Consider the following 98,767-nt stretch of genomic DNA (forward strand, 5'->3'; position numbering starts at 1 on the left):
CGTAGCTGGCGCGGTCGGCGGCGGGCCCCTCGACCCGGCCGTCGGTGCCCGCGTGGTGGAAGACGCCGGTCTTGTCGTGGAAGATCTCGCTGACCTCGACACCGCGGCTGATCAGGTCGTCACGGGCGGCGACGATGTCGTCGACGATCAGGTGCAGCCCCTCGGCGCTGCCCGGCTCGGCGTTCGAGACGCCGCTGCCGAAGATGATCGAGGCAGGTGAGCCGGGCGGGGTGAGCTGGGTGAGGCGGTAGCCCTCGTCGTTCGCGAACTCGGCGTCGAAGCGCCAGCCCAGCGTCTTGTAGAAGTGGATGGCCCGGTCCACGTCGCTCACCGGGATGACCGCGACCTCGAACTTGTAGTCCATTTTCAGCTCCTTCGTGTTTTCCGATGACACGAGATTGCTCCCCCTGGGGCACCCTTCGAACCCGTGTAACCCCCTGGTGATGCCCTGGTGCGTAGGCTCGGTCCCGTGTCGGACGATCTCCTGGGCAGACGCACCGAGGGCGAGCAGCTGGACCGCCTGTTGACGCAGGCCAAGGCCGGTGCGGGCCAGGTGCTCGTGCTGCGCGGAGAGGCCGGGATCGGCAAGACCGCGCTGCTCGACCACGTGTCGGCGCGGGCCGCCGGGTTCCGGGTCACGAGGGCCGCGGGGGTGGAGGCGGAGAGCGCGTTCCCGTACGCGGGCCTGCACCAGCTGTGCGTGCCGTTCCTCGACCGGCTCGACCGGCTGCCCGCGCCTCAGCGGGAGGCGCTCGGCACCGCGTTCGGCATGGCGTCCGGGCCCCGGCCCACGCGGTTCATGGTCGGTCTGGCGGTGCTGACGCTGCTCGCCGAGGTCGCCGACGAACAGCCGCTCGCGTGCCTGGTCGACGACGCGCAGTGGCTCGACTCGATGTCGTCCGCTGTGCTCGGGTTCGTCGCGCGCAGGCTGCTGGCCGAACGGATCGCGCTGGTGTTCGTGCTGCGCGAGACCAACGACTACCTCGACGGGCTGCCGGAGCTGTTCGTGCGCGGCCTGGACGACGCGGACGCCCGCGCGTTGCTCGACTCGGTGATCAAGGGGCCGGTGGACGGGCGGGTGCGCGACAGGATCGTCGCCGAGGCCCGCGGCAACCCGCTCGCGTTGCTGGAGCTGCCGCGCGAGGTCGCCGACGGGCTCGATCCCGGGCCGCTGACCAGCAGAATCGAGCAGAGCTTCATCAGGCAGATCGAACCGCTGCCCGCCGACACGCGGTTGCTGCTGCTGACCGCGGCCGCCGAACCGCTCGGCGACGCGACCCTGCTGTGGCGGGCGGCCGGGCTGCTCGAGCTCGGCGCGGACCCCGCAGCCGCCGCGGTCGGCACCGGGCTGATCGAGTTCGGGGCACGCGTGCGGTTCCGGCACCCGCTGGTGCGGTCCGCCGTGTACCGGTCGGCGTCCACCGCGGACCGGCAGAGCGTGCACAGGGCGCTGGCCGACGTCACCGATCCCGCGATCGACCCGGACCGCCGCGCGTGGCATCGGGCCCAGGCCACCACCTCACCGGACGAGGACGTCGCCGCCGACCTGTCGAACACGGCGTCGCGCGCCCAGGCCCGTGGTGGGTTGCTGGCCGCCGCCGCGTTCCTGGAGCAAGCCGCGGTGCTCACGCCGGAGCCGGGCCGTCGCGCTGATCGAGAGCTGGCGGCGGCACGGGCCAAGCGCGACGCGGGAGCGTTGGACGCGTCGTTGCGGCTGCTCTCCGCGGTCGAGGCCGGGCCGCCGGACGAACGCCGCAGTGCCGAGATCGAGCACCTGCGCGGGCACATCGCGTTCGACCAGCGCCGCGTCGCCGAGGCCGCTCCCCTGCTGTTCAGCGCCGCCCGCCGGTTGACGCCGTTCGACCCCGACCTGGCCCGCGAGACGCGCCTCGAGGGCTTGTCGGCCGCGATCTGGGCCGACAACACACTGGACTACGCCGCTCAGATCGTTCCCGCGCCCCGCACTCCCCCGTGTGCCATCGACCTGGTGCTGCAGGCTCTGTCGTCACGCATCTGCGAGGGCTACGCGGCCTCCGTTCCACACATGACGCGCGCGCTGGACGAGGTGCGCGCGCTGAAGGTCAGCACTGACGACATCAGCCGTGTGCCGTGGCTGTTCGGCAACCGCGCGGGCGGGATCATCGCGTCGGAGCTGTGGGACTTCGAGACGCGGCGCGCGTTCGCCCAGCAGCAGGTGCGCCTGGCCCGTGACGCCGGGGCGCTCGTGCAGCTGCAGTTCGCGTTGAACTTCTTGGCGGACAACGAACTTCTGGCCGGCGAACCGGCGGCCGCGCAGGCGTTGATCGAGGAGGACCAGCGGATCTCCGAGGTCACCGGCACACCGCCGGTCGCCTACGCCGTTCTGCTGCAGGCCGCGTTCCGGGGTGAGGACCTCGCGACTTCCGTTGGCGCGCAAGCACGTACCGACGGGCAGGGACGTCTCGCCCTCATCTCGGACTGGGTGCTCGCGATCCTCCACAACGGACTCGGCCGCCACGACCTCGCGCGCGACGCCGCGTTGCGGGTGTTCGAGACCGACTCCCTGGTCTACAGCTGTTTGGTGGCCACGGAACTGGCCGAGGCCGCCTCCCGCACCGGTGACACCGAGCTGGTGGCCCAAGCCCTGGAACGGTCGGCGGACTGGGTCGACACGAGCTGGTCGTTGGGCATCAAGGCCCGGCTGCGGGCGTTGAACGGTTCGCCGGACGCCTTCCGCGAGTCGATCGATCACTTCGGGCGCACCGAATTGCGGACCGAACTGGCCCGCGCGCACCTCTTGTACGGCGAGTGGTTGCGGCGCGAGGGACAACGTGTCGAGTCACGCGACCACCTGCGCACGGCCCACGAGATGCTGACTGCGTGCGGCATGCCGACGTTCGCCGATCGGGCGTGGCGGGAACTGCAGGCCACCGGTGAGACGGCCCGCAAGCGCACCGCCGAGCCCACGGACGAGCTGACGGCGCAGGAGTACCAGATCGCGAGGCTGGCGCGCGAGGGCTACTCGAACCCGGAGATCGGAACTCGCCTTTTCATCAGCCCGCGCACGGTGGAATGGCACCTGCGCAAGGTGTTCGGCAAGCTCGCGGTGACCTCGCGACGCCAGCTTCGAGACGCGACGTTCTAGTCCCACTTCACGGCGGTCAGCGGCGAGAAGTTGTCGCCGGTGTAGCCGACGATCACGCCGTTGTTGTTGATGCTGACCGCTTCGGCCTTGCGGGCGCCGTTCGGGGTGCCGAGCTGGGTCTGGGTGCCGTCGGGCATCCAGCGCATCGGGACGTTGTCCGATGTCGTGACCGTCGTGAAGCCGACCGCCACGCCGTGGTCGTTGAGGCCGCGCGGGTGGGTGTTGCCGTGGCCGTACATCGTGACGATCTTGCCGGTGATGTCCCAGCGCACTCCGGACACGCCGCGGTTGTCCGCGGTGTAGGCCTCGCCGACGACCTCGCCGTGCCGGTTCACGGCCCTGGCGTAGCTCGTGTTGCCGCCCTCCAACGCGGGGAGCTGGGTCACCGTGCCGTCGGGGTTCCAGCGGACCGCGCTGGTGACGAAGCCGCCCAGGACGTAGCCGACCGCGTAGCCGTTCGAGGCACCGGTCACCGTGCCCCAGGTCATGCCGTTCGGCAGCGGCAGCCTGGTGAGCGCGCCGTTCGCGTCCCACTTCACCGGGAGCTGCGGGTTGTTGTCGTCGGACACGGTGCCGTAGACGGTGCCGCTGTCGTCGATCGCCAGGCCGCCCGCGTAGGCGTAGCCGGGGTACGAGTCCAGCACCTGGTGCGTACCGTCCGGGTGGAAGCGGATGGCCCTGGTGCTGACCGACGGGTCGATCGAGCTGCCCGCCATCACGCCGCTGTTGTTGATCGAGTTCAGCCTGGTGCTCCTGCCCGCGGGTCCGGCCACCTCCGTCGGCAGGCCGTCGTACTTCACCCCGCGTTCCGGCTTGCCGCTGGTGCGGGACCTGCCCACCACCACGCCCGCGTCGTTGATCGACTGCGCGGAGTGCCAGGTGCCGCCGTCCAGACCACCGAGATCAGTGGTCGCGGCGTGTGCCGGTGCCGTGACGACGACGGATGCGAGAAGTGCTGCGGACAGCGCGAAGCCGAGCGTTCGGCTCATCGAAAACCCCCCAGAGTTCACAAATCGAGCGGCGTCACCGTATCAGCACTCGACGACGTTGACAGCCAGCCCGCCGCGCGCGGTCTCCTTGTACTTGTCGCTCATGTCCGCACCGGTCGCGCGCAACGTCGCGATGGCGTCGTCCAGATGGACCAGGTGCGTTCCGTCGCCGCGCAACGCCAGCCGGGCGGCGGTGATCGCGGTGACGGCGGCGACGGCGTTGCGTTCGATGCACGGGATCTGGACCAGGCCGCCGATCGGGTCGCAGGTGAGGCCGAGGTGGTGTTCGAGGCCGATCTCGGCGGCGTTCTCGATCTGCCGGACCGTGCCGCCGAGCACCGCGCACAGCCCGGCCGCGGCCATCGCGCACGCCGAGCCGACCTCGCCCTGGCAGCCGACCTCGGCGCCCGAGATCGAGCCGGTTTCCTTCAGCACCACGCCGATCGCACCTGCGGTCAACAGAAAGTCCTCGACGCCATCAACGTTCACAAACCGTGTGTAGTAATGCAAAACCGCGGGCACGATTCCGGCGGCACCGTTCGTCGGAGCGGTCACAACACGACCGCCGGACGCGTTCTCCTCGTTCACCGCCAACGCGTACAGGCTCACCCAGTCCTGAGGTTCAGCGCTGTCCGTCAACGTCTCCAGCAACGCTTTGGCTCTGCGCGGCACGTTCAGGCCGCCGGGCAGCACGCCGTCGCGAGCACATCCCCACCGCACGCATTCCTGCATCACCCGCCAGATCTCGGCAAGGCCCGCGTCCACTTCGGACTCCAGGCGCCACGCGCATTCGTTGCGCCGCATCAGCTCAGCGATCGACAGACCGGCGGACTCGCAGGCGCCGATCAGGTCAGCACCTGACCTGAACGGGTGCGGCACCGGCAGAGGATCCACCACTTCGTCCAAAGAGGACTTCACGAACCCGCCGCCGACCGAGAAGTACTTCTGCGAGAAGCCGTCAGCTTCGAACACCATCCCGTTCGGGTGCTCGGGCAATGGCCGCGAGTCGAGCACCACGCAGGCGTCCACATACCGATCTCCCAACAACCTCACCTGCCCGGTGGCGTGGATGCGGGCGATCCGCGCGGGAATCGACGCGATGTCCACGTCTTCCGGCCGGCTGCCTTCCAGACCGAGCAGCACGGCGGTGTCCGAGCCGTGGCCCAGCCCGGTCGCACCCAACGAGCCGTGCAGCCGGACCGTCACCGAAGCCACGTCCGGGGGCAAGGTGAGCGCGAACATCCGGGCCGCGCGCATCGGGCCCACGGTGTGCGAGCTCGACGGGCCGATGCCGACGCTGAACAGGTCGAACACGCTGGTCTTCACAGTTCCCCCACGTCAATGGTGTGCCAGGTCAACGAGGTGTTGTCGCCGGTCGACCACCACACGGCGTTCCCGCGCGCGACGACGGTGCCGAACTCCGGCGCGAGATCGGCGAGCTGACCGCGGTCGACGTCGTACAGGCACAGCACGCCCCGCGCGTCGTCGATCAGCACGGCGAACCGGTCGAGCAGAAGGACGTCCGGCACCGCCGGACGCAGGACACCGAGCCGCCGCCGGTCCGTGCCGTCCGGCCGCATGAGGTCGAGGCGCGCGCTGCCGCCCTGGCGCAACACCTGGACGCGACACCACGACGGGGTGCAGTCGATCAGCTCGTAGCTCTGCCCGTGCACGACCGTCCGTGCCATCGTGCGCAGGTCGACCACAGTGGACGGACCACCCTGGTCGATCTCGGCGCTGGTGGCGTACGGCCACTCGGTCAGCGCGAACTTCCCGGACAGCACGAGCTTGCCGACTTCTCCGCCGGCCAGCGGCACCGTCCGGATCTCGGTGGTCCTCTCCGGACCGGTCGCGGCCCAGCTGACGGACTCGTCGTGCACGACCACGTCGTACTGCGAGTCGAGCACCACGGCGGCGCCGATGTCGGACGTGACCAGCTCGGCCACGGAGTCGGCCATCTTGAACAAACCGGTCCCGCGTTCCAGCCACACCAACGAGGTGGCGGCCAGCGCGTACTGCGCCGGGCCCTCGCGCACCACGTCGTCGCCGACCATCAGCCGCCCGCCGGACTCTCCCACGCGCAGATCCGGCGACAGCGGTGCGAAAACGCTGCCGTCGGCGAGGTTTCCGGGGTGGGTGGAGATCCGCGCACCCGGCCAGGCGTCGGTCACAGACGCCACGAGCCGGCCAGGTTCGCGGACCGGCCCCGGCGCGACGACCAGCACAGCCGCTGCCAGGGCAGCCACGACCAGCGCCACCCGGTGGATCATCGGGCCACCGCTGGTGAAGCCGCGTCCGCGTGGACGAGTTCGGGGCTCCCGCCACCGGACGCGGGCACCTTCCAGATCGCCTTGTCCCGCCCGTAGGCCACCCACGCGTCGTCGAGCCACTGCGGCTGGTCGTCGACGTGCTGCGGCTCGGCCAGCGCGACATCCGCTCCGGAGGCCAGGTCCAGCACGTGCAGCCGCCATCGGTCGCCGGTGCGGAACTTGTAAGCGACACGACGACCATCGGGCGACAGCGACGGGCATTCGACGTTCTCCCGCAGCGAAGTCAGCACCCGTGCGTCGGCGGATCCCTTCACCAGCCACGTCTTCCCGCCCGACGCGGCGGTGGCGTAGAAGGTCCGGTCGTCGCGGGTGAACGTGATCCCCCAGTAGTTCACGTCGTCCGCGGTGTGCTCGGCTCCGTCGATCACCAGGGTGAAGTCCTCGAGCGAACCGACGTGCTCGCCGCGTTTGAGGTCGTAGAACCCGGCTGTCGTGGAGAACGTGCCCACACCACCCAGATACGAGTCGCCGGCGCGGAAAACGGTCCACATCACGACGTTGCCCGACGGCGATACCCGCGCTCTGCTCGGGGTGCCCCATTCCGAGAGACGAAGGCGTTCTCCCGTCCGGTCCAGCACCACGATCTCCGACTGCGCGGGTACCGCCGTGGCCCGCAGGCACACCAGGGTGCCCGCGGCCACGTCGACCCGTTGGCAGGCAGGCCCCGTGCGTCCCGCCTGACGCACCCTGCCCGCCGGGTCGACGTACACCAGTTCGCCGCCGGAGAGATCCAGCGACTCTTCGGAGGACCGCGCTCCGACGGCCCTCATGCCGACGAACACCGCACCCGCCACCAGCACGGCCGCCACCAGCACCACACCCAGCACCGTTCGCTTCACCAGCGCGCTCCCACCATCACCGCGACCGCGAGCACCGCGGCGAACACGCCGAACGCGGGCGCCAGCGACAGCCCCGTCGCCGCCACCCCGAACAGCACAGCACCCGCGGCGCGGGCCAACGCCTGTCCTGTTTGGACGAACGCCAGCCCGGTCGCCCTCACCTGTTCGGGCACCAACGGCCCGACGTACGCCATCAGCACGCCGTCCGTGCACGCGTAGAACACGCCGTGCGCCAGCAACACCAGAGCAGCCGGGAACCAGCCGCCCCAGGACGAGGCCACGAGCACGTAAGCGAGGAACAGCACGACGTGCCCGGCGAGGAACACCCTCCACCGCCCGAGCCGGTCGGCGAGCTTCCCGACCGGCGCCGCCACCACCATGAACGTCAACGCGGTCGCCAAGGGCAGCAACGGCAACACGCCGACCGGCAACCCGGAAGTCTTCTGCACGCCGACGAACAGGAACATGTCGCCGACCGTGCAGGCGCCGAGCAACGCCACGATCAGCACGACCCGGCGAACCTGCCGGTCGCGCAACACGTTCCACGACAACCCCGGCCGCCGGACCGAGACCCCGGCGGGCTGACGCACGAACACGGCCAGCACGACCACCGCGATCACGCCGAAGCAGAAGCTCACCGCGAACACCGACGTGTAGTCCATGAACAGCAGGCTCAACAACCCGAACGCGACCAGCGGCCCGAGCAGCGCACCGGCCGTGTCCAGCGCGCGATGCACCCCGAACGCCCGTCCCAGTCCGTCCGACGGCGTCGCCAGCGTGATCATCGCGTCGCGCGGGCCGGTGCGAATCCCCTTGCCCGCCCGGTCGACCCCGATCACCAGTCCCATCCCGGCGACCGACGAGCCGACCAGCGGAAACCCGAGCTTGGTCAGGGCCGAGAGGCCGTAACCGAAGAGCGCCACGGCTTTCGGGCGTTGCAACCGGTCGGCCAGGTGGCCACCGGCGAGCCGCAGCAACGCCGTGGCACCGGTGTAGAGACCGTCGATCGCGCCGAGCTGCAGGTAGCCGACGCCGAGGCCGTACACGAGGTAGAGCGGCAGGACCGCGGTCACCATCTCGGCCGACAGGTCGGTGATCAGGCTGACCACGCCGAGGCCGATGACCGTCGCGGGGATCGGTGAAGAAGAACGCGAGCCGGTCGGAGTGTCAGCGCGCACAGAGGAGACGTACATCAGGGAAGCCTTTCCGGTAGAGAACGCGCGCACGGCCCCCCATGCAGGGCGCGGAACCGTGCGCGCGTCTTCCCTCATCCAGTGACGCGAACGTCATCCACGGCGGACTCCCAAAGGGATCCGGTACTCGCGTCCGCCGCCTCGATGACGAGCTTCACGTTGCGCCCGGCGAACTGCGCGAGGTCGACGCTGGCGGTCTGCCAGGCGCCCGCGACCTTCACGCTCGACGTGCCGAGCTTCTCGAACACCTTCGTCTTCGTCGTCCCGTCCAGCACGTGGACCCTCAGGAAGTCCGCTGTGGACGAGTTGTCGCCGTGCGCGAAGGTGTAGGAGAACGTGAGCTTGCCGTTCGACGGCACGGAGATCTGCGGCGAGGTCGTCGACGTCAGGCCTCCGTCCACGTCGTTGGCGCCGTCACTGGCGCCGGCGAGCCGTCCTGTGACCAAGCAGTTCGTGCCGCTCGTGGTGGTACCGAGCTGCTTGACCGACCCGTCGGCCTCCCTGGTCTCCTCCGGGTCACCGCGTTCCCACCTGCCCGTGGTCGCGGTGTCGGAGCCCGAGGCATTGACGACCCAGCCCTGGTCGGACTCGAAGTCGTCGCTGAACCCCACCGGTGTGCTACCAGTGGACACGCTGAGCGAGGCCGTTTTGCTGACCCCGCCCGACGTCGCGGTGATCGTCGCCGTCGCCGAGCCCGTCGCGGACGCCGACGCGGTGAGCGTCAACGTCGAACTGCCGGGCGCGCTGACGGAAGACGGCGAGAACGAGCCACTGACACCGTTCGGCAGACCGGACACCGACAGCGCCACGTCGCCCGTGAACCCACCGGAGACGCCGACGTCGACGGTCACGGTCTTGGACGACCCCGCCGGCACCGCCACCGAGGACGGCGAGGCGCCGACGGTGAACGCGGGCGATCCGCTGCCTGCCTTCTTGCAGTTGCCGGACGAGGTGTCGGTGTAGGTGCGCCCGGACACCGGCACGAAGTCGGCCTTGTAGCTCGTGGCGGTGAGCGTCAGCTTGCCGACGCCGAACGTGCTGGCGTTGCCCGCTTCCTGCACCGCGGCGGAACCCTGGTTGAAGTTGTAGAACCCGCGCCCGCCGGTGCCGATCAACAGCTCCCGGATGCCGTTCACGTCGTCGCGCGTGCCGTTGGGCCGCGATGGCGCGAACCGCTGGTAGTTGTGATCGTGCCCGGCGATGATCAGGTCCGCCTTGGCCGCGTAGAGCGCGTCCCAGAACGGCGTCACCGAGGTGTCGTCGCCGTGGTCGCCCCTGCTGAACCGCGGGTGGTGCCAGAAGGCAGCGGTGCAGGGCTTGGTGTTGGCGCTCAGGTCGTTCTTGAGCCATGTCACCTGCTCGGAGGTCGAGCCCGTGCCGACGTTGGAGTTCAGCGAGATGAAGTGCCAGTCGCCGACGTCGAAGCTGTAGAAGCCCTTGCCCCTGGTGCCGGCGCGGGCGCCGAAGTAGTCGAAGTAGCCCGACGCGCCGGAGGTGTTGTACTCGTGGTTTCCCGGCGAGGGGTAGGTGATCGACTTGAACTGGCCGTACTGCGGGTCGTACTTGTTCCGGTAGTCCGACGCGGACCCGCTGTCGTAGGCGTTGTCCCCGGCCAGGACCAGCGCCTGCGGGTTCATGTTCTTGACCACCGGCGCGGTCTGGTTGCACGACGAGCCGCACACATCGCCCACCGCCGCCACGATCGCCGTCGCCGCCGCCAGCGACTGCGTGCCGTACTGGTAGGAGTCCACGGCGTACCGGCTGCCGCTGTCGGCCAGGTTCGGCTGGACGCTGACGCAGTCGCCCTCGAACGCCCTGGTGTGGAACGCCTTGCCCGGCCAGTTCCGCGCGGTCAGCGTGTAGGAGCCCGACTTCGACCCGGTGAAGGTGACGGAGTCGTTGCCCCGCAAGGACAACTCGGTGACGCGCAACCGCAGCCACTGCGCGCCTTCCTGGCACACCTGGCCGTTCTCGGCCGCCGCGGTCCCGATCACCGCGGACTGCGTGCCGGGCTCGGCGAGCTGTGGCACGGACGGGATGTCCGGCACCGCCGCCGCGAGAGGCCGTACGCCTCCGCCGGGCGGCATTGCGAAGACCGCCGTCGCGGCCACCGCGACGGCCGCCGCCGCGTAAATCGTCGTTACGCGCCATCGTCGGCGCAGGAAGGATTTCATGATGGTTCCTCTGAATGCAGGGGGAATTCTCAGAACTCCGAATCGCACCGCCGGCCTGCCGAGGAGCCGGACCGGCGTGCGACCTATTCGATTTGAACCGACCTTAACGACGGTTCAACGCCCGTCAACGAACTGACTTTCAGGGAGCTGGATAACTCTGAACGCCGCCTGAAACGCCGACTGAAACGTCGTCCACGGCCGCTTCCCAGAGCGACGCGCCGCTCGCGTCGGCGGTCTCGACGAGCAGCTTGATCCGCTTGCCGGCGAACGCCGTCAGGTCGACCGTCGCGGTCTGCCAGGAGGCCGCGCGCTCGGACGCCGCGCCGAGCCGTTCGAACACCGTCGTGGCCGTGGTGCCGTCGAGCACCCTGATCCGCAGGTAGTCGGCGTTCGAGGAGTTGTTGCCGTGCGCATAGGAGTACATGAAGGACAACTTCGCTCCACTGGGGATGTCGATGGACGGGGAGGAAGCCGACGTGACGCCGCCGTCGACGTCGTTCGCGCCGTCACCGCTGCCCGCCAGCCGCCCGGTGACGAGGCAGTTCGTGCCGCTGGTGGTGGTGCCGAGCTGCTTGACCTGACCGTTGGCCGCGGTCGTCTGCTCGGGGTCACCGCGTTCGAACCGGCCGGTGGTCGCGGTGTCCGTGCCCGCCGGGTTCGTCGTCCAGCCCCGGTCGGACTCGAAGTCGTCGGCCCACACCGGCGGGGTGGTCGTCCCGCCGCAGGGCGCGTAGAGCAGGCGGTTCGGTGAACCGCTGCCCGCGCTGCCGACGACACCGGTGGTGGCGCAGGCGATCAGCGCGTCCTGCACCTGCTTCGGGGTCGCGCTCGGGTTGCGCTGCAGGAACAACGCGACCGCCGAGGCCACCAGCGGGGAAGCCATCGAGGTACCGGACTTCGTGGTCGTCGCGGTGTCGCTCGAGTTCGTCGCCGACACCACGCTGGTGCCGGGCGCGAAGACGTCCACACAGGACCCGTAGTTGGAGCTGCTGTTGCGGGTGTCGGAACTGGTCGTGTTGCCGACGGTGATGACCTCGGGAACCCTTGCGGGGCTGTAGTTGCACGCGTTGGCGCCATCGTTGCCCGCCGCCGCGACGTAGGTGAGGCCGGCGGCGATCGAGTTGCGCACGGCGGTGTCCTGCACCTGGTTCGCGTTGCCGCGCAGGCTCATGTTGACGACCGCGGGCCTGATCGCGTTGCGCGTCACCCAGTCCACGCCCGCCGTGACGACCGAGTCGGGGGCCTTGCCGTCGCAGCCGAGCGCGCGGACGGCGTGCAGCGTCACGTTCTTCGCGCCGCCGTAAGTAGTTCCGCCGATCGTGCCCGCGACGTGGGTGCCGTGGCTGTTGCAGTCGCTCGCGTCGCTGTCGTTGTCGAACACGTCCCAGCCGTGCGACGCCCTGCCGCCGAACTCCCCGTGGGAGATCCGGATGCCCGTGTCGATGACGTAGGCGTGGACGCCCTGACCGGTCGCGTCGTAGTTGTACGTGCCGTTCAACGGCAGGTTGCGCTGGTCGACGCGGTCGAGGTTCCACGGCACCGCGGTGGTTTCGACGATCGTGTCCTGGACGACGCGCTCGACGTCCGGGTCGGCGGCGAGTCTGCGGGCCTGGGCCGGGGTCAGGCGGGCCGCGAAGCCCTTCACCGCGGACGTGTAGACGTGCGTCGCGTTGTGCCGGACCGCGAGATCGGGCTTCTTGGTGACGACGATGTAGCTGCCGGGCACCTGGACGCCGTCGGGCATCACGACCTCGCCCGCCGACGCGGGTGCGGGGACCAGAACCGCGGCGAAGAGCACCGCGGCAAGAGGGAGTGTTCGCACTGAATGCTCCTGGAACTGAGGAGGACAAAAGGATCTCCTCGGTACCGGTCATCCCGGCTGATCGACGAAGATAGGAGCACCCGACTGAGCGGTCAATTGAGCGGAGAGTCAATCTGGAAATACTCTGAACGCGATCACAGCGGTATTCTCTGCGCGTACGATTTGGCGCGCCGCCCGAGAAGGGAGCCGCTTGTGACTGCCGACGCGACCGTCCGAGCGGGCGCCGAGTTCGGCGCCGCGCTGCGCTGCGCGATCGAACGCAGCGGCCTCAGCCTCAACGAGATCAGCCAGCGACTGCGCGAGCAGGACACGCCGGTCAGCGTGAGCGCGCTCAGCTACTGGCAGAACGGCGAGAACCGGCCGGAGCGAGCGAGCTCACTGGCCGCGGTGGCGGCACTCGAGGCCATCCTGGGCCAGGCACCGTCGACGTTGACCGCGCTGCTCGGCCCGCGCAGACCTCGTGGCCGCTGGACTCATCGGGCAGGCCTCGCACTGACGTACGACCAGATCTGGCAGCGGCCCGACAGCGTCGCCAAGGCGCTCGCGAAGATCGACGCGACGCCGGACGACCTGGACACGCCGCACCGGCTCTCGCAGCACATCTCGTACCGGGTGAACGCGCAGGGCTTCGAGGAGTCCATGCGGGTGCGCCGGATCGTCCGCGCCGACCACGACGACACCACGCGGTTCGTGTTCGTGACGCGGTGCATCACGCTGCCGCAACCGCCGGTCGTCACCTACACGGAAGGCTGCCGGGTCAGCCGGTTCCGCGCGGACGTGCCGAGCTCGACGTGCGTGTTCGAGTTCGTGCTCGACCGGCCGTTGCAGGCGGGCGAGCTGGGTGCCGTCGAGTTCGCGTTGCGCTTCCCGCCCGGCCAGGCCTCCCGCTACGCGCAGATCGCGATCTACCGGCCGGCCAGGGAGATGGTGCTGCACATCGCGTTCGACCCGGCGATGCTGCCGTCGAGCTGCTTCGGCTTCTTCCAGCCGCGCAGCGCGCTGCCCCGCGAACACCAGCCGCCGGTCACGTTCGACGAGGAGACGACGACCTACCAGTTCATCACCCTGGACCCGATGCCCGGGCAGTACGGCATCAAGTGGAGCTACTCGTAGGGCCGTTCCGGCTGCCGCGTCTCGGCCATGCTCTCTACGTCGATGTACGGGATCTTCTCGCCGTTCACGCCGTCTGTCACGGATTCCTCCACATAGGACCCCGTCACCTCGACCCACGTGTCGTCCGGGAGGTCTTCCGCGTTCCTCATCGCGATCTTCACGGGACGGCCGTCCGCGGCGCAGCAGGTGAGGATCATCCGCACCAGCAGCCGCCGGCCGTTCTCGGTGCTGGTGAAGCCGAGCAGCTTCACCCGGCGGTTCCGGAGGGTGCGGCCGTCGTCGAACACCGCCCTGCTCGCGTAGTCGAAGACCTTGACCTCCACCGGATCGCCGTCCGGCAGTGGCGGGTACTCGTCGGACTGCCTGGTCGCCGTGCCCGCGTTGTTCGCGGCGTAGCTGCCGAGCGACGGAGGCGAGATCATCAGCAGCGCGAGCGAGGGCACGACGAGCAGCCAGGCGACCCGCGGCTGGTGCCCCTTCGCCGTGGCGAACAGCACGACGAGCACGACGCTGAGCGCCAGCAACGGCCACAGCCCTGCCTTGACGTAGCTGACGTACTGGCCCGTCAGCCAGACCCGTGCGGTGGCCCCGGCCAGCAACAGCAGAACCACGACCGCGGCCGCCCGGTTCACAGCACCGCGCCGATCGCGACGGCCGACGCGGTCGCGACGACGAACGTGGCCGGGGCGAACCGAATCGCGAACCGCCGCCCGAACATCCCGGTCTGCATCGCGAACAGCTTCATGTCGACCATCGGCCCCACGACCAGGAAAGCGAGCTTCGCCGTCGTCGAGAACTGCGTGAAACTGGCCGCCACGAACGCATCCGCCTCGGAACAGATCGACAACAACACGGCCAGCCCTGCCATCGCGAGCACCGCGAGCCACGGCTCGTCCGCGACGACCTGCAGCCATCTCCCCGGCACCAGCACGTTCAGCGTCGCCGCCACCATCGCCCCCACGACGAGAAACCCGCCCGCGTGCAGGAAGTCGTGCCGAGCCCGGCTCAGGAACCCGTGCTCGTGCCCGTGCTCGGGCATCCTGATCCAGTCGCTTCTCCCCCGGCGCAACCACAACCAGCCCATGACGGTGGCCGCGAGCAGACTCGCCGCGGCGCGGCCAAGGACCATCCCGGGTTGCCCGGGAAACGCCACCGCCGTCGCCACCAGCACGACCGGGTTCACCGCGGGAGCCGCCAGCAGGAACGTCAACGCCACCGAAGGCGCGATCCCCTTGCGCAGCAACGCTCCCGCCACCGGCACCGACCCGCACTCACAGCCGGGCAGCACCACACCGGCGACAGCCGCGGCGGGCACAGCGAGCACGGGCCGGCGCGGCAGCACCCTCACCAGGAGGTCGCGTGACACGAACACCGCGATGGCGGCGGACAGCACGACACCCAGGGTGAGGAAGGGCAAGGCCTGCAGCACGATCGAGACGAACACCGCCGCCCACGTCTGGACGATCGGTGCCCGGAAGATCTCCGCGCCGCGCAGCAGCACACCCAGGACGAGGACCGCGGCCAGCACCTCCACCGACCCGATCCGCTTTCCCATGCCGGGGACGGTAGAGGGTTTCGGGGGTGCGGGCCGCAATCCTCGTCGCGGCACTGGACAATGTCTGGACGGTCAGGGTGTGTGGTACCGGCCCACAGGCCGTGCCAGCCCGTAGTGATCGCGCAACGTGCGCCCGGTGTACTCGGTCCGGAACAGCCCGCGTGCCCGCAGCAACGGCACCACCTGGTCGACGAACTCCTCCAGCCCGGACGGCAGCAGCGGCGCCATCACGTTGAACCCGTCCGCCGCCCCGGTGCGGAACCACAGCTCGACGTGGTCGGCGATCTGTTCCGGCGTACCGGCGATCACCTGGTGCCCGCGTCCGCCGCCCAGCCTGCCGAGCAGCTGGCGCAGCGTCAGCCTTTCCCGCACCGCGAGGTCGCGCACGAGCTCGAACCGGCTCTTGGCGCCGTTGATCTTCGTCACCGGCGGCAGCTCCGGCAGCGGCTCGTCCAGCGGGTGGTTCGTCAGGTCCACCCCGATCAGCTCGGTCAGCTGCCGCACCGCCCGCTCCGGGATGATCAGCGACGTCAGCTCGTCGGCGAGCCGCGATGCCTCTTCTTCGGTGCCGCCGAGCACGGGGACGATGCCGGGCAACACCTTCAGGCCGTCGGCGGGGCGCCCGAACTCGACCACCCGTCGCTTGAGGTCGGTGTAGAACGCGACGGCTTCCTCGTGCGTCTGCTGCGCGGTGAAGACGGCCTCGGCCCAGCGTGCCGCGAACGCCTTGCCGTCCTCGCTCGACCCGGCCTGCACGAGCAGCGGATGTCCCTGCGGGCTGCGCACGGCGTTCAACGGCCCGCGCACGGAGAAAAACCGTCCTTTGTGGCCGATCTCGTGCACCTTGGTCTCGTCGGCGAACACCCCGGACTCCTGGTCGACGACCAGCGCGTCGTCCTCCCACGAGTCCCACAGCGCGGTCGCGACGTCGAGGAACTCGTCCGCGCGCTCGTACCGTGCGGAGTGTTCGAGGTTGGCGTCGCGGTTGAAGTTCTGCGCGGACCGGTCCTGCGCGGTGGTCACGATGTTCCACCCGGCCCGCCCGCCGCTGATGTGGTCGAGCGAGGAGAACAGCCGCGCCAGGTTGTAAGGCTCCGAGAAACCGGTCGACGCGGTCGCGATCAGTCCGATGTGGTCGGTCACCTGGGACAGCGCGGTGAGCAGGGTGAGAGGTTCGAACCGGCCGGCCGCGGTGTGCCGGACGTCGCCCCAGATCTGCACGCCGTCGGCCAGGAAGACCGAGTCGAACGTGCCGCGTTCGGCGATCTGGGCCAGGTTCTGGAAGTGCGCGACGTCGTCGAGCGCCTTCGGGTCGGTGCGCGGATGCCGCCAGGCCGCCTCGTGGTGGCCGACACCCATCAGGAACGCGTTGAGGTGCAGCTGACGTTCGGTCACTTTCAGACTCCTGCCAACGAGAATTGAAGGGGATCGGCGTACAGGGCGCCGAGCTGGACGGCACCGGCGGCCACTCCGAGCACGTCCACGCCGAAGCTGCTCGGCAGCACGAGTTCGGGCGAGGTGCAGAGACCCGAGGCCGCGGCCACCTCGGTACGCAGCGCGTCGACGCACTCGGGCAGCCAGTTCGTGCCGATCTCGGTCACGACGAGCACGTCGGGGTTGAGGAAGTCGAACAGCACGGCCACGGCGCGGCCGATGATCCGGGCACGTTCCACCAACACCTCGACGGCCTTCCGGTCGCCTGCGCGCGCGAGATCGGCGAGGTCCGTCATGGACGGACGCGGAACCACACCACGTTGCCAGGCGCGGTGTGCCCACGCCTGGTCGGACACGGTGGCCTGCAAGCAACCAGAACGTCCGCAGGGGCAACCGATCGCGGGATCACCGAGCGCCAGGTGCGCCACGTCGCCCGCCGCCGACCGCGCGCCACGATGAGTGGTGCCGCCGGTGACGATCGCCGCGTCGACCACGTTGCCGACGAACAGGTGCAGCATCGACTCGCGATGCCCCGCGCGGCCGAAGAGCTGCTCGGCCTGGGCCAGTGCGCGGGCGTGGCTGTCGACCAGCACGGGCAGTCCGGTGCGCGCGGTCAGCAGGTCCCGCACCCGCACGTCCCGCCACCCGAGCGAGGCGTGCTGCACCAGCACGCCCTGTTCGGTGTCGACCCAGCCGCCGGCCGCGACACCGAGCCCGATCGGCAGCAGACCCGGCAGCTCCGTCGCGTGCAGCTGCAGCAACCGGTCGGCCGCCGCGGTCAGCACGTCCACCGGTGAGGCCGGGTCGGCGTGCGGAACCACCTCGCGCGCCAGCACCCGGCCGCGCAGGTCGAGCAGCGCCAGCGTGCAGTACTCGTGCGCGACGTGCAGCGCCGCCACGACGTGCCGCCCGGTGTCGACGTCCACCGGCACGTGCGGCCGCCCGATCCCCTGGTACGGCACCGCTTCCGACGCCTCGACCAGCAGCCCGGCGTCGGCGAGCGCCGCACAGGTGCGAGTCACGGCGGCGGGGCTCAGCCCCGTCTCACGGGCGATCGTGCTGCGGGCGATCGGACCGTGCCGCAGCAACGCCCGCAATGCGAGTCCGGCCGGGGTGGTCATCCCGGCACGCGCCACGACGTGAAGCGGCGTTCCAGGCCGATCAGCACCTGGTTGAACAGCACGCCGATGGCGGAGATCGTGATGATCCCGGCGTACATCTGCGGGATCGCGAAGTTGAACTGCGAGGCGTTGATCAGGTAGCCCAGACCTGCCTTCGCACCGACCATCTCCGCCGCCACCAGCACCAGGATCGACACCGCTCCGGCCAGCCGGATGCCGGTGAACACGGTCGGCACCGCCGCGGGCAGGATCACCTTCTGGAACAGCCGGAAGCCGCTGAGGTTCATCGACTTCGCGAGCCGCAGCAACGTCGGGTCGACCCCGCCGACCGCGCTGATCGTGTTGAGCAGGATCGGCCAGGCGCACGCGTAGAACACGATCGCGATCTTCGACGTCTCGCCGATGCCCAGCAGCAGCACGAACACCGGCAGCAACGCGAGCGCGGCGGTGTTGCGGAAGACCTCCAGCAGCGGGTTGAGCAGCGTGGCGACCGGTTTGTACCAGCCGATCAGCAGCCCGAGCGGTACCGAGGCCGCTACGGCGAGACCGAACCCGGCGAGCGACCGGGCCAGCGACGCCTGCGTGTTCTCCAGGAGCTGGCCGCTCACCAGGAGCTCCCACCACGCGCCGAGCACGGTGGAGAACGACGGGAGGAACGTGGCGTCGACGAGGCCCAGCCTGGGCGCCACCTCCCACACCACCAGCAGTGCGACGATCGCCGCGCTGCGACCGGCACCGGTCAGCAGCGCGTCCAGCAGGCGTCTAGTCCGTTGTGGACGGACAGCGACCGGCGTGGTCCTGGTCGCGGGACGGGACTCCAGCAGTGCGGTCATGCCCCCGCCACCTCCTTCTCCTGTTGCTGGGCAAGCGCCACCTCGTCGTGCAGCAGGTCCCAGATGCGATGCCGATAGCGGGCGAACTCCGTGCTGGACCGGGGGTCGTCCGAAGCGGTGCGGTCACCGAGGTCGACCGTGACGATCTCCTTGACCCTGCCCGGCCGTGACGTCAGCACGGCCACGCGCTGACCGAGCAGCACCGCCTCGTCGATGGCGTGCGTGATGAACACGATCGTCTTGCCGGTGCGCTTCCAGATGCGCAGGAGCTCGTCCTGCAACGACTCCCGCGTCTGGGCGTCGAGTGCGGCGAACGGCTCGTCCATGAGCAGCACGGCCGGGTCGTAGGCGAGGCTGCGGGCGATCGCGACGCGCTGCCGCATGCCGCCGGACAGCTGGTGCGGATGCCGGTCCTCGAACCCGGTGAGGCCGACCAGGTTCAGAAACTCGCGCGCTCGTTCAGTCCGTTTCCGGCGCGGCACACCCGTGGCCTCCAGGCCGAACTCGACGTTGCCCTGCGCGGTCCGCCACGGCAACAGCGCGTACTGCTGGAACACGATCCCGCGGTCGAGACCCGGCCCGGTGATCGGCTTTCCGTCCAGCAGGATCTCGCCTTCCGAGGGGCTCGTCAGTCCGCCCAGCAGGTCGAGCAACGTCGACTTGCCGCACCCGCTCGGCCCGACCAGCACGACGAACTCGCCGCGCTCGATGTCGAGGTCGATGCCGTCGACCGCGGTGAAGTCGGTGCCCTTGACCGGAAAGCGCTTGGTGACGCCGCGGAAGCTGATGTGCGCGCTCATTTCGCGAGCTCGTTGTACTCGTTGGTGTACAGGTCGGAGAGCTTGACCTGACCGGCCTTGACCTCACCGCGGTCCGCGAGCCAGTCGACCCACACCTGCAGCTCCTCGTCGAGAATCTTGCCGCCCTTGGCAGCGACTCCGGTCGACTTCCAGAACTTGAGCGCCGACGGGTCCTCGTTGCGGCCGCGTCTGGTGACGATCTCGGTCTTGCGCGCGATCACCTGCTCCCGCGGGGTGGTGCGGCTCCACTCGATCGCCTTGGCGACTCCGGAGACGAACGTCCGGACGGTGTTCGGGTTGTCCCGCAGGAACTTCTCGGTGAACACGTACGTCCCCGCGGTGAACGCGCCGAGCAGGTCGAAGTCGGAGAACAGCTTGCGCACGCCGCCCTTGTCCAGGGCCTTGTCCCGCAGGATGCCGCCGAGCACGCCGACCTCGATCTGCTTCTGCCGCACCGACTGCTCGGTGTTGACCGGCGGCACGACGGTCGCCTCGACCTTCTTGATCTCGTCGGGGCTCAGTCCGTTGCGCTTGAGGTAGATGCCGAGCATGGCTTCGTGGTGGGCGCCGAGCGTGTTCATGCCGACCTTCTTGCCGATGAGGTCGCGCGCTGTCCTGATCGGACTGTCGTCCAGCACGTAGAAACCGCTGTACGCCTGCTCGTCGGAGCCGTAGTAGCCGATCACGGACCTGATCGGCGCTCCGGCGGCCCGCAGCTTCACGACCGCGCCGTTGAAAGCGCCACCGAAGTCGACCTGGCCGGTGGCCGCGGACTGGATGTCCTGCGGGCCGCTGATGGTGTTCCCGACCCACTCGAGCTTCAGGTCACCGAGGTGGCCGAGGTCGGCGGCGAGCTCCGGCAGCGTGACGTCTCCCGCCGCTCCCTGATAGCGCAGAGTTTTTGTCTCCTGCCCCGCTCCGGCCGCCGTCGAACAGCCCACGGTCGACGCGGTGAGACCGAGAAGTGTGAGTCCGAGGAAGTTCCGACGTGTGGTGGTCACGGCCAATTCCTTTGGCTGGGCGGAAAGTTGGCGCAGAGCGTCACATCCGCCGCGAGCAGGGGTCAACGACGTGATCAGCCGTCTCACATCGTGAAGATGTCCTGGACACCGAGGTCTAATTTTCCGAACGGAAATAAGTCGTCCGCAGGGTGGGACGGACATGTTTTCGTTGCGCGCTAACTGGATTTGGCCGCGGTAGGCCGAGGATGGTGAGGAGCATGACCGCTCAACTCACCAGAACGATCACCGTCCACCCGCTGGGAGCGCACATCGGCGCCCGCATCGACGGCGTCCAGCTCTCCGGCGACCTGCCCGAGGACACCGTGGCCGAGATCAGGGCCGCGTTGCTGGCGCACAAGGTCGTGTTCTTCTCCGGGCAGCAGCACCTCGACGACGCCGGGCAGCTCGCGTTCGCCCGCCTGCTCGGCCAGCCGACGCTGGCCCACCCGACCGTGCGCGGCCAGGAGCACGAGCAGGTGCTGGCCATCGACTCCGAGCACGGCAAGGCCAACAGCTGGCACACCGACGTGACGTTCGTCGACCGGGTGCCCGCGATCAGCATCCTGCGCGCGATCGAGCTTCCCCCGTACGGCGGCAGCACGGTGTGGGCCAACACCGTCCAGGCGTACACCGACCTGCCGGACGCGTTGCGGGCGCTGGTCGACCGGCTGTGGGCCGTGCACACCAACCTCTACGACTACGCGGGCCACCGGGACGAGTCGCGGATCGGCGGCATCGACGTCAAGGAGCAGGCGTACCGCGACGAGTTCCAGTCGCACGTCTTCGAGACCGAGCACCCGCTGGTGCGCGTGCACCCGGAGACCGGCGAACGCGCGTTGTTGCTGGGCCACTTCGTGAAGCGGATCGTCGGTGTCTCGTCGAGCGAGTCGCAGGCGATCTTCTCGTTGCTGCAGCAGCGGATCATCAAGCTGGAGAACACCGTGCGGTGGCAGTGGTCCGACGGCGACATCGCGATCTGGGACAACCGCGCCACCCAGCACTACGGCGTCGCCGACTACGACGACCAGCGCCGCCGGCTGCACCGGGTCACGATCGCCGGTGACGTGCCGGTCAGCGTCGACGGCGTCGCCAGCACTCCGGTCACCGGGGACGCGGCACACTTCTCCGCACTGTGAGCTGTACGAGCAGTGGACGGGCTCACCCGAGCCCGTCCACTGTGGATTCAGTTGCCCGCGGCCAGCCAGTCCTTCAGGCTGGTGGCCTGCAGCTGCGCGCCCGCGTTCGGCACGAGCTGGTTGCCGGTCAGGAACGTGCCGAAGTACTGCGCCTTCGGGTCGCCGACGACCTCACGCGAGTCGTTGCGCGCCTGGAGCACCGTGCGGACCCAGCCGTCCAAAGTGAACTCCTCCGGCCCGCCGATCTCCTGCACGCCGTTGATCGGCCCGGTCGCCGCGGTGCGTCCGACGACCGCCGCCACGTCGGAGGCCGCGATCGGCTGCACGCCACCGTGCGGCAGGTGCACCACGTCGTCCACCGTCGCCGAGTTCGCGATGGCACCCGCGAATTCGAAGAACTGGGTCGCGCGGATGATCGAGTACGGCAGGCCGGACTCGGTGATCAGCTTCTCCTGCGCCACCTTCGCGCGCAGGTAGCCGGAGTCGGGCAGCTCGTCCGTGCCGACGATCGACAGCGCGACGTAGTGGCCGACGCCCGCCTCCTTCGCCGCGGCCGTCAGGTTGGTCGTGGCGGCGGTGAAGAAGTTCATCACGTCGTCGTCGGCGAACGACGGTGAGTTGGACACGTCGACGAGCACGTCTGCGCCCTGCAGAACCTCCTTGACGCCTTCACCGGTGACCGTGTTGACGCCGCTGTTGGGGGACGCGGGCACGGCGTCGTGGCCGTGCTCACCCAGCCGCTTCACGACCTGGCTGCCGATCAACCCGGTGCCGCCGATGACAACGATCCTCATGGGTCCGTCCCTCTCCTGAGCCCCGCCCCGTGCGGGTGTTCACGAGCTAAGACAGGACAGCCCCCGCCGTTGTGACAGCCCTACTGAAACGCCCCCAGCTTCTCGGGGTTGACCAGCCACATCAGCTGGTCGACACCCTCCGCGGAGGCCGTCAGGGTGATCACCGCGAACGTGCTGCCGTCCTTGCGCAACCGGATCGCGTCCAGGCCGTTCACCTCGACGTAGCCGGCCTCGGCACCGGCCCAGAACGACGGCGCCCAGCCCGCGATGATCTTCGCGAGCGACGCCGCGCCGAACAGCGGACGTCCGGCCGCCCGGATCGCGCCGTTGCTGTCGGAGTAGCTGACGACGTCCTCGGCGAACAGCTTCTCGAGACCCGCGAGGTCACCGGCCTGCGCGGCCGCCACGAACGCCTCCAGCAGCTTGCGCTGGTCAGCGCGTTGGACGGGAACCTTCCGCTCGTCCGCGAGGTGCTTGCGCGCCCTGCTGACCAGCTGCCGGGTCGCGACCTCGCTGGTCTGCACGATCTCGGCGATCTCGCGGTACGGGTAGTCGAACGCCTCGCGCAGCACGTACGCGGCCCGCTCGGTCGGCGTGAGCTTCTCCAGCAGCATCAGCACCGCGAGCTCCAGCACGGCCCCCTGCTCGGCCCCCACCTGCGGATCGGCTGCCGTGTCGACCGGCTCGGGCAGCCACGGCCCGACGTAGGTCTCCCGGCGGGCGCGCGCGGTCTGCGACTCGTTGATCGCGAGGCGGGTGATCGCCGTCGCCAGGTAGGCCTCGGGGTTGAGCACCGCCGCGCGGTCCGCGTTCTGCCAACGCAGCCAGACCTCCTGCACGAGGTCCTCGGCGTCCGCCACGCTGCCGGTCATGCGGTAGGCGATGCCGAACAGCCTCGGCCGCGCCGACGCGAACGCCGACTCGGCCTGCTCGAGGTTGGTCATAGGGCCACGTTAGCGCTCACAGCCGGTATGGGAGGTGTGGCGCCCGGCACTGGCCCCTAGAGCCCTCCGGACACGTCGACGACCGCACCGGCCACATAGGACGATCGCGGGGAGAGCAGCAGCGCGACGATCGGCGCGACCTCCTCCGGCGAGCCGAACCTGCCGAGCGGGATGCCGCGCCTGTGTGCTTCCTGGGCTTCCCACGCGGCGAAGTCCAGCGGCGATCCCGAGCTCCGGTGCTTGGCGTGCTGGCGTTCGGTGCGGATGGCGCCGAGGTTGACCGTGTTGACCCGGATGCGGGGTGCGAGCGTTCTCGCCAGCATCGCCGCGACCGACCCGGCCGCCGCCCGCGCGGCGCTGACCGCCGCCATGTCCAGGTCCGGCGTCCGCGCGGTCACCCCGTTCATCACCACGACCGCGCCGTCGGTCATGTGCTCGACCGCGGGTTCGACGAGGTTGAGCACGCTCGCCACCTTGACGTCGCACTGGTTTCGCCACACGTCAGGCGCTGTGCCGAGCACTCCCCCAGCGGCACCGGCACCGGCGTTCGCGACCACCCCGTCGAGTCCGCCGAACGCCTCGGCCACCTCCGCGACGAACTCCCGCATCCACCCGCGGTCCCGCACGTCGCCGACCCGTGACAGCACCTCCGGGCCCCACCCCGGATCGCTGCGCGCACAGGTCGCCACGCGCGCACCCTCCGCGAGCAGCTGCGACACGATCGCCCGCCCGATACCGCGACTCCCGCCGGTGACGACGTACCGGCGTCCCGTCAATTGCAGGTCCACGAGATCATCGTGGTGAAAGACTGCCGTCGTGACCACCGAACGCCCCAACCCACCACTGCAGGCGGACGAGCGCGAGACCCTGCGCGTGTTCCTCGACTTCCACCGCGCCACCCTCGCGATGAAGTGCGACGGCCTGTCCGACGACGACCTGCGCCGCCGCTCGATGCCGCCGTCCACGCTCACGCTGCTCGGCCTGGTGCGGCACATGGCGGAGGTCGAGCGCACCTGGTTCCGCAAGGTCATCAACGGCGAGGACATCCCGCTGGTGTGGTCCGACGACAACGACTACCAGGTGGCCTACGACGCCTCGTCGTCGACCAGGTCGGAGGCGTTCGCGGCGTGGCAGAACGAGGTCGAGCACTCGCGCCGGATCGAACGCGAGGCCGAGTCGCTGGACGTGACGGGCTACCAGCCGCGGTGGGGAGAACAGGTGTCGTTGCGGCTCGTCATGAACCATCTGTGCCACGAGTACGCGCGCCACAACGGCCACGCGGACTTCCTGCGCGAGGGCATCGACGGCGTCACCGGAGCGTGACGTCCACAGTGGACCGTGTCACTCGTCCACTGGCGGCAGGCCCTCGATCGTCCGCGCGTGCTGGATCATCCCCAGCACCGCCTTGATGCTCGCTTGCGAAAGCCCGTTCGCCCGCAGCGCCAACGAACGCACATCGCTGTCCCGCAACGCGACCAGCAACTCCAGCTGGTCGTCGATGCCGCTGTTGTCGTCGTCGAGGAAGTACGACGTGGGCACGCCGAAGAACTGCGCGAGCCCTTCGAGGTGACGCTTGGTCGGGTTGTCGCGCAACCCTTTGCGCAGCTGCCAGACGTACGTGTGCGAGATCGAGATGCCCTGCTCGCGGATCTGCCCGGCGACCTCTTCGTACGTGTACTCGCGCTGGCCGCCTGGACGCACCGCCTTGAACAGCCTGTCCAGCCGGTCGGCCAGAGTCGGCTGCTCCCCCTGGGCTGTCACCGGACCAGCCTAGTCACCACGACCCGCCGCAGCCGGTGGCAGGTCGGCCTGCGCGAGCGTGATGCCACGATCGGGCACGACGCCGAAGTGCGTGATCTGCCGGCCGGCGCCGAGCTCGGTCACCCAGTTCGCGGCCGTCCGGATCCGCCCGTACGGCAGATCCATCAGGTGGTAGCCGCGCGTCACGGCCTTCGCGGGCAGCGACGTCAGCGGCACGCCGAGCGGGTTCGCGACCGCCTGCCAGCCGCCGAGGTCGACCACGAAGCCGAGGTCCTTGTGCTTGTACTCGCGCGCGGACCCGAAGCCGAGCGAAGCCGCGATGTTCAGCGCCGCGACCCGGCCCTGGCGTTCGGCGTGCTGCGCGGTCATCGCGGTGATCTCACCCGGCCGCACCAGGTCCGGCACGGCGGCGGCATCACCGGCGGCCCACACGTTCTCGCACACCTTCAGATAGGTGTCGGTGTCGATGCGGCCGTTGGTCGCGGGCTTGTTCAACGTGCTGACCAGCGGATCCGGCCGCACGCCGACGCACCACACGACCGTGCGCGTCTGGATCTCCTCGCCGTCGGAGAGCCGGGCGCAGGTGTCGGTCATCTCCTTCAGACTGGTCTCCAGCCGGACCTCGGCACCACGCTTGAGGAGCACTTTGCGAGTCGGCTCTGACAGCCGGGGGTCGAGGCCGGGCAGCACGCGCGGTGCGATGTCGACGAGGATCCAGCGCGGCTCGACGTCTTTCAGCCGCGGCAGGTGGCGCCACGCGTCCTGGGTCAGCAGCTGCGTCTGCGCGAGCACCTCCGTACCCGTGTAACCCGCGCCCACCACCACGAACGTGCACCGCGCCCGTCGTTCCTCGGGATCGTCGGACTGGTCGGCGAGCTCGAGCTGCCGCAGCACGTGATCGCGCAGGTGGATGGCCTCGGCGACGGTCCGGAAGCCCTTTGCGTGCTCGGCGACACCGGGAATCGACAGCAGCCGGGTCACGCTGCCGGACGCGATCAGCAGCCGGTCGTAGGACAGTTCGTTCGACCGGCCCTCCACGTCCATGACCTGCACGCAGCTCTTCTCCAGCGAGATGCCGGTCGCCGCGCCGAGCACGAGTCTGGTGCGCTTCAAGGTGTTCCGGAGCGGCACCGCGACCCGGCGCGGGTCGAGCACGCCGCCGGAGACCTCGGGCAGCAACGGGATGTAGAGCATGTAGTCGGCGGGGTTGATCGCGACCAGCTCGGCCGCGTCCTCAGGCAGCTTGCGTTCGAGCTTGCGCAGACAGTGGAATCCGGCGAACCCGGTGCCGAGCACCAGGATCCTGGGCCGTGCGGGCATGCGGTCCTCCGGGGTTTTAGTAGAACCCTTCGCGCCGCGCCGAGCTCTTGTGACCCAGATCGGCGCTGATCCGTTCCGCGGCGTCCAGCAGCAACGGAACCACATCACCGCGGATCGCCTCAACCGATGATCGCCCGACGGACGTGGAGGACGCGAGCGCGGCGACCACCTCGCCGGTGCGGTCGCGGACGGGCGCGGACACCGAGAGCAGGCCGATCTCCAGCTCCTCCGCCACGATCGACCACCCGTCCGAGCGAACCTGCCGCAGCACACCGCGGAACGCGTCGACCTCGGTCACCGTGTGCTTCGTCAACGCCGGCAATCCACCGGCGATGATCTCCTCGACGACAACGTCCGGTGCCCACGCCAGCAGGACACGACCCATTGACGTCGCGTAAGCCGGGATCCTGGTACCGATCGACACGTTGATGCTCATGATCCGGCGCACCGGCACGCGGGCGACGTACACGACGTCTCGTCCGTCCAGCGCCGCCAACGACGCCGATTCACCGGTTTTCGCCGAGAGTTCCAGCAGGTGCGGCTGCGCGATCTCGATCATCGCGTGCGACGCCGAGTAGTGCTGCCCGATGCTCAGCACACGAGGGGTCAGCGTCCACCGCGAACCCGTCGCCCGCACGTACCCCAACCGTTGCAGCGTCAGGAGAATCCTGCGCACCGCCGGACGGGACAAACCGGTCGCCGCGGCCAGTTCCGCGAGGCTCGGGCTGACGCGGTCCTCATCGAACGCGAGCAGCACGGCGAACCCGCGTTCGATGCTCTGGATGAAGTCGCGCTCGTCCGGATCGCTCGCCATCGCCACATCCTCCCCGTTGACAGCACGACGAAGCCGGTGCACCCTCATGTAACCGCAAAGCGTACATGTTGTACGCACAGCGTACAAGGAGGAGCGGGAGATGACACTGGATCACCGCACAATCCGCAACGGTTTCGGCAGGTTCGCCACCGGTGTCACGGTCGTGACCTGCCGCAACGACGATGGCGAACCCCACGGCGCCACCGTCAACGCCTTCACCGCCGTCTCCCTCGACCCTCCGCTGTGCCAGGTCACGCTGACCCGCAACTCCAAGGCCTGCGGATTCCTGGAGGACCAGCCCTTCGCCATCAACGTCCTGGCGAAGGACCAGCTCGACACCGCGTGGACGTTCGCGGGCCGGCCGCAAGGGCCCGCTCCTCGCTGGGCCGACGGGCCGACCGCCCCCGTCCTGCTCGGCAACGCCGCGACCATCTCGTGCCTGCCCTGGCGCATCTACGACGGCGGCGACCACCTGATCGTCATCGGGGAGGTCGCACACCTCGACATCAGCGACGCCGACCCGTTGCTGTTCTTCGGTGGTGCGTTCCGCGAGCTCGCGGAACGGGACACCCACTGGAACTTCTCGGTCGACTGCCCCGACGCGGGCTGGTTCGGCTCCTCGTTCACGCCATTGCGAACCGCTTCGACGACGAAGGGTTAGGCATGACCACGCAACAGCAGCAACGCACCACTCGCCCGATGACCGGTGAGGAGTACATCGAGTCCATTCGGGACGGACGCGAGATCTTCCTCGGTGGCGAGAAGATCGACGACGTCACCACGCACCCGGCGTTCCGCAACTCCGTCCGGATGACGGCGCGGCTGTACGACGCGCTGCACGACCCGGACAAGCAGTCCGTGCTCACCGCGCCGACCGACACCGGCAGCAGCGGTTTCACGCACCCGTTCTTCCGCACGCCGCGCAGCAGTGCCGACCTCTACGCCGACCGCGCCGCCATCGCGGAGTGGGCTCGCATGACGTACGGCTGGATGGGCCGCAGCCCCGACTACAAGGCCGCGTTCCTCGGCACGTTGGGCGCCAACGCGAACTTCTACGAGCCGTTCGCGGACAACGCGCGGCGCTGGTACCAGGAGTCGCAGGAGAAGGTCCTGTACTGGAACCACGCGATCATCAACCCACCGGTCGACCGCAACCGCGACCCCGACGAGGTGCGCGACGTGTTCATGCACGTCGAGGAGGAGCGCGACGACGGCCTGATCGTCAGCGGCGCCAAGGTGGTCGCGACCGGTAGCGCCATCACGAACTACAACTTCATCGCGCACTACGGCCTGCCGATCAAGAAGCGCGAGTTCGCACTGGTGTGCACGGTGCCGATGGGCGCGCCGGGCATGAAGCTGATCTGCCGCAACTCCTACGCCGCCAACGTGGACAAGACCACCGGTCCGTTCGACTACCCGCTCTCGTCGCGGTTCGACGAGAACGACACGATCTTCGTGCTGGACCGCGTGAAGATCCCGTGGGAGAACGTCTTCATCTACGGCGACGCGGAGAAGGCCAGCACGTTCTTCCCCGGCTCCGGCTTCCTGCACCGCTTCACGTTCCACGGCGTCACGCGACTGTCGGTCAAGCTCGACTTCCTCGCCGGGCTGCTGCTCAAGGGCGTGGAAGCCACCGGTACCAAGGACTTCCGCGGCATCCAGACCCGCGTCGGCGAGGTCATCGGGTGGCGCAACCTCTTCCACGCGCTGTCCGAGGCGATGTGCGCGAAGCCGGACGCGTGGATCGACGGCGCGGTGTTGCCGCACCTGGACTTCGGGCTCGCCTACCGGTGGTTCATGACGGTCGGCTACCCGCGGATCCGCGAGATCATCATGCAGGACCTGGGATCCGCGCTCATCTACCTGCCGTCGTCCGCGAAGGACTTCGCCTCGCCCGAGGTGCGGCCGTACCTGGACAAGTACGTGCGCGGCTCGAACGGCATGGACGCCGTCGAGCGGGTCAAGCTGATGAAGCTGATCTGGGACTCGATCGGCAGCGAGTTCGGCGGCCGGCACGAGCTGTACGAGCGCAACTACTCCGGCAACCACGAGGGTGTGCGCGCCGAGATGCTGTTCGCCGCGCAGCAGTCCGGTACTGCGGACGCGATGAAGGGCTTCGCGGAGCAGTGCATGGCCGAGTACGACCTCGACGGCTGGAAGGTTCCCGACCTGTTCAACCCCGGCGCTGTCTCCCTGAACGGAAGGTGATCCCGACATGACTGCCGTTCACACCCCCACCGCGGCGGACTCCGGTGCTTCCGCGAGCGCCAACTTCCGTTCCACGACACGGTCATCGCTCGACGTCTCGCCCGAACGAGTGTCCACTGTGGTCACCGCCGTGCTGCAGGGCGTGCACGAGGCGATCCGCGTGCACGACGTCACGTATCCCGAGTTCCAGGCCGCCAAGCAGTGGCTGATGGACCTGGGCGAGGGCGGCGAGTGGCCGTTGTTCCTGGACGTGTTCGTCGAGCACGTCGTCGAGGAAGTCGCCGCGCGCACCCAGGACGGCACCAAGGGCAGCATCCTCGGGCCGTACTACCTGCCGGACCAGCAACGGCTGCCGTCGGTAACCACGCTGCCGGCGAGGCCGGACGAGCAGGGCGACGCGCTGGTGTTCTCCGGCCAGGTCACGGATCTCGACGGGAAACCGCTCTCCGGGGCCGAGCTGGACATCTGGCACGCCGACTCGCAGGGCTACTACTCGGGGTTCGCGCCGGACATCCCCGCAGGCAACCTGCGTGGTGTCGTGGTCACCGACTCCGAGGGCCGGTTCGAGATCACGACTGTGCAGCCCGCGCCCTACCAGATCCCGCACGAGGGCCCGACCGGTCAGATGATCGACGCGGCCGGCTGGCACCCGTGGCGGCCCGCGCACCTGCACCTCATCGTGCGGGCTCCCGGCCACCGGACGATCACCACGCAGCTCTACTTCGCGGGCGGTGAGTACGTCGACAGCGACGTCGCCGAAGCGGTGAAGCCGGAGCTCGTGCTGACCCCGGCGGAGGGGCGTGCCGTGTACCACTTCGTCCTCGAGGCGACATGAACGACCTGCTGATCGACGGCGTGGACACCGTTCTGCTCGACGTCCCGCTCGTCCGGCCGCACCGCTTCGCCCGCACCGGGATGGACGCGCAGCCCGTGCTGCTCGTCCACGTCCGGACCGCGGGCGGGGCGGTCGGCCTCGGCGAGGGTGTCGTGCCGGGCGGGCCGTGGTGGGGCGGTGAGTCGGTCGAGACCATGAAGGTGGTCATTGACCAGTACATCGCCCCGCTGCTGCTGGGCCGTCGAGTCGACGACATCGCGGGCGTGCTCCAGGCCGTCAACGATGTGGTCAACGCCAACCTCTACGCCAAGGCGGCTGTCGAGGTCGCCCTGCACGACGCGTGGGCGCGATCTTTGAACGTTCCGGTGCACACGTTGCTCGGCGGGCTATCGCGCACGTCTGTGCCGGTCACGTGGGCGTTGGGCACCGAACCGGCGCCTGTGGTGATCGAGGAGGCGATGGCCAAGCTCGACGCCGGTCACCGCAGCTTCAAGCTCAAGATGGGCGCGCAGGAGCCGGCCGACGACGTGCGCCGGGTGTGCACGATCGCGGAGAAGCTGCAGGGTGTGGCCGGTGTCCGGGTCGACCTGAACGCGCGCTGGGACCGGCTGACGTCGTTGCGCTACCTGCCCGCGCTGGCCGCCGCCGGGGTGGAGCTGGTCGAGCAACCGGTGCCGGGTGCCGAGGTCGAGTGGCTCGCGGAGATCAACCGGGCGCTGCCGATCCCGGTGATGGCAGACGAGTCGCTGCGCACGCCGTCGGACGCGTTGCGGCTGGCGGGTTTGCGCGCGGCGGACGTGTTCTCGTTGAAGACCACGAAGTCCGGTGGGCTGCGGGCGACCGCGGCCATCGCTTCGATCGCTCACGCGGCGGGTATTCCGTGCCACGGCGGCACCTCGATCGAGAGCCCGGTCGGCACGGCGGCGTCGCTGCACCTCGCCTGCGCGGCTCCGGCCGTGACGTGGGGCAGCGAGCTGTTCGGACCGTTGCTCATGCGCGAGGAGCTGCTGACCACGCCGTTGCGGTACTCCGGCGGCGACCTGCACCTGCCCGACGGACCTGGGCTCGGCATCGAGCTGGACCCGGCGGCCGTCGCGGCCTTCACCAGGAGGTGACGCGTTGCTCTTCCACGTGCGCATGGACGTTTCCCTGCCCCACGACCTCGACGCCTCCCGCCGCGCCGAGCTGATCAGGGCGGAGCGGGAACGGGCCTTGGAACTGCAGAAACTCGGCGTGTGGCCGCACCTGTGGCGGGTCGTCGGGCAGTACAGCAACATCAGCGTCTTCGACGTGCCGTCCAACGACGAGCTGCACGCGTTCCTGTCGTCGCTGCCGCTCTGGGAGTTCATGAAGGTCCAGGTGACGCCGCTGGCGACGCACCCGTCGGACTTGGCGGCCCAGACGTGATCGCCGTGCGGGAGAGAGTGGTCTGGCGGTCGCTGGAGGAGGTGTGCGCTAACTGGCCTGAGTGTGTGGTCACGATCGGGGTGTTCGACGGTGTGCATCGCGGGCACGCTCATCTGATCGCGACCGCGCGGGAAGTCGCTGGGGAACGTCCAGTGGTGCTGGTGACGTTCGACCCGCATCCCGCGCTCGTGCTGGGGCTGCCGCGCGACACGTCGGCGTTGTCGACCGTTGATCGACGGGCTGAGCTGGGGCATTCGCTCGGGGTGGACGCGATTCTGGTGCTGCCGTTCACCCTGCGGTTCGCGTCGTTGTCCCCTGCCGACTTCGTGGCGCAGGTGCTGGTGGACGCGCTGCACGCCTCCGCTGTCGTGGTCGGGGCGAACTTCACGTTCGGGCATCGGGGTGCCGGGACCGTCGAGACGTTGCGGGAGCTGGGGCTCACCGCGTACGGGGTGGATCTGGTCGACGGGTGCTCGTCGACGCGGGTGCGGGAGCTCGTGCGCGGCGGTGACGTCCGGGCGGCCGCTGCCGTGCTCGGCCGTCCGCATCGGGTGGAGGGGATGCTTCGCGATGGCGTTGTGAGCGTTCCACCCGGGACCGCGCTTCCACTGGACGGAAAGTACCTCGGCACGGTGCGCGGCCGCTTGGCAGAGTTGATCGTGGCCGGCGGCGCCGTGCACGTGAGTGGTCAGAACGGTGCCGCGGTGCTGGAGTTCACGGACCGATTGGAGCCTCAGTGATCTTGCACCACGTCGTCGACGGGCCGGAGGACGCGGAGGTTCTCGTGCTCGGTCCGTCGATCGGCACCTCGACCGGACTCTTCGACGCCCAGGTGGCCGCACTCGCCGACCGCTGGCGCATCGTCCGGTTCGACCTGCGCGGCCACGGCGAGTCTCCGGACGCGCCCGGCCCGTACTCGATCGGTGAGCTGGCTTCGGACGTGGTGGAGCTGCTGGATGCGTTGGGGGTGCGGCAGTTCCACTACCTGGGTGTTTCCATCGGTGGAGCGATCGGCCAGTGGCTTGGCATTCACCACGGTTCGCGGCTGCTGACGTTGACCTTGTGCGCCACCGCTGCCCAGTTCCCCGATCCGCCGCAGTGGCCTGCACGTGCGGCGTTGGTGCGCGAGAAGGGCGTCGAGGTGATGGTGCCGTCACGACTCGGCACCTGGTACACGCAGGAGTTCGCGGTGCTCCAGCCCGAGGAGGCCGAGCGGCTGCTGGACATGCTGCGTTCGACGACCGTCGAGGGCTACGCGGGCTGCGCCGAGTCGATCGGCACGTTCGACGTGCGTTCCGAGCTCGGCAAGATCACCGTGCCGACGCTGGTGCTCGCGGGTGCCGACGACCCCGCCACCACGCCGGAGATCGTGCGGGTCATCGCGGACGGCATTCCCGGCGCGCGGTTCGAGGTCGTCGCGGACGCCGCCCACCTGCTCACGGCCGAACGGCCGGAGGTCGTGAACGCGCTGGTCGTGGATCATCTGTCGAGGAGAGTTCATGCGTGACGCCGTCATCTGCGAGCCCATCCGCACGCCGGTGGGCCGCTACAACGGTGCTGTCAAGGAGCGCACCGCCCAGGAGCTCGGGGCGATCGTCGTCCAGGAGCTGATGCGCCGCACCGGGCTCGAACCGTCCTCTGTGGACGACCTGATCCTCGGGCACTGCTACCCCACCATGGACGCTCCGGCAATCGGCCGCATCGTCGCGCTCGACGCCGGTCTCGGTGTGGGTGTGCCGGGTGTGCAGCTCGATCGCCGGTGCGGTTCCGGCTTGCAGGCTGTGATCAACGCCGCGATGGCCGTGCAGACCGGTGCGCAGGACCTGGTGCTCGCGGGTGGTGTGGAGAGCATGTCGAACGCGGGTGCGGAGGCTTTGGCCCGTGGTCGCGTGACCGCCGGTGGCCTCAACTACCCCGTGCCGGGCGGGATGCTGGAGACCGCCGAGAACCTTCGTCGCGAGTACGGGATCTCGCGGTCCGAGCAGGACGAGCTGGCGTTGCGCAGCCACGAACGTGCTGTCGCGGCGCAGGTTTCCGGCCGGTTCGACGACGAGCTGGTGGCCGTCGGCGACTTCGTGGCGGACGAGCACCCGCGGCCGGGGTCGACACTGGAGAAGCTGGCGTCGTTGAAGACCGTCATGGACATCGAGGGCGCGACCGTCACCGCGGGCAACGCCAGCGGGCAGAACGACGGCGCCGCGATCTGCGTCGTCACCTCTCCCGAACGAGCCTCAGAACTGGGCTTGCGGCCGTTGGCGCGCTTGGTTTCCTGGGCTTCGGCGGGCGTCGAGCCGTCCCGGATGGGCATCGGACCGGTGCCGTCGTCCGCGCGGGCGTTGCACAACGCGGGGCTGAAGCTCGACGACATGGACCTGATCGAGCTGAACGAGGCGTTCGCCGCGCAGGTGCTCGCCGTGACGCGCGAGTGGGGTGTCACCGACTTCGACCGGATCAACGTCAACGGCTCCGGCATCGCCCTGGGCCACCCGGTCGGCGCGACGGGCGCGCGGATTCTCGCGACGATGTTGCGGGAGCTGGAGCGGCGGGACGGCAGGTACGCGTTGGAAACCATGTGCATCGGTGGCGGGCAGGGGCTCGCGGCGGTCTTCGAGAGGTTGTCATGAACAAGATCGTGTCCTCCGCGGCGGAGGCGGTGTCCGATGTGGACGACGGCGCCACACTGGCCGTCGGCGGCTTCGGACTGTGCGGTGTGCCGAAGGTGCTGATCAACGCCCTGTACGACAAGGGCGTCGGCTCGCTGGGCATCGTGTCGAACAACTGCGGCGCGATGGACCAGGGCCTCGCGGTGCTGCTGTCCGCGGGCCGGATCGCGCGCGTGACCGGTTCGTACATCGGGCAGAACAAGGAGTTCGCCCGCCAGTACCTCGCCGGCGAGATCGAGGTCGAGCTGATCCCGCAGGGCACGCTCGCCGAACGGCTGCGCGCGGGCGGCACCGGCATTCCCGCCTTCTACACCCCCGCCGGCGTCGGCACGCTGGTCGCGGACGGCGGTCTGCCGTGGCGCTACCACCCGGACGGCTCTGTCGCCGTTGCCTCGCCCGCCAAGGAGGTGCGCGAGTTCGACGGCCGTTCGTACGTGCTGGAAGAGAGCATTCGCACCGACTTCGCGCTGGTGCGAGCTGCTCGCGCGGACCGGTACGGCAACCTGGTGTTCGCGAAGTCGGCCCGCAACTTCAACCCGCTCGCCGCGATGGCGGGCCGGGTCGCGATCGCCGAGGCGGAGGAGATCGTCGACGTGATCGACCCGGACGACGTGCACCTGCCCGGCATCTTCGTGCAACGGGTCGTGGCGCTGTCGCCGTCGGAGGTTTCGGACAAGAGCGTGGAGTTCAGGACGGTGCGCCATGTGGAGTCGTGACGAGATGGCCGCCCGCGCGGCCCAGGAGCTGCGCGACGGCGAGTACGTCAACCTCGGCATCGGCGTGCCGACCCTGATCCCCAACTACCTGCCGCCGGGCGTCGAGGTCGTGCTGGAGTCGGAGAACGGCATCCTCGGTGTCGGCCCGTACCCCTCGGACGACGACGTCGACCCCGACCTGATCAACGCGGGCAAGGAGACCGTCACCGTCCTACCGGGAGCGTCGTTCTTCGACTCCTCGTTGTCGTTCGGCATGATCCGGGGCGGCCACGTCGACGTCGCCGTGCTGGGCGCGATGCAGGTATCGGCGTCCGGCGATCTCGCGAACTGGGCGGTGCCGGGCAAGCTCGTCACCGGCATCGGCGGCGCGATGGATCTCGTGCACGGCGCCCGCCGCGTGATCGTCGTGATGACCCACACGGCCAAGGACGGCAGCCCGAAGCTGGTCTCGGAGTGCACGCTTCCGTTGACCGGCAAGGCGTGCGTTGACCGGGTGATCACCGACCTGGGCGTGTTCGACGTGACTTCCTCCGGCCTGCAGCTCGTGGAGCTGGCGCCGGGCGTCGACTTCGAGAAGGTCCAGGAGAGCACAGCGGCGCCGATTAACCGCTGACTAACCGGCCGGCGCCACCGTGGGGCATGCGCAAAGTCATGTTGATCCTGCCCGCGGTGGCGCTGTCCGTGCTGGCCTCGACCGGTGTCGCCCAGGCAGAGCAGGCACCCGGCTGCGCGGGGACCGTGCAGATCGGCTCCACCGGCTACATCAAGAAGGGCAGCACCGTCATCGCGTCGGTGAAGCAGTTCAAGGGCTGCGGCAAGAACTGGGCCTACACCTACGTGTGGGACTCGTACGCGGCCCAGCCAGGCGGTTACAGCTCCAGCGCCGCCATGGTCGTGAACGGCGACCGCGACTTCAACAGCAACGTCAACGGGCGCAACAAGCAGGACGTCTGGTCCAAGCCCACTGCGACGCTCACCAAGTGCACCAGGGCGTACGGCGAGGTGTGGGGCGACGGCAACGTCTACTGGGGACAGACCGACGAGCGCTGCTAGTAGTTGCTGATCTCGACGAGGTTCCCGTCCGGGTCGCGCACGTAGACGCTGTGAATCGTGCCCAGTGCACCGGTGCGGTCGACCGGGCCTTCGAGGATCGCGATGCCGTGGTTCTCCAGCGTCGCGATCACCTCGTCGAGCGGGTCCTCGGTGATGAAGCACAGGTCTGCGCTGCCGGGAACGGCTTGGCGCGCCTTGGGTTCGAACTCGTGGCCGGCCTCGTGCAGGTTGATCTTGCTTTGGCCGAACACGAGTGCCTTGCGGCCGTCTCCGAACGTGACTTCCTCCATGCCGAGCACGCTGTAGAAGTCGATGGTTCCGGCCAGGTCGGCGACGGTGAGCACGAGATGGTCGAGCCGGTCGATGCGCATTTCCCTAGTCTGGCAGGCATGGGGATTCGCCTGTCGGTGCTGGACACGTCGCCGATCGTCCAGGGCTCGACACCGCGGGAGGCGCTGCGCAACACGGCCGATCTCGCGGAGCTGGCGGAAGAGCTGGGGTTTCACCGGTACTGGGTGCCGGAGCACCACGGCATGCGAGGGGTCGCCAGCTCCGCACCGGCCGTGCTGGTCGGGCACCTGGCGACGCTGACCGAGCGCCTGCGCATCGGCTCGGGTGGCGTGCTGCTGCCGAACCACCCGCCGCTCGTGGTGGCGGAGCAGTTCGGGACGCTCGCGGCGCTGCACCCCGGCCGGATCGACCTCGGCATCGGGCGGGCGCCGGGTGGGGCGCCGCACGTGGTGTCGACGTTGCGGCGGAGTGCGGCGCCGTATCGCGAGCAGTTGGAGGAGCTGCAGGCGTTGCTCGACCCGGCGGACACCGTTGCGGTGCCGGTCAAGGGCGGCAACGTGCCCGAACTGTGGCTGCTCGGGTCGTCACCCAGCACCGCCGACCTGGCGGCTGAGCTGGGGATGCGCTTCGCGTTCGCGCGGCACCTCAGCCCGGACCAGACGAGCAAGGCGGACCTGGTCAGCGTCTCGCTGATCGCCGCGGACGACGACGTGCGAGCCGAGTGGCTGGCCGGGCCGATCAGGGCGAAGGTGCGCAGCCGCCGGGAGGGCAACCGGATCCTGTTGCCCAGCCCCGAGGACGTGCCGGCGCAGCCTGACGACGGCCGCGTGCTGGTCGGAGGGCCGGAGACGATCACGCGCAAGCTCCAGGCGGTGCTCGACGAGACGGGCACCTCGGAGCTGATGATCACCTCGCCGATCTACCACCACGCGGACCGTCGTCGCAGCTACGAGCTGGTCGCAGCCATCGCGGGACAGCTCAGCTCCGCTGCGCCTTCTGATACAGCGGAGCCGTGATCTTCCCCGAGAACTGAGGTCCGCCGAGGTGCCTGACGTCGTTCACCCGGAAGCTCTGGGTGTTCACGCCGACCACCGCGCCCCCGCTGATCCGAGGGCCGCCGCTGGAGCCACCGCCCATGTCGCACGGCACGCCCCACAGGTTCTCTCCGTCAGGGTGGCCGACAGCCGTGCCCCAGCACTGCGCGAGCCGCTGACCGGTGAACTCCGGCCGTCCCTGATGACCGGGCTGACCAGCCGCACGCGGGTACCCGTACTCGTGCGCCGGACGATCACCGGGCCTGGAGAACGCGATGTTCTCCGCAGTGCCGCTCGGCTTGTCCAGCACCAGGAACGCCTGGTCGTACTCGGACCGCTGGTCGTCGGTGATCCACATCTGGTTCAGCACGACCCGGCGCACCGCGTACGAGCCGAACGGCCGCGCGCCGTCCCGGAACCCCGGCACGAACAGCAGCTTCGAGTGCCACCGCGGGTCCTGGCCGATGAGGTTCGCCGTGTGGACGCAGTGCGCGCCGGTCACGGCCGTGCGCCTGTTAGCGCTCACCACCAGCGTCGCGGTGCAGCTGGAGTCGTCGCCGTCGCGGTCGACGAAGAACAACCGCCCGATGGTCTTGCTGGCCGGGCCAGGAGCGCCGTCAGGACCGTCGACGGGCTGAGTTCCGGGCGGTGCGGCGGGTCCGGTCGGCATCGCCGCGATCCGCTCGGGTGTCCAGTAGGCCGCGACGCCGTCGGTGCTGAGGTCGTGCACGACCACGTCGTCAGAAGGAGAAGCCGCTGCCACGCCTGGGACACCGAGGAGCAGCAGGGCGACCACGCTGAGTATTCGCATGCCGAAACCGTGGCAACGAGTTGTGAGGATCTTGTGCGGTTGGGGTCCGCATCCCGTGCGACGGCCGCGCGAATGACTATCTTGCGACGCATGGGCATGTGCGTGCTGGTGGCCGAGGACAACGTGATGCAGGCCGACATGCTCGGGAGATACCTGCGCCAGGAGGGCTACCAGGTGCGGGTCGTGCACGACGGCAGGGCCGCGCTGGACGAGGTCCGCACCAACCCGCCCGACCTGCTCATCCTCGACGTGATGATGCCGAAGCTCGACGGCCTCGACGTGGTGAGGCTGCTGCGCAACGAGACCGACATCCCGGTGCTGATGCTCACCGCCAAGTCCACAGAGGACGATCTGCTGCACGGCCTCGACCTGGGCGCCGACGACTACGTCACCAAGCCCTACAGCCCGCGTGAGCTGATGGCGCGCGTCAGGACGCTGCTGAGGCGCGTCCAGCGCACGACCACAAAGGACATCTCGCTCGGCGACCTGAGGATCGACCCCGACCGGCACGAGGTGAGCGTGCGCGACACGCCGGTCGAGTGCACGGCGTCGGAGTTCCGCATCCTGCACACGATGGTGGCGAGCCCCGGCCGGGTGTTCAGCCGCGCGCAGCTGCTCAGCGCGGTGCACGGGCTCGACGGCTACATCACCGAACGCACGATCGACGCGCACGTGATGAACCTGCGCAAGAAGATCGAGGCCCAGCCGCGCCGGCCCGCGTACCTGCTGACCGTGCACGGCGTCGGCTACAAGCTGGTGGACGGGTCCGGTGCATAGCGTCCTGGCGCGGCTGCTGGCCGCGTCGGTGCTGGTCGCGATCTGCTCGATCACCGCGACGGCCTGGCTCGCCGCGCAGAGCACGTCCACGTCGATCAAGCAGGAGCTGGGCAACGCGCTGGCCGGGGACGCCGCCACCTACCGCACGCTGGTCACGTTCGCCGTCGAGCACCGCGACTGGAACGGCGTGACGCTGCCGCCCGGCAACCGCCGCCTGATCCTCACGACGCCCGACCGCAAGGTCATCTCCGACACCGGCACGAACCTGGATCCGGGCCAGCTGCCCGCCGTGCCGTCCGCGGTGATCAACCCGCTCGAGCTCGACCTCGCGCAGGCCCAGGACGCGCCCGCCGACCGGATCGACCCCAGGATCGCCGGCCCGTTCCAGCTCACCGAACGCGAGAAGGGCAGCCTGAAACAGGACTGGGAGCTCTACACGCGTCGCTGCATCGGCCCTGCTGCTCTCGAAGAACTGAAGACAACATCGTGGGGCCGCCCGATTGTGAACGTGGACAGGACCCAGCCCGCGCCCGCGACGGACGACTGCCTCGCAGCGGAGAAACGGCTGAGCACGCTCACACTTGGCGAGTCGGCTGCGTTCAACGATCTCAAGCTCCGCTACCAGGACTGCGTGCGCCAACGCGGCCTGCCCTTCGACTCGATCAAGATGAACGCGTCCTGGCAGCCCGTCGGCTCCAACGCCGACTGTCTGGCCACCGCTCGCCGCGCCCAGCTGCAGCCTTATGTGGCGCCAGCAGCACTGCTGTTCGTCACCGACGCCGCCGGCCGGACCACGCAGGCCACGGTGGTGAAGTTCGACGTGGGCAGGATCGTGCTGGTCGCGGCGATCGTGCTGGTGCTGACCGTCGGTGTGAGCGTGGTCGTGGCGTTGCGCATGACCAGGCCGTTGCGCACGCTCACCGCGGCCGCCGAACGCATGCAGCACGGCGCCGACGCCCAGGTCGACATCCGGTCCCGCAGCGAGATCGGGCAGCTCGCGCGGGCGTTCAACGACATGGCCGCTCACCGGGCTCGCACCGACGCCCAGCGCAAGGCCATGACCAGCGACATCTCCCACGAGCTCCGCAACCCGCTGGGCACGATCCGCAGCTGGCTCGAAGGCGCGCGCGACGGCATGGTCGAGCTCGACCGCACGACGCTGACCGCTCTGCTCGACGAGGCACTGGTGTTGCAGCACCTCGTCGACGACCTCCAGGACCTCGCGCTGGCCGACGCGGGCGAGCTCAGGCTGCACCCGTCGCAGGTCGATCTGCGCGAGATGTTCGACCAGCTCGTTGCCGCACATCCGTCGCTGGTCGCGGAGGGCGGCGGTGTGGTGACGGCGGATCCCGTGCGGTTGCGCCAGATTCTCACCAATCTCGTTACGAACGCGCTGCGCTACACGCCTTCCGACGGCACGGTTCGCTTGTGGACGGACGGCGAGCGCATCACGGTCAGCGACACGGGTTCCGGCATCTCCGCCGAGGATCTGCCGCACGTGTTCGACAGGTTCTGGCGCGCGGACCGTTCCCGCACCCGTGACACCGGGGGCAGCGGACTGGGACTGGCGATCGTGCACGCCCTGGTGAGCGCTCACAACGGCACGATCACGGTGGAAAGCACCGTCGGACGCGGCACCACGTTCACGATCACGTTGCCGGCACGCTGAGCGCACAAATTCCTCACAACCGCTCGGCAGCATCGCCGCCATGAACCCCAGGCTGTTGATCGGCGCTGCCGTGCTGCTCCTCTCCGCGTGCAGCCAGGCCGCTCCCCCGCCCTCGAACGTCGCGTCGCTCCAGACCTCAGGCGTCACGCCACCGTCGTCTTCCTCTGTTGCCCCAACGGATGGCGAGCAACCGCGCCTGCGCATGGACATGACCGAGGAGGAGAAGCAGCGGTACTACGACGCGCACACCGCCTGCCTCGCCGAGAAGGACCCGAACGCCACAGGAACCGGCAGTGCGCCGGCCGGTCGCCGCCAGTACAGCGACGAGGCGTGGAAGGCGTGCGCGAAGAAGTGGCCGCTGCCGCCGTGGGAGATGGACTCCAGCAACCCGACGTTCAAGGACAACTGGCACAAGAACGTCCAATGCATCAACAGCCGCGGCATGAAGGTGATCGAGACCGAGCCCGGCAGCTGGACCTACGACGGCGAGCAGACCCTGCCGGAGGACCAGCGCCGCCAGATCGAGAAGGACTGCGAGCAGGAAGTCTTCGGCGGAGGACGTAAGTGAAGCGGTGGATCATCGCCGTCGTGGCAGCGGTGGCCCTGACCGGCGGTGTCCTGGCACTCACGTGGACGCGCCAGGCCCCCGCCGCACCCTCCCAGCCACTGGCGCCGAAGACGGTCGCCGTGGTGAAGACCGACCTGACCGACGTCCGCGAGTTCAAGGCCACCCTCGGTTTCGGCGCCTCGGAGCAGGTGACGGGCCGCCGTCCGGGCACGTTGACGTGGTTGCCCGCGCCGGGTTCCGCTGTCGACCGCGGCGCAGCTCTGTACAAAGTGGACAACCGACCGGTGTGGCTGTTCTTCGGCGACACCCCGTTGTGGCGCAAGCTCGACACGCCTGGGCTGAAGGGCCCGGACGTAAAGATCGTGAAGGACAACCTCGCCGCCCTCGGCTACAAGCTCGGTGGCGCGGCAGACGAGTGGACACCGGCCACCGTGGACGCGGTGAAGCGCTGGCAGAAGGCCGAGAAGGTCGACCAGAGCGGAGTCGTCGAACCGGGCGATGTCGTCGTGCTGTCCGGAAAGGTCCGCGTCGAGTCGGTGACGGCGAAGCTCTCGGCCTCGGGCGAGGGCGCGCTCATGACCGTCACCGCCACCGGCAAGGCCGTCGCCGCCTCGGTCGACGCGCGCCAGGCCGAAGTGTTCAAAAAGGACCTCAAGGTGACCGTCGTGCTGCCCAACGGTGTCGAGACCGCGGGAACCGTGCGATCCGTGAGCACCGAGGTCAAGGCCGAGAAGAACAGCAACGGCGAGGACACGCCGACGATCGCCGTCGACATCGGCCTCGACACCGAGGTCGGCTCGTTCGACTCGGGCCCGGTCCGCGTCCGCCTCACCAGCACGGCCCGCGCCGGAGTGCTGGCCGTGCCCGTGACGGCTCTGCTGGCGTTGCGCGAAGGCGGCTACGCGGTGCAAGCGACTTCAGGGCTGGTAGCGGTGAAGACCGGCCTGTTCGCGGGCGGCCTGGTGGAGATCAGCGGCGGCGGGGTCACCGAGGGCATGCAGGTGGTGACGACGTCATGACACCGGTTCTCGCAGTCGTGGACGCCGTCAAGGAGTACACGGGCGGCGTCCGCGCTCTCGACGGCGTCTCGCTGACGCTGCACGCGGGCGAGGCCGTCGCGATCGTAGGCCCGTCCGGCTCGGGCAAGTCGACGCTCCTGAACCTCCTCGGCACGCTCGACCGCCCGTCCAGCGGCACGGTGATGCTGGACGGCCACGACATCTCGACCCTGTCCGACCGGCAGCTGTCGGCGCTGCGGGGACGCAGGATCGGGTTCGTGTTCCAGCAGTTCCACCTCGCGGACGGCCTGACCGCGCTCGACAACGTCGCCACCGGCCTCTTGTACGCCGGCACTCCGCGCAAGTGGCGGGCCGCGATGGCCGCGGAAGCGTTGGAGCGAGTGGGTTTGGGGCACCGTTTGAAGCACCGGCCGCACGAGCTGTCGGGCGGTGAACGTCAGCGGGTGGCGATCGCGCGTGCCGTGGTGAATCGGCCCGCGTTGATGCTCGCGGATGAGCCGACCGGTGCGTTGGACACGGCCACTGGGCGGGCGGTGCTGGATCTGTTGCTGGACCTGAACCGGGAAGGGACGACGCTCGCGGTGATCACGCACGACCGGGAGGTGGCGGCTCGCCTGCCACGCCAGGTGGAGATCAGGGACGGCCGCATCCGCACAGAGGTGGCCGCGTGAACCCGACTCGTCCCAACCCCGCCTCGCAACCCACGCCACCCGCACCGTCCACCCCAGGCACGCCTGGCAACCCAGCCACCCCAGGCAACCTCGCCACGCCGCGCGCCCGCCCCACCCCAGCCGCCTCCCTCCCCCGCACCAAGTCCGAAGCCTCCAAACCCGCCCGGCTCAGCCTCACCGACCTGCTCCTCCTCGGCCTGTCCCCTCTCCGCACCCGCCCCCTCCGAGCAGTCCTCTCCGCGCTGGGCATCTCCATCGGCATCGCCACCCTCGTCGTCGTCACCGGCATCCCCGCCTCCAGCCGAGCCGCGCTCATGGAGGAGTTCCAAGCCCTGGGCACCAACCTCCTCAGAGCAGAGGCCGCCACCGGCACCAACAACGAGGCCGCCTCCCTCCCACCCGACTCGATCGCGATGGTCGGCCGCATCGGCCCCACCGACCAGGTCAGCGCCGTCGCCAACACCCACGCCGTGATCCGCCGCTCGGACCGGATCCCGGACTCGGAGACGTCCGGCCTGACCGTCCTCGCGACCAAGCTCAACCTCCTCGACACCCTCAACGGCCGCGTCCACACCGGCACGTTCCTCAACGAGGCCACCGAGAAGTTCCCCACGGTCGTGCTCGGCCACATCGCCGCGACCCGCCTCGGCATCACCGCGCCGAACACCCAGGTCCGCGTCGACGACACGTGGTTCACGGTGATCGGCATCCTCGACCCGCTCCCGCTGGCCCCGGAGATCGAACGGTCCGCGCTCGTCGGCTGGGACGCCGCCAAGGAGATCGGCTTCGACGAACGCCCCACCGTGCTCTACCTCCGGGCGCAGGAAGCGGCGATCGACGACGTCAGGGCCGTGCTGCCGCCGACGGTGTACCCGCAGAACCCGTCCCAGGTCCGGGTCAGCCGCCCGTCCGACGCCCTCACGGCCAAGCGCCTCACCGAGAACACCTTCTCCGCCCTCATGCTCGGGCTGGCGGGCGTGGCGCTGCTGGTCGGCGGCATCGGGGTGGCCAACACGATGGTGATCTCCGTGCTGGAACGCAAACGCGAGATCGGGCTCAGAAGGGCCCTCGGCGCGCACCGGGGGCAGATCCGTACCCAGTTCCTCACCGAGTCGGTCGTGCTGTGCCTGCTGGGCGGCATCGCCGGTGTCGTGCTGGGCCTCGCCGGAACCGCCGGATACGCGGCCGTGCACAACTGGCCTGCGGTGATCCCGCTGGAAATGGTCGCGGCCGGGCTCGGGGCGGCCGTTCTCACCGGTGTGATCGCGGGCGTCTACCCGGCGGTCAGGGCGTCGCGGCTCACCCCCACGGAGGCGCTCGCCGCGCCGTGAGAAACAGGGCGTGCTCGAATGTCGAGATCCAGAGGGGTCGATCGTCCTCAGAACGACGACTGGAGGACACGCATGCACTACATGTTTCTCATCTACAACTGCGAGGACCGCCCGGCGCCTGGCGACCCGCGCTTCGAGGAGATCCTGAAGAGGGTCAACGCGTTCGCGGACGAGTGCCGCAACCGGGGCGTCTTCGTGGCCGGCGATCCGCTCAAGCCCGTCAGCACCGCCACGAGCGTGCGGGTCAAAGAGGGCAAAGCGGTGCTGACGGACGGGCCGTTCGCCGAGACGCACGAGCACCTCGGCGGGTACTACCTGCTCAACTGCCGCGACCTGGACGAGGCGCTGGAGCTGGCCGAGATGGTGCCGCAGGCGCACTTCGGGGCGACGATCGAGGTGCGGCCCGTCGACCACATCCCGGGCCTGAACCACGGGGTGGCATGAGCGACCTGGCGTCGGCCGCGGTCGAGCAGGTGTACCGCGAGCACCGGACCCGCATGCTCGCGGCACTCGTGCGGGCACTCGGCGACTTCGAGCTCGCCGAGGACGCGCTGCAGGAGGCGTGCTCGCAGGCGTTGCGGAAATGGCCGCGTTCACAAGTTCCGGACGACCCGCTCGCCTGGTTGCTCACCGTGGCCCGCAACCACGCGCTCGACCGGCTCCGGCACGCCCAGATGGCGCGCACCAAGCTCCCGCAACCGCCAGAGCCCACGACGATGAGCGAGAAACAGCTCGTCGACCTGGGCGACGAACGGCTCAGCCTGATCTTCACGTGCTGCCACCCGGCGCTCAACGAAGAGGCGAGGTTGGCGCTCACACTTCAAGCGGTGGCAGGGTTCACCGCCGCTCAGATCGCCAGGACGTTCCTCGTCGCCGAGCCAGCGCTGGCCCAGCGGCTGGTCCGGGCCAAGCGCAAGATCCGCGACGCCGGCATCACCTTCGAGGTGCCCGCCGACCACCTGCTGCCCGAACGGCTGCAGGGCGTGCTCACGGTCCTCTACCTGATCTTCACCAGGGGCTACACCACCGCCGACGCCGGTCTGCGGCACGAGGCGCTGCGGCTCGGCAAGCTCGTCGCCGCCCTGATGCCCGACGAACCCGAGGCGCACGGCCTGGTGGCGTTGATGCTGCTGCACGACTCCCGCAGCGCCGCCCGCATGACTCCGGAAGGCGACGTCGTGCTGCTGGAGGACCAGGACCGCACGCTCTGGGACGTCGAGGAGATCGCCGAGGGCATGACGCTGCTCGACCGCGCGCTGCGGTTCGGCACGGCGGGCCCGTACGTGCTGCACGCCGTGATCGCCGCCCTGCACGTGCAGGATCCCGTCGACTGGCAGCGAATCACCGGCCTGTACGCGGAACTCCTCGCCACCGCACCGACTCCGGTGATCGAGCTCAACCACGCGGTCGCCGTCGCGATGGCCGACGGACCCGACGCCGGGCTCAAGCTGATCGACGGCATCACCGGCCTCGACGACTACCACCTGCTGCACTCCGCCCGCGCCGACCTGCTGCGCCGCCTGGACCGCCACGACGAAGCCGTTGCGGCGTACCGGCGAGCGCACGAGCTGGCGATCAGCCCTGCCGATCGCCGTTTCCTGGCAGGGCGCCTGCGTTCCCTGGAGATGAACTGATGCGACTCACCGTGCTCGACCGCGGTCACCGCCTGCCCGCCCGGATGTTCTTCGGCTTCACGGAGCTGGTCTCGCGCGTGCCGATGTCGGACGTGCCCAAAACCCTGTTGTACCGCCCCGATTTCTTCGGCGCGGTGTTCCTCGACCTGAGCGCGAAGGCGATGCGCGGACCGTCGTTCTGGACGGCGGGCGAACGCGAGTACATGGCGCAGCAGACGGCCGAACGCCTGCAGTGCCCGTACTGCGCGGTCACGCACACCGAACTCGTCCAGATCGCCGGCGATCCGTCCCCACTGCGCCCGGAACTCGTGGCAGCGCTCACCTTCCTCGCCGACCTCACGCCACCGGACCTCGACCGCGACGCCACCGTGGACGCGCTGAACGTCAGCCTCATCTGGCAGGTCGTGAACCGGCTCGCCAACACGTTCGACTTCCAGCTCCTGCCCGGCCAGCTGGAGACCGGAACGCGCTCGCTGCACCGGTTCGGCTACCGCTTCCCGGGCTTCCTCACCGGCAAGGCCACAGGAACTCTCCGGGAGGCCGTCCTGGAAGCCCCGGCTCACACGTCTCCGGAGCTGCGCCAGGCCGCCGCCGCGGGTGACGCCTGGGGCTCTTACGCCGCAACGATTCGCGACGCCTCGTACCGCATCACCGACGACGACATCGCCCGGCTCAAGCAGGACCACACCGAGGACGAGATCTTCGAGGTGACCGTCGCCGCGGCCGTCGGCGCTGCTCTGGACCACTACGACACCGGTCTGAAAATTCTCGGAGGCTGATGTCGAGTTCCGATCCCTTCACTCGTCCTTCGCTCAAAGCAGGGACAACCGAAGGAGCGATCGACATGACCGGACAGGTCAACTGGTTCGAGCTGCCCACCGACGACACCGCGCGGGCACGGGCCTTCTTCGCCGGCGTGTTCGGCTGGGAGACGACCCCGATGGGCGAGGACTACCACTACGTCAACAACGGCGCGCAGGGCGCGATCGCCCTGCGGGACGCGCAGCTCACCCAGCCGCGGATCTACTTCCACACCACGGACATCGACGCGTCCGTGCGCAAGATCGCCGAGCTCGGAGGCAAGAGCGAGGACGTGCAGATCGTGCCGGAGGTCGGCCGCATCGCGCACTGCTCGGACGACCAGGGCACGCCGTTCAGCCTGTACGAGCCGAAGGTCTGAGCCCCTGAGTGGCCCGCCTCGGCGGGCCACTCAACAATTTCTCCCCCGAAGCGCGTCTAGTCGGCGTAAGAACCGATACGTACCCTGGATCGACTGGGCGCTTCTCTTCCTGGGGGAAACCATGGAGCACTTCAGACCCGTGCGCGGGCTGGGCTTGGCGGCGTGCGTCCTGATCGGGGTCGTGGCCCTCGGCAACGTCGTGGAAGCGGTGACCGACTGGCTGACCTACGTCGCCCTCGTCGGCGCATTCGATCTCCCCGCCAGCATCTCCCTGTTGATCACCCTCGACGTGGTCCGCGTCATCACCGACCTGCCGCTGACGCTGGTCACCATCGCCACACTCGTCGTTTTCATCCTGTGGATGTACAACGCACGCGTCAACGCCGAGCGCTTCACCTACGCCACCGAACACCGCTTCGCCCGCGTGTGGGTCGTGCTGGGCTGGCTCGTTCCGGTCGTGAACCTCTGGTTCCCCAAGCTGATCATCGACGACATCTGGCGAGCCAGTGATCCCCAGCTGCGGGACATCCCTCTGCAGCAACGACCGCGCACCCGCCTGATCACGAACTGGTGGAACTCCTACCTGCTGATGTGGGTCTTCGACTTCGCGTACTTCCGCTTCTACGAAGACGGTCAGCTCACCGAGGAGTCGTTCGTGACCCAGGCCGCGTTCAGCACGATGTGCGCCGTCATCGGTGGCGTCGCCGCCTACCTCGCCGTGCAGGTCGTGCGACGGATCTCGGACTTCCAGAGCTCCCCGCTGCCCGCTCCGTCCTCTTCGGACTGACACCGCGCCGGGTTACGATGCTCGGCATGTCCGACGTCGGCGTGCTCTCCGCGCACCTGCTCACGAGCTTCCAGAAGGAGCTCTTCACCCGCCTCGCCGAGGCGGGTCACGAGCACCTGCGCCCACGCCACGGCGCGATCATGGCCTACATCTCCGCCGATGGCTCCCGCGCGAGCGAACTGTCCGAACGCTCGGGGCAGCACAAGCAGGTCGTGGGAACCCTGATCGACGAGCTGGAACGCCTCGGCTACGTCACCCGGCAGCCGGATCCGGCCGACCGGCGGGCGAAGCTGGTCGTGCCCACGGACCTCGGCCGCGACCAGATGGTGCAGGCCAAGAGGATCATCGAGGACATCGAGGCCGGGTTCGCCCGCCAGGTCGGCGCCGAGCGGTTCGCCGCGTTCAAGGAGGTCTTCGCGGAGATCACTGCCCGACGGTGATCTCCTCGCGGTGCGCCGCGAGAAACTCCTTGAGCGTCAACCAGGTCGGCACGATCTCGCGGGTCAGCGCGGTGTCGCGACGGCTCAGGATGTGGTCCGGGAACTCCGCGTAGTACTGGAACATGTTTCCAAGCTCCTCCGCCGCCGGGAACCCGAGCGCCCGGAAGTCGTTGTGCGACAACGGCTCGTACTTCACGGTCTCCCCGAGCACCTCGCCGAACGCCGCAGCCACCTCGTCACCGGTCAGGTGCTCGGCACCGAGCCCGATCGTGTGCCCGATGGTGTCGGAAGGACGTTTGAACACGCTCGTGACCGCCTTGCCGATGTCCTCGCCGGCGATCCCGGAGATCTTGCTCTCCCCCATCGGCAACGACAGCCGCAGCACGCCGTCCGCACCGCGGTGCGGCGCCAGGTCGCGCAGCAAGTTGTTCCAGTAGAACGACATCCGCACGTACGTCGTCGGCAGCCCCGCCTGCTCGAACAACGCGTCCGCCTCGCCGCCCTTCACGTCGAAGTGCGGCACCTTGTACTTCTCGTCCAGCGTCGGCATCCGGTCGTCGTCCAGCGAGATCACCTCGCGGGTGTCCTCGAGCGTCGACCACACGACGTGCCTCACCCCCTTGACGGCCGCGACGAGGTTGCCGACCTCCTCCATCTCCTTGGCCGCCGACAGGTGCGTGAAGAACGGCGTGACCAGGTAGGCCCCGTACGCGCCGTCGAACGCCTTCCGCAGGCTGTCGACGTCGTACAGGTCCGCCGCCACGACCTCGGCCCCCAGCCCCGCGAGCTCCTTCGCCCCCGCGGAGTCGACCGAGCGGGTGAGCGCGCGCACCGCGAACTCCCCGTCGGCCAGCAACGCCCGCGCCACCGCTCCGCCCTGCACGCCGGTAGCGCCCACCACAGCCACGATCTTCTTCTCGGTCATGCCGTCAACCATATAGTCACCAATCAGTGACTATCAAGTTGAGTGACGAAAGCGACTCCGGGCCTCCTCGATCTCGCCCAGGTACCGGGTGGTCCAGGCGCACATCGCGTCGACCGTCGCCCGCAACGCCTGCCCGGGCTCGGTGAGCGTGTACTCGACCCGCGGCGGCACGGTCGGATGCACGTCCCGCACCACGAGCCCGTTGCGCTCCAGCAGCCGCAGGTTCTGGGTCAGCATCTTGTGGCTGATGCCGTCGACCTCGGTCTTCAGCTCGGTGAACCGCTTCGTCGAGTCGCCGATCGTCTCGATGATCAGCAACGCCCACTTGTTCGCGATGTCCGAGAAGATCTCTCGCGCCAACGAGTCCGCGCGGGCCAGATCGCCGCTGAGCTGCTTGCTCACCTTTTGGTTCCCCACTCACGAAAAAGTGCGTTCTTCCAGGTCAGCGTTCACTCTCCTACGGTTACCGAGTAACCACAAGAGAGGACGACGAAGTGCCCACCACGCTCATCAACCCCGACGGCCTGCCCACGATCGACGTCTACCACCAGGTCGCCGTCACCACCGGCACCAGGACGATCTACGTGGCCGGCCAGGTCGCCTGGGACTCCGAGCCCGACCTCGCGCTGCAGACGGAACAGGCCTACGTGAACGTGCACACCGCGCTCCAGGGCGCCGGGGCGTCGATCACCGACCTGGTCAAGGTCACCGTCTACGTCGTGGACTGGACGCCGGACAAGATGCCGGCGCTGCTCAAGGGCATCGAGAACGCCATGGCCAGGATCGGGGTGACCGCGAAGCCGCCCGCCTCGCTCATCGGGGTGGCGACGCTCGACGTGCCCGAGCACCTGGTGGAGATCGAGGCCGTCGCCGTCACCGATTAACCGGCGACTAACCGCCGCGGCCGAAGCTCCTCGCAGAACGAGAGGAGCACCATGCGCAAGATCCTGGCCGCGGCAGCGGGCGTCGCGGCAGCGGCCACGTTGCTCACCGGCACCGCCCAGGCCGAGTCCAACCAGTACTGCGACCGGCTCACGCAGATCGGCTCCACGGCCTACGTGAAGAACTACGAGACGACCGTGGCGTCGGTGAAGCAGTACAAGGGCTGCGGCAAGAACTTCTCCTACATCTACGTGTGGGACCAGTGGATCGCGAGCCACGGCAGGGACTTCACCCTCCGCACGCACATCTCCATCCGCCCGAACAACTCGCGCGGCTACACGACCGGTGCGCGCGGGCAGCGCGAGCTGTGGGGCAGTCCGGCGGACACGCTCGACGTGTGCACCCGCGCGCACGGCGAGGTCGACGGCAGCAGCTACTTCCTGTTCGCCAAGACCGACGAGCGCTGCTAAGACTCAGCAGAACTCCGCGAGTCCGTCGGTCACCCTGACCATCACGACGGTGCGCCCGGCCGGACTGTGCCGGTCGGGCCCGTACTCGGGCAGCCGCTTCTTGTGAACGCGCACACTCGTGTCCTCGCCGCGGACGTGTTGAGCGCACTCGCACCGGTGGTTCAACGGTGTCGGGCACGCGAAAGCCGTGCGCAGCCGGTCGACGTCCGCGGTGACGATGATCGCGGACCACACCATGACGTCGTCCTCTTCGCCGAACACCACGAAGTCGTCGTAGTCGAACGTGCGCAGTTCGCCGACGTCGCAGGCCGCGCAGAACAGGACCCGCGAGTAGTAGTGCTGCCGTTCCGACGGCCCGCGCTCGCAGAGGCCGATGACGACTTCCTGTTCACCGCTGCAGATCAGGCAGTTGTCCGACGGCACCCGCCACCACTTCGTCACCGGCGCATGCTAATCAACAACGCCAGCCCGGCGGACAGAGCGATCAACCCCGACACCACGAGCTGGTTGAGCCAAACGGCCCAAATGCTGTCGTCCGCACCGCGCAACGCGACGATCAGCAGCCACAGCGCCAAAGCGATCGTGACCGGTTGCGCCAGCGGCACGTCGAGCGGGGCCATCGCCCGCACCATGCCGAGCAGCATGACGACGACGGCCAGTCCCATCGACCACCAGTAGGGCCGGAAAGCGTGCAGGGACGCGCTGAAGTGCAGGACCGGTGGCGCGGCGATCAGCCACACGCCGGCCAGGAAGGCGGCGACACCGGCCCTGCTCTCGAACGTCCGTGCGTGCAGATCCCCCACGCGAGTAATTCTCACCTCTGGCGGACCTGGAGGGAACACCTCATTCGTCTCGGTATGCCTTCATGTTCCGCAGCAGCAGATAGGTGTCCTGCAGCTGCGCGGAGTCGTTTATGGACCGGTAGATGCCCCACTTCGGATGTGCCTGGTCACCGCCCAGCCACATGTCGATGCCGGACCTCGTCGCGTTGACCACTGTGGTCGGACCGTCCTTCAGCGAGAACCGCGCCCTGCCACCGGATCCGTCCGCGACCTTGACCTCGATCTCGACGTCGATCCACTTGTTGCGCAGGGGTGCGAGCGGCGTGCTGCCGAGCTTCGCCTGTCCCGCACCGAAGAGCCGCAGCTCGATGGACTCCGCGGAGCCGGAGCGGAACAGCGACACCGTGATCACGGGTGACGCGACCGCGGTGTGCTTGATCTGGAAGATGTGCGAGAAGCTGGTGGTGCCCTTCAACGACGTGGGCATGAACATCTGGTAGTTGAAGCGCCAGGTCTCGCCCTTCTTCATGTCCTGCCGGCTGCCGCTCTTCTGGATCGCGCGCACCTCGTTGCGCTGCCGGTCGGAACCGTCCCGATCGGACTTGTGCATCACGAACCGGTACTGGTCGCTCTCGGCGAAGATGTGCGTGGCCGACGGGTGTGAGTTCGAGCGGTCGTCCTCGATGCCGACGAACGCCTTCAGCCCGTCGACGCCGGGGTTCGGGCCCCACTTCTCCTTGAACGCGGTCGCTCCGACGTCTGCGGACGCGACACCCGCGGCCAGTGGCGTCGCCGCGACGGCTAGTGCCCCTCGCAGTGCCGTACGGCGGTTGAACAACTCCATCAGGGTTCCTCCTCGAACCAGAAGTTCGAGGCGGCGGTGCCCACCACGATCTGCGACAGACCTCCGATGTGTCAAGGGCTCACATTTGTGGAGGAGTCGTGCAGGTTCGGTGAAGGTGTTGCCGGGAAACGGAAATCCGCAGCCGACCGAACCTACGGTCAGCGGCATGGACACCGTGGACGTGCTCGTCGTGGGCGCCGGGCTGGCCGGGCTCAACACCGCCCGCCTGCTCGCCGAAGCGGGCCTCGACGTGGCGGTTTGTGAGCGCAGGACCAGCCTGGAGAGCGGTATCCGCACGACCGGGATCTTCGTCCGGCGCACGCTCACCGACTACGACCTGCCGCACCTCGGCCCGGCGGTGCGGCGCGTGCTGCTCTACCCGCCGTCGCATCGGGATCCGGTCGAGTTGGAGAGCGCTCTCGACGAGTTCCGCGTCGGTGACATGGCGGGCATCTACACCCAGGCGGTCAGGGACGCCGAACGAGCCGGTGCCCAGGTCCACCTCAACGCGAGCTATCCGATGAAGTCGACCAAGGCCCGCTTCACGATCGGCGCGGACGGCGCCCGGTCCACCGTCGCCAAGCAGCTCGGCCTCGACGTCAACCGGCGCCTGATCACCGGGATCGAGGAGGTCTACCCGATCGAGAGCGGCTCGACGCCGACGTTCCACTGCGTTGTCGATCCGCGGCTGGCGCCCGGCTATATCGCGTGGGTCATCGACGACGGCGAGCACGCCCACGTGGGCCTGGCAGGACGCGCCGACCGGTTCACCGCGCCACTCCCCCAGCTGCTGCAACGGTTCCGCGACAGCTTCCCCACGCCAACTCCAACCGGTCCGGTCAAACGCCGTGGCGGACCGATCCCGGTCGGCGGGCTGCTGCGCAGGATCGTGTCACCGGACGGGCTGCTGGTCGGCGACGCAGCGGGCGCGGTCTCGCCGCTCACCGCGGGCGGCCTCGACCCGTGCCTGCGGATGTCGGAGCTCGCCGCGTCGGTGACGTTCGACTACCTGCGCAGCGGCAACAAGTACGTGCTGGAGCACTACGACGCCGCCGCCCTGCGCCGCCGTTACCTCGTCCGCTCGACGATGCGCCGCGGATTGTCGCTGGTCCGCAGGCCGGGCCTGGCCGAGCTGGCGTTCTCAGGGCTGCGCACGCCAGTCGGGAGGGCCGTCGCCAAGCGGATCCTGTTCACCTAGTTTCGGCAACGCGCTTCAACGCCTCGTTCTCGGCCTGCATGCCGTCGCGCATCGCCTTGCCCATGAAGTGGTCGGCTCCACCGGACAGGATGCCGTCGATCAGCAGTTCGTTGGACAGCAGCACGGTCCCGTCAGGCTGCGTTGTGAGCGTTCGACAACGCTGGCCGTAGACGAACCACGCGTTCCAGCCCGCGTCCTTCCAGCAGAACCGCTGACCGGGCACGCCGTTCAACACCGTGTGCTTCGCGGCCATCTTGGTCGTGCCGAGGAGGACGTCGACCTTCACCTCGTCGCCCGGCGAGGTGCCACCGACCGCCTTGGTCACCCACGGGTTCCAGCTCGCGTAGCCCGGGAAGTCGGTGAGCAGCCCGTAGATGCGCTCCTGAGGCGCGGAGATGACGGTGTCGACGCGGTAGACCACCGAGTGCTCGCCGGGTTCCCGAGGATCCAGCGGAGCGCCGCTCACCAGCATCGCGAGCACCAGACCTGCTGCCAGCACGTGATCACCTCGAAAGAGCCGGGACGCAGACGTGAAGAAAATACGCGTCTGCGTCCCGGCTGGGATCGGCCGATCAGGCGGTCAGCAGCGTCAGCCCGTAAACACGCAGAATCTCGTTAACGGGCTGGAACCACGTGCGACCACCACTGGAGCAGTTGCCGTAGCCACCGGACGTCACGCCCTGGGCCTGGTCACCGGTGATGAACGAGCCACCGGAGTCGCCGCCCTCGGCACACACCGACGTGCCGACCATCTCGTAGACCGCACCCTGCTGGTAGTTCACGGTCTCGTTGCGACCCTGGACCACGCCGCAGTGCCAGTGCGTCGTCGAGCCGGAGCGGCACACCGAGGTGCCGGGCGGGGCCTCCCACGAGCCGCGCACCAGGGCGTCGCTCACCTGGCCCCAGCCGAGCACGACCGGCACGTTCCACCAGCCACCGCCGGTGCGGACCCAGCCGTAGTCGTTGGTGGGGAACGAAGAGCCGACGAACTCGCCCTGCCAGGAGCGGTCCCAGCCGTAGACGTTCCAGGCGCCGACGTTGCAGTGACCGGCGGTGACGTAGCCGCCGTGCACGGAGAAGCCGATCGAGCACCGGACGTTGCCCGTGTAGAACGGGTCGCCGCCGACGGTGCCCGCCGCGAAGGTCTGCGGCTTCTGAACACCCTCGGTGTTGACGACGACGTCCTTGGGCAGACCGGTGAGGTCGGCACCCGGCAGTGCGTCGACCACGACGGCACCGCGCTGGACGTCGACCCGCCACCCGGCGACGTCCTTGGACACCGATCCGGCCTTCGACAGTCTGTCGATGCCCGTCTTCACGGCGTTCAGCGAGGCGAAGGTCTTGGTGCGCAAAACGGGCTCAGCACCCTGCGCGCGAACAGCGTCGACCTTCGCCGGGTCGGTCACCGCGACCTTGAGCTTGCCGTCGGCGAACCAGCTGCCGCCGAACGCGTCGGCAGCGGCCTCCTGAGCGGCCGGCGCGATCTTCAGCGCCACCTTCTCCTGACGGATCCTGGTCAGCGCCTGCGCGGTGCTGATCCCGAAGTCGCGGCTCATGGCGTCGACCACGTCAGCCGACGCCACGGCAGCAGGGATGGTGATCGTGCTCAGCACGATCGCGGACACGGAAACTACTCGTAGCAGCATGTTTTCTCCTACGGTGCCCAGGGCGAGCTCACGGCCCAGCTCACGTCCTGGTTGTACGAGGCAGGGTTGTCGTACGTGTGTGCGCCGCCGTTCGAGGCGACCCAGACCTCCTCCTGGTAGTGCCGGATGTTGGTGCCGAGCTCGTTCACCGACTCCAGCCGCACGCCGCCCTCGCCCGGCTGGGCGCAGAACGTGGCGTCACGGCGGAACAGGTCGGTGTTGTCGTTGGCGCTCAGGCGGACGCGGAAGTCCGCGTGCCGCAGGTAGTTGTTCGGGAAGTTGCGGGACTCGAGCGAGTAGCAGGTCGAGTCGGCGAGCCCGCGCCTGATCACGAACGTCGAGTCGGCCTTCAGCAGGCCGTCGCTCGTGCTCGTGACGACGTCGGTGCGCGCCAGGCTGTTCTGGTGCCGCAGGTAGCGATCCGTGAAGCCCGGTGTGGTGACCCTGAAACTCCGGGACTGGTCCACTGGAAGGTCCGCACCGCTGCGCCACAACGCGATCCCGATCGCCCACGTGGTGTCCGCGGCGAACGACGTCGGCGTGTCCCAAGGGTTCGGGCCACCGCTGCGCGCCAGGTACACGGTCGCGTTGAAGTGCCTGATGAACGAACCACGCACGTTGTACGACTCCAACGCGGTGCCACCACTGCCATCTCGCGCGCAGAACGTGGCGTCTGCCGCGGCCGGGTTCGCCGCGATGCCAATCCGGGAGTTCGCGTGGCGCAGGAACTGTCCTGGGAAGTTCCGCGACTCGAACGACAGGCACGACGCGTCCGCGAGACCTGGCCGGGGGAAGAACGTCGCGTCCAGGCGGTCGAGGTCGGAGCCGGGCACGTCGGTGCGAGCCAGGCCGTTCTGGTGGCGCAGGTAGCGGTCGGTGTAGCCGGAGGTGGTGACGCGCAACGACACCAGGTCGTCCGGACCGACCGCGGTGCCGTTCGCGACGGCCAGCACCTCCTGGTTGATCGCGCGCACCCGCGACTCGGTCATCTTCAGCACGCGGCGGTCGTAGGTGTAGAAGCCGTTGACCTCGTTCTCGACGTCGTACGGTTCGGTGTAGACGGACGCGGACAGCCCGCGCGTGTGGATCAGTCGCGCGACCTGTTTGACGATCTCCTCGTACCGCTTGGTCAGCGACTGCTCGTCCGGGTACAGGGCGCCGTAGGCGAAACCGTTGCCAGGCTCGTACTCGTGACCCACGACTCGGCGTCCCAAGCCACCGAACTCGCCGAGCATCGCAACCCTGTTGTCCGGCAGGCGATTGCCTGTCGTGATCTGGTAGGCGTGGTCGTCGATCACGTCGCCGTTGCCCGGATCGGGATCGGAGACACAGCAGTTGGAGCCCGAGTTGTGGTTGATCAGGCGCGTGTTGTCGATGGACCGGACCAGGTTCACGATCCGGCCCGCGTCGTACTCACCCCAGCCCTCGTTGAACGGCACCCACTGCACGATCGACGTGATGCCCTTGAGCTGGTTGACCATCCGGGTGAGCTCGGACTCGTAGTTGGCGTGCGAGTTGGGCACCTCGTCGACCGCGTCCACGGCGGGCATGTCCTGCCAGACCATCAGCCCGAGCCGGTCCGCGTGGTAGAACCAGCGCGCCGGTTCGACCTTGATGTGCTTGCGGACCATGTTGAACCCCAAGGCCTTCTGGCGTTCGAGGTCCCAGCGCAGCGCCTCGTCGGTGGGCGCGGTGTAGATGCCGTCCGGCCAGTAGCCCTGATCGAGCGTGCCCTGCTGGAAGACGAACTTCCCGTTCAGCAACGGCCGCATGACACCGCCGACCATCGCCTTGCCGAGCGAGCGCATGCCGAAGTAGCCGGTCACGACGTCACCGCTCGCCAGGGTCACGCGCAGGTCGTAGAGGAACGGGTCGTCCGGCGACCACAGCCGGGCGTTCGGCACGGGGACTCGGAGCGAAGTTCCGGTCGTGCCGGTCTGCCTGCCGACGACCTGTCCGCCGCTCAGCACCTCAGCTGTGACCTGCCCCGCGGACCCCTGGACGGTCAGGTCGAGCGCTGACGCCCCGACGTTCGGAGTGGTGTCGAGGCGGGTGATGTTCGCGGCCCGCACCGGTTCCAGCCACACCGTCTGCCAGATGCCGGACGCGGCGGTGTAGAAGATTCCGCTCGGGTTCCTGCGCTGCTTGCCGATCGGATAGCGGCTGCCGTCGACCGGGCTGCTGACGCCCACGACGATCTCGTTGGCGCCGGTGGTCAGCGCCGACGTGATGTCGAACGAGAACGCGTCGAAGCCGCCGGTGTGGGTGCCGACCTGCCTGCCGTTGACCCAGACCCGTGTTTCCCAGGTGACGGCGCCGAAGTTGAGCTTGACCTGCCGTCCGTTCCAAGAGGACGGAACGGTGAAGGTGCGGCGGTAGAACATGTTGTCCTCGTGCCGTTTGATGCCCGACAGCGCGGACTCGATCGGGTACGGCACGAGGACGCCTTCGGCCAGTGGCCTGCCGATCGGCGGGTTGGTCAGGTTCGGTGCCCCGGCGAACTCCCAGACCCCGTTGAGGTTCTGCCACTCGGTGCGGACGAGCTGCGGGCGCGGGTATTCGGGCAGGGCGTTGGTAGGCGACACCTGGGCGGTCCAAGGCGTCGTGAGCGGAGGGGCTTTGGGCACCCACTCCACCGCGTGCGCTGCGGGAACGACAGTTGTTGCTGTGATCAGGATTCCGACCAACACGCTCAGGATGCGTCTGGCCATGATGCTCCTATCTGCGCAGTATTCGTTGCAGGACAACGACGATGAGCAGGAACACCCCGCTCACCACTGACTGGTAGTTGCTGTCGAGCGTGCCGATCTGGTTGATCACGTTCTGGATGACCTTGATCAGGCCGACGCCGATCACCGTGCCGAGGACAGTGCCCATGCCACCGGTCAGCAACGTGCCGCCGATGACGACGACCGCGATGGCGTCGAGCTCGGTGCCCACGCCGATCACCGTCACGCCGGACTGCAGGTAGGCGGCGGTCAGGGCGCCGGCGAGACCCGCCAGCGTGCCGCTCATCGTGTAGACGGCGATCTTGGTCTTGGCGACGGGAACGCCGAGCAGGACGGCGGACTGCTCGGCGCCTCCGGTCGCGAACACGTTCTGGCCGAACGTGGTCCGGTTCAGGATCAGGCCACCCAGGACCGCGAGCGCGGCCGCGATGAAGACCGGGTAGCCGAACCCCGCGACCGTGCCGCGGCCGAGCTCGACGAACGCGCTGTCGGGTGCGATCTGGTAGGTGTTGGCGCCTTCGTCGGTGATGGCGAGCAGGAGTCCGCGGGCGAACAGCAGCGATGCCAGCGTGACGATGAACGGCGCCATGTTCGTGCGGGCGATCAGCAGGCCGTTGACCAGCCCGATCACGCCGCAGACCAGCAACGGCAGGGCCAGCGCCACCAGGAACCCGTACTGCGAGCCCCAGGCCGCCAGCACGCCGCCGAGGGCGTAGAGGGAGCCGACGGACAGGTCGATGCCGCCGGTGATGATCACGAACGTCATGCCGATCGCGATCACCGCGAGGAACGAGCCCTGCAGGGCCAGGTCGCGCACGTTGTCGAGGCTGCCGAAGCGCGGGAACACCAGCCAGGACACCGCGACCATCAGGACGAGAGCGACGGCGGCGCCCTGTCGTTGCAGGACCTTGGTTCTGGTGGCTGCGGTCAAGGTGGTCATCGGCGCTCCCGTGCCACGTACACGGCGGCGACGATGATCGCGGCCTGGATCATCTGCGCGATCGAGTCGGGCAGGTTGTGCTTGATCAGCGTGGCCCGGACGAGCTGCATCAGGACGACTCCCATGACCGTGCCGAGAACGCGCACCTTGCCGCCGGTGAGCGGGGTGCCGCCGACGACCACCGCGGTGATCGCGGACAGCTCCATCAGCAGACCCATGTCGGCGGGGTCGCTGGCAGCCAGCCTGGACGTCGCCAGCACGCCGGAGATCGCCGCGAGCACGCCGCAGATCGTGTAGACGCCGATCAGCACGCGGTTGACCGGCAGACCGGCGAGCGTCGCTGCCCTGCGGTTGCCGCCGATCGCGACGAGCTGCCGTCCGAACGTCGTGCGGTTGGTGATCGCGGCGACCACCAACGCCAGCAGACCCGCGATGAGCACGCTGATCGGGATTCCGAGCAGATCGTCGGTGCCGAGCGCCAGGAACGCCGGGTCGTGCAGCTGCACCAGCTGACCGTCCGCGATGACCAGCGCCAGGCCTCTGCCGCCCACCAGCAACGCGAGTGTGGCCACGATGGGCTGGATGCCCACCTTCGCGACGAGGAAGCCGTTGAAGGCTCCTGACAACAAGCCGACTGCGAGCGCCATCAGGATCGCCATGAACGGTCCCGCGCCGAGGTAGAGCGGGATGATCGCGGCGGCCAAAGCCATGACAGCGCCGACGGACAGGTCGACGCCTTCGGTGCCGATCACCAGGGCCATGCCCAGCGCGACGATCAGGACGGGCGCCGCCTGGACGAGCTGGGTGCGGAAGTTGCCGACCGTCAGGAAGTTGGCCGTGAACAAGGCGTTGAACAGCAGCAGCGCCACAACGGCGACGTAGACACCGTTGTCCTGGAGCCAGCGCGTTCTAGTGGTTGTCAGCGTCATCCATCACCTCCGCCGCGATGGCCTTGAGCACGTGGTCGCGGGTGAGCTGGGCTCCCTCCAGCTCCCCCGCCACCTCCCCGTCCCGCAGCACGATCAACCGGTCAGCGCCGTCGAGCAGCTCGTCGAGCTCGGAGCTGATCAGCAGCACCGCCAGGCCTTCCCGGGCGAGCTCGTCGATCAACGCCTGCACCTCCGCTTTGGCGCCGACGTCGATGCCGCGCGTGGGTTCGTCGAGCAGGAGGATCCTGGGTTCGGTGCACAGCCAGCGGGCGAGGAGCACCTTCTGCTGGTTGCCGCCGGACAGTTCGGCGACCTTCTGCTCCAGGCTGGACACCTTGATGCGCAAGCGTTTGATGAAGGTGTCGACGATCCGGTCCTGTTTGGACCTGCTGGTGATGCCGAACCGGCTGAGCCTCGGCAGCGCGGCCAGCACGATGTTCTCGCGCACGGAGAGGTTCGGGATGATCCCCTCGGTCTTGCGGTCCTCGGCGAGCATGCTGATGCCCGCCTTGGTGGCCGCTTTCACGGTGCGCGGCACGGGTTTGCCCGCGACGAGCACCGTGCCGTGGTCGAGCGGGAGCGCGCCGATGATCGCTTTCGCGGTCTCGGTGCGTCCTGATCCGAGCAGTCCGGCGAGTCCCACGACCTCACCGGGCCTGATCGACACGCTGACGCCGTTGATGCGCGGTTTGCTGGTCAGGTCCAGCGCTTCGAGCACCGGCTGGGCGTCGGCGTGATGATCCTCGCCGAACGCCGTGGTGCCGTGCTTCTGGATCTCACCGACACTGCGCCCCAGCATCAACGAGACCAGCTCGATGCGCGGAAGTTCTTTGAGAGGCCCGCTGTGCACGCTAACACCGTCCCGCAGGACCGTGACGGTGTCGCAGATCCGGTAGAGCTCGTCCATCCGGTGGCTGACGTAGATGATCGCGATTCCCTGTTCGTGCAGTGTGCGGACGACTTCGAGCAGCGTCTCGACCTCGCGCGGCTCCAGCGACGACGTGGGTTCGTCCATGATCACGACGTCCGCGTCCGCCTCGACCGCCCTGGCGAGCGCGACCATCTGCTGCTCGCCGACCGCGAGCGTCCCGAGTGGACTGCTCACGTCCGCCGTGATGCCATAGCCGCGCAACAGTTCGGTGGCTTCGGCGTCACGGCGAGCGCGGTCGATCAGGCCGAGCCGGGTGCGCGGTTCCCTGCCCAGGAACAGGTTCGCGGCCACGCTCATCAGCGGGACGAGGTTGACCTCCTGGTAGATCGTGGAGATCCGGCCGTTGCGCGCGATCCGGCCGGTGTCCGGGGTGTGGATACCGGTCAGCACCTTGATCAGCGTCGACTTGCCGGCGCCGTTCTCGCCGACCAGCGCGTGGATCTCCCCGCGCCGCAGCGTGAAGTCCACGTCGTCGAGCGCCTTGACGCCGGCGAAGGTCTTGGTCACCCCCGCGACCTCGATCACCGAATCAGTAGGCATTGCCGAGCTTCTGCTGGGCGTTGGTGGAGTCGTACTCGTCGTCCGAGATCACGATGTTCTGCGGGATCTCGTCGCCCTTGCCGAACTTCTCCAGCGTCTCGAACGCGAGCGGCCCGAACCGCGGGTTGGACTCGACCACCGCGGTGTAGCTGCCGTCCGCGACGAGCTGCACGGCGGTGCGGGTGCCGTCGATCGAGACGATCTTGATGTCCTTGCCGGGCGTCTTGCCCGCGGCTTTGAGAGCGGTGACGGCGCCGACGCCCATCTCGTCGTTCTCGGCGTAGACGGCGGTGATGTCGGGGTTGCTCTGGATCAGCTGTTCCATTACCGCCTGCCCCTTGGACCTGTCGAACTCGCCGGTCTGCTCAGCCACCACGCTCAGGCCGCTGCCGGCGATCCCGTCCTTGAAGCCCTTGGTGCGGTCGACCGTGACGTTGTTGCCCGACGCGCCGAGCAGGATCGCGACCTTGCCGCTGCCGCCGGTCGCCTTGATCATCTGCTGCGCGGCGCGTTTGCCCTGTTCGACGAAGTCGGAGCCGATGAACGTCAGGTAGTCCGTGCAGGGCTGTGAGGTCACCTTGCGGTCGATCGTCACGACCGGGACCTGCTTGGCCTTGGCCGCGTCGAACGCGGGCTGCAGGCCGTCCGAGTTGAGCGGCGCCACGATGAGCAGCTTCGCGCCCCGGTCCAGCAACGACTTGATGTCGCTGATCTGCTTGTTGAGGTCGCTCTGCGCGTTGGTGACGAGCAGGTCAGCGCCCTTTTTGGCCGCCTCGTCCCTGATCGACTGCGTCTCGGCGGTGCGGAACGGGTTCGCTTCCTTCTCCGACTGGCTGAACCCGACGATCGCGCCCTTGACGTCGACCTGCGGATACCCGGTCTTGGACCGCGGGCAACCGGGCCCTGCGCTCTGGTTCTGCGCGGCACTCGCGGCGGGCCCACCGCTGGTCGTGGTCTGTTGGCTCTCTCTGCTGGTGCAGCCGGTGACGAGCAGGGCGGCAACGGCGATGAGCAGGATGCGAGACATCGTTGGCTCCTACCGGACTGTGCGTGGTCGCGCTCTCACCGGCTACATTTGCATCGTTGTTCCAACGATGTAAAGACCGAGACTTCCCGGTACTTTTCCCGGTACTTTTCAGGAGGCTGTGTTGGCCACGCTCAAGGACGTCGCCCGGCTGGCGGGCGTCTCGGTGAAGACCGTGTCGAACGTGGTCAACGGCTACTCGTTCGTGAAACCCGACAACCGCGCGCGGGTCGAGGCCGCCCTGGAGGCCACCGGTTACCGCCCCAACCTCGGCGCCCGCAACCTGCGCCGCGGCCGGACGGGCTTCATCGCCCTGGTCCTCCCCGAGCTCTCGATCCCCTACTTCGCCGAGCTGGCCGGCCTCGTGATCGCGGCCGCCCAGGAGCACGAGTGGAACGTGCTCATCGAGCAGACCTTCGGCACCCTCGCGGGCGAACGCTCGGCTCTGGCCTCGCTCGGCCCGCATCTCGTCGACGCCGCGATCCTGAGCCCGGAGGCGCTGGAGGTCGAGGACTTCCAGCTCTCCGTGCCCGCGGTGATGCTGGGCGAGCACGCCGTCGACGTCCCCATCTCCCGCGTCGGCATCGACAACGTGGCGGCCGCGACCTTCGCCGTGCGGCACCTGATCTCGTTGGGACGCAAGCGAATCGCCGCGATCGGCGCGCACCCGCAACGTGGCACGGCTGCGCTGCGCCTGGAGGGCTACCGGGCGGCGTTGACCGAGGCCGGGTTGCCGTTCGACCCCTCACTGGTCGTGCCCGCGTTGAACTACCACCGCGCGGATGGTGCCGCCGCGATGAAGTCCTTGCTGGACATGAAGAACCCACCCGACGCGGTGTTCTGCTTCAACGACCTCCTGGCCGTCGGCGCGATGCGGACGGCGGCGGAACGTTTCGTGCGCGTGCCCACCGACCTGGCCGTCGTGGGGTTCGACAACAACGACGAGAGCGCCTACAGCTCGCCGTCCCTGACTTCCGTCGCACCTGACAAAGCCGCCATTGCCCGCGCTGCTGTGGACCTGTTGCAGGAGCGCGCCGGTTCGCCCGACATCGAGCTGGACGACGTGCAGACGCCGTTCTCGTTGCAGGTCAGGGAAAGCACGGTGACCCGGTGAAGTTCGGGCCGGACCACATCGTCTTCACGTCGTACGAGTTCCCGTGGGCGAGCGTGTACCCGCACGGAGTCCTGCGCGCCGAGGACATCCGCGACGCCTACGTCGAGGCCGGACCGCTGGAGATCCGCACCCGGTCCGGTGAGACGTTGTTCGTGGCGATCGACGACAAGGCAGGCCTGGCCGAGTTCTGCGAGCGGCATTCCATTCCGCTGGTCCGGCGCCTGGACGTGTGGAGCAACCTGCTCGACCCGTTCCTGGACACGGAGTTCAGCCCCGCGGAGGAAGCGGCGACCGACGCCCGGCTGCGGGGCGTCGGTCTGTCCCAGGAGTCGATCGACTCCATCCGGGACCGCGTCGGGCCGCTGATGCGGTCCTACAACTTCGACAGCATGTTGTGGGAGTGGGCCGATCTCGGCCTGTTCGACTTCCTGAAAGCCTTGAACGGCACGCTGGTCGACCCCGCTCTGCCGGCCACGCTGGGTGATCCGGCAGAGGTCTACCGCTGGGCCATGGAGATCGCGGACTCTCCGGAGCGGTCCTGAGTCGCCTTTCTGGCGAACACCGGCACGATCGAGTCGACCGTCGTGAACCACGAGACGCCGAACGCGACGACGCCGGCGGTCTCGAACCAGAAGACCAGTGTCGTGTCCGCCTGCACGTCCTTGCCCGAGTTCATGATCACGAACAGGCAGCCGACGACCGACAGCAGGATGCATCCGGCGCAAACCCGGTGCAGAACCTTCTGCCCGAACGTGGGTTTGTAGTGGTCCCTGTCCTTCGCGAAGAGCAACGACAGCACCGCGAGCAGCACGAAGAACCCGCCCGCGCAGATCAGGTGGACCATCGCGCCGACCGAACGCGCGCCCTCCGGGGTGCCGGTGGCCGCGGTCGGGATCAGGCTCACCACGATGGCGAGCACCCCGGCGACGGTCGCCAGGACGTTGTCCAGCCGCCCGAGCCGATAAGCGATCAGGAACACCCCGAACGCCCACAGGCTGCCGACGAACCAGTCACGCAGATCGGTGTAGTAGTACGCGCTGATCGACGGTTCGAGCTTGCCGGTCAGGAACCATCCGACGCCCCCGAGCACGATCGGGAGAGCCACCCCGATGGCGCCGACGAGCCTGCGCAGTGTGTTGTAGGAGATGACGATGCCCTTGTAGGGCGTGAACCAGTAGTCCGCCATGGCGAACCCCCTTGCACAACGTGGTGCTCCGGTATCGGCTCCCACTGGCGCAGGGTTAGCACGCCATTCGGGTGAATCGGACGCGGCCGCGTACTTCGGCGCACGCCGCACGCCACTGCACGGGCATGACGAATGCGGAGAACCTCCAGATCAGGCTGCTGAGCCGGGCGGAGGCCGAAAGGCTGAGCGCGTCCTGGACGAGCGACAGCTCCTACGGCATCACCGCCCTGCCGGAGTCCGTGCTCGCGCGGCACGGCGCCAGAATCCTCGACCCCATGGCCTCGGTGCAGGTCAGCGACTTCAAACCGGTCGCGTCGACGGTGTACCGGACCAACGAGCTGTTGATCCGTGCCGACGACCACGCGCTGAAAGACGCCGCGCTCAAGAGCATGCTGCCCGTGTTGCAGGAGGGGCTCGGACTCGTCATCGACGAGCACCAGGACAACCCCGACGCCCCGCTCGTGAGCCGCGGCGTCCTGAGACCGGACCCGCACCCGACCGCGGACAGACCGACCAGCCTGCCCGACGCGTGGCGCGCGCTGCAGACCTGGCGCTCCACCGCGTTGCAGACGGCCAACGGCCAGGTGACGGCGGCACTCCACCAGGTTTCGCTGAACTACCTGATGATCGGTGCCGCGATGGGCGGAATCGGTGGCGCCTCCGACATCCTGCGCGGGGTTCCCGGCGCGATCGGTGGCAACCCCGGCCCGGACGACGAGCTCGGCTACTGGCGCCGGCCGGTCGCGATCAAGCTGCCCCAACCCGAGCGCGCGGTGCCTCCCGCCGGCCGGCGCCCGGTGATCGCGGTACTGGACACGGGGCTCGCCGAGAACAAGTGGTTGTCCGTGGCACGCAACGACGACGGTCTCTTCAGGCCGTTGGGGGACAACGCGTTCCTCGCCGCCGACCAGGATCTGCAGGTAGGCATGCCCATTCCGCTGTCGGCTGGAATCCAGTCGTCCTACTGGGAGGGTTCGTTCACCGTCGAACCGCTCACCGGGTACCTGAGCAGCCACACCGGCCACGCCACGTTCGTCATCGGCGTGATCCGGCAGACCGAGCCACGGGCCGACGTGCTGTCCGTGCGGGTCATGTACAACGACGGGATCGTCTACGCCCACGTGCTCATCGACGCGCTCAAGCGGCTGCTCGACCGGGTCGTCGAGGCGCAGGACGGCGGCCACCCGGAGCGCATGGTCGACGTGATCTCGTTGTCACTGGGCGGTTATCGCGAGGCGGGAGCGGCCGGTGCCGAGTACGACCAGCTGACCAAGGTGGTCGACGCGCTGCGGGCACGTGGCGTGATCATCGTCGCCGCCGCGGGCAACTACGCGAGCAGCAGGCCGTTCTTCCCCGCGGCGCTCGCCGACCGCGACGACGACGGGCTGCCGCGCGTGATCAGCGTCGGTGCCCGCAATCCCAACGGCACCAAGGCTTTCTTCAGCAACGACGGCCCCTGGGTGCGGTGCTGGGCGCCAGGTGCGGGCATCGTCAGCACCTACCCGGAGAACGTCAACGGCAGCCGCCGGGCCCTGTTCGAGGTGGGCGACCCGCGCAGCGACGATCCACTCGCGATCCGGCAGTCGCTCGAGTCCGACGACTACCGCTACGGCTATGCCGAGTGGAGTGGAACGTCCTTCGCCGCGCCGATGGTCGCGGCCAGGCTCGCTACCCGGTTGATGGAACTGGACGGCGAGGCGATGCAACACGTCGGTGTGACGCCGGAGGAATTCGGAAGAACTCAGGTGGGCAAGGAAGCTACGCTTTCCCGTGCAAGGGCGGCGGTGGACAGACTCTGAACGGCTACCGCACGGGCAGGTGTGCCATGCAGGAAAGTGTTGCACCGAGACCGAGAACCACCGGGACGCGCGGAGAGCGGGTCACCGCGCTCTTCCTCGCGGTCCGGGAGGGCCGGCACGAGTGCCTCGACGCGCTGGTGGCGGACCTGACGCCGCTGCTGTGGCAGGTCGCCCGCGCCCAGGGCCTCGATCGGCAGAGCAGCCAGGACGTCGTGCAGAACACCTGGGTGCACTTCCTCGGCAACGTCGACAAGATCCGCGATCCCGCCGCGGTCGTGCCGTGGCTCGTCACCACGACCAAGCGCGGGGCCTGGCGGATGCGGCGCACCGAGCCGGTCCACGAACCACTCGACGGGCACGACGCGACCGACACCGCCGCGACACCGGAAGAGAGCGCGGTGCTGACCGATCGGCAACGTCGCCTGTGGGCGGCCGTGTCGCGGTTGCCGCGGCGGTGTCAGGATCTGCTGCGGGTGGTCGCGTTCGTGCACCGACCCGACTACGCGGCGGTCGCGGCGGCGCTGGGCATGGCCAGGGGCGGTGTGGGGCCGACCCGCGGCCGGTGCCTGGCGCAGCTGCGGGCGCAGCTCGAGGCTGATCCGGACGGGGGTTGGCGATGAACACCAATGGCCCGGCGGAGCCGTTGGACGGCAAGGACTTCCTGATTCTCGACGACGTGCGCGACGTGTACGGCGCGATCGATCCCATGCCATCGGGAATACTCGACGACATCCGGTTCGCGCTGGCGGTCGAGCACCTGGAGACCGAGGTCGCGCGGGCGGCCGAGGACCTGATCCCCGTGGTCACGCGGGGAGAGGACGAACAGCGGCTGCACACGTTCGAGTGCGCGGCCATGACGATCGTCGTGAGCGTGCGGCACAACGACAACGGCACCGCGCGTGTGGACGGTTGGCTCGAACCACCGCGCGCGCATCCCGTGGAACTGCGCACGCCGGAAGGTTCGATCACGACGTGGTCGGACGAGCGCGGGAGGTTCGCGCTGGACTCGGTGGCGCACGGCAGCGGTTATCTCACCGTGCGCCCCGCGGGTTCGAGAGCCGTCACCACCCCGACGATCGCGTTGTGATGGACCAGGCGACCGTCGACCGGGTGCTCCGGATGCGCGAGGCCGGTTCCGGCTTCACGAACAGCGGCCGGCCCGCCGCGGGTGTGCGCAAGCTGCGGGCCGCGCTGAAGATCCTGGGGTGGCCCGGCGACGGCTCGCCTTCCTGGCTCGTCGGGAGAGTCCTGATCAGCCTCGGGTTCGCGGAGGCTGAGCAGGGCGACACCGAGACGGGGCTGCGGTTGCTCGCGGAGGCCGAAGGGATGATCGCTCCCGAGCACCGCGGGATCCTTCTGCAGAACCGGGGTGTGGTGCTGCAACGGGCAGGTCGTCCCGATGAGGCGCTGCCGTTGTTCGACGCGGCCGTGCCGTTGCTGGAGGCGGCGCGCGACGACTTCACGTTGGCGACGGCGTTGCTGAACAGGGCGACCGTGAGCCTGGGCACGGGCAGGGTGCGGCCCGCGCGGTCCGACCTGCGGCGCTGCCGGGAGATCGCGGAGGCCAACCAGTACCACCTGATCATCGCCAAGGTCGACCACGACCTGGGCTACTGCCACCTGCTGTGCGGGGACATCCCGCTGGCGCTGCGCTCGCTCGACGCCGCGGCCGACCGCTATCGGGAGCACGGCCGCGACTACCTCCCGGTCGTGGTGATGGACAAGGCGCGGACGTTGCTCGCGGCGGGCCTCGCCGGTGAGGCGGAACGGGAGCTCGACGCCGCGTTCGAGCTGTTCCACCACGACAGGTTCAGCGTCGACTACGCGTGGGCCGAGCTGACTCGCGCACAGGCGGCGCTGGCCGTCGGAGATCTCCAGGCCGCTCTGCTGTGGTCACGGCGTGCGGCCCGGCGCTTCCGCAGGCACGGGGACGCCGCGTGGACCGCGCTCGCCGAGGTCACGTCTCTTCGTGCCTCGCTGGCGTGTTCGAAGAGGCCCGCCGCGATCGCTGCTCGTGCTGGCGCTTTGGCGGATCAGTTGCACCGCTTGGGTTTGCGTTACGACGGCGACACCGCGGAGCTGTTGTCGGTGCGCGCTTTGATAGCCGGGGGTCAGCTCGAGACGGCTCGTACGGCTGTGTCGTCGATCGCGCGTCCCGGTGCGGGCTCGCCGTTGGAGACGCGGCTGTTGCGCCGGCTCGTGCACGCCGAGCTGCACGGAGCTTCCGGCAGACGTTCCGCGGCACTGGCCTCACTGCGCAGCGGCCTCACCGCGCTCGACCGCCACCGCATGCGGTTCGGCAGCGTGGAACTCAGGGCGGGGGCGTCGTTGCTGGGTGCCGATCTCGCGCGCACAGGCCTCAGCCTGGCGCTGCAGCGGGGTTCCGCGCGACTGGTGTTCGACTGGTCGGAACGGTGCCGCGCCCAGGCGTTCCGGGCGCGTCCGGTGCGCCCGCCAGCCGACGAGGAGACCCGGTTGATGGTCGCCGAGCTGCGGCAGCTCCACCGCGTGCGTCAACACGGCCGGGTGGCGCAGTTGGAACGGCGGCTGCGCGAACGCGGCTGGCAGAACGAAAGCCAGGCGGAGAGCGCGCAGCTGGTGTCGCTGTCAGAAGTCCACTCGCAGCTGCCCGGCACGATGGTGTGCTTCGTCAGCCACTCCGACAGGTTGTTCGCGCTGGTGCTGCACGACGGCTCCGCTTCGGTCACCGAGCTGGGCGACGTCCGCGAGGTCACCGAGATCGTGCGTCGTTTGATCAGTGACCTCGACGCGCTGGCGAGCTGGAACCTGCCGCGGCACGTGCGGGCGACGATCAGGAAGTCCGCCGAGTGGCACCTGCGCGAACTGCAGAACCGTTTGCTCAGCCCGTTCCGCTCGTTGCTGAGCCCGCACGTCGTGATCGTGCCGAGCACCGGCCTGTCGGCCATTCCCTGGGGCCTGTTGCCTTTGTTGCAAGGCCGCGCGGTCTCGGTGGCGCCGTCCGCGTCGGTCTGGTCGGCCGCGCTGCGTTCCCAGCGGATGGGTGAGCGCGAACTGCTGGTCGCGGGCCCGTCCCTGCTCCGCGCCGACGCCGAGGTCGACTCGTTGGCCCGCATCTACCCGCACGGCAGGACGTTGACCGGCGCGTCGGCGACCGTCGACGCGACGTTGGCCGCGCTCGACGGCGCCGGCATCGCGCATCTGGCCGCCCACGGCCACCACGAGCCGGACAACGTGCTGTTCTCCCGCCTCGACCTCGCCGACGGCCCTCTGTTCGCCTACGACCTTCAGGACCTCTCGCACGCCCCCAGGCACGTGGTCCTGTCGGCCTGCGACGTCGGTCGAGCCCAGGTGCGCGCGGGCGACGAGATCCTCGGCCTCACCGCGGCCATGCTCTACGTCGGAACGTCCACAGTGGTCTCCAGCGTCGCCCGCGTGCCCGACGACGTCGTGGTGCCCGTGATGCAGGCCTACCACCGGGAGATCGTGGCCGGCACCTCCCCCGCCCAGGCGCTGGCGCTCGCCGCCGGGCAATCCCTGGTGCCGCTCGTCTGCTTCGGTGCGGGCTAGCGCACCCGGCTCGGCGTGGCCTTCTTGAACAACAACTTCCACGGCATGACAGCGGACTCCAACTGCACGGCGAGGCTCATCTTGGACGCGCCCTCAGCCCGTTCGTCGAACCGGATCGGCACCTCGGCGATGCGCATCCCGCCGCGCACCACCCGGTGGTTCATCTCGACCTGGAACGCGTACCCGTTGCTCTGCACCGACTCGACGTCGATCTGCCGGAGCGTGGTGGCGCGCCAGGCCTTGAATCCGGCGGTCGCGTCCTTGACCCGCAGCCGCAGGATCGCGTTGACGTAGACGTTCGCCCAGAGGGACAGCGCCTTGCGGTGCCACTTCCACTCGTCGGACACCGATCCCCCGGGCACGTAGCGGGAGCCGATGACCACGTCACCGGTGCGCAAGGCGTCGAGCATCGCGGGGATGGCGCCGGGCGGGTGGGAGAGGTCGGCGTCCATCTGGACGACCACGTCCGCGCCGTCGTCGAGGGCTTTCGTCATGCCCGCCACGTAGGCGCGGCCCAGGCCGTTCTTCTCGGTGCGGTGCAGCACGGACAGCGGGATCGGGCCGTCGAGGGCCAGCGCGTCCGCCACGCGACCCGTTCCGTCGGGCGACCCGTCGTCGACCACCAGGACGTGCAGGTCCGGCACGTCGAGTGCGGCCAGCAGGTCGACCAGCACGGGCAGGTTGTCGCGCTCGTTGTAGGTCGGCACCACTACGGTGACCTTCATCGTCATCCTCGTGTGTCGGAGTAGGAACGCAGCGCGCGCAGGAAGTCGAGATACCGGAATCCGGGCCAGTGGACGTCGCAGAAGTGCAGCTCCGCGAAGGCCGCCTGCCACAACAGGAAACCGGACAGGCGCACCTCGCCGCTGGTGCGGATCACCAGGTCGGGATCGGGTTGCCCGGCCGTGTACAGGTGTCTCGCGATGTCGTCCGGAGTGATGGTCGCCGCCAGTTCGTCCAGGCTCGGCCCGCTCTCCAGCAACGAGCGCACGGCGTCCACCAGTTCGAACCGGCCGTCGTAGCCCACGGCGATGGTCAGGTGGAACTCGGCGTCGCGGTCACGGGTGTCCTCCACGGCGAGCTTCAACGCGTGCCTCGTGCTGTCGGGCAACAGATCCACCCGGCCCGCGACGTGCGTCTGCCAGCGTGCGGACTCGACCGCCCGCGGCACCACGATGTGCTCGACGACCTCTTCCATCAGAAAGCGCATTTCGCTGGTGGCGCGCTTTTTCAGGTTGTCGGCGGACGCGAGGTACACCGTGAGGTGAGGAATTCCGATGTCCTCACACCAATCCATGAGGTTCTTCAGGTGCTCGCCGCCGCGCTGGTGCCCTGAGCTCGCGTTCTCCAAGCCCACCTGTCTGGCCCAGCGCCGATTGCCGTCCATGATCACGGCGATGTGCCGAGGCAGCGTCGCGTTCTCGAGTTTGGCGCGGAGGCGGCGAGCGTAAAGATCCTGCAGAGCCGCACGCATGATCATCACGAGGTCGAAGCTAACACCGTGATCGATTTCCTCCGGCGGAAACGGGAGAGTCCGCTGGAAACTTTCACAACCTCTCCACATATCGCGTCAGCGGGCTCCTCGCGGTGGACGCGCGCTGGGTCAGGTCCCAGTAGTACCGGAGAGGTCGGTGTCGAGGCGGTCGAGGGCGGCCCGCACGCGTTGGGCGTCGGTCGTCCGGTGCTGGGTCTGGTACATGGCCAGCGCTTCACTCCACACGGTCCACGCCCGGTCGCACTGCCCGAGAGCGGCGTAGGGGTGGCCGAGCCGTTCGAGGGTGTCGGCGGCCGTGTGGGTGTAACCGATGTCCTTGAACAGGGTGAGGGCCTGCTGGTAGTGCCCGACGGCCTCGTCGTGGCGGCCGGTCAGGTGAGCGATGTAACCGAGGCTGTCCAAGGTGTCCGCCTCACCGTCGCGCTCGTGGTGCTCGCGATACAGGGCGTGTGCGGCCTGGCAGTGTTCGCGGGCCGTCTCGTACTCGCCAAGGCAGGCGGACTGCCAGCCGATGCTGTTCAGGGCTTCGGCTTCCCACACCGGCTGCTCGAGTGCCCGGAAGATGTGCAGGGCTTGGATTCCGTGCTCACGAGCCCGTCGCACGTCGCCTCGCATCTCCCACACCCTCGCCAGCGTGACGTGGGCGCGGCCCAGCTCGGCCAGATCTCCCTCCTGTTCAGCGATACCAACCGCCTGGCCGAGGTTGCCGATCGCTTCCTCGTGGTGTCCCAGCGCGGCGCTGGCGTAACCGAGCAGCCGGTGGACGCGCATGAGAGGGCCGGGATCGGCCAGGCTCGTGGCGGCGTCCAGCGCCGCTCGCCACACCGCGAGCCGGTCGTGGACGAGACCCCGCCTGCTCTGGAACGTGTTCAGGCTCCACGCGAGCTGCCACACCGTGTCATGCCACCCTCGGGCGGTGGCGATGCGTTGTGCCGCAAGCAGGTTGGCGTGCTCGTCGTCGAACCACGTCAGCGCGGCGGCGGGGTCCGGCAGCGAGCGGGGACTCGTTCCGGGTGCCGGCTCGCCGAGTTCGACGACGTGCCGGTGAGGTTCGAGCAGGCGGTCGGCCGCGTGCGCGGTGTGCAGGTAGAAGTCGCTCAGGCGGCGCAGCGCGGCATCCCGGATCTCGGCGGAGAAGCTGGTGCGGGCTTGATCGGCGGCGAAGAGCTTCACCAGGTCGTGCATGCGATAGCGGCGCGGGGCGCACTGCTCGATCAACGACACCCGCTCCAGCGCCCGCGTTGTCGCGCTCACGTCGGCTTCCGCGACCAGGTTCGCGGCTGCGGCGAGGCTGATCTCCGCTCCTGGGGTGAGTCCGAGCAACGCGAACGTCTCGGCCTGGCTGGAATTCAGTGCGCCGTAGGTCCACGACAACGCCGCGTGCACGCTCGACGTGGGATCGCCCGCGTCCAGCGCGTCCAGCCGGGTGGAGACGTCGCGCAGCTCAGCGGCCAGCGTGGCCAGCAGAACATCGGCGCGGAGTTCGGCGCGGGCCGCGACCACGGCCAGTGCGAGCGGCAGACCCGCGCAGTAGCGCACCAGGTCGGCCGCGGCATCCGGTTCGGCGGCCAGCCGGTCGCGACCCAGGCGGGCTGCCAGCACGTCCCACGCCTCGTGCTCCTCGAGTTCGCCCAACGCCAGCGGCACCGCGCCGTGGGCGGTGACCAGACCTGCGAGCCGATCGCGACTGGTCACCAGCACGGTGCAGCCGCGGCCGCCGGGCAGCAGCGGAACCACCTGCGCGGCGTCGCGGGCGTTGTCCAGGACGATGAGCATCCGCTTGTCCGCCACCAAGGTTCGGTACAGCGCCGCTTGCGCGTCCTCGCCGGCCGGCGTGCCCGTCTTGACCAGTGCGTCCAGGAACCCCCGCACCGCGGTGGCCGGGCGCACCGGCATCCCACCGGGGTCGAAGCCGTGCAGATCGACGAACAACTGGCCGTCCGGAAACCTGTCCAGGTTGCGGTGAGCCCAGTGCAGGGCGGTCCACGTCTTGCCGATCCCGCCGCCTCCGCTGGCGGCCACCACCGCGGGCGTGGCGCCCACTGCCTTGTCCAGCGCGGCCAGCTCGTCGTGCCGTCCCACGAACTCCCCCGGCGGTGCCGGTAGCTGCCGGGGCACAGGAGCCGTCGCGTTCTCGCCGGCCGAGGTGCCGGCCGCGGCGGCGAGCAGACCGTCCCGTTCCTCCGCCGACAGCCGCAGGGCGTCGGCAAGCCGCCGCACCGTTGTCATGCTGCCGTTGAAGGGATCGCGGGTCTCGAACCTCCGGATCGTGCGCACGGAGACACCGGACTGCTCTTCCAACTGCTCCTGAGTCATCCCCGCGCGCAGTCGCAACTGCCGCAGCAACGCGCCGAATCCGCCCGTCACGTCAGTTTTCCCTCCCCGCAACGGACTCTATCGCGCACACCGGCCACACATGGCCGGTTCGCGGCCTGGGCTCGTGATCGACGCGGCCCCACCATCGGTGGCTCCGGTACGACATGACGAGGTGACGGTTCATGACGCGTCGATGGCTGATCGCGGTTGCTGTGGGCGGATATCTGCTTCTGGCCGGCGTCGGCGTCTGGTGGTGGTGGCCCTCGGATCGGCACGTGGCGCCGGGCACGGTTCAGGCGAGCGTCCTCACCGCCGATGAGGCCAGCACGGCGGTCGGCACGACGCTGGTGTCCGAGCAGAGCGCGAGCGAACCGCCACCGGCGCTGACCACCGATCCCGCCGGCTGCGCGGTAGCGGCCGGACCGGCGACCGATGAGGTGTACACGCGCGGCTGGACGACGTTCGGATCCGTGACCTACCAGGATTCAGAGGCCGTGTCCGACCACACGGTGATCCAGGTGCTCGGCGTGTATCCGGACGAGGAGCGCTCCCGCCAGGTGTTCGGCGATCTGGCCGACGGACTCAAGGGTTGCCGATCCGCTGTGCGGACCAGCGGCGATCAACGGGTGTCCGCGTGGACCTACTCGATCGACGCCGCGACGGCCGACGCGCTCGGCTGGACGGCCACCGAGAACACCGGCGACGGATGGGCGTGCTATCGGCAAGCACGGCTGAAGCGCACCGCCGTGCTCCAGGTGGGGGTCTGCCAGGCCGGTGACGGCAAGCAGGCAGCGACGGCGATCGCTGACCGGTTCGCCGCCAGGGTGGGCGGTTGATCATGATCCGCGCCACGTCCGCCGCGCTGGTTCTGGTGGTGGCGCTGGGTCTGGTGCCCCACCAGGCATCCGCCGCCCCAGTCCCTGTGCCCGCGGTGCCTTCACTCGACGCCGGCGAGCTCGGCGCGAACCAGCTGGGCAGGTTCCTGAAGGTCGTGCCCGGCCTGGCCGCGCGGATCGCGGTCGTGCGTGACCGGGTGGTCGCGCACGAGCAGCAACGGCAGGAGCTGCAAACCCGGATCCAGGACGAGAACAGCAAGATCGACGCGCACAACCAGCGGAAGACCGCGTGTGCTCGCCGGGCCGACGCGGTGAACACGAAACAGGACGCCCTCAACTCGAAGTTCCGCACCCTGAGCTCGAAGATCCGCGCACACAACGCCGAACCGCACGAGTTCGAGATACCGCGTCAGGCTGCGGCCGCCGCGGCCTACGACGCCGAGGCGGCCGAGCTCGGCGCCGAGCAGACCGCGCTCAACGCGGAAGAGGCACAGCTCGAGTCCGAGAGGTCGTGGATCTCCGCCGAGAAGTCCGCGGTCGACGACGAGGGCACGCGGCTGGAGTCGGGGAAGCGGGAACTGCGCTCGCGGATCAGCGCCTTCGACGACCAGCGCCGTCAGGTCGCGACCGAGACCCAGCGGCTGCTCCAGCAGGCGCTGGGCGAGGTGCAGGCCGCGGCCGACGCGCAGCGGCAAGGCGTTGCGCGGCACCAGGACGCGGGTGGCGATCTGGGCCGTCCGGTCAACCGTCCCTCCACCGACGGCGGAGATCCCGTCTCCAGGAAGCGCGACGGCACGGCGCTCGACGCCTATGCCGCGCAGAGGAACGTCCAGGTCGACAAGAGGCGAGCGACCGCGACGCTCACACCCGAGGCAGTGGCCCGGATTCCCCTCGACCTCGCCCTGCGGCTCGCCCCGCACCACGTCTACGACGGCCTGGTCGAGAAGCCGGGCGGAACCTATCGGGCGCTCCAGGTGGAGACCACCGCTCCCAGGCTGGACCAGTCGTTCGACGAGGCGATCCGGCGTGGCGGGCAGGCCACGGCGGTCGTCGACGGTGAGAAGGTCACCATCGACGAAGTCGAGGTCGTGCCCGCCCACGAAACTCCGGCACCTCGACCACCGTCGTCACCGGCTCTCTCGCCCGAGGCTCTGCGGCTCATCTCGGACCTGGCCGACTTCGCGGCGACGGGCAACCCGTGGGGACCGCCGCCGGGAGCGATCACGCAAAGACCCTGGCCGGACGAGGACGCCACCGCGAACAAGCCACGACCCCGGCCGGAACGCTGCACCACGAACTGGCAGGACTACGGAGACCTTCAGGGCTCGACGTGGAACGGCGTCATCGGCACCCGCGCCACCGGTGCGGAAGCGTGCGTGGCGAAGTCGAACCCGGCCGCCCGCCCGAATCGGCTGGACGTGGAGCCGATGGGGCTCGACACCGGTCGTGGCATGGCCCGCTGCCACCTGATCGGCCACAAGCTGAACGGTTCGAACACAGACCCGCGGAACTTCGTGCCGTGCTACCAGAACCCGACGAACAACTCGTGGATGTGGCACGGGTTCGAAAAGAAGATCACCGCCCAGGTCGACAACGGCAATCCGGTGTACATGGTCGTGCGGCCGATTTACGAGCAGGGCGATCCCGTGCCAGTCGGTCTGCTCGCCTTCGCGCTGGGCAACGACGGCTGGACCTGCCGCACCCACATTCCCAACGTCACGAGAGCACAGGCGGCGGCGGATGGCATCACCTTCGCGGGCTGCTGACGAGCGCGGCGGGAGACTCCGCCTCGGGCCGGGACGAGCCGGCCGCCGCGCTGTCCGGCTAACGAACGTATGCCTCATAGGCGGCTCGGTCGAACAGCACGAACCTGACCAGCTCCACCGGCGCGTCCGCCACCGCGGCCCGCGCGATCTCCGCCGCCGACTCCACCGGCCACCGGTAGATCCCGGTCGAGATCGCCGGAAACGCCACCGACGCCGCTCCCAGTTCGGCGGCGACTTTCAGGGAGTTGCGGTGGCAGTCGGCCAGCAGCGCCGAACGGTCCTCCGTGGCCGACCACACCGGGCCGACGGTGTGCACCACCCACCGCGCGGGCAACCGTCCGGCGGTCGTGGCGACGGCCTGGCCTGTCTTCAGACCGCCGCCGTAGTGGCCCGCGCGGAGCTTGCGGCACTCAGCGAGGATCTCCGGACCGCCCTTGCGGTGGATCGCGCCGTCGACACCGCCACCACCCAGGAGAGACGAGTTGGCGGCGTTGACGATCACGTCCACGTGTTGCTCGGTGATGTCGCCCAGGACGTACTCGATGGTGGCCACGTCCACGATTGGATCACGACAACGGACAGGTGGCCACGTCGTTCGGCCGGGGCAGGGTGGCGGACTTCGGTGGTGCCACGCCGTCGAGCCAGCGTTCGAGGGCGACGAAGGCCGCGCGGTGGCAAGGGGCCAGTGGGCGCAGGCGATCCGGGTAGGCGTCGACCAGGCCGTCCACGTGGGTGCCCTGCTCGACCCGGTAGTAGCGGTGCAGTCGGTCGGGTGTCATGGCCGCGTAGACGTCCGAGTCCTGGCTGATCGGCAGCAGCACGTCGTAGGTGCCGTGAACGGTCAGCAAAGGCCGTTTCACCTTGCCCGTCAACGCGATCCGGCTGACCGCGGGGCCGGTGATGCGACGTCGGGCGGCATAGAAGTAGTCGGCGTCGCAGGAAGGTGTTCCCGAAGCGCAGAACGGGATGCCGGCTTCGAGTGCGCCGTCGAAGTCCGGGTCGAACTCCTCGCGGTAGATGCGCTGGGTCAGGTCCCAGTAGTAGCGGTAGTGGTAGTCCCACAGGAATTCCGTGCCGGCGGGGAATCCCGCGGACACCATCGCCGCGTGCGCCGACGGGTCACCGGCGACGACACCGGGGTACGCGCGCAGAACCGGAGGCAGGAAGGTCAGCGGGTTCGGGCCGCCGACCGTCCACAGTGTCCCTTCCCAGTCGACGCCGCCGTCGTAGAGGTGCGCGCGGTTCTCCAGCTGCCAGCGGACGAGGTAGCCGCCGTTGGAGATGCCGGTGGCGATGGTTCGGCGTGGGACGTGGCCGTAGCGTCGCGCGACAGCCGCTTTGGTCGCGATCGTGAGTTCGGTGAAGCGGCGGTTCCACTCCTCCATCGCCCGGCCGTCGCGGTAGAACTGGGCGCCGGTGTTGCCCTTGTCGGTGGCGGCGAAGGCGTAGCCGCGGGACAGGACCCAGTCGGAGATGGCGCGGTCGTTCGCGTACTGCTCGCGCACGCCAGGGGCTCCGGTGACGACGAGGCCGCCGTTCCAGCGGTCGGGCAGGCGCAGGACGAACTGCGAGTCGTGCTTCCAGCCGTTGTTGGTGTTGGTGGCGGACGTGTCGGGGAAGTAGCCGTCGATCTGGATGCCGGGGACCGCGGCGGGCACGGGCAGCGCGGCGCTCGTGAGGCCCGCCCAGTCGGCAGGGTCGGTGTGACCGGACTGCGCGGTGCCGGTGGTGGTGAGGTCGGCCAGCCGCGCGAGTCGCTGATGTTCGGCGCCCGGCACGTGCACCGCGGCCGTCGGCGGGGTCAGCGCGAGTACTAGTACCAGCGGGAGCAACATAGCTGGTCAAGCTAGTGAACGACCGCCCTTCGCCGACATGGTCGCTTGCCACACAAGGCCGGCTTTGAAGGTGGTGAACCCGAACAGGTCCAGCACCCGCCGCACGGGTGGCTGGACGTGCTGGAGGTCGAAGGACTTGTCGTTGTAGTGCGCCGCGCACAGCACCAGGAGCAGGCTGCGCAGGCCGCTCGCGGACATGAAGTTCACCTCGGCCAGGTCGATGGACACCCTGGTGACCGAGGTGTCGGTGACGCCGGGCAGCACCGCGGCGAAGAACAGCTCGCACGTCGTCATGTCCATCTCACCGCTGCACAGGGCGGCGAACTGGGTGCCGGTGCGCTGCGTCCGCACGGCGAACGGGCTCATCTCACAGCCGGTCATCGGACCTCACCTCGGAGAACGGACCTCCACTCCATCGCATCGGAACCGGGAGCGATAGCAGCGGAAACGAAGACACCGCGTGGAAAGCGAAGTGCGCTCAGCCTGACCACAGCGTCTTCGAAGGAGACACACCATAGGCAGCGCGGTAATGGGCCGCGAAGACACTCGGACGGGCGTAACCCCACCGGGCGGCGATGGCGGTGACGGAGCCGTTCGCAGCCCGGAGGTCGTTGTGTGCGCAGGAAAGACGCACGAGTCGGAGGTATGCCATCGGTGTCGTGTCGAGGTGACGACGAAAGGCTAGTTGTATCGCGCGGATGGACACACGTGCGGCGTGCGCGACGTCAGCGGCGGTGATGTCGTCTGCGGCGTTGTCCTCGATGAACGCGATAGCGCGCCGCACGGTCAACGGATGCGCATCACGTCGATCGGGCACCCTCTCGTCGTTGGCATTGTTGGGAAAAGTTGCGAGAGTCATTGCCACGACCAGACGCGTCGCGTTGGCCACCACGAGCGGATGTTGTTCAAACACAGGTAAGACCTCATCGCGCACGTGTGCGCACGTCGACTGCCACACAGCAGCAGCGACCGGCGACACGGCCCGGAACCCTTCGAAGCGGACGTCGTCAGCGACCTCGTCCACCACCTCCTGCCCCAGCACGATCATGGACACCTCCGGGTCGTCGATCGCCGCCCCGAACGGCCGGTCGGGCAGCGCGGTCAGAAACGCGTCACCCGGCAGCAGATACCGCTCGTCCCCGTCAGAGCTGTGCCGGATCTTCCCGGAATGCAGGTGTCCGAACACGTAGTTGCGCAACGGCTCGCCGGTGGCCTCGAACCTGATGCGCCCACCCATCCGGTCGAACCGGACACGTCCGAACCTCCGCGAGCTCAACCAGCTCAACGACCGGTCATTGCCACCGTCGATGCGCAACCGGCTGTATGCCGCGCTGAAGATCTCGTGCGCCGCGTCCAAGTCGGTCACTTCGACGACCTGCTCCACAAGCAGCACGATCCTCGCACCGCGCGACGGTGTCCATCGGCAGTATGGATCATTCCTCTGGCACGGTGGACTCATGCTCCACACCGACGAGGCCATCCTCCGCTGGGCCGCCCAGGACTACGGCGACCTGGTCCACCACCGCCCCGTCGCGGTGCTGCGCCCGGCCGACGTGGCCGAGATCAGCGCGGTGCTGCGGCAGAACGCGCCGGTCGTGCCGCGCGGCGCCGGACATTCGTTGCACGGTCAGGCACAGGCGTTGAACGGCGTGGTGGTCGACATGACCGCACTCGACACCATCCACGAGGTCCGCCCGGATCGCGTGGTCGTCGACGCGGGCGCCCGGTGGAGCGACGTGCTGCGCGCAACACTGCCTTTGGGCCTCACACCGCCGGTGCTCACCGACTACCTCGAACTCACCGTGGGCGGCACGCTCTCGGTCGGCGGGCTGGGCGGGGCGAGTCAGCACTTCGGGGCACAGACCGACAACGTTCTCGCGCTGGACGTGCTGACCTCGTCGGGAGACCTCGTCACCGGCGGCCCCGACCACCCGGCGCTGGGCGGGCGTGGCCGCAACGGGATCATCGTGCGGGCGACCCTGCGCCTGGTGCCCGCGCCCGAGACCGTGCAGTGGCACCGGCTGCACTACAGCTCTGTGGAGCTGTTGACGGCGGACCAGCGGGTGCTCGTCACGGCCGGATCGTTCGACTACGTGGAGGGCCAGCTCAAAATCCGCGGCGGGCAGCGCGTTCGCGAGCTCGAAGCCGTCAGCTACTCCCGCGCGAGTCTGGACGGGCTGGCATTCGACGACGCCGACACGCAGGTCACCAGCTACTGGGACTTCGTGAACCGGCTCGCGGCGGGTGAGCCGGCGCTCCGGGAGGCCGGGCTGTGGGACTCACCGCATCCGTGGTGCAACGTCTTGGTGCCGGACGGTGCCGTCGAGAACGTGCTGCGCCACTTGGAATCCGAGGGGCCGGAGCTGTACAGCGAGTTCGGGCTCGTCCTCGCCTATCCGTTGCGCGGGTCCGTGTTCCTCGTCGCTGCGTTGAGGTATGCGCGGCGGGGGGACGACGAGGCGGTGCGCGCCATGGTGGAAGCCAACAAGGTGCTGACGAAGATGGCGCAGGAAGCAGGCGGAACGCTCTACCTCGATCCTTTGTAGAAGTGCGCACATACACACACGGCGCGCCATAAGGTAACTCAATGATCCATAGCGCCGATGACCAACGCATGCGCGCAACAACCGACGCAGGCGACGTGCTCGACGCTGAGTTCGGGATCGAGGCCGAAGGCGACCGGCTCTCGCTGATCATGAGAAGCATGGGCGGCAAGTCGAGCAGCAGGCCCAACGGCACGAACCCCGACTACAACGCAACCCTCGAGCTCTTGCTCAGCCGTCTGCGCGATCTCGGCGCGGTGGTGGAGAACGGCATCGTCGACTCGTTGAGGGTCCAGCACCTTCCGGAAGACCAACGCTCCATCCTCGACGAGCCCGTCCGGCTGGCGGATGTGGAGGACGTCGACGCACTTCGTCGGCGGCTCGGTCGCGAACAACGGAAGTTCACCCCGTCGTCAGGTGGCAACAACACCAGGCAGATCCGGTTGCGACTCACCGTCCCGGGCTACTCCGCGAGCGATGCCAGTCGCCTCGCCGCAGACCTCGCACAACCAACGGCGCGAGCTTCCAGTCCTGTCCAGCTGCGCACTGACGTGGCCGCCCTCGCGCAACGGTTGCACTACGACGAGAACGACGTGCAGGAGATCATCACACTCCTGCAGAGTCGCAAGCAGATCGTCTTCTACGGACCGCCCGGCACCGGCAAGACCTATCTCGCGCAGGCACTCGCTCACAGCGTCGCGGGACGCACCGCGACACGATTAGTGCAGTTCCACCCGTCCTACTCCTATGAGGACTTCTTCGAAGGCTTCCGGCCTCACAGCGACGGCGGCACCGCGACCTTCAAGCTCAGGCGTGGCCCGTTGCGCAAGCTCGCGGACGAGGCCTCGCAGAACCCGGACCGCCCGTACGTCCTGATCGTCGACGAGATCAACCGGGCCAACCTGTCGAAGGTGTTCGGTGAGCTGTACTTCTTGCTGGAGTACCGCGATGAGCTGGTCGACCTGCAGTACTCCGACGTGCAGTTCCGGTTGCCGGAGAACGTGTTCATCATCGGCACGATGAACACCGCCGACCGTTCGATCGCACTCGTCGACGCGGCGATGCGCCGGCGCTTCGCGTTCGTCGAGCTCCACCCGACGACTCCTCCGACCAGCAGGGTGCTGGAACGGTGGATCGCCGCCACCGGGAGGAACGACGAGCGAGCCGAGCTGCTCGCGAAGCTCAACAACAGAATCGGCGCCACCGACCGGGACTTCCAGATCGGGCCCTCGTACCTGATGAAGCCGGACGCCGACCAGGATCTCGCACTGGTCTGGAAGCACTCCATCCTGCCGCTGCTGGAAGAGCACTACTACGGCCGCATGGAACGGCTGGAAGTCCACAACACCTTCGGGCTCGATGCCATCCGGAACGCCGAGTGATCGAGCTCCAGGAGAACGCCAAGAGCGGTCACACGCTGGCGCTCACGCCAACTCAGCTGGCGTTCTTGGAGAAATGCGATCTCGTCGACGTCAAGCCGGCCCGCGACGGCTACCGGTTGGTGCCCAAGACCAAGCGCGTCGGTGCGGTGCACGCGCACGGGCTCGACATCGTGGTGACACCGAAGGTCAGCATCCCACGGCTGCTGTTCATGATCGGGTACGCCGTCAACCCCGGCTTCCGGCCTGAGAACATCGAGGGCGTTCAGGCCGACGGCCTCTGGGGCATCGTCGCGGAAACCCTGTGCCGGCACGCGGAACGGGCGCTGCTGAACGGCGTGCTGACCGGATACGCCACCGAACACTCGACGAGCACGGTGATTCGCGGCCGCATCCGGGTCGGCGACCAGATCGCCGCACGACCGGGGCGGATGCTGCCGGTCGAGATCAGCCACGACGAGTACACGATGGACATTCCGGAGAACCAGATCCTGCGCGCCGCGGCGAGAAGAATGTTGGCCGTGCCGAGGATCGACGAGAAGGTCAAACGGCGGCTGGCGCACGTGGAAAGCCAGCTGCTGGCCATCTCACCGCTGCGCCCCGGCGCCCCGGTTCCGGTGTGGCGGCCGAGCAGGTTGAACGCGCGGTACCAGCCCGCGCTCAGGATCGCCGAACTCGTCCTGAACACCCTCTCGTTCGAGGTCGGCGAGGACGGGCTGTCGATCGCCACGTTCGTGGTCAACATGGAGAAGGTGTTCGAGGACTTCGTGACCACGGCGCTGACCGAGGCGTGGAGCACGAGCCCTGGCTACACGCGAGGTCAGTACGCCGCCAAGCTCGACACCGGCGGAGCCATCTCCACGAGGATCGACGTGGTGCATCTGGTCGACGGCAGGCCGCGGTTCGTGGTCGACGCCAAGTACAAGCGACCCAGTCCTCGCGGCAACTATCCCAACGCTGACCTCTACCAGGTTCTCGCGTACTGCACGTCGCTGCGGGTCGAGCGCGGATGGTTGGTCTACCCGAGCGGCACGGCGGGTGTGCGGCCGAGGCGGGTGCTGAACTCGCCGATCACGATCACCGAGTACCCGCTGAACCTCGACGTGCCACCGCGCGAGCTCCTCGAGCAGATCGAGGAGCTCGCGCGGTCGGCGTGGAACTAGACCCGGACGAGCGTGGCCAGTGCGGCCTGCCCCTGCTGGTTCGGGTGGAACACGGCTTCCGGCCCCTCCTGACCGGGCGCGAGTGCGTCGAACCCGCGCAGGAACGGCGTGCCGGCCTCGCACAGCGCGTGGCCGTCGAACCTGTCCGGGTAGGCGAACGGGCTGGCGAACACGGCCCCGGTGTGGGCGACCGCGGCACGGAGGGTGGCGTCCAGGCCGTCGGCCACCTTGTTGCCCTCACGGCGTTCCGCGGTGGTGAGGATGCCGTCGCCGCAGATCGGGTCGAGCGTGGCGCCGGGAGGGTTGTCCGAAGTGGACACCTGGCGGCCGTAGCCCACGACGATGATGCGGGCGTACGGGCTGCGCTTGCGGATTTCGGTCAGCAGGGCGCGGACGTTGCGGCCCATGGCGGGGAGCTTCGCCAGGATCGCCTCGGTGGGTGCGCCGGTGCAGTCTGCCTGGATGCAGGTGCCGCCGTAGGCCGCGTAGTCGATGTCGTTGGTGCCGATGGTGAGGAGCACCAGGTCGGTGTCACGCTTCAATGAGTCCAGCTGGGCCGGGCGGTCCTTGAACGGGCGCGACAGGTCGGCGGTGGCGGCGCCGCTGCAGCTGACGTTGGTCACCGTGCCGAGCCTGCCCTGGGCGCGCAGGCGGGCGGCCACCTGTTCGCCGTAGGAGTTGTTGCTGCGCCAGCAGTTGCCGGCGGTGCCGTCCTGGTAGGCGCCCGCTCCGGTGCCGGACGCGTAGGAGTCGCCGAGCAGGACCAGGTCGGTCGAGCGTGCCGCCTGGGCCGTGGGAGCGATTCCCAGCGCGGCCAGAACGGCTGTGAGGACAACAATCGTGCGTTTCACATTTCCCCCATGTGATGGATGTCAGTCCATCCTGCCCGAACCGGCATGAGCCGCGCCGCCAAACGAGATAGCGTGCAGAAATGCAGGCCTTGGTGATCGTCGACATGCAAGAGGCGCTGATCCCGGTCGTGTGGAACGGCCCGGAGCTGGCCGACCGCATCGCGGACCTCGCGGATCGGGCGAGGGCACAAGGGGTCGAGGTCGTGGCGTTGCAGCAGATCGGCGGACCGATGTTCGAACCTGAGGCGCCGGGAACGGCGCTCGCCCAACGCCTCAGGTTGCGGGAACAGGACATCGTGATCCGGAAGACCGCGACCGACGGCTTCTACCAGAGCGATCTGCACCAAGCCCTGCAGGACGTGGACACCATCGTCCTCACCGGAGTCGGCACGGACTACTGCGTCGACGCGACCGCGCGGTCAGCCGTGAGCCGCGGGTTCGACGTGATCCTGGTCGAGGACGGGCATTCCACGGTCGCGGATCCCGAGGCCGGGCTCACCGCCGAGCAGATCATCGCCCGCCACAACAGGATTCTCAGCAACGCCGTCCACCCCGGCGGATCAGTGACCGTGCGTCCCGCCGTCGAACTCTTCCAGCACTGAGGCGATCCCCTCCAGCAACGAGGTCTTGCGCGGGTTGGGCAGGAACGAGGCCAGCACCGCGTTTTCGGCCAGCCGCGCGACTTCCGCACGACTCAAACCCAGCGTCGAGGCCACCGCCAGGTACTCGCCCTCCAGGGTGGCACCGAAGAACGGCGGGTCGTCGGTGTTCAGCGTGACCACGACACCGGCGTCGAGCATCTGCCGCACCGGGTGCGAAGAGATCGACGCCACCTGCTGGGTGCGGACGTTCGACGTCGGGCAGACTTCCAGCGGAATCCCTTTCAGTGCAAGGTGTTCGACCAGCGCCGGATCCTGAACACAGCTCGTTCCGTGACCGATCCGCTCGGCGCGGAGGTCGCGCACCGCCGACCAGATCGTCTCCGGCCCGGTGGTCTCACCCGCGTGCGGCACGCAGTGCAGTCCCGCCTCCCTTGCCGTGTCGAAGAAGGGCGCGAACTGGGCACGGCCGACGCCGGCCTCGGGCCCGGCGAGCCCGAAGGAGACCAGGCCCTCAGGCGAAGTCAGAGCGAACGCCAACGTCTCGCGCGCGCCGATCAGCCCCTTCTCACCCGGGATGTCGAAGCACCAGGCCAGCTCGACGCCCAAAGCCGAAGCCGATGCGCGGCCCGACGCGAGCCCGGCGAACACCTCGTCCGCGGACATGCCGTCGAGCACGTGGTTGTACGGCGTCACGGTCACCTCGGCGTACCGGACGTTCTGCGCCGCCAGGTCACGGGCCAGGCCGACGACGAGCGTGTGGATGTCGTCGCGGCTCTTCACCATCGACTGGACGGCCCAGTAGACCTTCAGGAAGTGGTCGAAGTCCCGGAACGTGTAGAAGCGCTCCAGCTCCGAACGATCCACCGGTACCCCGGCCGACGGATGACGACGAGCAAGCTCCAGCACCGTGTCGATGCCGGCCGAGCCGACGAGGTGGACGTGCAGCTCCACCTTGGGCAAAGCATGGATGAACGAACGCATGGCAAAGCTCCCTGAGAAAGGTGAACGAGGTGTCGGGAAGAACGGGCGACTCAGGGAGCGAGGTCGCCGCGTTCGGTGTCAGCGCCGTAGAGCGGCAGCTTGAAGTCCGGCACGATCTCGAACGTAACAGGTTCGGGACCGTCGTCGTCCAACCGCGGGTGATGCGATCGAGGTCAGGACGGAAGCGATCAGGCCGACACCGCCGAGGACGAGCGCGTCGTGCGCCGACCGCGCGGAGAGCTCCAGGTCGCCGAGCCGGCCGAGGACGAACCCGGCGTGCAGGCACCACGCCACGGCGGCGGTCGCGAGGGTGGCGCTGATCGTCGACGTCACGGCGATGAAGCCGATGACCGCGGCCAGCGCGAGGACGGACAGGACGGGCTGGCTCGCGGCACCGCTGACGACCACGAGGAACGTCGTGGCGCACGCCAGCACCGCGCCCAGCGGAAAACCGATTCCGAAAGGCATGCCTCCAGTGCACGCCTGCACCTCTACTGACGCGAGGGTTCCTTACGGACTCTGAACGCCCCTGACCACGTTCTTTACGAGTCCAGGACGTCGGCGACGCAGGCGAGGTAGAGCTTCAGGGCGGCGCGCGGGTCGCGCACCTTCAGCCCGGCCTCCTCGATCTTGCCCAGCCGGTAGATCAACGTGTTGCGGTGGATGCTCAACGCCGCCGCCGCGCGCACCAGGTTGAACCCGCTCTCACACCACTCCACGATCGTCGCCCGCAGCACCGGCCAGTCGGCTTGTTCCCGCAACGGCCCGAGCAACGCCCGCACCAACCGTGACCGAGCACCGGAGGAAGCCACCAGCTCGTGCACGCGCAGATCATCGATGTGGACGACCGGAGGCGAACCCGGCAGCCGTGCCGCGAGGTACAGCGCGGTCGAAGCGTCCACATAGGAGTCGTGCAACGCGGGCACGCCGCAAGCACGACCGCCGACGCCGACCGAGCACTCCAGGTCGATCTCCGGGATCGAGCCGTTGTCCTTGTGCAGCACCACGAAACGTCCGGCGCCACCGCGTCCGACCACGTCCTGCGGGTCGACGAACGCCTTCCGCAGCCTGCGCAGCACGTGCGCGGGCTCGGCCGAGGTCTCGACGACGACCGCGACGCGGGGCAGCCGCAGGTCGTAGCCGAGATCGTCGCCGCGGAACGTCAGCATGCCCGGATCCGCTGTCGCCGGGTCGAAGTGGGCGACGTCGCGCAGCAGGTCCTCGACCGCCTTCTCGCGGAACAGCCGCGACGACAGCAGCACCGACTCGCGCAGCAGGATCTCGGTCTGGTTGCGCACCAACCGGCCGAACCTCTCGACCTGCTCCGGCGAGCCCGTGATGCCGACCGTGCCGACCGCTTCGCCGTTGAGCACCAACGGCAGCGTGATGCCCGGTTCGACGCCGCTCAACCGTCGAGCGGCCTCCGGGTCGTGGCTCATCGCCCGCACCCGCCGCACGACTTCGACCGACGCCTCGTGGAACGACCCGACGCGGCCCGGATCACCGCTGCCGATCACGATGCCGTCCCGGTCGGTGATCAACACGTTGAACCCGATGATCGCACTCGTGTCGGCCGCGATCTCCTGGGCGATCGACCCTGTCAGCACGTACGAATCGTACGACCACGAAAGCCGAACCGACGAGAAGTTCTGGTCAATACGTCCAGTGACCTGCACCGATTACCGGCTTACGGTGTGTCCCACCTCATAGCCAGTAAGGACGTGTGCCATGACGAGAACAGCAGTGCTCGCCCTGGTCGCCGGACTCGCGTTGGCCGCCTGCTCGTCCGGCGCCGCCACGAACTCGGAGCTGGGCACCATCGAACCGGGCGTCCTGAAGGTCGCCATCCAGCCTTACGCGCCCTACACCGACTACAAGGACCGTCAGCTGACCGGCCTGGACAGCGAGATCCTGAACGCCGTCGCCGCCAAGCTCAACCTCAAGGTGCAGCCGGAGGTCACGGACTTCGCGGGCATGCTCGCGGGCGTCCAGTCGCAACGCGTCGACATCACCATCGGCGGCGTCGCGTGGTCGGCGGACCGGCAGAAGCAGGGCCTGTTCACCGACCCGCCCTACTACTCGCCGCCCGCGATGGCGGTGAAGTCCGACAAGACCTACAAGACCGTGAAAGACCTCGAAGGGCTGCGGCTCGGCACGGTCGAGGGCTATGTGTGGGTGAAGTCGATCCAGGCGGTGCCGGGCGCGAAGCTGCAGGCGTACCCGGACGGCAACGGCGTGATCGACGACCTGGGCGCCGGACGGGCGGACGTCGGGTTCCTCGACCCGTTGATCATCATCGCCGCGCAGAAGGCACGGCCGGACCTCGGCCTCAAGACGCAGTACCTGACCCCGCCGACGGACGACGACGTGAAGGCCAAGCCGGAGTACGAGTACTTCCGCTCGTACATGACGTCCTTCTACCTGCCCAAGCAGGCGACGGCGCTGGAAGCGGCCATCTCCAAGGAGATCCGGGCGATGTACGCGAACGGTGAGATGACCAAGCTCATCGAGAAGTACGGCGGCGATCCCGAGCAGTTCCTCAAGCCCGCCGCGCACATCGCACCGCTGCGGCGTGGCGTCGACCGGCCCGCCGACTGGGCTCCGCCGACCATCTAGAGGGAGCTGACGTGTTCGAGGTTCCTTGGTCCGAGTACTCGGCCGACCTGTGGGAAGGCCTGCTCAAGACCGTGTCCTACACGGTGGTCGGGTTCGTCGGAGCCGCGCTGCTGGGGCTCGCCGTGGCGTTGCTGCGGCTCTCGGCGGTGAAGGCGTTGAGGGTTCCGGCTCTCGTGTACACCGAGCTGTTCAAGAACGTGCCGTTGCTCGCGGTCATCTTCCTGACCTACTTCGGGCTCGGCTCGGTCGGGTTGAAGCTGGACGCGTTCCAGGCCGGCACGCTCAGCCTGATCCTGTTCTACGCGGCCTACCTGTCGGAGATCTTCCGGTCGGCGATCAACGGCGTCCACAACGGACAGCAGGAGGCCGCGTCCGCTCTCGGGCTGTCCGGGTTGTCGACGTTCCGCAAAGTCGTGTTCCCGCAGGCGATGCGACTGGCGTTGCCGGGCACCAACACGATGCTGGTCGACCTGCTGAAGTCGACGTCGTTGCTGGTGACGATCTCGGCGGCCGAGCTGATGTCGCAGGGCCGGCTGATCACGTCGGCGACGTTCCGGGCGCTGGAGGTCTACCTGGTGATCGCGGCGATCTACTTCGTGCTCTGCTACCCGCTCTCGCAGGGGTTGCTGTGGCTGGAACGGCGGATCCACGCCGGGGTGCCGTTGTCCGTTGCCCGTCGGCGCCGGTTGCGCGAAGCGCGGAAGCTGCTGGAGGTCTGATGCTGAGCGTGAGCGGACTGAGCAAGTCGTTCCACGGCCGCAAAGTTCTCGACGACGTGTCCGTCACTGTCCGGGAAGCGACGATCACGTCGATCATCGGCTCGTCCGGCGGCGGCAAGACGACGTTGCTGCGCTGCCTGAACCTGCTGGAACTACCGGACAGCGGCACGATCACGCTGGACGGCGCCCCGATCTTCGCCGACGGCGCGATCCGCACGGATCTGCCGAAGTTGCGGCGGTCGGTCGGGATGGTGTTCCAGCGGTTCAACCTGTTCCCCCACCTCACCGCGATCGAGAACGTGATGCTGGCGCCGATCGACGCGGGCGTGCCGGAAGCGGAAGCGTTGCAGCGGGCGGTGGGTCTGCTGCGGCGGGTCCGGTTGGAGCACCGCGCTCTGGCGTATCCGGACCAGATGTCCGGTGGTGAGCAGCAACGGGTGGCGATCGCGCGGGCACTGGCGTTGCAGCCGTCCGTGTTGCTGTTCGACGAACCGACGTCCTCGTTGGACCCGGAGTCGACCGGCGAGGTGCTGCTGGTGATGCGGGAGCTCGCGGCCACCGGCATCACGATGGTGCTGGTGACGCACGAGCTGGCGTTCGCGCGCGAGGTCGCCGACCACGTGGTGTTCGTGGACCGCGGCAAGATCGCCGAGGAAGGGACACCGGCTCAGGTGCTGATCAATCCGCAGTCCGCGCGCACACGAGAGTTCCTGGGCTCATGAGCGATCCGGTGGTCGTCGTCGGGGGCGGCGTCGTCGGCCTGAGCGTGGCCTACTACCTGGCCTCGGCCGGGGTGCCCGTCGAGGTGGTGGAACGGTCGGCGTTGGGTTCCGGTGCCTCGTGGGGCAACGCGGGCTGGGTGTGCCTGTCGCACTCGGCCCCCGTGCCCGCGCCCGGTGTTGCCCGGTTCGCGTTGCGGTCGTTGGGAAAGCCGGACTCGCCGCTGTACCTGCGGCCCCCGTTGGACTCGAGTTTCGCGGTGTGGCTGTGGCGGATGTGGCGCAGCAGCACACGAGCCGGGTTCCGGCGCGGCTACGAGGCCGTGACGGCGCTGAACGCCCCGACGTTCGAGCTGTTCGACGAGCTGGCCGCGGCCGGGGTCGAGACGACGTTGCAGCGGCCGGGGATGGTGCACGCGTTCCTGTCGGTCGCGGAGGCGCGGCACCACCTGGAGGTGCAGCGGTCGATGGCGCCCGGCAACTACGCCATGCCGTCCGACGTGACGCTCGGGTCTTCGGCCGTGTCGCTCGATCCCGCGTTGTCGGGGCGGATTCAGGCGGCGTACCTGGTGGAGGGCGAGGGCGTGGTCGACCCGGTGCAGCTGGTCGGGTCGCTCGCCCAGGCCGTGAAGAACGCGGGCGGGCAGGTGCGGGAGAACGTTGCGGTGTCCGGGTTTTCCGGTGGCTCGCGGGTTCAGGTCGTGCACACGTCCGAGGGTGATCTGCGATGTTCCGGCGTGGTCGTGGCGGCTGGGATGTGGTCGACGGAGTTGCTGACGGCGTTGGGGGTGCGGCTGTCGATGCAGGCAGGCAAGGGGTACAGCTTCACCGTCGACCTGGATCCGGCGCCCCGGCACGCGTTGTACTTCGGGGACCGTCGGGTGGTCGCGTCGCCGATGAACGGGGCCACGCGGATCGCCGGGACGATGGAGCTGAGCGGCAACAACCGCAACCTGGACTGGCGGCGGGTGGTCGCGATCGCGCGGGCGAGCAGGCACTACCTCGGGCCGTGGTTCGACGACCCGGACGACCTGCCGCTGCGGATCCGGGATCCGTGGGTGGGCGGGCGGCCGTTCCTCGCGGACGGGCTGCCGGTGATCGACCGGACGCCCCGGCACGACAACGTGTTCGTGGCGACCGGGCACGGGATGCTCGGGGTGACGCTGGGGCCGGCGACCGGGAAGGCGCTCGCGGAGTACTTCGTGAGCGGGCGACGGCCAAATGTGTTGGACCCGTTCCGGTTCCGGTGATTGGCTCACTCGGTGACCGCTGACGACGTGCTGGAGATCCTGCGAGTCCTCGACGGCAACGACGTCTGGATCGGCGGTGGCTGGGGCATCGACGCGTTGGTCGGCCGGCAGACCCGCCCGCACGACGACCTCGACCTGATGCACCGCGAAGAGCAGGAACCCGCCGTGCTCACAGCCCTGGCCGCCCTGGGGTTCGCCGAGACGCTCTCGTGGCGGCCGGTGCGGTTCGTCCTCACGGACCCCGCCGGCCGTGAGATCGACCTGCACCCGCTGCGGTTCGCGGACGACGGCAGCGCCGAACAGTCGTCGCTCACGGACGAACCGTTCCGCTACCCCGCGTCGTGCTTCGTCACCGGGTCGATCTCCGGTCGCACCGTGCCGTGCCTGTCCGTCGCGCAACAGGTGCACTTCCACCAGGGCTACGAACCGCGGGAGCGCGATCTCCACGATCTGGCGTTACTGCGAGCGCTCTCGGAATTGTGAACTCAGGTCGTAGGCCAACCGCACGAAGTACCTTCCACCATTTGCCGGTAGCCGCTATTTGAAATACCAATGGAGACGTCAGCCCAAAAGGGCAAAGTTCGGCTCCAACTATTCCTGATGACAGGAGAAGGCATTCTCTTGTCAAGCCCGTCGTCGCAGCTCAACGCGCCAAACAAGCACATTCGGCTGGATCCGAACCAGTTTTGGTCTTTGCGGAACCAGCTGCGGTTCAGTTCTTTCCTTAGTTCCTCGCGGCTTAAAACTCGGTCATCCCCCGCATTGCCGACCGACCGAACAATCGAGGAGAACGAGGACGCGATGACGACAGCCTCGAAACCGGACGCCGCACTCGACGCGATGAGACCCGTGTTGCCGGCCGACCTCATGGAACGCGCGAGCACGTTCAACCCGGCGCCGCGACTCGCCCGCCTCAGCACCGACGGGCCGATCCACCGGATCGAGCACAAGGAGGAGCCGCTCTGGCTCGTCACCGGTCAGGACACCGCGCGCGCCGTCCTGGCCGACCCGCGGATGAGCGCGGACCGGTTCAAGGTCAAGCGGTTGCGGGACAAGCTCGCCCCGGAGATGCGCGAGAAGTTCGCCGACGCCGAGAGCCGGGCAGGGTCGTTCATCACCACCGACCCACCCGAGCACACCCGGTACCGCAGGCTGCTCGCCCGGCGGTTCACGATGCGCCGGATGCGGGCGCTGACCGTGCAGATCGAGGAGATCGTCAAAGGCCGCATCGACGCCATGATCGCTGCTGGTCCGCCGTCGGACGTCATCCGCGACTTCGCGCTTCCGGTGCCGTCACTGGTGATCTGCGAGGTGCTCGGCGTGCCGGTCGAGGAACGCGGGCACTTCCAGGACGACACCATCGAGCTGCTCGACATGGCGACCGACCTGGACGGCCTGATCGAGGTCGGCACCCGCATGCACCGCTACATGTGGGACCTGGTGCAGCGCAAGCGCGCCAACCGCGAGGACGACCTGCTGTCCGAGCTGGCGCACACCAGCGAGATGTCCGACAACGAGATGGTCGGCCTGGCGAACCTGCTGCTGATCGCCGGGCACGAGACGACGACGAACATGCTGGGCCTGGGCGTGCTCGCGTTGCTCGACCACCCCGAGCAGCTGAACGCACTGCGCGACAACCCCGACGGGCTGATGGAGACCGCGGTCGAGGAGATGCTGCGGTATCTGTCCATTGTCGACACCGGGATCGTCCGCTACGCGTTGGAGGACGTGCGGATCGGTGACGTGACGATCCGCGAGGGCGACATGGTGATGTGCTCGGTGATCGCCACCAACCGCGACCCGGCCGAATGCCCGCGGCCCGAGGAGTTCCGCATCGACCGCCCGCGCACCAGGCACCTGTCGTTCGGCCACGGCGTGCACCAGTGCCTGGGCAACGAGCTCGCGCGGATCGAGATGTCCGTGAGCTTCCGCGAGCTGCTGCGGCGGCTGCCGGGAATCCGTCTCGCCGTGCCCGCCGAGGACGTGCACGTGCGGACGACGTCGACGATCTTCGGCGTGAAGCACCTGCCGATCACCTGGGACGTCTAAATTCAGTGGCACGCGGGGCTAGCGTGGGGTTCGTGAAGGGATTCAACCCGAGCTTCGGGCCGGAAACCGCACGTACCTACGACAACTCGCCCCGCGGCGACGAGGCCGACACGGTGCGGTTCCTCGCCGGCTTCGGCCGCTCGGCGTTGGAGTTCGCGATCGGCACCGGCCGCATCGCCCTGCCGCTCATCGCTGAAGGCGTTGCGGTGGACGGCATCGAGCTCTCGCCGGACATGGTGGCGCGCATGCGGGAGAAACCCGGTGGCGGCAGCGTCGACGTCCTGATCGGCGACATGTCCCGCGCGGGCACCGACCGCACCTACGACCTGGTGTACCTGGTCTACAACACGATCACGAACCTGCTCACCCAGGACGACCAGGTTCGCTGCTTCGAGAACGCGGCACGCCATCTCGCGCCCGGCGGCGTGTTCGTGATCGAGTGCGGCCTGCCGAGCTGGGCGGCGCGGCAACGCCACCAGTTCATCGACGTGGAGTCGCTCGAGGTGGACCGGGTCGGGTTCGACGTCAACCGCTACGACCCGGTCACCCAGATCCTCGACGAGAACCACGTGGAGATCAGCGCGGACGGCATCCGGTTCGGCCCGATCCGGCAGCGGCTCGCCTACCCGGCCGAGTTCGACCTCATGGCGCGCATCGCCGGACTGCGGCTGCGCTCCCGTTGGGGCGGGTGGAACGGCGAGCCGTTCACGGCGTCGAGCACGCGACACGTCAGCGTGTACGAAATCGCCGCGTAACGTTCTCGCCCGGCGACCGAGTTCCTCTGTGTCCACTCTGGCGGCACGGAGGAGGCGGTTGTGATCGCAGTCGTACCGGTGAAGTTCGCTGCCACGGACAGCGTCTGGACGCGGGAACAGTTCGAGGACTGGATGCGGCCGGGCATCGACTACAGCGTCGGCGACTTCTGGTGGCGGTGCTCGCGCGGGCACTTCGACGTGAGCAGCCAGGTGTACGACCCGATCGTCGTCGCCGATCCGCGCCCGGTCGACACCGAGCAGAAGCGGGACGACCTGCACAAGCTGGTCGTGCAGACCGCTGTTCAGATCGACTTCGCGTTCGTCGACATCCTGCTGATCTGGATCGCCCAGCCCAACACCGGGTGGTGGGGTGGGTACGACGTGGCCGTGCCGTCCGCCGACGGTGGTCTGAGATCGATCAAGGTGTCGGTGGTCGACTCCAACACGCCGTTCGACGCGGTGGTGCACGAGGTCGGGCACAGCTACGGCTTCGCGCACGAGCTCGCGCCAGACGGCATGACCAAGTACGGGTCGCCGTACTCCATCATGAGCGCCCGCACCTACGGCTCGAGCGCCTCACCGAGCTTCCTCCGCCGTCGCAGCGCGAAGTTCCCGGACGGCGGCCCGAACCCGGAGGCACCGTTCGACGGCCAGCCCGCGAACCTGATCATCGGACCGATGCTGGCCGCGGCACAGCTCCACCGCGTCGCCGCGTTCCGCGACAGCTCGTCCGTCGTGCACCTACGCTCACTGCCTTCGAAGGCGCAGCTGTACGCGCTCAACTACATGGCGGCCGGACCGGGCAAACCCGTGCTGGTCACGTTCGGGCGCGCCGGACGGACGTTCTTCGTGGAGCTGCGCCAGCAACGCGGCTACGACCAGGCGATCACGGCCCAGGCGCTCGTCGTGCACTCCACGTCCGGCGACGGCTGGATGCGCTACGAGGGCAGGGCGCAGCTGCTGGTCGGCGACACGGCTTTCGCCGCGGGCGACTTCGCGTTGCGGATCCTGCACGTCGGCGCCGAGTCCGTCGACTTCGAGATCCGCGCCGGCGCGATCGTCTCGTTCCCGATCCGCGGTGTGCTGCTGGCAGGCGGGTTCCGCACCCAGCACCAGCTGAACCGCATGCTGCCGGAGGACATGCGCAACACGTTGATCGTCGAGCTGGCCGGGCGCACCAAGCAGAACGACGGCCAGCGCTACGACAACGAGACGCTCGCCGGCATGGGCGCGGTGTTCGTCTTCCTGCGCCGCAACGGACTTCGCGACGACGCCGCGTTGAAGCAGATGACCGCCGACGACATGCGCAACGTGCTCATCGTCGAGCTCGGCACGCAGACCGGCCTCGGCCGCGAGCTGCAGGGATACACCAACCTGCAGCTGGTCCAAATCGGACTGGGCAGCGACCTCGCCCGGCGAGGTGTCGGCACCACGCCGTTCTGGATCCGCGGTGTGTTGCTGGCCGGGCGTTTCCGGACTCAGCACCAGCTCAACACGATGTCGAACGAAGACATGCGCAACACGTTGATCGTGGTGATGACGTCGTTGAGCAACCAGACCAACTACCAGGCCTACAACAACGCCGATCTGGCCGGTGTCGGTGCGGTCATGGTCTTCCTGCGGGAGAACGGGCTTCGCAACGACGCCGACCTGAAGCGGATGTCCGCGGACGACCAGCGCAACGTGGCGATCGTGGAGCTGAAGGACCAGACCGGGCGCAACCTGCAGGGGCTGTCGAACCTCGACCTGGCGCTGGCCGCGCTAGGAGTTGAACGCTTCTAGCGCTTCGGCCTTGATCTGCTCGAACTGCGCGGCCATCGCCTCAGACAGGGCCTGCGCGGCCGACAGCGGGCGCACCATCACGGTGAACTCGTCGATCAGCCCGTCGGCGTCGAGGTGCAGGAAGTCGCAGCCCTGGACCTCCTTGCCGCCCACCTCCGCGCGGAACACCAGCGCGTGGTTCTCGCCGTCGATGATCTCGCGCTCGTAGCGGAAGTTCTCGAAGACGCGCATGACACCGCGCAGGATCGCGGCCGTCAGCGGCTTGCCGGGGTACGGGGCGAAGGCGACCGGGCTGGTGAACACGACGTTGTCGGCCAGGCAGGCGGCCATGGCGTCGGTGTCGCGTGCTTCTACGGCCTTGCGGAACGCGTTCATCGCCACCTACTAAACTTGTTGACTAGGTCGATGCACCGTAACCTGCCCGTATGTCGCTGCGCAACGCCGTGATGGCCACCCTGCTCGACGGTGAGGCGTCCGGCTACGACCTGGCCAAGGCGTTCGACGCCTCGGTCGCGAACTTCTGGACGTGCACCCCGCAGCAGCTCTACCGAGAGCTGGACCGCATGGAGGCCGACGGCCTGGTCGAGGCGCGCACGGTCAAGCAGTCGAAGCGCCCCAACAAACGGTTGTTCTCGCTCACCCGCGCCGGTCTCGAAGCCTTGGCGCAGTTCACGGGGGCTGATCACAAGCCGACCGCGATCCGGGACGAGCTGCTGGTCGCGACGATGGCGGCGGACTCACACCCCGACGCGGTCAGGGCGTCGCTGCGGGAGCGGAAGCAGTGGTCCGAGGCCAAGATCGCGCGCTACGAGCGTTTGCGGGCCAGGTTGCTGGACGGTCTCACCGAAGAGGAGTTCCTGGAGTCGGCGGATCGGGTCGGGCCGTACCTGACTTTGTTGCGCGGCTTGTCGTTCGAGAGGGACAACGTTCGGTGGTGTGCGCGTTGCCTCACGGTCCTGGAGCGGCGTGGTGCCAGGCTCGACGCGCCCACGTGAGGTTGAATCGGGTGCATGAACGGCATCTCGGTGTTGCAGGAGGCTCTCAGCGCGCCCGCGGAAGAGGCGCGCAACCGGTTCGCGGGGCGGCTCAACGGATACCTCGAGGGTTCCGACGTGGTGCACGCCGTGCGCCTGCAGGGATGGCTGGGCCTGGAAGTGCCGGGCCCAGGCTGTCACGTGGGAACGGGCAGCTGGGACTTCACCCGCTTCAAGGCGACCACGTCACCGGTGACCTGCGGACGCTGCAGGTCGGCTGGCCTGCTGACGAGCTCGTTCACGGGTGGCCCACATCAGCAGACCCTCGACCTGGAAGGGATCTGACCGCAGGCACGACCACCGAATACCAAGGCGTGCACGTCGAGCGGCCGAGAAACCGCTTCTGGCACGCCTCGACCGAGAACCCGTACGTGCGACTCGGATCGGCACCCCTGATGGTGTAGCGGCGGGTAGCGACCTCGACGCCCTTCAGCGGCTTGGCCCGTTCCTCCCACCACTGGATGTTGAACGCATCAGCATCCTTGTAGCTCCACACAACCGTGAGCGCGTCTTCAGTGCGTTCAACAGCCACCACACACGGCCGATCAGTACGCGGACAATCACCAACCTTGCTAACAGGGTCGTACCGATGTCCGACGATCGTCTTCACCGCCTTGACGGTCGCGTGCCCGGTCTCAGCCGCGATGTGCCCGCGCTCGAAGTTGATGAACCAGAACTGCCCGTCGCTTCGCAAGTAGTCGACGGGCGCCCCCAGATCCTTCAACTTGGCGTGCCACTCCCGAACCATCGCGTCCGGAATGACCATCGTGCCGAGGTTGGGTATGTCGTAAACATGGTCACGCACGGCCCGTTCACCAGTCGGCGTGTGGCGAAACCCAGTGACATCAACGGCCGTATCCGCCAACGGACAAACAGCAACGTCCCGCGTGTAGTCCCGCACGTCCTCGTCAACAACCACATCCGGACACGGCACCCGAAGCCGCGACTCAACCACAGCCGCATGCACGATCAACGTGACAAGAACCCCAGCCGCAACCACAAACGCCAACGCCTGCACACCCATCCAAGCCCGCGACCGCCGAGGCGGAGGCGGCCCGATCTGCACAGCCAACTTGCGCGCACACCGCGTCTGCCACCAAGCAGACACCGCCAGAACAGGCAGCGCCGTCAACAACGAGTAGTGCGCCATCACACTCTCGTCCTTGCCGTCCAGCGCAACAACCAACACCGACGCACACCCGAGCACGGCAACCGCGCCCAACATCAGCACCCTGGTAAGCCGCCACCACCACGGCGCAGCAAGCACCTGATGCGACCACTCCCGAGCCACAACCATCACATCAGGCGAAGCCTGCTGCCGAAGCGCGGCACGGCGGGCCCGAAAGCCGAGCTGCCACCACGCGACCTGGGCGCCGACGATCTGGCTGAGTCGCACAGCGCAGGCAAGCGCGCCGAACCACCCCAAGTCCACTCTCGTTCCGCTGAGAGGAACAGCCCGGCCACATGCGAAGCCGAAGGCGAGCAGGCGAAGGCGAAGCCAAGCTGCCCTGGCGAAGGCGAAGCCGAGATGCCCTAGGCGATGCCGAAGGCGAGCTTGCTTTTCCGTGCGCTCCGGCGGGCCCCGTCACGAGTCGTGGCTGAACGTTTGCCGCGCCGAGGAGGGGAGGTCAAGTCGACACGCTTTTCGTCGACTTGACCTCCCCTCCTCGGTGTGGCTCGCTCCGACATGGAGTTGTCCCCGGATGCCGGACACCTTGAGTCCTGACAGCGGTGCTGTTGGGCGAGAGGATGTTGTTATGGCTCGTCCGTCGAAGTATCCGGAGTCGTTCCGCCGGGACGCGGTGGAGTTGGTGCTGACCAGTGATCGGCCGATCCGGCAGATCGCGGAGCAGCTGGGTGTCGCGCACGAGACGTTGCGGTCGTGGGTGCGTGACGCGCGGCGGGCGAAGGACCCGGAGCAGGTGGCGCAGGCCGAACAGGCCCTGGAGACCGCGGCGATGCGCAAACGGCTGGCGGAGCTGGAGAAGGAGAACGAGATTCTCCGTAAAGCAGCCGCCTATTTTGCGCGCGAGATGGATCGATGATCTACCGCTACCGGTTCATCTCCGAGCATCGCGCAGACTATGGCGTGCAGCGGTTATGCCGGATCCTCGGGGTCTGGCGGCAGGGGTTCTATCGCTGGCTGGCCGCCCAGACCGGCCGTGAGACGCGGGCTGAGCGCGACGAGGATCTCGCGGTGGTGATCACCCGCGTCCACCAGCAACACCGTGGTCTTTACGGGCGACCGCGGATCACCGCGGAGCTGCGCCGGCGCGGCATCAGGGTCAACCACAAACGCGTTGGGCGGGTCATGACCGAGCTCGGACTGGCCGGGACGACCCGGCGCCGGCCCCGGTTCCGGACCTCCCCGGCGCTGGTCCCGGCCGAGCCGGTCCT

The 98,767-nt window shown here is 68.7% G+C and carries 104 protein-coding genes (1 of these 104 only partly in view); 55 read left to right on the forward strand and 49 right to left on the reverse strand.

The features are described from left to right. Positions 1–364, reverse strand: the 5' portion of a protein-coding gene (locus AB0M24_RS17520) for a VOC family protein (protein WP_363767967.1). 83 nt of this gene lie to the left of the window's left edge; the window shows 364 of its 447 coding nt (coding positions 1–364); its start codon is at positions 362–364; the stop codon falls past the left edge of the window. 105 nt (positions 365–469) lie between these two features. Here AB0M24_RS17520 and AB0M24_RS17525 point away from each other — a divergent pair, with 105 nt between their 5' ends. Then, positions 470–3,124, forward strand: a complete 2,655-nt coding sequence (locus AB0M24_RS17525; protein WP_363767970.1) for an AAA family ATPase — start codon at positions 470–472, stop codon at positions 3,122–3,124. On the opposite strand, the gene AB0M24_RS17530 is transcribed toward AB0M24_RS17525, so the two are convergent. From AB0M24_RS17530 to AB0M24_RS17560, 7 genes are all read right to left on the reverse strand, one after another. Beyond that, positions 3,121–4,113 (reverse strand): hypothetical protein, encoded by a 993-nt coding sequence (locus AB0M24_RS17530; protein WP_363767973.1) that lies wholly within the window; start codon positions 4,111–4,113, stop codon positions 3,121–3,123. The genes AB0M24_RS17525 and AB0M24_RS17530 overlap by 4 nt on opposite strands. Positions 4,114–4,155: 42 nt before the next feature. Further along, on the reverse strand, positions 4,156–5,439 hold the full coding sequence (locus AB0M24_RS17535) for an L-serine ammonia-lyase (protein WP_363767976.1): 1,284 nt from the start codon (positions 5,437–5,439) through the stop codon (positions 4,156–4,158). Beyond that, complete coding sequence (locus AB0M24_RS17540; RefSeq protein ID WP_363767979.1) at positions 5,436–6,383, reverse strand: hypothetical protein; 948 nt, start codon at positions 6,381–6,383, stop codon at positions 5,436–5,438. The genes AB0M24_RS17535 and AB0M24_RS17540 overlap by 4 nt, the downstream gene beginning before the upstream one ends. Continuing rightward, positions 6,380–7,282 (reverse strand): hypothetical protein, encoded by a 903-nt coding sequence (locus tag AB0M24_RS17545; protein ID WP_363767982.1) that lies wholly within the window; start codon positions 7,280–7,282, stop codon positions 6,380–6,382. Before AB0M24_RS17545 ends, AB0M24_RS17540 begins: the two co-directional genes overlap by 4 nt. Next, positions 7,279–8,475 (reverse strand): MFS transporter, encoded by a 1,197-nt coding sequence (locus tag AB0M24_RS17550; RefSeq protein WP_363767985.1) that lies wholly within the window; start codon positions 8,473–8,475, stop codon positions 7,279–7,281. Before AB0M24_RS17550 ends, AB0M24_RS17545 begins: the two co-directional genes overlap by 4 nt. 74 nt (positions 8,476–8,549) lie before the next feature. Then, positions 8,550–10,649 (reverse strand): metallophosphoesterase, encoded by a 2,100-nt coding sequence (locus tag AB0M24_RS17555; protein WP_363767988.1) that lies wholly within the window; start codon positions 10,647–10,649, stop codon positions 8,550–8,552. Between the two features lie 139 nt (positions 10,650–10,788). Beyond that, positions 10,789–12,471, reverse strand: coding sequence for a S8 family peptidase (locus AB0M24_RS17560; RefSeq protein WP_363767991.1), 1,683 nt, complete (start codon positions 12,469–12,471; stop codon positions 10,789–10,791). A 192-nt stretch (positions 12,472–12,663) separates the two neighbouring features. Here AB0M24_RS17560 and AB0M24_RS17565 point away from each other — a divergent pair, with 192 nt between their 5' ends. Then, complete coding sequence (locus AB0M24_RS17565) at positions 12,664–13,584, forward strand: XRE family transcriptional regulator (protein ID WP_363767995.1); 921 nt, start codon at positions 12,664–12,666, stop codon at positions 13,582–13,584. On the opposite strand, the gene AB0M24_RS17570 is transcribed toward AB0M24_RS17565, so the two are convergent. The 7 genes from AB0M24_RS17570 to AB0M24_RS17600 form a co-directional block, all read right to left on the reverse strand. Then, positions 13,575–14,216, reverse strand: coding sequence for a TIGR03943 family protein (locus AB0M24_RS17570; protein ID WP_363767998.1), 642 nt, complete (start codon positions 14,214–14,216; stop codon positions 13,575–13,577). The two genes, AB0M24_RS17565 and AB0M24_RS17570, sit on opposite strands and share 10 nt — an antisense overlap. Next, entirely contained in the window at positions 14,213–15,139 is a 927-nt protein-coding gene (locus tag AB0M24_RS17575; RefSeq protein WP_363768001.1) for a permease, read from the reverse strand. The genes AB0M24_RS17570 and AB0M24_RS17575 overlap by 4 nt, the downstream gene beginning before the upstream one ends. A 72-nt stretch (positions 15,140–15,211) precedes the next feature. Further along, positions 15,212–16,534: an LLM class flavin-dependent oxidoreductase gene (locus tag AB0M24_RS17580; protein WP_363768004.1), complete on the reverse strand. Its 1,323-nt coding sequence runs from the start codon at positions 16,532–16,534 to the stop codon at positions 15,212–15,214. A gap of 2 nt (positions 16,535–16,536) precedes the next feature. After that, positions 16,537–17,694 (reverse strand): ROK family transcriptional regulator, encoded by a 1,158-nt coding sequence (locus AB0M24_RS17585; RefSeq protein WP_363768007.1) that lies wholly within the window; start codon positions 17,692–17,694, stop codon positions 16,537–16,539. After that, a complete protein-coding gene (locus AB0M24_RS17590) occupies positions 17,691–18,527 on the reverse strand; it encodes an ABC transporter permease (protein WP_363768010.1) in 837 nt (278 codons plus the stop codon). The genes AB0M24_RS17585 and AB0M24_RS17590 overlap by 4 nt, the downstream gene beginning before the upstream one ends. Then, entirely contained in the window at positions 18,524–19,327 is an 804-nt protein-coding gene (locus AB0M24_RS17595) for an ABC transporter ATP-binding protein (protein WP_363768013.1), read from the reverse strand. Before AB0M24_RS17595 ends, AB0M24_RS17590 begins: the two co-directional genes overlap by 4 nt. Beyond that, the gene (locus AB0M24_RS17600) at positions 19,324–20,328 is read right to left on the reverse strand and encodes an ABC transporter substrate-binding protein (RefSeq protein ID WP_363768016.1); all 1,005 of its coding nucleotides are present in this window, start codon (positions 20,326–20,328) and stop codon (positions 19,324–19,326) included. The genes AB0M24_RS17595 and AB0M24_RS17600 overlap by 4 nt, the downstream gene beginning before the upstream one ends. A 218-nt stretch (positions 20,329–20,546) precedes the next feature. On the opposite strand from AB0M24_RS17600, the gene AB0M24_RS17605 reads away from it, so the two are divergent. After that, positions 20,547–21,464: a TauD/TfdA family dioxygenase gene (locus tag AB0M24_RS17605; protein WP_363768019.1), complete on the forward strand. Its 918-nt coding sequence runs from the start codon at positions 20,547–20,549 to the stop codon at positions 21,462–21,464. 47 nt (positions 21,465–21,511) lie between these two features. Here AB0M24_RS17605 and AB0M24_RS17610 read toward each other — a convergent pair whose 3' ends face one another. From AB0M24_RS17610 to AB0M24_RS17620, 3 genes are all read right to left on the reverse strand, one after another. Further along, complete coding sequence (locus AB0M24_RS17610; protein ID WP_363768022.1) at positions 21,512–22,258, reverse strand: SDR family oxidoreductase; 747 nt, start codon at positions 22,256–22,258, stop codon at positions 21,512–21,514. 80 nt (positions 22,259–22,338) lie between these two features. Then, the gene (locus tag AB0M24_RS17615; protein ID WP_363768025.1) at positions 22,339–23,202 is read right to left on the reverse strand and encodes an RNA polymerase sigma-70 factor; all 864 of its coding nucleotides are present in this window, start codon (positions 23,200–23,202) and stop codon (positions 22,339–22,341) included. Positions 23,203–23,258: 56 nt separating this feature from the next. Continuing rightward, positions 23,259–23,990, reverse strand: coding sequence for an SDR family oxidoreductase (locus AB0M24_RS17620; RefSeq protein WP_363768028.1), 732 nt, complete (start codon positions 23,988–23,990; stop codon positions 23,259–23,261). Between the two features lie 28 nt (positions 23,991–24,018). On the opposite strand from AB0M24_RS17620, the gene AB0M24_RS17625 reads away from it, so the two are divergent. Continuing rightward, entirely contained in the window at positions 24,019–24,525 is a 507-nt protein-coding gene (locus AB0M24_RS17625; protein WP_363768030.1) for a DinB family protein, read from the forward strand. Between the two features lie 18 nt (positions 24,526–24,543). On the opposite strand, the gene AB0M24_RS17630 is transcribed toward AB0M24_RS17625, so the two are convergent. The 3 genes from AB0M24_RS17630 to AB0M24_RS17640 are packed head-to-tail and all read right to left on the reverse strand — an operon-like array spanning position 24,544 to position 27,097. Further along, on the reverse strand, positions 24,544–24,963 hold the full coding sequence (locus AB0M24_RS17630; RefSeq protein ID WP_363768033.1) for an XRE family transcriptional regulator: 420 nt from the start codon (positions 24,961–24,963) through the stop codon (positions 24,544–24,546). Between the two features lie 9 nt (positions 24,964–24,972). Then, positions 24,973–26,283, reverse strand: a complete 1,311-nt coding sequence (locus AB0M24_RS17635) for an FAD-dependent oxidoreductase (protein WP_363768036.1) — start codon at positions 26,281–26,283, stop codon at positions 24,973–24,975. Between the two features lie 16 nt (positions 26,284–26,299). Next, positions 26,300–27,097 (reverse strand): IclR family transcriptional regulator C-terminal domain-containing protein, encoded by a 798-nt coding sequence (locus AB0M24_RS17640; protein ID WP_363768039.1) that lies wholly within the window; start codon positions 27,095–27,097, stop codon positions 26,300–26,302. Between the two features lie 100 nt (positions 27,098–27,197). Between AB0M24_RS17640 and AB0M24_RS17645 the strand changes: the two genes are divergently transcribed. Genes AB0M24_RS17645 through AB0M24_RS17695 form a run of 11 tightly spaced genes read left to right on the forward strand, consistent with a single transcriptional unit; the run spans position 27,198 to position 35,979 of the window. Further along, positions 27,198–27,758 (forward strand): flavin reductase family protein, encoded by a 561-nt coding sequence (locus tag AB0M24_RS17645; RefSeq protein ID WP_363768042.1) that lies wholly within the window; start codon positions 27,198–27,200, stop codon positions 27,756–27,758. Between the two features lie 2 nt (positions 27,759–27,760). After that, positions 27,761–29,305 carry a 4-hydroxyphenylacetate 3-hydroxylase N-terminal domain-containing protein gene (locus tag AB0M24_RS17650; protein WP_363768045.1) on the forward strand — a complete coding sequence of 515 codons (1,545 nt, stop codon included), beginning with the start codon at positions 27,761–27,763 and terminating at the stop codon, positions 29,303–29,305. A 7-nt stretch (positions 29,306–29,312) separates the two neighbouring features. Beyond that, positions 29,313–30,140: a catechol 1,2-dioxygenase gene (gene catA / locus AB0M24_RS17655; RefSeq protein WP_363768048.1), complete on the forward strand. Its 828-nt coding sequence runs from the start codon at positions 29,313–29,315 to the stop codon at positions 30,138–30,140. Beyond that, a complete protein-coding gene (locus AB0M24_RS17660; protein ID WP_363768051.1) occupies positions 30,137–31,255 on the forward strand; it encodes a muconate/chloromuconate family cycloisomerase in 1,119 nt (372 codons plus the stop codon). The genes catA and AB0M24_RS17660 overlap by 4 nt, the downstream gene beginning before the upstream one ends. Before the next feature lie 4 nt (positions 31,256–31,259). Then, complete coding sequence (catC, locus tag AB0M24_RS17665; RefSeq protein WP_363768054.1) at positions 31,260–31,547, forward strand: muconolactone Delta-isomerase; 288 nt, start codon at positions 31,260–31,262, stop codon at positions 31,545–31,547. A 41-nt stretch (positions 31,548–31,588) separates the two neighbouring features. Continuing rightward, positions 31,589–32,287, forward strand: a complete 699-nt coding sequence (locus tag AB0M24_RS17670; protein ID WP_363768285.1) for an adenylyltransferase/cytidyltransferase family protein — start codon at positions 31,589–31,591, stop codon at positions 32,285–32,287. Next, positions 32,284–33,054, forward strand: a complete 771-nt coding sequence (gene pcaD / locus AB0M24_RS17675) for a 3-oxoadipate enol-lactonase (protein WP_363768057.1) — start codon at positions 32,284–32,286, stop codon at positions 33,052–33,054. Before AB0M24_RS17670 ends, pcaD begins: the two co-directional genes overlap by 4 nt. Continuing rightward, entirely contained in the window at positions 33,047–34,171 is a 1,125-nt protein-coding gene (locus AB0M24_RS17680) for an acetyl-CoA C-acetyltransferase (RefSeq protein WP_363768060.1), read from the forward strand. Before pcaD ends, AB0M24_RS17680 begins: the two co-directional genes overlap by 8 nt. Continuing rightward, the gene (locus AB0M24_RS17685; protein WP_363768063.1) at positions 34,168–34,926 is read left to right on the forward strand and encodes a CoA transferase subunit A; all 759 of its coding nucleotides are present in this window, start codon (positions 34,168–34,170) and stop codon (positions 34,924–34,926) included. Before AB0M24_RS17680 ends, AB0M24_RS17685 begins: the two co-directional genes overlap by 4 nt. Continuing rightward, the gene (locus AB0M24_RS17690; protein WP_363768066.1) at positions 34,913–35,539 is read left to right on the forward strand and encodes a CoA transferase subunit B; all 627 of its coding nucleotides are present in this window, start codon (positions 34,913–34,915) and stop codon (positions 35,537–35,539) included. Before AB0M24_RS17685 ends, AB0M24_RS17690 begins: the two co-directional genes overlap by 14 nt. Positions 35,540–35,565: 26 nt before the next feature. Continuing rightward, complete coding sequence (locus tag AB0M24_RS17695; protein WP_363768069.1) at positions 35,566–35,979, forward strand: hypothetical protein; 414 nt, start codon at positions 35,566–35,568, stop codon at positions 35,977–35,979. Here AB0M24_RS17695 and AB0M24_RS17700 read toward each other — a convergent pair. Then, positions 35,976–36,350, reverse strand: coding sequence for a VOC family protein (locus tag AB0M24_RS17700; protein ID WP_363768072.1), 375 nt, complete (start codon positions 36,348–36,350; stop codon positions 35,976–35,978). The two genes, AB0M24_RS17695 and AB0M24_RS17700, sit on opposite strands and share 4 nt — an antisense overlap. A gap of 18 nt (positions 36,351–36,368) precedes the next feature. On the opposite strand from AB0M24_RS17700, the gene AB0M24_RS17705 reads away from it, so the two are divergent. Then, entirely contained in the window at positions 36,369–37,286 is a 918-nt protein-coding gene (locus AB0M24_RS17705; protein ID WP_363768075.1) for an LLM class flavin-dependent oxidoreductase, read from the forward strand. Here AB0M24_RS17705 and AB0M24_RS17710 read toward each other — a convergent pair. Beyond that, positions 37,249–38,115, reverse strand: coding sequence for a hypothetical protein (locus AB0M24_RS17710; RefSeq protein WP_363768078.1), 867 nt, complete (start codon positions 38,113–38,115; stop codon positions 37,249–37,251). The two genes, AB0M24_RS17705 and AB0M24_RS17710, sit on opposite strands and share 38 nt — an antisense overlap. A gap of 96 nt (positions 38,116–38,211) precedes the next feature. On the opposite strand from AB0M24_RS17710, the gene AB0M24_RS17715 reads away from it, so the two are divergent. The 12 genes from AB0M24_RS17715 (at position 38,212) to AB0M24_RS17770 (ending at position 48,191) form a co-directional block, all read left to right on the forward strand. Beyond that, positions 38,212–38,892 carry a response regulator transcription factor gene (locus AB0M24_RS17715; protein ID WP_363768288.1) on the forward strand — a complete coding sequence of 227 codons (681 nt, stop codon included), beginning with the start codon at positions 38,212–38,214 and terminating at the stop codon, positions 38,890–38,892. Further along, entirely contained in the window at positions 38,885–40,561 is a 1,677-nt protein-coding gene (locus AB0M24_RS17720; RefSeq protein WP_363768081.1) for a HAMP domain-containing sensor histidine kinase, read from the forward strand. Before AB0M24_RS17715 ends, AB0M24_RS17720 begins: the two co-directional genes overlap by 8 nt. 40 nt (positions 40,562–40,601) lie before the next feature. Next, the gene (locus tag AB0M24_RS17725; RefSeq protein ID WP_363768084.1) at positions 40,602–41,129 is read left to right on the forward strand and encodes a hypothetical protein; all 528 of its coding nucleotides are present in this window, start codon (positions 40,602–40,604) and stop codon (positions 41,127–41,129) included. Continuing rightward, positions 41,126–42,148, forward strand: a complete 1,023-nt coding sequence (locus tag AB0M24_RS17730; protein ID WP_363768087.1) for a peptidoglycan-binding protein — start codon at positions 41,126–41,128, stop codon at positions 42,146–42,148. The genes AB0M24_RS17725 and AB0M24_RS17730 overlap by 4 nt, the downstream gene beginning before the upstream one ends. Further along, positions 42,145–42,819, forward strand: coding sequence for an ABC transporter ATP-binding protein (locus AB0M24_RS17735; protein ID WP_363768090.1), 675 nt, complete (start codon positions 42,145–42,147; stop codon positions 42,817–42,819). Before AB0M24_RS17730 ends, AB0M24_RS17735 begins: the two co-directional genes overlap by 4 nt. Positions 42,820–43,001: 182 nt before the next feature. Beyond that, a complete protein-coding gene (locus AB0M24_RS17740) occupies positions 43,002–44,150 on the forward strand; it encodes an ABC transporter permease (RefSeq protein WP_363768291.1) in 1,149 nt (382 codons plus the stop codon). A gap of 72 nt (positions 44,151–44,222) precedes the next feature. Next, positions 44,223–44,594, forward strand: a complete 372-nt coding sequence (locus tag AB0M24_RS17745) for a YciI family protein (protein ID WP_363768093.1) — start codon at positions 44,223–44,225, stop codon at positions 44,592–44,594. After that, on the forward strand, positions 44,591–45,784 hold the full coding sequence (locus AB0M24_RS17750) for an RNA polymerase sigma factor (protein ID WP_363768096.1): 1,194 nt from the start codon (positions 44,591–44,593) through the stop codon (positions 45,782–45,784). Before AB0M24_RS17745 ends, AB0M24_RS17750 begins: the two co-directional genes overlap by 4 nt. Continuing rightward, entirely contained in the window at positions 45,784–46,563 is a 780-nt protein-coding gene (locus AB0M24_RS17755) for a hypothetical protein (protein ID WP_363768099.1), read from the forward strand. Before AB0M24_RS17750 ends, AB0M24_RS17755 begins: the two co-directional genes overlap by 1 nt. Positions 46,564–46,628: 65 nt before the next feature. Continuing rightward, the gene (locus tag AB0M24_RS17760; protein WP_363768102.1) at positions 46,629–46,964 is read left to right on the forward strand and encodes a VOC family protein; all 336 of its coding nucleotides are present in this window, start codon (positions 46,629–46,631) and stop codon (positions 46,962–46,964) included. Between the two features lie 121 nt (positions 46,965–47,085). Then, positions 47,086–47,751 (forward strand): DUF4328 domain-containing protein, encoded by a 666-nt coding sequence (locus AB0M24_RS17765; RefSeq protein ID WP_363768105.1) that lies wholly within the window; start codon positions 47,086–47,088, stop codon positions 47,749–47,751. Positions 47,752–47,777: 26 nt separating this feature from the next. After that, positions 47,778–48,191 carry a MarR family winged helix-turn-helix transcriptional regulator gene (locus AB0M24_RS17770; protein WP_363768108.1) on the forward strand — a complete coding sequence of 138 codons (414 nt, stop codon included), beginning with the start codon at positions 47,778–47,780 and terminating at the stop codon, positions 48,189–48,191. Here AB0M24_RS17770 and AB0M24_RS17775 read toward each other — a convergent pair. Both AB0M24_RS17775 and AB0M24_RS17780 read right to left on the reverse strand, forming a co-directional pair. Then, complete coding sequence (locus AB0M24_RS17775) at positions 48,175–49,116, reverse strand: NmrA/HSCARG family protein (protein WP_363768111.1); 942 nt, start codon at positions 49,114–49,116, stop codon at positions 48,175–48,177. The genes AB0M24_RS17770 and AB0M24_RS17775 overlap by 17 nt on opposite strands. 33 nt (positions 49,117–49,149) lie before the next feature. Then, positions 49,150–49,518, reverse strand: a complete 369-nt coding sequence (locus tag AB0M24_RS17780; protein ID WP_363768114.1) for a helix-turn-helix domain-containing protein — start codon at positions 49,516–49,518, stop codon at positions 49,150–49,152. 92 nt (positions 49,519–49,610) lie between these two features. Between AB0M24_RS17780 and AB0M24_RS17785 the strand changes: the two genes are divergently transcribed. Beyond that, positions 49,611–50,000 (forward strand): RidA family protein, encoded by a 390-nt coding sequence (locus AB0M24_RS17785; protein ID WP_363768117.1) that lies wholly within the window; start codon positions 49,611–49,613, stop codon positions 49,998–50,000. Positions 50,001–50,051: 51 nt separating this feature from the next. Continuing rightward, a complete protein-coding gene (locus AB0M24_RS17790) occupies positions 50,052–50,468 on the forward strand; it encodes a hypothetical protein (protein ID WP_363768119.1) in 417 nt (138 codons plus the stop codon). Between the two features lie 3 nt (positions 50,469–50,471). Here the strand turns inward: AB0M24_RS17790 and AB0M24_RS17795 are convergent, their stop codons facing one another. From AB0M24_RS17795 to AB0M24_RS17805, 3 genes are read right to left on the reverse strand one after another with little or no spacing between them, the layout of a single operon-like run. Next, positions 50,472–50,909, reverse strand: coding sequence for a hypothetical protein (locus tag AB0M24_RS17795; RefSeq protein ID WP_363768122.1), 438 nt, complete (start codon positions 50,907–50,909; stop codon positions 50,472–50,474). Beyond that, positions 50,906–51,271, reverse strand: coding sequence for a hypothetical protein (locus AB0M24_RS17800; RefSeq protein WP_363768125.1), 366 nt, complete (start codon positions 51,269–51,271; stop codon positions 50,906–50,908). Before AB0M24_RS17800 ends, AB0M24_RS17795 begins: the two co-directional genes overlap by 4 nt. A gap of 40 nt (positions 51,272–51,311) precedes the next feature. After that, positions 51,312–52,094, reverse strand: a complete 783-nt coding sequence (locus AB0M24_RS17805) for a Tat pathway signal sequence domain protein (RefSeq protein ID WP_363768128.1) — start codon at positions 52,092–52,094, stop codon at positions 51,312–51,314. 166 nt (positions 52,095–52,260) lie between these two features. Between AB0M24_RS17805 and AB0M24_RS17810 the strand changes: the two genes are divergently transcribed. Then, a complete protein-coding gene (locus tag AB0M24_RS17810) occupies positions 52,261–53,292 on the forward strand; it encodes an NAD(P)/FAD-dependent oxidoreductase (RefSeq protein ID WP_363768131.1) in 1,032 nt (343 codons plus the stop codon). On the opposite strand, the gene AB0M24_RS17815 is transcribed toward AB0M24_RS17810, so the two are convergent. The 7 genes from AB0M24_RS17815 to AB0M24_RS17845 form a co-directional block, all read right to left on the reverse strand. Then, complete coding sequence (locus AB0M24_RS17815) at positions 53,285–53,791, reverse strand: SRPBCC domain-containing protein (RefSeq protein WP_363768134.1); 507 nt, start codon at positions 53,789–53,791, stop codon at positions 53,285–53,287. The two genes, AB0M24_RS17810 and AB0M24_RS17815, sit on opposite strands and share 8 nt — an antisense overlap. A 73-nt stretch (positions 53,792–53,864) precedes the next feature. Continuing rightward, positions 53,865–54,938 (reverse strand): S1 family peptidase, encoded by a 1,074-nt coding sequence (locus AB0M24_RS17820; RefSeq protein ID WP_363768137.1) that lies wholly within the window; start codon positions 54,936–54,938, stop codon positions 53,865–53,867. A gap of 8 nt (positions 54,939–54,946) precedes the next feature. Next, complete coding sequence (locus AB0M24_RS17825) at positions 54,947–57,649, reverse strand: AbfB domain-containing protein (protein ID WP_363768140.1); 2,703 nt, start codon at positions 57,647–57,649, stop codon at positions 54,947–54,949. 7 nt (positions 57,650–57,656) lie between these two features. Then, the gene (locus tag AB0M24_RS17830; protein ID WP_363768143.1) at positions 57,657–58,607 is read right to left on the reverse strand and encodes an ABC transporter permease; all 951 of its coding nucleotides are present in this window, start codon (positions 58,605–58,607) and stop codon (positions 57,657–57,659) included. Further along, the gene (locus AB0M24_RS17835) at positions 58,604–59,536 is read right to left on the reverse strand and encodes an ABC transporter permease (RefSeq protein ID WP_363768146.1); all 933 of its coding nucleotides are present in this window, start codon (positions 59,534–59,536) and stop codon (positions 58,604–58,606) included. The genes AB0M24_RS17830 and AB0M24_RS17835 overlap by 4 nt, the downstream gene beginning before the upstream one ends. Continuing rightward, the gene (locus AB0M24_RS17840) at positions 59,517–61,007 is read right to left on the reverse strand and encodes a sugar ABC transporter ATP-binding protein (protein WP_363768149.1); all 1,491 of its coding nucleotides are present in this window, start codon (positions 61,005–61,007) and stop codon (positions 59,517–59,519) included. The genes AB0M24_RS17835 and AB0M24_RS17840 overlap by 20 nt, the downstream gene beginning before the upstream one ends. After that, on the reverse strand, positions 60,997–62,034 hold the full coding sequence (locus AB0M24_RS17845; protein ID WP_363768152.1) for an ABC transporter substrate-binding protein: 1,038 nt from the start codon (positions 62,032–62,034) through the stop codon (positions 60,997–60,999). Before AB0M24_RS17845 ends, AB0M24_RS17840 begins: the two co-directional genes overlap by 11 nt. A 118-nt stretch (positions 62,035–62,152) precedes the next feature. Between AB0M24_RS17845 and AB0M24_RS17850 the strand changes: the two genes are divergently transcribed. Together AB0M24_RS17850 and AB0M24_RS17855 are read left to right on the forward strand one after the other, a co-directional pair. Continuing rightward, a complete protein-coding gene (locus AB0M24_RS17850) occupies positions 62,153–63,145 on the forward strand; it encodes a LacI family DNA-binding transcriptional regulator (RefSeq protein ID WP_363768155.1) in 993 nt (330 codons plus the stop codon). Beyond that, complete coding sequence (locus tag AB0M24_RS17855) at positions 63,142–63,687, forward strand: hypothetical protein (RefSeq protein WP_363768158.1); 546 nt, start codon at positions 63,142–63,144, stop codon at positions 63,685–63,687. Before AB0M24_RS17850 ends, AB0M24_RS17855 begins: the two co-directional genes overlap by 4 nt. Here AB0M24_RS17855 and AB0M24_RS17860 read toward each other — a convergent pair. Beyond that, on the reverse strand, positions 63,642–64,331 hold the full coding sequence (locus AB0M24_RS17860; protein WP_363768161.1) for a DUF998 domain-containing protein: 690 nt from the start codon (positions 64,329–64,331) through the stop codon (positions 63,642–63,644). The two genes, AB0M24_RS17855 and AB0M24_RS17860, sit on opposite strands and share 46 nt — an antisense overlap. 125 nt (positions 64,332–64,456) lie before the next feature. Here AB0M24_RS17860 and AB0M24_RS17865 point away from each other — a divergent pair, with 125 nt between their 5' ends. The 4 genes from AB0M24_RS17865 to AB0M24_RS17880 are packed head-to-tail and all read left to right on the forward strand — an operon-like array spanning position 64,457 to position 69,679. Continuing rightward, positions 64,457–66,130 carry a S8 family serine peptidase gene (locus AB0M24_RS17865; protein ID WP_363768164.1) on the forward strand — a complete coding sequence of 558 codons (1,674 nt, stop codon included), beginning with the start codon at positions 64,457–64,459 and terminating at the stop codon, positions 66,128–66,130. A gap of 26 nt (positions 66,131–66,156) precedes the next feature. After that, positions 66,157–66,750 (forward strand): sigma-70 family RNA polymerase sigma factor, encoded by a 594-nt coding sequence (locus AB0M24_RS17870; protein WP_363768167.1) that lies wholly within the window; start codon positions 66,157–66,159, stop codon positions 66,748–66,750. Beyond that, complete coding sequence (locus AB0M24_RS17875) at positions 66,747–67,217, forward strand: hypothetical protein (RefSeq protein ID WP_363768170.1); 471 nt, start codon at positions 66,747–66,749, stop codon at positions 67,215–67,217. The genes AB0M24_RS17870 and AB0M24_RS17875 overlap by 4 nt, the downstream gene beginning before the upstream one ends. Then, on the forward strand, positions 67,217–69,679 hold the full coding sequence (locus AB0M24_RS17880; protein ID WP_363768294.1) for a CHAT domain-containing tetratricopeptide repeat protein: 2,463 nt from the start codon (positions 67,217–67,219) through the stop codon (positions 69,677–69,679). The genes AB0M24_RS17875 and AB0M24_RS17880 overlap by 1 nt, the downstream gene beginning before the upstream one ends. On the opposite strand, the gene AB0M24_RS17885 is transcribed toward AB0M24_RS17880, so the two are convergent. The 3 genes from AB0M24_RS17885 to AB0M24_RS17895 form a co-directional block, all read right to left on the reverse strand. Continuing rightward, positions 69,676–70,404, reverse strand: coding sequence for a polyprenol monophosphomannose synthase (locus tag AB0M24_RS17885; protein ID WP_363768172.1), 729 nt, complete (start codon positions 70,402–70,404; stop codon positions 69,676–69,678). The two genes, AB0M24_RS17880 and AB0M24_RS17885, sit on opposite strands and share 4 nt — an antisense overlap. A 2-nt stretch (positions 70,405–70,406) precedes the next feature. Next, entirely contained in the window at positions 70,407–71,159 is a 753-nt protein-coding gene (uppS, locus tag AB0M24_RS17890) for a polyprenyl diphosphate synthase (RefSeq protein ID WP_363768297.1), read from the reverse strand. A gap of 123 nt (positions 71,160–71,282) precedes the next feature. Further along, positions 71,283–73,541 (reverse strand): tetratricopeptide repeat protein, encoded by a 2,259-nt coding sequence (locus AB0M24_RS17895; RefSeq protein WP_363768175.1) that lies wholly within the window; start codon positions 73,539–73,541, stop codon positions 71,283–71,285. 131 nt (positions 73,542–73,672) lie between these two features. Here AB0M24_RS17895 and AB0M24_RS17900 point away from each other — a divergent pair, with 131 nt between their 5' ends. Together AB0M24_RS17900 and AB0M24_RS17905 are read left to right on the forward strand one after the other, a co-directional pair. Then, positions 73,673–74,326, forward strand: a complete 654-nt coding sequence (locus AB0M24_RS17900; RefSeq protein ID WP_363768177.1) for a sensor domain-containing protein — start codon at positions 73,673–73,675, stop codon at positions 74,324–74,326. A 2-nt stretch (positions 74,327–74,328) separates the two neighbouring features. Further along, positions 74,329–76,092, forward strand: a complete 1,764-nt coding sequence (locus AB0M24_RS17905) for a DNA/RNA non-specific endonuclease (RefSeq protein WP_363768180.1) — start codon at positions 74,329–74,331, stop codon at positions 76,090–76,092. Between the two features lie 58 nt (positions 76,093–76,150). Here the strand turns inward: AB0M24_RS17905 and AB0M24_RS17910 are convergent, their stop codons facing one another. From AB0M24_RS17910 to AB0M24_RS17925, 4 genes are all read right to left on the reverse strand, one after another. Next, positions 76,151–76,654 carry an O-acetyl-ADP-ribose deacetylase gene (locus tag AB0M24_RS17910; protein WP_363768300.1) on the reverse strand — a complete coding sequence of 168 codons (504 nt, stop codon included), beginning with the start codon at positions 76,652–76,654 and terminating at the stop codon, positions 76,151–76,153. Positions 76,655–76,658: 4 nt separating this feature from the next. Continuing rightward, positions 76,659–77,927, reverse strand: coding sequence for a tannase/feruloyl esterase family alpha/beta hydrolase (locus AB0M24_RS17915; RefSeq protein WP_363768183.1), 1,269 nt, complete (start codon positions 77,925–77,927; stop codon positions 76,659–76,661). 6 nt (positions 77,928–77,933) lie between these two features. Then, a complete protein-coding gene (locus AB0M24_RS17920) occupies positions 77,934–78,308 on the reverse strand; it encodes an STAS domain-containing protein (protein ID WP_363768186.1) in 375 nt (124 codons plus the stop codon). 97 nt (positions 78,309–78,405) lie between these two features. Further along, complete coding sequence (locus AB0M24_RS17925) at positions 78,406–79,407, reverse strand: helix-turn-helix transcriptional regulator (RefSeq protein WP_363768189.1); 1,002 nt, start codon at positions 79,405–79,407, stop codon at positions 78,406–78,408. Here AB0M24_RS17925 and AB0M24_RS17930 point away from each other — a divergent pair. The 3 genes from AB0M24_RS17930 (at position 79,385) to AB0M24_RS17940 (ending at position 83,012) form a co-directional block, all read left to right on the forward strand. Next, on the forward strand, positions 79,385–80,473 hold the full coding sequence (locus AB0M24_RS17930) for an FAD-binding protein (RefSeq protein ID WP_363768192.1): 1,089 nt from the start codon (positions 79,385–79,387) through the stop codon (positions 80,471–80,473). The two genes, AB0M24_RS17925 and AB0M24_RS17930, sit on opposite strands and share 23 nt — an antisense overlap. Before the next feature lie 68 nt (positions 80,474–80,541). Next, a complete protein-coding gene (locus AB0M24_RS17935) occupies positions 80,542–81,852 on the forward strand; it encodes an AAA family ATPase (RefSeq protein ID WP_363768195.1) in 1,311 nt (436 codons plus the stop codon). After that, entirely contained in the window at positions 81,849–83,012 is a 1,164-nt protein-coding gene (locus tag AB0M24_RS17940; RefSeq protein WP_363768198.1) for a restriction endonuclease, read from the forward strand. Before AB0M24_RS17935 ends, AB0M24_RS17940 begins: the two co-directional genes overlap by 4 nt. Here AB0M24_RS17940 and AB0M24_RS17945 read toward each other — a convergent pair. Further along, complete coding sequence (locus AB0M24_RS17945; protein ID WP_363768201.1) at positions 83,009–83,863, reverse strand: SGNH/GDSL hydrolase family protein; 855 nt, start codon at positions 83,861–83,863, stop codon at positions 83,009–83,011. The genes AB0M24_RS17940 and AB0M24_RS17945 overlap by 4 nt on opposite strands. Before the next feature lie 80 nt (positions 83,864–83,943). Here AB0M24_RS17945 and AB0M24_RS17950 point away from each other — a divergent pair, with 80 nt between their 5' ends. Beyond that, positions 83,944–84,465, forward strand: coding sequence for an isochorismatase family protein (locus tag AB0M24_RS17950; protein ID WP_363768204.1), 522 nt, complete (start codon positions 83,944–83,946; stop codon positions 84,463–84,465). On the opposite strand, the gene add is transcribed toward AB0M24_RS17950, so the two are convergent. The 3 genes from add to AB0M24_RS17965 form a co-directional block, all read right to left on the reverse strand. Next, positions 84,424–85,446: an adenosine deaminase gene (gene add, locus AB0M24_RS17955; protein WP_363768207.1), complete on the reverse strand. Its 1,023-nt coding sequence runs from the start codon at positions 85,444–85,446 to the stop codon at positions 84,424–84,426. The two genes, AB0M24_RS17950 and add, sit on opposite strands and share 42 nt — an antisense overlap. Positions 85,447–85,524: 78 nt before the next feature. Continuing rightward, positions 85,525–85,914 carry a hypothetical protein gene (locus AB0M24_RS17960; protein ID WP_363768210.1) on the reverse strand — a complete coding sequence of 130 codons (390 nt, stop codon included), beginning with the start codon at positions 85,912–85,914 and terminating at the stop codon, positions 85,525–85,527. Positions 85,915–85,988: 74 nt separating this feature from the next. Beyond that, a complete protein-coding gene (locus tag AB0M24_RS17965) occupies positions 85,989–87,053 on the reverse strand; it encodes a sugar diacid recognition domain-containing protein (RefSeq protein WP_363768213.1) in 1,065 nt (354 codons plus the stop codon). Positions 87,054–87,174: 121 nt separating this feature from the next. Here AB0M24_RS17965 and AB0M24_RS17970 point away from each other — a divergent pair, with 121 nt between their 5' ends. From AB0M24_RS17970 to AB0M24_RS18005, 8 genes are all read left to right on the forward strand, one after another. Beyond that, complete coding sequence (locus tag AB0M24_RS17970) at positions 87,175–88,062, forward strand: transporter substrate-binding domain-containing protein (protein WP_363768215.1); 888 nt, start codon at positions 87,175–87,177, stop codon at positions 88,060–88,062. 11 nt (positions 88,063–88,073) lie between these two features. Next, complete coding sequence (locus AB0M24_RS17975) at positions 88,074–88,781, forward strand: amino acid ABC transporter permease (RefSeq protein ID WP_363768218.1); 708 nt, start codon at positions 88,074–88,076, stop codon at positions 88,779–88,781. Next, positions 88,781–89,503, forward strand: coding sequence for an amino acid ABC transporter ATP-binding protein (locus AB0M24_RS17980; RefSeq protein ID WP_363768221.1), 723 nt, complete (start codon positions 88,781–88,783; stop codon positions 89,501–89,503). The genes AB0M24_RS17975 and AB0M24_RS17980 overlap by 1 nt, the downstream gene beginning before the upstream one ends. Then, on the forward strand, positions 89,500–90,750 hold the full coding sequence (locus AB0M24_RS17985) for an FAD-dependent oxidoreductase (RefSeq protein WP_363768224.1): 1,251 nt from the start codon (positions 89,500–89,502) through the stop codon (positions 90,748–90,750). The genes AB0M24_RS17980 and AB0M24_RS17985 overlap by 4 nt, the downstream gene beginning before the upstream one ends. A gap of 12 nt (positions 90,751–90,762) precedes the next feature. Continuing rightward, a complete protein-coding gene (locus AB0M24_RS17990) occupies positions 90,763–91,233 on the forward strand; it encodes a hypothetical protein (RefSeq protein WP_363768227.1) in 471 nt (156 codons plus the stop codon). 318 nt (positions 91,234–91,551) lie between these two features. Next, complete coding sequence (locus AB0M24_RS17995) at positions 91,552–92,799, forward strand: cytochrome P450 (protein ID WP_363768228.1); 1,248 nt, start codon at positions 91,552–91,554, stop codon at positions 92,797–92,799. A gap of 32 nt (positions 92,800–92,831) precedes the next feature. After that, positions 92,832–93,554 carry a class I SAM-dependent methyltransferase gene (locus AB0M24_RS18000; protein ID WP_363768231.1) on the forward strand — a complete coding sequence of 241 codons (723 nt, stop codon included), beginning with the start codon at positions 92,832–92,834 and terminating at the stop codon, positions 93,552–93,554. A 60-nt stretch (positions 93,555–93,614) separates the two neighbouring features. After that, positions 93,615–95,336, forward strand: coding sequence for a hypothetical protein (locus tag AB0M24_RS18005; protein ID WP_363768234.1), 1,722 nt, complete (start codon positions 93,615–93,617; stop codon positions 95,334–95,336). Here the strand turns inward: AB0M24_RS18005 and AB0M24_RS18010 are convergent. Beyond that, positions 95,316–95,711 (reverse strand): nuclear transport factor 2 family protein, encoded by a 396-nt coding sequence (locus tag AB0M24_RS18010; protein WP_363768237.1) that lies wholly within the window; start codon positions 95,709–95,711, stop codon positions 95,316–95,318. The two genes, AB0M24_RS18005 and AB0M24_RS18010, sit on opposite strands and share 21 nt — an antisense overlap. A 50-nt stretch (positions 95,712–95,761) precedes the next feature. On the opposite strand from AB0M24_RS18010, the gene AB0M24_RS18015 reads away from it, so the two are divergent. Continuing rightward, positions 95,762–96,331, forward strand: coding sequence for a PadR family transcriptional regulator (locus AB0M24_RS18015; protein ID WP_363768241.1), 570 nt, complete (start codon positions 95,762–95,764; stop codon positions 96,329–96,331). Positions 96,332–96,346: 15 nt separating this feature from the next. Beyond that, positions 96,347–96,655: a hypothetical protein gene (locus tag AB0M24_RS18020; RefSeq protein WP_045313487.1), complete on the forward strand. Its 309-nt coding sequence runs from the start codon at positions 96,347–96,349 to the stop codon at positions 96,653–96,655. Here AB0M24_RS18020 and AB0M24_RS18025 read toward each other — a convergent pair. After that, a complete protein-coding gene (locus AB0M24_RS18025; RefSeq protein WP_363768244.1) occupies positions 96,609–97,796 on the reverse strand; it encodes a hypothetical protein in 1,188 nt (395 codons plus the stop codon). The genes AB0M24_RS18020 and AB0M24_RS18025 overlap by 47 nt on opposite strands. A gap of 331 nt (positions 97,797–98,127) precedes the next feature. Here AB0M24_RS18025 and AB0M24_RS18030 point away from each other — a divergent pair, with 331 nt between their 5' ends. Next, complete coding sequence (locus tag AB0M24_RS18030; protein WP_363768247.1) at positions 98,128–98,415, forward strand: transposase; 288 nt, start codon at positions 98,128–98,130, stop codon at positions 98,413–98,415. Beyond that, positions 98,412–98,767: IS3 family transposase (locus tag AB0M24_RS18035; RefSeq protein ID WP_363768250.1), on the forward strand; the 356-nt coding region annotated here is incomplete at its 3' end. The genes AB0M24_RS18030 and AB0M24_RS18035, both read left to right, overlap by 4 nt.

The organism is Lentzea sp. NPDC051838 (assembly GCF_040681245.1).
Lineage (GTDB): Bacteria > Actinomycetota > Actinomycetes > Mycobacteriales > Pseudonocardiaceae > Lentzea.

Bases quoted from the DNA above. Each gene is read 5' to 3' on its own strand.
- AB0M24_RS17530 (WP_363767973.1), bottom strand. From the start codon at position 4,113: ATGAGCCGAACGCTCGGCTTCGCGCTGTCCGCAGCACTTCTCGCATCC.
- AB0M24_RS17540 (WP_363767979.1), bottom strand. From the start codon at position 6,383: ATGATCCACCGGGTGGCGCTGGTCGTGGCTGCCCTGGCAGCGGCTGTG.
- AB0M24_RS17550 (WP_363767985.1), bottom strand. From the start codon at position 8,475: ATGTACGTCTCCTCTGTGCGCGCTGACACTCCGACCGGCTCGCGTTCT.
- AB0M24_RS17555 (WP_363767988.1), bottom strand. From the start codon at position 10,649: ATGAAATCCTTCCTGCGCCGACGATGGCGCGTAACGACGATTTACGCG.
- AB0M24_RS17575 (WP_363768001.1), bottom strand. From the start codon at position 15,139: ATGGGAAAGCGGATCGGGTCGGTGGAGGTGCTGGCCGCGGTCCTCGTC.
- AB0M24_RS17585 (WP_363768007.1), bottom strand. From the start codon at position 17,694: ATGACCACCCCGGCCGGACTCGCATTGCGGGCGTTGCTGCGGCACGGT.
- AB0M24_RS17590 (WP_363768010.1), bottom strand. From the start codon at position 18,527: ATGACCGCACTGCTGGAGTCCCGTCCCGCGACCAGGACCACGCCGGTC.
- AB0M24_RS17595 (WP_363768013.1), bottom strand. From the start codon at position 19,327: ATGAGCGCGCACATCAGCTTCCGCGGCGTCACCAAGCGCTTTCCGGTC.
- AB0M24_RS17605 (WP_363768019.1), top strand. From the start codon at position 20,547: ATGACCGCTCAACTCACCAGAACGATCACCGTCCACCCGCTGGGAGCG.
- AB0M24_RS17610 (WP_363768022.1), bottom strand. From the start codon at position 22,258: ATGAGGATCGTTGTCATCGGCGGCACCGGGTTGATCGGCAGCCAGGTC.
- AB0M24_RS17615 (WP_363768025.1), bottom strand. From the start codon at position 23,202: ATGACCAACCTCGAGCAGGCCGAGTCGGCGTTCGCGTCGGCGCGGCCG.
- AB0M24_RS17635 (WP_363768036.1), bottom strand. From the start codon at position 26,283: ATGCCCGCACGGCCCAGGATCCTGGTGCTCGGCACCGGGTTCGCCGGA.
- AB0M24_RS17640 (WP_363768039.1), bottom strand. From the start codon at position 27,097: ATGGCGAGCGATCCGGACGAGCGCGACTTCATCCAGAGCATCGAACGC.
- AB0M24_RS17645 (WP_363768042.1), top strand. From the start codon at position 27,198: ATGACACTGGATCACCGCACAATCCGCAACGGTTTCGGCAGGTTCGCC.
- AB0M24_RS17650 (WP_363768045.1), top strand. From the start codon at position 27,761: ATGACCACGCAACAGCAGCAACGCACCACTCGCCCGATGACCGGTGAG.
- catA (WP_363768048.1), top strand. From the start codon at position 29,313: ATGACTGCCGTTCACACCCCCACCGCGGCGGACTCCGGTGCTTCCGCG.
- AB0M24_RS17660 (WP_363768051.1), top strand. From the start codon at position 30,137: ATGAACGACCTGCTGATCGACGGCGTGGACACCGTTCTGCTCGACGTC.
- AB0M24_RS17680 (WP_363768060.1), top strand. From the start codon at position 33,047: ATGCGTGACGCCGTCATCTGCGAGCCCATCCGCACGCCGGTGGGCCGC.
- AB0M24_RS17685 (WP_363768063.1), top strand. From the start codon at position 34,168: ATGAACAAGATCGTGTCCTCCGCGGCGGAGGCGGTGTCCGATGTGGAC.
- AB0M24_RS17690 (WP_363768066.1), top strand. From the start codon at position 34,913: ATGTGGAGTCGTGACGAGATGGCCGCCCGCGCGGCCCAGGAGCTGCGC.
- AB0M24_RS17695 (WP_363768069.1), top strand. From the start codon at position 35,566: ATGCGCAAAGTCATGTTGATCCTGCCCGCGGTGGCGCTGTCCGTGCTG.
- AB0M24_RS17700 (WP_363768072.1), bottom strand. From the start codon at position 36,350: ATGCGCATCGACCGGCTCGACCATCTCGTGCTCACCGTCGCCGACCTG.
- AB0M24_RS17705 (WP_363768075.1), top strand. From the start codon at position 36,369: ATGGGGATTCGCCTGTCGGTGCTGGACACGTCGCCGATCGTCCAGGGC.
- AB0M24_RS17710 (WP_363768078.1), bottom strand. From the start codon at position 38,115: ATGCGAATACTCAGCGTGGTCGCCCTGCTGCTCCTCGGTGTCCCAGGC.
- AB0M24_RS17715 (WP_363768288.1), top strand. From the start codon at position 38,212: ATGTGCGTGCTGGTGGCCGAGGACAACGTGATGCAGGCCGACATGCTC.
- AB0M24_RS17725 (WP_363768084.1), top strand. From the start codon at position 40,602: ATGAACCCCAGGCTGTTGATCGGCGCTGCCGTGCTGCTCCTCTCCGCG.
- AB0M24_RS17735 (WP_363768090.1), top strand. From the start codon at position 42,145: ATGACACCGGTTCTCGCAGTCGTGGACGCCGTCAAGGAGTACACGGGC.
- AB0M24_RS17745 (WP_363768093.1), top strand. From the start codon at position 44,223: ATGCACTACATGTTTCTCATCTACAACTGCGAGGACCGCCCGGCGCCT.
- AB0M24_RS17750 (WP_363768096.1), top strand. From the start codon at position 44,591: ATGAGCGACCTGGCGTCGGCCGCGGTCGAGCAGGTGTACCGCGAGCAC.
- AB0M24_RS17755 (WP_363768099.1), top strand. From the start codon at position 45,784: ATGCGACTCACCGTGCTCGACCGCGGTCACCGCCTGCCCGCCCGGATG.
- AB0M24_RS17760 (WP_363768102.1), top strand. From the start codon at position 46,629: ATGACCGGACAGGTCAACTGGTTCGAGCTGCCCACCGACGACACCGCG.
- AB0M24_RS17765 (WP_363768105.1), top strand. From the start codon at position 47,086: ATGGAGCACTTCAGACCCGTGCGCGGGCTGGGCTTGGCGGCGTGCGTC.
- AB0M24_RS17770 (WP_363768108.1), top strand. From the start codon at position 47,778: ATGTCCGACGTCGGCGTGCTCTCCGCGCACCTGCTCACGAGCTTCCAG.
- AB0M24_RS17775 (WP_363768111.1), bottom strand. From the start codon at position 49,116: ATGACCGAGAAGAAGATCGTGGCTGTGGTGGGCGCTACCGGCGTGCAG.
- AB0M24_RS17790 (WP_363768119.1), top strand. From the start codon at position 50,052: ATGCGCAAGATCCTGGCCGCGGCAGCGGGCGTCGCGGCAGCGGCCACG.
- AB0M24_RS17805 (WP_363768128.1), bottom strand. From the start codon at position 52,094: ATGGAGTTGTTCAACCGCCGTACGGCACTGCGAGGGGCACTAGCCGTC.
- AB0M24_RS17810 (WP_363768131.1), top strand. From the start codon at position 52,261: ATGGACACCGTGGACGTGCTCGTCGTGGGCGCCGGGCTGGCCGGGCTC.
- AB0M24_RS17820 (WP_363768137.1), bottom strand. From the start codon at position 54,938: ATGCTGCTACGAGTAGTTTCCGTGTCCGCGATCGTGCTGAGCACGATC.
- AB0M24_RS17825 (WP_363768140.1), bottom strand. From the start codon at position 57,649: ATGGCCAGACGCATCCTGAGCGTGTTGGTCGGAATCCTGATCACAGCA.
- AB0M24_RS17830 (WP_363768143.1), bottom strand. From the start codon at position 58,607: ATGACCACCTTGACCGCAGCCACCAGAACCAAGGTCCTGCAACGACAG.
- AB0M24_RS17835 (WP_363768146.1), bottom strand. From the start codon at position 59,536: ATGACGCTGACAACCACTAGAACGCGCTGGCTCCAGGACAACGGTGTC.
- AB0M24_RS17840 (WP_363768149.1), bottom strand. From the start codon at position 61,007: ATGCCTACTGATTCGGTGATCGAGGTCGCGGGGGTGACCAAGACCTTC.
- AB0M24_RS17845 (WP_363768152.1), bottom strand. From the start codon at position 62,034: ATGTCTCGCATCCTGCTCATCGCCGTTGCCGCCCTGCTCGTCACCGGC.
- AB0M24_RS17860 (WP_363768161.1), bottom strand. From the start codon at position 64,331: ATGGCGGACTACTGGTTCACGCCCTACAAGGGCATCGTCATCTCCTAC.
- AB0M24_RS17865 (WP_363768164.1), top strand. From the start codon at position 64,457: ATGACGAATGCGGAGAACCTCCAGATCAGGCTGCTGAGCCGGGCGGAG.
- AB0M24_RS17870 (WP_363768167.1), top strand. From the start codon at position 66,157: ATGCAGGAAAGTGTTGCACCGAGACCGAGAACCACCGGGACGCGCGGA.
- AB0M24_RS17875 (WP_363768170.1), top strand. From the start codon at position 66,747: ATGAACACCAATGGCCCGGCGGAGCCGTTGGACGGCAAGGACTTCCTG.
- AB0M24_RS17880 (WP_363768294.1), top strand. From the start codon at position 67,217: ATGGACCAGGCGACCGTCGACCGGGTGCTCCGGATGCGCGAGGCCGGT.
- AB0M24_RS17885 (WP_363768172.1), bottom strand. From the start codon at position 70,404: ATGAAGGTCACCGTAGTGGTGCCGACCTACAACGAGCGCGACAACCTG.
- uppS (WP_363768297.1), bottom strand. From the start codon at position 71,159: ATGATCATGCGTGCGGCTCTGCAGGATCTTTACGCTCGCCGCCTCCGC.
- AB0M24_RS17900 (WP_363768177.1), top strand. From the start codon at position 73,673: ATGACGCGTCGATGGCTGATCGCGGTTGCTGTGGGCGGATATCTGCTT.
- AB0M24_RS17905 (WP_363768180.1), top strand. From the start codon at position 74,329: ATGATCCGCGCCACGTCCGCCGCGCTGGTTCTGGTGGTGGCGCTGGGT.
- AB0M24_RS17915 (WP_363768183.1), bottom strand. From the start codon at position 77,927: ATGTTGCTCCCGCTGGTACTAGTACTCGCGCTGACCCCGCCGACGGCC.
- AB0M24_RS17920 (WP_363768186.1), bottom strand. From the start codon at position 78,308: ATGACCGGCTGTGAGATGAGCCCGTTCGCCGTGCGGACGCAGCGCACC.
- AB0M24_RS17930 (WP_363768192.1), top strand. From the start codon at position 79,385: ATGCTCCACACCGACGAGGCCATCCTCCGCTGGGCCGCCCAGGACTAC.
- AB0M24_RS17925 (WP_363768189.1), bottom strand. From the start codon at position 79,407: ATGGCCTCGTCGGTGTGGAGCATGAGTCCACCGTGCCAGAGGAATGAT.
- AB0M24_RS17935 (WP_363768195.1), top strand. From the start codon at position 80,542: ATGCGCGCAACAACCGACGCAGGCGACGTGCTCGACGCTGAGTTCGGG.
- AB0M24_RS17950 (WP_363768204.1), top strand. From the start codon at position 83,944: ATGCAGGCCTTGGTGATCGTCGACATGCAAGAGGCGCTGATCCCGGTC.
- add (WP_363768207.1), bottom strand. From the start codon at position 85,446: ATGCGTTCGTTCATCCATGCTTTGCCCAAGGTGGAGCTGCACGTCCAC.
- AB0M24_RS17960 (WP_363768210.1), bottom strand. From the start codon at position 85,914: ATGCCTTTCGGAATCGGTTTTCCGCTGGGCGCGGTGCTGGCGTGCGCC.
- AB0M24_RS17970 (WP_363768215.1), top strand. From the start codon at position 87,175: ATGACGAGAACAGCAGTGCTCGCCCTGGTCGCCGGACTCGCGTTGGCC.
- AB0M24_RS17980 (WP_363768221.1), top strand. From the start codon at position 88,781: ATGCTGAGCGTGAGCGGACTGAGCAAGTCGTTCCACGGCCGCAAAGTT.
- AB0M24_RS17985 (WP_363768224.1), top strand. From the start codon at position 89,500: ATGAGCGATCCGGTGGTCGTCGTCGGGGGCGGCGTCGTCGGCCTGAGC.
- AB0M24_RS17995 (WP_363768228.1), top strand. From the start codon at position 91,552: ATGACGACAGCCTCGAAACCGGACGCCGCACTCGACGCGATGAGACCC.
- AB0M24_RS18010 (WP_363768237.1), bottom strand. From the start codon at position 95,711: ATGAACGCGTTCCGCAAGGCCGTAGAAGCACGCGACACCGACGCCATG.
- AB0M24_RS18015 (WP_363768241.1), top strand. From the start codon at position 95,762: ATGTCGCTGCGCAACGCCGTGATGGCCACCCTGCTCGACGGTGAGGCG.
- AB0M24_RS18020 (WP_045313487.1), top strand. From the start codon at position 96,347: ATGAACGGCATCTCGGTGTTGCAGGAGGCTCTCAGCGCGCCCGCGGAA.
- AB0M24_RS18030 (WP_363768247.1), top strand. From the start codon at position 98,128: ATGGCTCGTCCGTCGAAGTATCCGGAGTCGTTCCGCCGGGACGCGGTG.